The sequence below is a fragment of the Salinimicrobium maris genome (assembly GCF_049680855.1).
In the GTDB taxonomy this organism is placed as follows: Bacteria; Bacteroidota; Bacteroidia; order Flavobacteriales; family Flavobacteriaceae; genus Salinimicrobium.
Genome location: NZ_JBMPGS010000001.1, coordinates 978,091 through 1,093,433, shown reverse-complemented (window position 1 = coordinate 1,093,433; position 115,343 = coordinate 978,091). Strand labels below are relative to the sequence as shown.

Annotated in this window: 105 protein-coding genes, 2 tRNA genes and 1 pseudogene (1 of these 108 running past the window's edge); 47 read left to right on the top strand and 61 right to left on the bottom strand. The window is 39.7% G+C overall.

Going from position 1 to position 115,343, the window contains the following annotated elements; translation table 11 throughout:
* Positions 1-553 precede the first annotated feature (553 nt).
* Complete coding sequence (locus ACOV1Q_RS05175) at positions 554-1,189, top strand: hypothetical protein (RefSeq protein ID WP_424493297.1); 636 nt, start codon at positions 554-556, stop codon at positions 1,187-1,189.
* Between the two features lie 312 nt (positions 1,190-1,501).
* A complete protein-coding gene (gene metK / locus ACOV1Q_RS05170; RefSeq protein ID WP_424493296.1) occupies positions 1,502-2,755 on the top strand; it encodes a methionine adenosyltransferase in 1,254 nt (417 codons plus the stop codon).
* 179 nt (positions 2,756-2,934) lie between these two features.
* Here the strand turns inward: metK and ACOV1Q_RS05165 are convergent, their stop codons facing one another.
* The 6 genes from ACOV1Q_RS05165 to ACOV1Q_RS05140 form a co-directional block, all read right to left on the bottom strand.
* On the bottom strand, positions 2,935-3,315 hold the full coding sequence (locus ACOV1Q_RS05165) for a PH domain-containing protein (protein WP_424493295.1): 381 nt from the start codon (positions 3,313-3,315) through the stop codon (positions 2,935-2,937).
* 154 nt (positions 3,316-3,469) lie between these two features.
* The gene (locus tag ACOV1Q_RS05160) at positions 3,470-4,339 is read right to left on the bottom strand and encodes an SDR family oxidoreductase (RefSeq protein WP_424493294.1); all 870 of its coding nucleotides are present in this window, start codon (positions 4,337-4,339) and stop codon (positions 3,470-3,472) included.
* A 199-nt stretch (positions 4,340-4,538) separates the two neighbouring features.
* Positions 4,539-5,078 (bottom strand): DUF1697 domain-containing protein, encoded by a 540-nt coding sequence (locus tag ACOV1Q_RS05155; protein ID WP_424493293.1) that lies wholly within the window; start codon positions 5,076-5,078, stop codon positions 4,539-4,541.
* Positions 5,079-5,124: 46 nt separating this feature from the next.
* Complete coding sequence (locus tag ACOV1Q_RS05150; RefSeq protein ID WP_424493292.1) at positions 5,125-5,574, bottom strand: cytochrome c oxidase assembly factor Coa1 family protein; 450 nt, start codon at positions 5,572-5,574, stop codon at positions 5,125-5,127.
* Between the two features lie 30 nt (positions 5,575-5,604).
* The gene (locus tag ACOV1Q_RS05145; protein WP_424493291.1) at positions 5,605-7,272 is read right to left on the bottom strand and encodes a TlpA family protein disulfide reductase; all 1,668 of its coding nucleotides are present in this window, start codon (positions 7,270-7,272) and stop codon (positions 5,605-5,607) included.
* 75 nt (positions 7,273-7,347) lie between these two features.
* Entirely contained in the window at positions 7,348-7,950 is a 603-nt protein-coding gene (locus ACOV1Q_RS05140; RefSeq protein ID WP_424493290.1) for a phosphatase PAP2 family protein, read from the bottom strand.
* Positions 7,951-8,182: 232 nt separating this feature from the next.
* Between ACOV1Q_RS05140 and ACOV1Q_RS05135 the strand changes: the two genes are divergently transcribed.
* Genes ACOV1Q_RS05135 through ACOV1Q_RS05125 form a run of 3 tightly spaced genes read left to right on the top strand, consistent with a single transcriptional unit; the run spans position 8,183 to position 11,471 of the window.
* On the top strand, positions 8,183-9,547 hold the full coding sequence (locus ACOV1Q_RS05135; protein WP_424493289.1) for an acyl-CoA dehydrogenase family protein: 1,365 nt from the start codon (positions 8,183-8,185) through the stop codon (positions 9,545-9,547).
* 20 nt (positions 9,548-9,567) lie between these two features.
* Complete coding sequence (locus ACOV1Q_RS05130) at positions 9,568-10,494, top strand: 2-hydroxyacid dehydrogenase (protein ID WP_424493288.1); 927 nt, start codon at positions 9,568-9,570, stop codon at positions 10,492-10,494.
* Positions 10,495-10,532: 38 nt separating this feature from the next.
* Entirely contained in the window at positions 10,533-11,471 is a 939-nt protein-coding gene (locus ACOV1Q_RS05125; protein WP_424493287.1) for a pyridoxal-phosphate dependent enzyme, read from the top strand.
* Positions 11,472-11,636: 165 nt separating this feature from the next.
* Here ACOV1Q_RS05125 and ACOV1Q_RS05120 read toward each other — a convergent pair whose 3' ends face one another.
* The 14 genes from ACOV1Q_RS05120 to ACOV1Q_RS05055 form a co-directional block, all read right to left on the bottom strand.
* Positions 11,637-11,798, bottom strand: a complete 162-nt coding sequence (locus ACOV1Q_RS05120; protein WP_424493286.1) for a hypothetical protein — start codon at positions 11,796-11,798, stop codon at positions 11,637-11,639.
* A 457-nt stretch (positions 11,799-12,255) separates the two neighbouring features.
* Positions 12,256-14,472, bottom strand: coding sequence for a S41 family peptidase (locus ACOV1Q_RS05115; RefSeq protein ID WP_424493285.1), 2,217 nt, complete (start codon positions 14,470-14,472; stop codon positions 12,256-12,258).
* An 81-nt stretch (positions 14,473-14,553) separates the two neighbouring features.
* Entirely contained in the window at positions 14,554-15,354 is an 801-nt protein-coding gene (locus tag ACOV1Q_RS05110; protein WP_424493284.1) for a hypothetical protein, read from the bottom strand.
* A 491-nt stretch (positions 15,355-15,845) separates the two neighbouring features.
* Positions 15,846-16,466, bottom strand: coding sequence for a hypothetical protein (locus ACOV1Q_RS05105; protein WP_424493283.1), 621 nt, complete (start codon positions 16,464-16,466; stop codon positions 15,846-15,848).
* A 16-nt stretch (positions 16,467-16,482) separates the two neighbouring features.
* The gene (locus ACOV1Q_RS05100; protein ID WP_424493282.1) at positions 16,483-17,199 is read right to left on the bottom strand and encodes a CPBP family intramembrane glutamic endopeptidase; all 717 of its coding nucleotides are present in this window, start codon (positions 17,197-17,199) and stop codon (positions 16,483-16,485) included.
* A 112-nt stretch (positions 17,200-17,311) separates the two neighbouring features.
* Complete coding sequence (locus ACOV1Q_RS05095; RefSeq protein WP_424493281.1) at positions 17,312-18,205, bottom strand: sugar phosphate isomerase/epimerase family protein; 894 nt, start codon at positions 18,203-18,205, stop codon at positions 17,312-17,314.
* A 169-nt stretch (positions 18,206-18,374) separates the two neighbouring features.
* Complete coding sequence (locus tag ACOV1Q_RS05090) at positions 18,375-18,632, bottom strand: DUF1059 domain-containing protein (protein ID WP_424493280.1); 258 nt, start codon at positions 18,630-18,632, stop codon at positions 18,375-18,377.
* A 115-nt stretch (positions 18,633-18,747) separates the two neighbouring features.
* Positions 18,748-20,787, bottom strand: coding sequence for a hypothetical protein (locus ACOV1Q_RS05085; RefSeq protein ID WP_424493279.1), 2,040 nt, complete (start codon positions 20,785-20,787; stop codon positions 18,748-18,750).
* Positions 20,788-21,060: 273 nt separating this feature from the next.
* Positions 21,061-21,744: a GLPGLI family protein gene (locus tag ACOV1Q_RS05080; protein WP_424493278.1), complete on the bottom strand. Its 684-nt coding sequence runs from the start codon at positions 21,742-21,744 to the stop codon at positions 21,061-21,063.
* A 103-nt stretch (positions 21,745-21,847) separates the two neighbouring features.
* A complete protein-coding gene (locus ACOV1Q_RS05075; RefSeq protein ID WP_424493277.1) occupies positions 21,848-22,225 on the bottom strand; it encodes a hypothetical protein in 378 nt (125 codons plus the stop codon).
* 165 nt (positions 22,226-22,390) lie between these two features.
* Positions 22,391-22,765, bottom strand: a complete 375-nt coding sequence (locus tag ACOV1Q_RS05070; protein WP_424493276.1) for a DUF2200 domain-containing protein — start codon at positions 22,763-22,765, stop codon at positions 22,391-22,393.
* Between the two features lie 52 nt (positions 22,766-22,817).
* Positions 22,818-23,294 (bottom strand): hypothetical protein, encoded by a 477-nt coding sequence (locus tag ACOV1Q_RS05065; RefSeq protein ID WP_424493275.1) that lies wholly within the window; start codon positions 23,292-23,294, stop codon positions 22,818-22,820.
* 370 nt (positions 23,295-23,664) lie between these two features.
* Entirely contained in the window at positions 23,665-24,036 is a 372-nt protein-coding gene (locus ACOV1Q_RS05060) for a VOC family protein (protein ID WP_424493274.1), read from the bottom strand.
* A 368-nt stretch (positions 24,037-24,404) separates the two neighbouring features.
* Positions 24,405-25,118: a hypothetical protein gene (locus ACOV1Q_RS05055; RefSeq protein WP_424493273.1), complete on the bottom strand. Its 714-nt coding sequence runs from the start codon at positions 25,116-25,118 to the stop codon at positions 24,405-24,407.
* 352 nt (positions 25,119-25,470) lie between these two features.
* Here ACOV1Q_RS05055 and ACOV1Q_RS05050 point away from each other — a divergent pair, with 352 nt between their 5' ends.
* A complete protein-coding gene (locus ACOV1Q_RS05050; RefSeq protein ID WP_424493272.1) occupies positions 25,471-26,436 on the top strand; it encodes an IS110 family RNA-guided transposase in 966 nt (321 codons plus the stop codon).
* A gap of 47 nt (positions 26,437-26,483) precedes the next feature.
* Here ACOV1Q_RS05050 and ACOV1Q_RS05045 read toward each other — a convergent pair whose 3' ends face one another.
* The 3 genes from ACOV1Q_RS05045 to ACOV1Q_RS05035 form a co-directional block, all read right to left on the bottom strand.
* Positions 26,484-26,939 (bottom strand): type II toxin-antitoxin system VapC family toxin, encoded by a 456-nt coding sequence (locus tag ACOV1Q_RS05045; RefSeq protein ID WP_424493271.1) that lies wholly within the window; start codon positions 26,937-26,939, stop codon positions 26,484-26,486.
* Positions 26,940-27,887 (bottom strand): hypothetical protein, encoded by a 948-nt coding sequence (locus ACOV1Q_RS05040; RefSeq protein WP_424493270.1) that lies wholly within the window; start codon positions 27,885-27,887, stop codon positions 26,940-26,942.
* Between the two features lie 427 nt (positions 27,888-28,314).
* On the bottom strand, positions 28,315-29,832 hold the full coding sequence (locus ACOV1Q_RS05035; protein ID WP_424493269.1) for an ArnT family glycosyltransferase: 1,518 nt from the start codon (positions 29,830-29,832) through the stop codon (positions 28,315-28,317).
* 461 nt (positions 29,833-30,293) lie between these two features.
* Between ACOV1Q_RS05035 and ACOV1Q_RS05030 the strand changes: the two are divergent.
* A pseudogene (locus tag ACOV1Q_RS05030) lies at positions 30,294-31,595 on the top strand (amidohydrolase family protein).
* A 47-nt stretch (positions 31,596-31,642) separates the two neighbouring features.
* On the opposite strand, the gene ACOV1Q_RS05025 reads toward ACOV1Q_RS05030, so the two are convergent.
* The 9 genes from ACOV1Q_RS05025 to ACOV1Q_RS04985 form a co-directional block, all read right to left on the bottom strand.
* Positions 31,643-32,608 (bottom strand): hypothetical protein, encoded by a 966-nt coding sequence (locus ACOV1Q_RS05025; protein WP_424493268.1) that lies wholly within the window; start codon positions 32,606-32,608, stop codon positions 31,643-31,645.
* Positions 32,609-32,774: 166 nt separating this feature from the next.
* On the bottom strand, positions 32,775-33,317 hold the full coding sequence (locus ACOV1Q_RS05020) for a hypothetical protein (protein WP_424493267.1): 543 nt from the start codon (positions 33,315-33,317) through the stop codon (positions 32,775-32,777).
* 134 nt (positions 33,318-33,451) lie between these two features.
* On the bottom strand, positions 33,452-34,291 hold the full coding sequence (locus tag ACOV1Q_RS05015; protein WP_424493266.1) for a DUF6438 domain-containing protein: 840 nt from the start codon (positions 34,289-34,291) through the stop codon (positions 33,452-33,454).
* Positions 34,292-34,490: 199 nt separating this feature from the next.
* Positions 34,491-35,312, bottom strand: a complete 822-nt coding sequence (locus ACOV1Q_RS05010; RefSeq protein WP_424493265.1) for a DUF5694 domain-containing protein — start codon at positions 35,310-35,312, stop codon at positions 34,491-34,493.
* A gap of 194 nt (positions 35,313-35,506) precedes the next feature.
* Complete coding sequence (locus tag ACOV1Q_RS05005) at positions 35,507-35,932, bottom strand: SRPBCC family protein (protein ID WP_424493264.1); 426 nt, start codon at positions 35,930-35,932, stop codon at positions 35,507-35,509.
* 33 nt (positions 35,933-35,965) lie between these two features.
* Complete coding sequence (locus ACOV1Q_RS05000) at positions 35,966-36,304, bottom strand: nuclear transport factor 2 family protein (protein ID WP_424493263.1); 339 nt, start codon at positions 36,302-36,304, stop codon at positions 35,966-35,968.
* A 581-nt stretch (positions 36,305-36,885) separates the two neighbouring features.
* Entirely contained in the window at positions 36,886-37,647 is a 762-nt protein-coding gene (locus ACOV1Q_RS04995; protein ID WP_424493262.1) for a hypothetical protein, read from the bottom strand.
* A 143-nt stretch (positions 37,648-37,790) separates the two neighbouring features.
* Positions 37,791-38,618 carry a hypothetical protein gene (locus ACOV1Q_RS04990; RefSeq protein WP_424493261.1) on the bottom strand — a complete coding sequence of 276 codons (828 nt, stop codon included), beginning with the start codon at positions 38,616-38,618 and terminating at the stop codon, positions 37,791-37,793.
* Positions 38,619-38,957: 339 nt separating this feature from the next.
* A complete protein-coding gene (locus tag ACOV1Q_RS04985) occupies positions 38,958-41,219 on the bottom strand; it encodes an ATP-binding protein (RefSeq protein ID WP_424493260.1) in 2,262 nt (753 codons plus the stop codon).
* Between the two features lie 92 nt (positions 41,220-41,311).
* On the opposite strand from ACOV1Q_RS04985, the gene ACOV1Q_RS04980 reads away from it, so the two are divergent.
* The 6 genes from ACOV1Q_RS04980 (at position 41,312) to ACOV1Q_RS04955 (ending at position 47,726) form a co-directional block, all read left to right on the top strand.
* Positions 41,312-44,605: an amidohydrolase family protein gene (locus ACOV1Q_RS04980; RefSeq protein ID WP_424493259.1), complete on the top strand. Its 3,294-nt coding sequence runs from the start codon at positions 41,312-41,314 to the stop codon at positions 44,603-44,605.
* A 450-nt stretch (positions 44,606-45,055) separates the two neighbouring features.
* Positions 45,056-45,421, top strand: a complete 366-nt coding sequence (locus ACOV1Q_RS04975; protein ID WP_424493258.1) for a DUF6122 family protein — start codon at positions 45,056-45,058, stop codon at positions 45,419-45,421.
* Positions 45,422-45,616: 195 nt separating this feature from the next.
* Positions 45,617-46,234 carry a deoxynucleoside kinase gene (locus tag ACOV1Q_RS04970; protein WP_424493257.1) on the top strand — a complete coding sequence of 206 codons (618 nt, stop codon included), beginning with the start codon at positions 45,617-45,619 and terminating at the stop codon, positions 46,232-46,234.
* Positions 46,235-46,390: 156 nt separating this feature from the next.
* On the top strand, positions 46,391-47,053 hold the full coding sequence (locus ACOV1Q_RS04965; RefSeq protein ID WP_424493256.1) for a sterol desaturase family protein: 663 nt from the start codon (positions 46,391-46,393) through the stop codon (positions 47,051-47,053).
* A 152-nt stretch (positions 47,054-47,205) separates the two neighbouring features.
* Positions 47,206-47,427, top strand: coding sequence for a hypothetical protein (locus ACOV1Q_RS04960; protein WP_424493255.1), 222 nt, complete (start codon positions 47,206-47,208; stop codon positions 47,425-47,427).
* Entirely contained in the window at positions 47,424-47,726 is a 303-nt protein-coding gene (locus ACOV1Q_RS04955; RefSeq protein ID WP_424493254.1) for a type II toxin-antitoxin system RelE/ParE family toxin, read from the top strand. Before ACOV1Q_RS04960 ends, ACOV1Q_RS04955 begins: the two co-directional genes overlap by 4 nt.
* A 37-nt stretch (positions 47,727-47,763) precedes the next feature.
* On the opposite strand, the gene ACOV1Q_RS04950 is transcribed toward ACOV1Q_RS04955, so the two are convergent.
* The 5 genes from ACOV1Q_RS04950 to ACOV1Q_RS04930 all read right to left on the bottom strand — a co-directional run bounded on the left by ACOV1Q_RS04950 (position 47,764) and on the right by ACOV1Q_RS04930 (position 53,881).
* Positions 47,764-48,843 (bottom strand): App1 family protein phosphatidate phosphatase, encoded by a 1,080-nt coding sequence (locus ACOV1Q_RS04950; RefSeq protein WP_424493253.1) that lies wholly within the window; start codon positions 48,841-48,843, stop codon positions 47,764-47,766.
* Positions 48,844-48,926: 83 nt separating this feature from the next.
* Positions 48,927-51,302: a sodium-translocating pyrophosphatase gene (locus ACOV1Q_RS04945; protein ID WP_424493252.1), complete on the bottom strand. Its 2,376-nt coding sequence runs from the start codon at positions 51,300-51,302 to the stop codon at positions 48,927-48,929.
* 228 nt (positions 51,303-51,530) lie between these two features.
* Positions 51,531-51,938 carry a GlcG/HbpS family heme-binding protein gene (locus ACOV1Q_RS04940; protein WP_424493251.1) on the bottom strand — a complete coding sequence of 136 codons (408 nt, stop codon included), beginning with the start codon at positions 51,936-51,938 and terminating at the stop codon, positions 51,531-51,533.
* A gap of 205 nt (positions 51,939-52,143) precedes the next feature.
* On the bottom strand, positions 52,144-52,659 hold the full coding sequence (locus tag ACOV1Q_RS04935) for an inorganic diphosphatase (RefSeq protein ID WP_424493250.1): 516 nt from the start codon (positions 52,657-52,659) through the stop codon (positions 52,144-52,146).
* A gap of 244 nt (positions 52,660-52,903) precedes the next feature.
* The gene (locus tag ACOV1Q_RS04930; RefSeq protein ID WP_424493249.1) at positions 52,904-53,881 is read right to left on the bottom strand and encodes a pyruvate dehydrogenase complex E1 component subunit beta; all 978 of its coding nucleotides are present in this window, start codon (positions 53,879-53,881) and stop codon (positions 52,904-52,906) included.
* Positions 53,882-54,049: 168 nt separating this feature from the next.
* On the opposite strand from ACOV1Q_RS04930, the gene ACOV1Q_RS04925 reads away from it, so the two are divergent.
* The 4 genes from ACOV1Q_RS04925 (at position 54,050) to ACOV1Q_RS04910 (ending at position 58,290) form a co-directional block, all read left to right on the top strand.
* Positions 54,050-54,796: an electron transfer flavoprotein subunit beta/FixA family protein gene (locus ACOV1Q_RS04925; RefSeq protein ID WP_424493248.1), complete on the top strand. Its 747-nt coding sequence runs from the start codon at positions 54,050-54,052 to the stop codon at positions 54,794-54,796.
* Positions 54,797-54,912: 116 nt separating this feature from the next.
* Entirely contained in the window at positions 54,913-55,881 is a 969-nt protein-coding gene (locus ACOV1Q_RS04920; RefSeq protein ID WP_424493247.1) for an electron transfer flavoprotein subunit alpha/FixB family protein, read from the top strand.
* Between the two features lie 85 nt (positions 55,882-55,966).
* Positions 55,967-56,581 carry a bifunctional nuclease family protein gene (locus ACOV1Q_RS04915; protein WP_424493246.1) on the top strand — a complete coding sequence of 205 codons (615 nt, stop codon included), beginning with the start codon at positions 55,967-55,969 and terminating at the stop codon, positions 56,579-56,581.
* A gap of 101 nt (positions 56,582-56,682) precedes the next feature.
* Positions 56,683-58,290: a NupC/NupG family nucleoside CNT transporter gene (locus ACOV1Q_RS04910; RefSeq protein WP_424493398.1), complete on the top strand. Its 1,608-nt coding sequence runs from the start codon at positions 56,683-56,685 to the stop codon at positions 58,288-58,290.
* On the opposite strand, the gene ACOV1Q_RS04905 is transcribed toward ACOV1Q_RS04910, so the two are convergent.
* The gene (locus ACOV1Q_RS04905) at positions 58,287-58,412 is read right to left on the bottom strand and encodes a hypothetical protein (RefSeq protein ID WP_424493245.1); all 126 of its coding nucleotides are present in this window, start codon (positions 58,410-58,412) and stop codon (positions 58,287-58,289) included. The two genes, ACOV1Q_RS04910 and ACOV1Q_RS04905, sit on opposite strands and share 4 nt — an antisense overlap.
* A gap of 238 nt (positions 58,413-58,650) precedes the next feature.
* Here ACOV1Q_RS04905 and ACOV1Q_RS04900 point away from each other — a divergent pair, with 238 nt between their 5' ends.
* The 5 genes from ACOV1Q_RS04900 (at position 58,651) to ACOV1Q_RS04880 (ending at position 62,037) form a co-directional block, all read left to right on the top strand.
* A complete protein-coding gene (locus ACOV1Q_RS04900) occupies positions 58,651-59,475 on the top strand; it encodes a thymidylate synthase (RefSeq protein WP_424493244.1) in 825 nt (274 codons plus the stop codon).
* An 11-nt stretch (positions 59,476-59,486) separates the two neighbouring features.
* Entirely contained in the window at positions 59,487-59,951 is a 465-nt protein-coding gene (locus tag ACOV1Q_RS04895) for an energy transducer TonB (RefSeq protein ID WP_424493243.1), read from the top strand.
* Between the two features lie 306 nt (positions 59,952-60,257).
* A complete protein-coding gene (locus tag ACOV1Q_RS04890; protein WP_424493242.1) occupies positions 60,258-60,635 on the top strand; it encodes an energy transducer TonB in 378 nt (125 codons plus the stop codon).
* Positions 60,636-60,782: 147 nt separating this feature from the next.
* Entirely contained in the window at positions 60,783-61,754 is a 972-nt protein-coding gene (egtD, locus tag ACOV1Q_RS04885; protein ID WP_424493241.1) for an L-histidine N(alpha)-methyltransferase, read from the top strand.
* Between the two features lies 1 nt (position 61,755).
* Positions 61,756-62,037: a DUF427 domain-containing protein gene (locus tag ACOV1Q_RS04880; RefSeq protein ID WP_424493240.1), complete on the top strand. Its 282-nt coding sequence runs from the start codon at positions 61,756-61,758 to the stop codon at positions 62,035-62,037.
* A gap of 27 nt (positions 62,038-62,064) precedes the next feature.
* Here ACOV1Q_RS04880 and ACOV1Q_RS04875 read toward each other — a convergent pair whose 3' ends face one another.
* Positions 62,065-63,150, bottom strand: a complete 1,086-nt coding sequence (locus tag ACOV1Q_RS04875) for an aminotransferase class V-fold PLP-dependent enzyme (protein WP_424493239.1) — start codon at positions 63,148-63,150, stop codon at positions 62,065-62,067.
* Positions 63,151-63,217: 67 nt separating this feature from the next.
* Between ACOV1Q_RS04875 and ACOV1Q_RS04870 the strand changes: the two genes are divergently transcribed.
* From ACOV1Q_RS04870 to fabD, 5 genes are all read left to right on the top strand, one after another.
* Entirely contained in the window at positions 63,218-63,670 is a 453-nt protein-coding gene (locus ACOV1Q_RS04870) for a 2TM domain-containing protein (protein ID WP_424493238.1), read from the top strand.
* Between the two features lie 2 nt (positions 63,671-63,672).
* Positions 63,673-64,170, top strand: coding sequence for a dihydrofolate reductase (locus ACOV1Q_RS04865; RefSeq protein WP_424493237.1), 498 nt, complete (start codon positions 63,673-63,675; stop codon positions 64,168-64,170).
* Positions 64,148-65,011, top strand: coding sequence for a fructosamine kinase family protein (locus ACOV1Q_RS04860; RefSeq protein ID WP_424493236.1), 864 nt, complete (start codon positions 64,148-64,150; stop codon positions 65,009-65,011). Before ACOV1Q_RS04865 ends, ACOV1Q_RS04860 begins: the two co-directional genes overlap by 23 nt.
* A gap of 96 nt (positions 65,012-65,107) precedes the next feature.
* Positions 65,108-65,608, top strand: a complete 501-nt coding sequence (locus ACOV1Q_RS04855; RefSeq protein ID WP_424493235.1) for a pyridoxamine 5'-phosphate oxidase family protein — start codon at positions 65,108-65,110, stop codon at positions 65,606-65,608.
* A gap of 89 nt (positions 65,609-65,697) precedes the next feature.
* Positions 65,698-66,579: an ACP S-malonyltransferase gene (gene fabD / locus ACOV1Q_RS04850; RefSeq protein ID WP_424493234.1), complete on the top strand. Its 882-nt coding sequence runs from the start codon at positions 65,698-65,700 to the stop codon at positions 66,577-66,579.
* A 153-nt stretch (positions 66,580-66,732) separates the two neighbouring features.
* On the opposite strand, the gene ACOV1Q_RS04845 is transcribed toward fabD, so the two are convergent.
* Positions 66,733-67,866, bottom strand: a complete 1,134-nt coding sequence (locus tag ACOV1Q_RS04845) for a DegT/DnrJ/EryC1/StrS family aminotransferase (RefSeq protein WP_424493233.1) — start codon at positions 67,864-67,866, stop codon at positions 66,733-66,735.
* An 87-nt stretch (positions 67,867-67,953) separates the two neighbouring features.
* Between ACOV1Q_RS04845 and ACOV1Q_RS04840 the strand changes: the two genes are divergently transcribed.
* The 4 genes from ACOV1Q_RS04840 to ACOV1Q_RS04825 all read left to right on the top strand — a co-directional run bounded on the left by ACOV1Q_RS04840 (position 67,954) and on the right by ACOV1Q_RS04825 (position 73,070).
* The gene (locus tag ACOV1Q_RS04840; protein WP_424493232.1) at positions 67,954-69,192 is read left to right on the top strand and encodes a 3-deoxy-D-manno-octulosonic acid transferase; all 1,239 of its coding nucleotides are present in this window, start codon (positions 67,954-67,956) and stop codon (positions 69,190-69,192) included.
* 124 nt (positions 69,193-69,316) lie between these two features.
* The gene (locus ACOV1Q_RS04835) at positions 69,317-69,538 is read left to right on the top strand and encodes a hypothetical protein (protein ID WP_424493231.1); all 222 of its coding nucleotides are present in this window, start codon (positions 69,317-69,319) and stop codon (positions 69,536-69,538) included.
* Between the two features lie 231 nt (positions 69,539-69,769).
* Positions 69,770-70,438, top strand: a complete 669-nt coding sequence (locus ACOV1Q_RS04830; RefSeq protein WP_424493230.1) for an outer membrane beta-barrel protein — start codon at positions 69,770-69,772, stop codon at positions 70,436-70,438.
* A 136-nt stretch (positions 70,439-70,574) separates the two neighbouring features.
* Complete coding sequence (locus tag ACOV1Q_RS04825) at positions 70,575-73,070, top strand: DUF5916 domain-containing protein (protein ID WP_424493229.1); 2,496 nt, start codon at positions 70,575-70,577, stop codon at positions 73,068-73,070.
* Positions 73,071-73,110: 40 nt separating this feature from the next.
* On the opposite strand, the gene ACOV1Q_RS04820 is transcribed toward ACOV1Q_RS04825, so the two are convergent.
* Positions 73,111-74,178 carry an AI-2E family transporter gene (locus ACOV1Q_RS04820; protein ID WP_424493228.1) on the bottom strand — a complete coding sequence of 356 codons (1,068 nt, stop codon included), beginning with the start codon at positions 74,176-74,178 and terminating at the stop codon, positions 73,111-73,113.
* 312 nt (positions 74,179-74,490) lie between these two features.
* Between ACOV1Q_RS04820 and ACOV1Q_RS04815 the strand changes: the two genes are divergently transcribed.
* Positions 74,491-75,567 carry an endonuclease/exonuclease/phosphatase family protein gene (locus tag ACOV1Q_RS04815; protein WP_424493227.1) on the top strand — a complete coding sequence of 359 codons (1,077 nt, stop codon included), beginning with the start codon at positions 74,491-74,493 and terminating at the stop codon, positions 75,565-75,567.
* A gap of 169 nt (positions 75,568-75,736) precedes the next feature.
* Positions 75,737-75,964 (top strand): hypothetical protein, encoded by a 228-nt coding sequence (locus ACOV1Q_RS04810; protein ID WP_424493226.1) that lies wholly within the window; start codon positions 75,737-75,739, stop codon positions 75,962-75,964.
* A 116-nt stretch (positions 75,965-76,080) separates the two neighbouring features.
* Here the strand turns inward: ACOV1Q_RS04810 and ACOV1Q_RS04805 are convergent, their stop codons facing one another.
* The 4 genes from ACOV1Q_RS04805 to ACOV1Q_RS04790 all read right to left on the bottom strand — a co-directional run bounded on the left by ACOV1Q_RS04805 (position 76,081) and on the right by ACOV1Q_RS04790 (position 81,770).
* The gene (locus tag ACOV1Q_RS04805; RefSeq protein ID WP_424493225.1) at positions 76,081-76,530 is read right to left on the bottom strand and encodes a hypothetical protein; all 450 of its coding nucleotides are present in this window, start codon (positions 76,528-76,530) and stop codon (positions 76,081-76,083) included.
* 225 nt (positions 76,531-76,755) lie between these two features.
* Complete coding sequence (locus ACOV1Q_RS04800; RefSeq protein ID WP_424493224.1) at positions 76,756-77,907, bottom strand: PepSY-associated TM helix domain-containing protein; 1,152 nt, start codon at positions 77,905-77,907, stop codon at positions 76,756-76,758.
* Between the two features lie 84 nt (positions 77,908-77,991).
* Entirely contained in the window at positions 77,992-79,338 is a 1,347-nt protein-coding gene (locus ACOV1Q_RS04795) for a DUF4374 domain-containing protein (RefSeq protein ID WP_424493223.1), read from the bottom strand.
* A gap of 11 nt (positions 79,339-79,349) precedes the next feature.
* Positions 79,350-81,770: a TonB-dependent receptor gene (locus ACOV1Q_RS04790; protein ID WP_424493222.1), complete on the bottom strand. Its 2,421-nt coding sequence runs from the start codon at positions 81,768-81,770 to the stop codon at positions 79,350-79,352.
* 202 nt (positions 81,771-81,972) lie between these two features.
* On the opposite strand from ACOV1Q_RS04790, the gene ACOV1Q_RS04785 reads away from it, so the two are divergent.
* Entirely contained in the window at positions 81,973-82,950 is a 978-nt protein-coding gene (locus tag ACOV1Q_RS04785) for a helix-turn-helix domain-containing protein (protein WP_424493221.1), read from the top strand.
* 136 nt (positions 82,951-83,086) lie between these two features.
* On the opposite strand, the gene ACOV1Q_RS04780 is transcribed toward ACOV1Q_RS04785, so the two are convergent.
* The 3 genes from ACOV1Q_RS04780 to mutS all read right to left on the bottom strand — a co-directional run bounded on the left by ACOV1Q_RS04780 (position 83,087) and on the right by mutS (position 86,117).
* A tRNA-Leu gene (locus ACOV1Q_RS04780) sits at positions 83,087-83,172 on the bottom strand.
* A gap of 17 nt (positions 83,173-83,189) precedes the next feature.
* Positions 83,190-83,262, bottom strand: a tRNA-Gly gene (locus ACOV1Q_RS04775).
* Positions 83,263-83,525: 263 nt separating this feature from the next.
* A complete protein-coding gene (mutS, locus tag ACOV1Q_RS04770) occupies positions 83,526-86,117 on the bottom strand; it encodes a DNA mismatch repair protein MutS (RefSeq protein ID WP_424493397.1) in 2,592 nt (863 codons plus the stop codon).
* A 277-nt stretch (positions 86,118-86,394) separates the two neighbouring features.
* Between mutS and ACOV1Q_RS04765 the strand changes: the two genes are divergently transcribed.
* A complete protein-coding gene (locus tag ACOV1Q_RS04765) occupies positions 86,395-86,946 on the top strand; it encodes an RNA methyltransferase (protein WP_424493220.1) in 552 nt (183 codons plus the stop codon).
* 92 nt (positions 86,947-87,038) lie between these two features.
* Here the strand turns inward: ACOV1Q_RS04765 and folK are convergent, their stop codons facing one another.
* Complete coding sequence (gene folK / locus ACOV1Q_RS04760; RefSeq protein WP_424493219.1) at positions 87,039-88,166, bottom strand: 2-amino-4-hydroxy-6-hydroxymethyldihydropteridine diphosphokinase; 1,128 nt, start codon at positions 88,164-88,166, stop codon at positions 87,039-87,041.
* A 102-nt stretch (positions 88,167-88,268) separates the two neighbouring features.
* On the opposite strand from folK, the gene ACOV1Q_RS04755 reads away from it, so the two are divergent.
* Positions 88,269-88,970: a queuosine precursor transporter gene (locus ACOV1Q_RS04755; protein WP_424493218.1), complete on the top strand. Its 702-nt coding sequence runs from the start codon at positions 88,269-88,271 to the stop codon at positions 88,968-88,970.
* The gene (locus ACOV1Q_RS04750; RefSeq protein ID WP_424493217.1) at positions 88,967-91,627 is read left to right on the top strand and encodes an AsmA family protein; all 2,661 of its coding nucleotides are present in this window, start codon (positions 88,967-88,969) and stop codon (positions 91,625-91,627) included. The genes ACOV1Q_RS04755 and ACOV1Q_RS04750 overlap by 4 nt, the downstream gene beginning before the upstream one ends.
* 120 nt (positions 91,628-91,747) lie before the next feature.
* On the opposite strand, the gene ACOV1Q_RS04745 is transcribed toward ACOV1Q_RS04750, so the two are convergent.
* Positions 91,748-92,542 carry a DUF2797 domain-containing protein gene (locus ACOV1Q_RS04745; protein WP_424493216.1) on the bottom strand — a complete coding sequence of 265 codons (795 nt, stop codon included), beginning with the start codon at positions 92,540-92,542 and terminating at the stop codon, positions 91,748-91,750.
* Positions 92,543-92,660: 118 nt separating this feature from the next.
* On the opposite strand from ACOV1Q_RS04745, the gene ACOV1Q_RS04740 reads away from it, so the two are divergent.
* Positions 92,661-94,175 (top strand): GH3 auxin-responsive promoter family protein, encoded by a 1,515-nt coding sequence (locus ACOV1Q_RS04740; RefSeq protein ID WP_424493215.1) that lies wholly within the window; start codon positions 92,661-92,663, stop codon positions 94,173-94,175.
* A gap of 551 nt (positions 94,176-94,726) precedes the next feature.
* Here the strand turns inward: ACOV1Q_RS04740 and hemL are convergent.
* The 4 genes from hemL to ACOV1Q_RS04720 are packed head-to-tail and all read right to left on the bottom strand — an operon-like array spanning position 94,727 to position 98,211.
* Positions 94,727-96,016 (bottom strand): glutamate-1-semialdehyde 2,1-aminomutase, encoded by a 1,290-nt coding sequence (gene hemL, locus ACOV1Q_RS04735; RefSeq protein ID WP_424493214.1) that lies wholly within the window; start codon positions 96,014-96,016, stop codon positions 94,727-94,729.
* A 19-nt stretch (positions 96,017-96,035) separates the two neighbouring features.
* Positions 96,036-96,875 (bottom strand): glucosaminidase domain-containing protein, encoded by an 840-nt coding sequence (locus ACOV1Q_RS04730; protein WP_424493213.1) that lies wholly within the window; start codon positions 96,873-96,875, stop codon positions 96,036-96,038.
* A gap of 1 nt (position 96,876) precedes the next feature.
* Positions 96,877-97,797 carry a 1-aminocyclopropane-1-carboxylate deaminase/D-cysteine desulfhydrase gene (locus tag ACOV1Q_RS04725; protein WP_424493212.1) on the bottom strand — a complete coding sequence of 307 codons (921 nt, stop codon included), beginning with the start codon at positions 97,795-97,797 and terminating at the stop codon, positions 96,877-96,879.
* Positions 97,798-97,839: 42 nt separating this feature from the next.
* Positions 97,840-98,211 (bottom strand): hypothetical protein, encoded by a 372-nt coding sequence (locus ACOV1Q_RS04720; RefSeq protein WP_424493211.1) that lies wholly within the window; start codon positions 98,209-98,211, stop codon positions 97,840-97,842.
* On the opposite strand from ACOV1Q_RS04720, the gene ACOV1Q_RS04715 reads away from it, so the two are divergent.
* From ACOV1Q_RS04715 to ACOV1Q_RS04700, 4 genes are all read left to right on the top strand, one after another.
* Entirely contained in the window at positions 98,199-98,375 is a 177-nt protein-coding gene (locus ACOV1Q_RS04715; RefSeq protein WP_424493210.1) for a C1orf53 family protein, read from the top strand. The genes ACOV1Q_RS04720 and ACOV1Q_RS04715 overlap by 13 nt on opposite strands.
* 3 nt (positions 98,376-98,378) lie before the next feature.
* Entirely contained in the window at positions 98,379-100,400 is a 2,022-nt protein-coding gene (gene hutU, locus ACOV1Q_RS04710) for a urocanate hydratase (protein ID WP_424493209.1), read from the top strand.
* Positions 100,401-100,420: 20 nt separating this feature from the next.
* Positions 100,421-100,960 (top strand): DUF4136 domain-containing protein, encoded by a 540-nt coding sequence (locus ACOV1Q_RS04705; RefSeq protein WP_424493208.1) that lies wholly within the window; start codon positions 100,421-100,423, stop codon positions 100,958-100,960.
* Between the two features lie 138 nt (positions 100,961-101,098).
* The gene (locus ACOV1Q_RS04700; RefSeq protein WP_424493207.1) at positions 101,099-102,856 is read left to right on the top strand and encodes an aromatic amino acid hydroxylase; all 1,758 of its coding nucleotides are present in this window, start codon (positions 101,099-101,101) and stop codon (positions 102,854-102,856) included.
* Positions 102,857-102,957: 101 nt separating this feature from the next.
* Here the strand turns inward: ACOV1Q_RS04700 and ACOV1Q_RS04695 are convergent, their stop codons facing one another.
* The 5 genes from ACOV1Q_RS04695 to alaS all read right to left on the bottom strand — a co-directional run bounded on the left by ACOV1Q_RS04695 (position 102,958) and on the right by alaS (position 108,011).
* The gene (locus ACOV1Q_RS04695; protein WP_424493206.1) at positions 102,958-103,281 is read right to left on the bottom strand and encodes a type II toxin-antitoxin system PemK/MazF family toxin; all 324 of its coding nucleotides are present in this window, start codon (positions 103,279-103,281) and stop codon (positions 102,958-102,960) included.
* Complete coding sequence (locus tag ACOV1Q_RS04690) at positions 103,268-103,504, bottom strand: hypothetical protein (protein ID WP_424493205.1); 237 nt, start codon at positions 103,502-103,504, stop codon at positions 103,268-103,270. The genes ACOV1Q_RS04695 and ACOV1Q_RS04690 overlap by 14 nt, the downstream gene beginning before the upstream one ends.
* A gap of 54 nt (positions 103,505-103,558) precedes the next feature.
* A complete protein-coding gene (locus ACOV1Q_RS04685) occupies positions 103,559-104,188 on the bottom strand; it encodes a DUF4230 domain-containing protein (protein WP_424493204.1) in 630 nt (209 codons plus the stop codon).
* Positions 104,189-104,284: 96 nt separating this feature from the next.
* The gene (locus tag ACOV1Q_RS04680) at positions 104,285-105,229 is read right to left on the bottom strand and encodes a GSCFA domain-containing protein (RefSeq protein WP_424493203.1); all 945 of its coding nucleotides are present in this window, start codon (positions 105,227-105,229) and stop codon (positions 104,285-104,287) included.
* 169 nt (positions 105,230-105,398) lie between these two features.
* Complete coding sequence (gene alaS / locus ACOV1Q_RS04675) at positions 105,399-108,011, bottom strand: alanine--tRNA ligase (protein WP_424493202.1); 2,613 nt, start codon at positions 108,009-108,011, stop codon at positions 105,399-105,401.
* A 136-nt stretch (positions 108,012-108,147) separates the two neighbouring features.
* On the opposite strand from alaS, the gene ACOV1Q_RS04670 reads away from it, so the two are divergent.
* The 5 genes from ACOV1Q_RS04670 to ACOV1Q_RS04650 are packed head-to-tail and all read left to right on the top strand — an operon-like array spanning position 108,148 to position 111,297.
* Positions 108,148-109,125 (top strand): M23 family metallopeptidase, encoded by a 978-nt coding sequence (locus tag ACOV1Q_RS04670; protein ID WP_424493201.1) that lies wholly within the window; start codon positions 108,148-108,150, stop codon positions 109,123-109,125.
* Positions 109,125-109,454 (top strand): MerR family transcriptional regulator, encoded by a 330-nt coding sequence (locus tag ACOV1Q_RS04665; RefSeq protein WP_424493200.1) that lies wholly within the window; start codon positions 109,125-109,127, stop codon positions 109,452-109,454. The genes ACOV1Q_RS04670 and ACOV1Q_RS04665 overlap by 1 nt, the downstream gene beginning before the upstream one ends.
* 2 nt (positions 109,455-109,456) lie before the next feature.
* Positions 109,457-110,056: a LemA family protein gene (locus ACOV1Q_RS04660; RefSeq protein ID WP_424493199.1), complete on the top strand. Its 600-nt coding sequence runs from the start codon at positions 109,457-109,459 to the stop codon at positions 110,054-110,056.
* An 11-nt stretch (positions 110,057-110,067) separates the two neighbouring features.
* Entirely contained in the window at positions 110,068-110,502 is a 435-nt protein-coding gene (locus ACOV1Q_RS04655; protein ID WP_424493198.1) for a TPM domain-containing protein, read from the top strand.
* Between the two features lie 3 nt (positions 110,503-110,505).
* Entirely contained in the window at positions 110,506-111,297 is a 792-nt protein-coding gene (locus tag ACOV1Q_RS04650) for a TPM domain-containing protein (RefSeq protein ID WP_424493197.1), read from the top strand.
* Positions 111,298-111,455: 158 nt separating this feature from the next.
* Here ACOV1Q_RS04650 and ACOV1Q_RS04645 read toward each other — a convergent pair whose 3' ends face one another.
* Both ACOV1Q_RS04645 and der read right to left on the bottom strand, forming a co-directional pair.
* Positions 111,456-114,233, bottom strand: coding sequence for an outer membrane beta-barrel protein (locus tag ACOV1Q_RS04645; protein WP_424493196.1), 2,778 nt, complete (start codon positions 114,231-114,233; stop codon positions 111,456-111,458).
* A gap of 95 nt (positions 114,234-114,328) precedes the next feature.
* Positions 114,329-115,343, bottom strand: partial view of a ribosome biogenesis GTPase Der gene (gene der / locus ACOV1Q_RS04640; protein ID WP_424493195.1) — the 3' portion only. It continues 290 nt past the right edge of the window; 1,015 of the gene's 1,305 nt are visible here — the last part of the coding sequence; its start codon lies off the right edge, out of view; its stop codon occupies positions 114,329-114,331.

The following is a 115,343-nucleotide window of genomic DNA, read 5'->3' as shown; positions in this document are numbered from 1 at the left end:
TTCATCATCATACACATCATCATAATTGCTATTGCTGTTATTGGTATCATTGTCTTTTCTTTAATTATCCTGAAATAAGTTCAGAATGGTTTTTTATGCTCCTTCCTCCTCTTGGGAAGAAAAAATTCTATAAACAAAAAAAGCCGCTGCGGTCGGCAGCGGCTTTTACAATTTATCTTTTCAGGATCATGCAATAAGACGCGCTGCGGAGTTTTTCCACATCATGCACATCATATTACAAATTACCTGGTTCATTTCTTTTTTTGTCTGAAGCAAAGTTAACGACAGAAAATATTAGAAAACAAATTTATTTTCTGATTTATTGAAAATAAGTTGAAAATTCCTGTCCAAAAAGCCCTTCCAAGATGCTGAGAATGAATTTGTAAAAAGCACCACATCCCCTGAAAAGTCAAGCATTTCCGTCTGCTTTTGCTTTTAACAGAAAACGCAAAAGGTATACTAAAAACTATTAAAAAAATTTGCAGGAATCCCTTAGTCCATAACTTTGTTCCCAACGAAAATTACCCTTTTAGGGCAATCAAAATTTATAATTATGAAAAAGATCTTACTATTAGCAACATTTTTTATTGTTGGAATCACACAAAATGCACACGCTCAATTACAGGAAGGTAATATCCTTTTAGGTACAGATATAGGTAGTGGTATTGCTACTTCATCTACCAATGGACTGTTTGGCCTCAACCTGGGGCTTGATGAAGATTCAGGATATAATATTGGTATTAGCCCAAAAATAGGGTATTTCTTTAGCAACGATTTTGTTGCCGGTGCCATCGTAAATTTGGGTTATAACAACGCCGCAGGAGACGATGATGATACGGCCAATACTTTTCTTTATGGGGTACAGGCCTTCAGTAGGTATTACCTCACTCCATCAGAGGTTGATTTGGGCGACAGCGTTCCTGCAGGACAATTTTTTATTGAAACCCAGGCGGGTATTGCCGGGCGTAACATTGAAGGCGGAGATTCCACCAATGGTTTTGCCTTTGGATTTGGACCCGGTTATTCTTACTTCTTGAATAGCAATGTAGCTCTTGAAGCAACCGTAAAATATAACGGACTTGCAGGTGGAGGAAATGACAATTATCAAAATTCTCTTGGTGTAAATCTGGGTATTATAGTTTCCCTGCCAAGATCACGGGCAGAGAGCGCAGTTGAAGATTTTGAATAATCCTGCGATCACCTAACTTACAAAAGCTTTCCAAAAATGTCATTTTTGGAAAGCTTTTTTATTTACAGCTCATTCGTACAAACATGTTGAAAGTTTTTCATAGCTTCTGCTAAAGGCTCTCGTGAACATACAGGTCTAAAAAGAAGTTAAACTGAAAGGAAGATTCAATCTAATTTTTATACATTTGCTGCTGATTTATTACAGGGAATGATTTGACTGATTGCAACCCTCATAAAATGCTAAAGCAGTGAAAACTCCTCTAGCCCTTCACGTCAAATTTTATCCTTAAAATTTAATTTTAAAACAAGAAGCATGGCTTATTTATTTACTTCGGAAAGTGTTTCTGAAGGCCACCCGGATAAAATTGCAGACCAGATTAGTGATACATTACTCGACAACTTCCTCGCATTTGATGAAAAATCCAAGGTAGCCTGTGAAACCCTGGTTACTACGGGACAGGTGGTACTTGCCGGTGAAGTAAGAAGTGATACATATCTCGATGTTCAAAACATTGCCAGGGAAGTAATTAATGATATAGGTTACACCAAAGGCGCATACAAGTTTAGTGGCGATTCTTGTGGTGTGATTTCTCTTATTCACGAACAATCACAGGAAATTTACCAGGGAGTAGACCGTGAAGATAAAGAACAGGGTGCAGGAGACCAGGGAATGATGTTTGGTTATGCCACTAATGAAACGGAAAACTACATGCCGCTTGCGCTTGATATTTCTCACAAAATCCTTATTGAGCTTGCCAAATTAAGAAGAGAAGGAAAGGAAATTTCTTATCTTCGGCCAGACTCGAAAAGCCAGGTGACGATTGAATACAGCGACGACAACGTTCCTCAACGTATCGTTGCAATTGTCGTTTCCACCCAACACGATGAATTTGATGAGGATGATAGCAGGATGCTCGAGAAGATCAAAAAAGATATCATTAAGATCCTCATTCCGCGGGTACAGGAACAACTTCCTGATTATGTAAAGAAACTGTTTAACGACGACATCACTTATCATATCAACCCTACGGGAAAATTCGTAATTGGAGGACCCCACGGTGATACCGGCCTCACCGGAAGAAAGATCATAGTCGATACTTACGGTGGTAAAGGAGCACACGGCGGTGGTGCATTTTCAGGAAAAGATCCCAGTAAGGTAGATCGTTCTGCAGCATATGCGTCAAGGCACGTGGCAAAAAACCTTGTGGCTGCCGGAGTTGCAGATGAGGTCCTGGTACAGGTTTCTTACGCCATTGGAGTAGTAGAACCTACTTCTATAGCAGTAGAAACCTATGGAACTGCAAAAGTGGATTTAAAAGACGGGGAAATTGCCCGCAAGGTTGCAGATATTTTTGACATGAGACCTGCCGCGATCGAGAAGCGATTAAAACTTCGAAACCCTATTTATCGGGAAACTGCGGCCTATGGACACATGGGGAAAGAATCCCGCAAGATCACCAAAATTTTTGAAAGTCCGTATAACGGAAAAATTACTCGAGAGGTCGAACTTTTTACCTGGGAAAAACTGGATTACACAGACAAGGTAAAAGAGGCTTTCGGGCTATAATTTTTTTCAAAAAATATAAAGAAAACTGTTGGAGATTAATGTGAAACGTCTTCCTGAACTTGTTTCAGGCTCTCATCAAAAGAAGCTGAAACAAGTTCAGCTTGACTAAACATATTACTTTTCCAACAGTTTTTTTATTTACTGCTACTATTCTCTAAAGGTATTTCTAAAAACATGTATTACTGAAGCACATGTGTTGCAAGCAACTTTTGCACGTCATACACATTTACAGATTTATTGAACCTCTTCGAGATGCTGGGTTGCTGCTCACCCGAGATCCATATTTTTAGCTCTGCGTCCAGGTCAAAAGTGCCGGAGGTCTCAACACTAAACCGCGAAATGCTCTTATATAGAACAGAGAAATATTCAGTTTTTCGGCCTGTAAGCCCCTGAACATCTACCAAAATTAATCTTTTGTTTGTAAAAATAAAGGTGTCTCGCAATAGCTTGAAACCCACATGGATGGTTTCCTGTTCGATGAGGAGTTTACCATAATCGTTCTGCAGCTTGTCATTATCTACTGTCCCTGCATTTCCCAGTATTGAAGAAAATATTCCCATAGGTGTGTATGTTTGAATTTCAGCCCAATGTAGGAAACAAAGCAGATTTACCATATAAACTTTCTAGAATTCCTTAACAAAAAAGCCCTTTTCAGGACTTCATGTTTAGAACACTAAATCCTGCAGGGCTGCTCATTTTATGCTGAAGTAATTTCTAGATAGTGGGCGATCCTCCCGTTACCTGTACGGTTGAACCGGTCATATAGCTGGAATCTTCAGAAGCCAGCAGCACATAGCTTGGCGCCAGCTCTGCAGGTTGCCCTGCTCTTCCCAGCGGCAAATCCTTTCCGAAGGATTGCACCTGGTCCTGTGGCATTGTTGAAGGAATCAGTGGTGTCCAAATTGGTCCCGGAGCCACACAATTCACACGTATACCTTTTTCTGCCCAAATTTGCCCCAGGTTTGCCGTATAATTTTGAATCGCTCCCTTTGTCGCCGCATAAGCAAGCAATTTAGGATGCGGCTTGTAAGCATTGATCGACGTGGTATTTACCACTGTACTACCCGGCTTCATGTGAGGCTCGGCAGCTTTACAAAGGTAGAACATGGAATAGATATTTGTGCGAAAAGTGTAATCCCATTCCTCACTGGAGATCTCCTGTACCGAGTCGTGCGCCATTTGAAACGCAGCGTTATTCACCAGGATATCTATCTGGCCGAATTCTTCCACGGCACGCTCCACGATCTTACGACATTGTTGTTCCTGACTCACATCACCTGCTACTAGGACAGCTTTCTTTCCTGCTTTTTCAATCCATTTTGCGGTTTCTTTGGCATCTTCATGTTCTTCTAAATATGAGATAAGCACGTTTGCTCCTTCACGTGCAAATGCAATAGCCACTGCCCTGCCAATTCCCGAATCACCCCCAGTAATGACAGCATTTTTACCTTCCAGTTTACCAGAACCTTTATAAGATTCTTCCCCGTGATCTACTTTGGGATTCATTTCTTCTTCCTTGCCTGGCACCTCCTGTCTTTGTTCAGGATATGGAGGTTGTGGATGTTTTTGTTTTGGATCTTCCATAATTGCAATTTTATTTGTTTTACTTCACTAATGCTGAACTTCCAATTCACCCTTAGCACTTTCCCTTAAAATTAAAATTCTCGTTTTATTGAGCGCCTAAAGGAGCTGATAAAACTTTACTAAACTTCAAGTGCATTTTCTTAAAACATTAGGATCCAAAAATGGTTTTTGAAACCATTACTTTTACATCAGCTGTTTTCTACACTTTTGTCATCTCCAACAACTTCAAAACCGTCTTCCAGTTGCGGGTAGTGGCCTTTACTTTCAGTTTACTTTCAAAAAACTGATTGCTGAGTTTGGTTTTATGGTATTTCCCGGCGCAGTCAATAAATATATTTTTTCCAATAAGCCGAAAAGAATCTGGTGAGAAATCCAAATTTTTGAGCTTTTCTTCATTTTCATCTTCAGGAACATCACCTAAAAAAGTAACGTGCAGCCGGGAAATATCCGTTTCAGGTAAAAAAGGATTTTCGGAGTAGATCTTTTCGAATTCATCTGAAGTTCTAATGATCACCGGCACTTCAAAACCAAATTTTTCGAGGATTGCCTGCTCGATCTCTTCTGAAATTGTTACTTCCGAAATAATTTCGTTTCCGCAGAAGATCACATTCCCGCTTTGGATGTAGGTTTGCACCTCGTTGAAACCCAATTTTTCAAACAGCAGCTTGAGGTCCTTCATCAGGATCTTTCTTTTCCCGCCTACATTTATACCTCTTAAAATAGCAACGTATTTTGTCATTTTTGAATGTTTTAGAACCCTTTTTCTGCTTAATTTGGAACTACATTTAATCTTCTCCTGCTCCGGTAATTTTAATAGTTTGTTTCTTTTCCGGCGGATTTTTCACACGAACCTGGATCAGCTCGTAATTCCAGCTTTCACCTGCCCTTTCTGCAGAAATATCCAGCATCGCATTGGTTTTAGCGCCCTTGATCTTGATGGTGAGATCTACAGAATTATTGTCATTTGAATATTTCACCGCACCGTTAAAAATAGCCATTTTATCAACGGGTGCTATTTCGCCCAGCACCTGTTGCACGCGCTCATTTTCCCGGACTTGCGCTACGGCCTTTTCCACCAGTTCATCTTCGGCATAAGCCTGTGCAAAATTGTTGAAGACGTTGCCAAAAGTCCAGTGAATGAAGAAGCCGGTTATTAGAATGAGAACGCCAGCCAGGGGCACAAACCATTTCATATTTTGTTCCCACCAGGTTCTTTGTGAATTGATTTGGTTCATAACAGGTTCTTTCCTATTTAAAAAAGGGGATTATTCGCTTATTTTTAAAAGTTCTTTCACCGAAACAGAATCTAAAAGGCGCGGTGCATTTGCAGAGATTATCTTCCCACTTTCATCCATAACCGTGTACCTTGGCACAGAAATAACTTCATTCAACCCACGAATTTTCAAAAATGTAAGAATCCTGGAATTTTCGACATTTAAAATTTTGTACTGCTCCCCCGGGGCTAACACTTCTTTAAGTAAAGCAGATTTTTTCTGCCAGCGCTCCCTATCCTTTTCTACGGAAATATAAATGAACTCCACATTTTTCTCAGCAGTAAGACGCTCCTTAAATTCCTGGGAATTTGTAAAATCGACTATACACGGCGGGCACCAGCTGGCCCAAAAATCTAGATATTTTATTTTTCCTTCGGCTCGATCCATAACCTCGCCCATCGTTAAGGTATCTCCCTGGAGGCTTACCAGTTTTTCATTTCTAATTTCCGTGGGAAGGTTGCTATCCATAAGCGCCAGCTCCTCCTCTATTATAGAAATTTCCTCAAGGTATGAAGGTGGTAAATTTTGCTTTTTATATTCTGTTATCCTCTCTTGAAAGAAGTTTCTGTCTTCACGTCCCCTTCCAAAATCCTTGCGATGATATTCCCAAAGCAATTTTCCCGTAGCTACGGTTTTTAATTCTTCCGAAAAATTGTTTCTAATGAAAGTCAATTCTCTTTTGAGATTTTCCCTGGTATAGCCGGGAACTTCATTTTGCGCAAAATAATGCCTTACCAAATCTACCAGGTTTCGCTTGAAATAATCATTATTTACAAGTTCAGGATGCTGCAAATCTTCAATGTCAACTCCATCAAAATAAGCCTGGAGATCCAGCATTTGTTCGTTACCTCTGCGTGTACCCGTAAGTATTGCGGCAATGCCTTCCATATTGTTGAAATAAATTCCTTCCAGGCCTTTAGCTTTAATCGTACGGGGCGCGACCAGATTATAGAGATATTCATATTTCAATTCTGCAGCAACCTGTTCTTTAAAAGCTTCGGAAACCTCTAAATTCTCTTCAAGGTATTTCTTAAAATACGCTTTTCGCCGGTTGTAAATATCCTCGGTAGAGGCCTTGTACTTCTGAAAATTTCCACGATACGGATTTTGGGCATAATCGTTACTGTCAAGCCCCGCATAAAAATTGTAATGTGCGGCATTATCTCCGAAGAATTTGAACGTGCCGTTTTGGTATTGAAGTTTAATCGTATCTCCCGGTGTCACTAAAAACCTCGTGCTGTTTTGGGTTTCGGCCATGTTGAAGATTTCCATCAGCTGCGGCTGCCGAATCTCTTTTAGCACAAATTGAACAGAATCTCCGGCATCTTTAAAAGTATCCCGCGGAAGTCCTTGCGGCTGGCTTCCGAAGAAATTAGAATAATCAAGCAATGTGAGGCCATCCAGCCCGTATTTATCATCTGTGGTTATCGTAAATATTACATGATTTGATATAGCATTGGCTTCCTCTTTTTCTACAATTTTGGCCTCCTCTACCAAAGAAGTTTCTTCAGGTTCCTTTTTTTCTTTACAACTAAGGAACAGGAAAACGAAAGAACAGGAAAACAGGAATTTTGCTGAAAGGTTTGAATTCATCACAGGAAAGTTATCTCCTAAAGATAAGTAAAAATGCCACTTTTTGGCATTTCCAAGCAATTTCATCTAGAAACAGATCCAAAAATGGTATTTTAAGCATCTTCTTTTGTAGCTTTCTCCCTTCCGAAGAAAATTTACCTTTTAAAACTTATAAGTAAAGCCCAGCAGGTAAAGATCATCGCTGCTGCTAAAGCTGAGCTCCATATGTTCCCGCTCATACGGAGTAGTGAAGAGAAAGGAACTTCCAATTCCCACCACCGCACCGGCAAGTACATCATAGCCGTCGTGTCGCGTGGCGTGAATTCGGCTGTAACCCGTAAAACCTGCTAAAAGATAGCCGGGAATACTGTATTTAAAGCCGTAGCGCCGGTGAATAAAGGCCGCCGACTGGAATGTGATGGAAGTGTGCCCAGATGGAAAAGCCTGTCCGCCACTGTTAAAAGGCCGGCGCTTATTTACGCCATATTTAAGAGCGGTGGTAACCGCAGCGTTGAGGGCAAAGCTCTTGGCAAACTGCCAGGTTCCCTGCCTGTCTTCCAAAATCAGCGTTGTTAACCCCGTAGCAGCAGGAAGTGCCAGTAGAATAACATCGCCAGATTTTTCAATGCTGCTGCTTTCAGGATCTATTAACTGCGCATTGCCAGTGGCAGGCTTCAGAAAAAGAAAACCAAAGAATAGAAAAATGAAAAAATATTTGATTTGGTTGAAAATGCTAAAACCTCCTGAAATTTCTCTTTTTTGCATGCGGAACAATCCTAATTTTAAATTCAACGGGATGAATCTTTGAATATTATAAAAAATCTATTTCAAAATGCCATTTCCTGGTCCTCTTTTTAAGAACATTGAAGATTTTTCCCATCCTATAAAAGTGCACAAAGCTAAAGGTTCCTAAACCTGCTACCCCGTTTCTTCTAAAATCCTTAACAGGAAGTTGCTCTAAAATGTCTAATTTTATTCGAATTCAAAACCACTGCTTATGTCGCTCTTCGGAAAAGTTAAAAATACGATCAACCTTTTAAAAGGGGTCGACCTGGATCAACTCGCGAAAATTAATGAAAAGATCGATCTTTCTGAAGCCATGAAGGCGCTGGGAACGCTGGACGACCAGCAATTGAAGGGCCTAATGAAAATGTTGAAGACCAAACGCCGAAAGGGCCAGGCAGATCTTCCTCCCATTGACGGTGATTTTTACGACCTCGACCTCAAATTGACAAAAGAGCAACGAGAGCTACAGTTGAAGGTTCGTAATTTCATGGAAGACGAAGTGCGGCCACTGGTAAATTCCCACTGGAACCGGGCAAAATTTCCATTTGAAATCATTGAAAAGTTCAAAAAATTAAACATCACCGGGGTCGCTTACAAAGGGTACGGCTGCCCCAACATGTCCTTTTTAATGGAAGGCATTATTGCCCAGGAAATCGCGCGGGTAGACGTTTCGGTTTCTACCTTTTTTGGGGTTCACAGCGGCCTGGCTATGGGTTCCATTTACCTCTGCGGAAGTGAAGAGCAAAAGCAGGAATGGCTGCCAAAGATGCAAAAACTGGAAAAAGTTGGTGCTTTTGGACTTACTGAACCCAACGTAGGATCTGGGGCTGCCGGCGGACTCGAAACTACCTGCCGCTTTGATGGGGAGAACTGGGTGATCAACGGTCAGAAAAAGTGGATTGGAAATGCCACTTTTGCCGATGTCATCATCATATGGGCCAGAGATGAGGAAAGCAACCAGGTAAAAGGATTCCTGGTCCGAAAAGGAAACCCGGGATTTAAAGCCGAAAAAATGCGAGACAAAATGGCTTTAAGGATCGTGCAAAATGCACTCATCACCCTTACCGACTGCAAAGTTCCTGAAAGCGACCGACTCCAGAACGCCAATTCTTTTAAAGACACCGCAAATGTACTAAGAATGACAAGAGCCGCAGTGGCCTGGCAGGCTGTAGGCTGCGCCCGTGGTGCCTATGAAAGCGCCTTAAAATATACCAAGAAAAGAGAACAGTTCGGTCGGCCTATCGCCTCTTATCAGCTTGTACAAAATCACCTGGTAGAAATGCTCTCCAATCTAACAGCTATGCAAACCATGGTTTATAGGCTTAGTGAACTGCAGGACCAGGGACTGCTAAAAGATGAGCATGCATCCCTGGCCAAGGTCTACTGCAGCATGAGAATGCGCGACGTGGTAAGCCGCGCCCGCGAAGTTATGGGTGGCAATGGAATTTTACTTGAATATGATGTGGCACGTTTTGTAGCCGACGCCGAAGCAATTTACAGCTATGAAGGCACCAAAGAAATTAATTCGCTCATCGTGGGCCGGGCTATTACTGGCTACAGTGCATTCGTGAGCTAAAACAAAAAAACTACAATTTAATGTCAATAGTAATAATAAGCGACCGGGATCCTAAAGCCTGGACAGAAGCATTAGCAGAAAATAAACCCCACCTTAAAGTTGAACTTTATCCCGAAGTAGAAAACAAAGAGGAAGTAGAATATGCACTTGTGTGGAATCATCCTTCGGGGGTTTTCGAAGAATTTCCAAATATAAAGGTCATCGCTTCTATGGGTGCAGGCGTAGATCATATTCTGCGGGACCCTCAACTTCCAAAAATGGCAAAAATCACCCGCATTGTAGATGAACAGCTCGCAAAAGACATGGCAGAATTTGTCCTGGCGCTGGTCTTGAACAAGCTTCGGAATTTATCACTGCACCAGTATTTTGAGCAGGAAAAAGAATGGAAACCTAAGAGCTACCAACGCATTCAGGAAATTACCGTAGGCATCATGGGAATGGGTGAACTGGGAACAAGCGTTGGCAAAAAACTGGTCGATAATAATTTTGAAGTCATTGGTTGGGCAGGTTCAAAAAAAGACCTTCAGGATATAAAAGTTTATTCAGGAGAAGAGGAACTGGATGAATTTCTATCCAAAAGTGACATTTTAATCTGTCTTTTACCGCTGACTCCGCAAACGGAAAACATCCTGAATAAAGACCTTTTTCAGAAGTTACCAAAAGGTGCCTACCTCATCAATGTCGCTCGCGGCAAACACCTGGTAGAAGAGGATTTACTAAAAATGCTGGACAATGAACAACTTTCGGGAGCCGCACTGGATGTTTTCAGGACAGAACCTTTACCCAAGGACCATCCTTTCTGGAAACATGAAAAGGTACAGGTGACGCCACATATTGCCAGCGTTACCAAGCCATCTTCTGTAGTCTCGCAGGTGCTGGAAAATTATGAACGCATGAAGGCGCACGAGCCCCTTAAAAATGTCGTTGATAAACAAAAAGGTTATTAAAAAATACATTTTTCAATACTGCATCTAAAGAAAACAGCATGATATCATTGAACGAACTTGAATCGATCCACCAACAGATTCAGCCGTACATTCACCGCACGCCGGTGCTCACTTCGCAGCTACTTAATGAGATTTCAGAAGCTGAGTTATTCTTCAAGTGCGAGAATTTTCAAAAGATGGGAGCTTTTAAAATGCGGGGCGCAGCCGCTGTAATCTTAAACCTTTCGGCTGAACAACAGCAAAAAGGCGTGGTGACCCACTCCTCGGGAAATTTCGCACAGGCGGTTTCCCTTGCAGCCAAGAAAATTGGGGTACCCGCCTATATTGTAATGCCGTCTTCGGCACCACAGGTAAAAAAGGATGCTGTAAAAGCTTATGGTGGCAAAATCACCCTTTGCGCTCCCAATCTCCCGGCGCGCGAGAAAGCTGCAGAAAAAATTATAGAAGAAACCGGAGCAACTTTCGTGCATCCCTCGAATGATCTAGATGTGATCTACGGCCAGGGTACAGCGGCCCTTGAGTTGCTTCAGGATTACCCAGAACTTCATTATTTAGTGACGCCGGTGGGCGGCGGCGGACTTACAGCCGGTTCAGCGCTGGCTGCCACACTGTTCTCGGAAAAATGCAAAAGCATTGGAACCGAACCTTTTAAAGCCGACGATGCCTATCGTTCCCTTCAAAGCGGAAAAATTGAAACCAATGAAACCACCGACACGATGGCGGACGGACTTCGAACTCAGCTGGGAGACAAAAATTTTCCTCTCATAAAAAAATATGTAGACGAGATCATACGGGTCGAAGAGGAAGAAATAATTACGGCGCTTCGACTAATCTGGGAGCGAATGAAAATTGTGGTTGAACCTTCGAGTGCGGTGGCGCTGGCAGGAGTTTTAAGAGAAAAAGAGAAATTCAGAGACAGGAAGGTCGGGATCATACTTACGGGTGGTAATGTAGATCTTCAAAATTTACCTTTTTAAAGCTTTTTTTGAAGAAAGAAAAGTGCTGCAATCGCAGGGCTGTATGAAATTAAATTCTACCCGTCACCCTCTGAATTTATTTCAGGATCTTATCATCACGAAAATCATGAGACACTAAAATTACCCACGCTTTTGAATAGCACGACGATTACTAACTGCAGCTTTCTATTCTTTTGAAGTCATTCTAATCCTGCCGAGCACCATCCAAATTCCTCCGGCACCAATTAAAGCTCCTGAAAGGAAATGCAGGTTTTTATCATCAAAATAGTAGCCAATTGCAATTCCTGCCATGAACAGCAGGAAACCCAGAATTCTTACGAGATTCATTCTTCCCCTTTTTACATTGATTTTAAGCCAACAAGCTTGGAAAGACAAAAGAAAAGGGGCTTTTTCCAGTCTTAGCAACTTGTAATTTATCATGTAGGGTGGTCTAAAATAAGCACAAAAATTGGAGCCAAAAAATATTGTAAGAAAAATCTTTAAAAAACTGCAAATTTTTGTGAAAGAGGGTATTATAAATTCTTCGCTGTTTCTGGGGATAATTTAGCAAATAAGGCTATCTGGACGCCATCTTTTTTAGGAGATACACAAATCCAGTAGCAATCAAACCTGCAAAAGAGGCTTTCATCAAAAGAATCAAAGAAAATATTTCATTAAAGATATATATTTCCAGCAGTATAGAAACCACCACAAAAACAAAGAAGAACACCAGCAAAGTTTTTTAATGCCATCATTTTAAGTTTAGAAAAGTATCAAAGAGGCTGCATTTCCTAATACTACTCATTCAATTCTTTTCTTTAATGATTTCGACCGCTTTTTCCAGGACTTCATCCTTTCCGTTTCGAACTCCTTCAATGGTGGGTTTGATTTCAATATCTGGGATGATCCCCACGCGCTGGGTTTCCCGCCCGTCAGGATAATAAACTCCAATTCCGGAGATCATGGTTCTTAATCCGCCGGGAAGCATGATTGAAGAAACATTCCCGTCGGCACCCGAGGTCGTACTGCCAATCACCGTCGTATTGTCGCCCGCCCTAAAGGCCATTGCCGTATACTCTGCACTACTCTGGGTTTCTTCATTCACCAAAACGAGTAGTTTTCCCTGGTAAGTGGCATTGGAGGCCGGTAAACTAAGAGGATTGGTTAATGTAAACTCACCGGGATTTTTATAACTCCCTTTGGAGAATCTCACAAAAGGCACTTCTGAAGATGTGAACCAGGAGCCTAAGGAAAAAACAACGAATGTGGAGGGGTAATTCCGGATGTCAATGATGATGCCATCGGTATCGTTAAACTCCTTCTTTATTTCGGAAAGATCACTTTCCTTTATGCTGCCAAGCGTTACATACCCAATATTATCCTCTAAAAGTCGGTATGATTTTTCATCTTCCTTTTTATACCACCCGTACATGTTAAGGCTATCTCTTTCATAAAGCCTGATTGTTTCCTGTTGCGCTCCGGTTTTAGAAACAAAGCGAATATCCAGCTCCCTTAATGGAGATCTCAAGAGATCTCCTGCCATATTTCGTAAACGGGCAGGTTGATTGGAAGCAGGATAATAAGTTTCAAGATTTTCTACAATTGCTTCTACTTTTCTATCATCTATGTGCGTAATAACATCTCCAATTTCAGGCCAGTTCGTCTTTTTGAGCTCGGGATTATAATAATCTGTCACTACCAGTTTATCCTCAACAAATTCAGCACGCAAAGGTGCATAGTTCCTTCCTTTCCATTCATCCACTTTGTCTCCACCACCCCAAAGATTAGCGTGGGTATCATGAATTTCTCCTATAAGCTGCAGTGCGACAAGTTCATATTGCAGTTCGTTTTCAGCATTTATAAAACCAGGAATATATTCTGCAAGAACCTCGTTCCAGTTCTTCTCTGTTAAATGCCTGTTTGGAAAAAAGTAATGAATCATGTTCCAGTACCTGTACAACGCCAGCAATCGAAAACCATCATCGGGGAAACTCATATCTGCATAGGCCTGTTCATTTTTGAACTCCGGATTTCCCACTCCGGGTGCGAAGCCTATATAAAAATGTTCTTCCTGGTTCCTGTTTTGATAAACATCCTGCAGTTTTTCTTCTAAGCTACTGCTTATTCCTTCTCCATTCATCCAGGAATGATCGGGTCTTAAATATATCATCTTGCTAGTCTCATTGCAGTTTTGACACTGCGGAATTTCCCCTAAGGCATCTATCCAGTTGACCAGTAGCTGGTCCCTTTCAGCAGCATTTTGTGTTTCCAGGTACTCCGGAAGTATCCTGAAAAGCTCATAATCCCAATTGCAATTACCCGCGGCGATTTGAGGATGGTGATATTTTAAGAAGCCCCACACCTTTCCCAGCAAAGCCAGGTCATTGATTTTAGAAGCATTTATTTCTTTAAAATGGATTCTGGAACCCGTATCAAATTCTTTATCAAGATGTGCCTTAAAAACCGGAGCTTCCACTGTTTTAAGCGTTTGCACATCTTTCCCGTCTATGCTAAGTTTAAAGCTGTCAAACCAGGCTTTACCACTTCCGGTAAGCAAACCTCCTATATAGATCTTCTCGGCTTTTTCAGGAAAAGGCAGGGTGATTGAATATTTCGTCCAATCCCTGCTTCCATCGATCTTCTGAGATTGCATGTTGTCAAATTCAAGCGCAGTTCTATTCCCATCAATACGAAGTAGTAATCCGGCGTAACCATTGGTAACCGACTCTGTTTTCATGTAGCCCTCAAGAGTGATCTCCTTTCCTTTATAAGCAGCAGGGAGGCTGTAGGCAATACTTCCAAACGAACCCTCATTCTCACCGGAATCAATCCAGCCTGAAGTACCACCGGAAAAGACTGTAATTTCATCTGTCCCTACTTCATAGCTTCCCCATTTAATCCAGCCTTGCGATAAAGCTGTTGTACTTCCCTTTTTCTCAAAATCCAGGTTGAATTTTTCCAAAGATTGAGCGTTTGAGCCCAGGTAGAGAGCCAGCATTAGAGGTAACAATAGGTTTTTCATATTTTTAATATTACAGGCATTCAAATTTTATTCTTTTTATTCCGAAGTAAAGCCTAAAGTTCTTTTAGCCGATTTACAAGATTATTTCTGGTATAATTCGTTCAAATAATCTTTTTGTGCCGGTAATCTTTTTATTTTCATTTCTACCGGAATACTGTCATTCATGCTGCCCTTCAGCAAATCATCTTTAAGATTGCCTTTGATGGAGCTGATCCTGTGGTCTGCAGGCGGATTGAAATACATTTGAATTTTACCATTTTCAGCTGAATAAGCGCCAAAATAAATACTATCGTTCATTGACAATACCGCCTGGTTGTTGTATTCGAGGAACATCATGGGAGAAGAACCCAGTGAACCTTTTTCAAGCTCCAGACCATTATTACCAAGCCGGATACCCTCAATCTTATAACTTCCCACCAACTCTTCACTAACGCCTGCTCTCATCTTGTAGGCGAAAATGAAATAGCCAACGGGAAGTAAAATTATATACAGAAAAGGCAAAATTCTTACGAATCTCTTACGCGGAGTATGAAAATTCTTCTTGAACCTTCCTCCAAACTGTATGAAAAACTGGTAAAGGTCCTTTCGGTATCCCGTTAACAATAAAAGGGTAAGTGCCAAATCCAGCGTAATGTGCTGAATGGCAAAATAAATTTCAAATTCAATGTTCAGGATCAAAATATTTATACAAACCCCCAAAGAAATTAATAGTGCAATTAACCTTGTTCTGCGAAATACGATAAGGATTCCAATCAAAAATTCGGTAAGGCCAATGAACAGGTTATAATTGTAAGACCTTCCAAAGAAGGACCACATGTGTTCATATTTTGAAAGTTCTGCTAAGGGTTTGAATGATTCGTAGTGCAGTATCCTAAATTGCATGTGAAGGAATTTTGGGATCGCAAAACAAATCATCTTGGCAGACAAATAGTAGATCGCGAGGTATTTAAATATATTCAGGAGCTTTCTGAAAAATTTATTCTTCAATTGGTTTAGGTTTTAATAATGTCTTATTGTAAATAAAAAAGCTTTAGTGGTATCAAATGGAAAGAGGTGCTAAAACCTCTTTTTTGAATGTTGGTTCAGGATAAAATCAGAAACCTGTACCAAAAAGCCCTGCTTTTAAATGGTCCCAATTTGTAAAAATGACAGTGAAAAACAGAAAAGAAAGGAGAAATACTACAATGTTAGTTTTGGAAAAGGACGTATGAGATGAAGAAGGCTTATCGCTCATTTGTTTTTGATTTTATTAGACATGAGTGAAAAATAACAAAAAAAGCCTCAGCAGCTGCTGAAAAGCTTTTAAATATTTAAAAAACCAGGTTTTATTCCGCATTTTTCGCAATCAAAACTCCAAGCTGACTATTCCCTTTTTAATTGCAGGTGGATTTTAAAGTGGTGTTACCGTTTTCCTGAATCATTTCGTACCCGTTGTCGAGCATTGGCTGAAAGCTTTGACGCCCCAAAATATGCCAGAGCAGATATCCGTACTGGCATTGGTTTATCCTTCCCGCCTCATACTCAAGAAGCATTAATTCTTTTAATTCCTCCCGAAATTTTTTAGGAGCATGAATGAACATGAGAATTGGATCAAAATCAGGATCTTCAAAATCCTCATCGTAATATTTCCTGATCCGGTCTGTATCAGGAAATCCATATGTTCGGGTAATTTCGATCATTCTTTCTACGTGTGCCGCGTCTTTTGGATTTATGTAGTTCTTCCAGATATGCAAGGACAAGCTATCAGACTTAAATTTGCGCTGAGAAATTTCCTGCATCTTCAGGCTGTCGGGAAGATTCTCAAGCCGGTCGGTTTCAGATTTATCAAAGGTCTTAAAAATGGTATATTCCCGCATTGTTTGATCATAACCATACATAAATTCCATTTCCTCCACGAGTAGGTCAACATCCCTTTTCAGTAATTCTTCTTTATCATTTTGCGCAGCAATGGAGTGGCTAATTAGCAGTAAAAAGATCCAAAAGTTTAATTTCATTTGTTGTTTTTAAGGTTCAGCTGAAAGGAGCTGATGGATTTATTTCTGCTTTTATGAATTCCGTTGTTTCCTGTTTAATGAAATATTTGATGATAAGAAACACTATCAAAGGAACCAGCCAAAGACCTACTAAGGAAAACCAGTCGCTAATGCCATGGCCATTTTCCATAGATAGTAATCCTCTGCCTAAAGGTCCTTGTGAAAAAATAGTGTTGAAGGTAAAATTCCATCCCAGATGAAGGCCCAATGGCAGAAAAATCGAACCTGTTTTTCGAAACGCTAAAGCCCAGGCATAGCCCATTAAGCCGGTGCCGATGAAGACAATTAGCATTGGGAAAATATTCCCAAAAATTCCAAAAGAGAACCAGTGATAGATCCCAAAGGCCACTGCAGAAATCAACATTCCTTTTGTAGCGCCTATTCTTCTTATGAGGATAAACAGCAGCGCACCTCTAAAGATCAATTCTTCGGTCAGGACCGATTGAAAATCCCACCAGAACATATTGAAAAGTAAAGCCAGATTCGCATTTTTATTTATTTGCAAATCTGAGGCGCTTAAAAGTAGCTCCAGATACTCTACACTGGCGCAAAGCACAGCTGTAATGATAAAACCAATAGCTAATTGCAGCAGCCTTTTCAAAATAGGCAAAAAACCCAGCGACAGGATATTTTCCCCCTCGAAAAGGTAAAGCAAAAGCCATGAAAGTATGAGTGCAACTAATATTCCTGCCACTTCCTAATTTTATAGGTTATTCAAAAATAGCATTTTAAGCAGAAGTTCCTATTTTATTTTCCGGAGATGCTTGTCTTGAGACTCTATAAATGGAAATATTAAGCAACAAATTTTACAGGTAATGCTGTAAATGTTCTTTAAAATAAGCAGCACTGTCGGTGACGCTTTGCATGGGATTGTGGGTGAAATTTCCTCCCTGCTCCAGATAAAAAAATTCGAGACCGGATTTCGCGGGACTAGGCAAAATTTTAGCATAATCAATTGAACCGTTTCCAAGTTCGGTATAGTCTCCGGTGATCTTATCCATATCCTTGATATGCCACATCACATAGCGTCCCGGCTGCTCTTTTACCAGCTGCCGCGGAGATTTTTCAAAAGATTTTATTACCCAGTACATGTCCATTTGAAGTTTCACGAGGGAAGGATCTGTTTCTTTTAAAATAACATCAAATCCATTCTCCCCGTTGTGATCTTCAAATTCGAAACCGTGATTATGGTACGCAAACCCTAGGCCTGCAGCAGTTACCTGTTCGCCTATCAGGTTAAGTTTTTCGCACATTAGCCTGTACTTTTCCATGGTACGCTGTTCTGGGGCTAACCAGGGCCAGGTGATATATTTCATATCCACCTCATGCGCTCCGGCGATACATTGATCTACAAACCATCTTAATTCATCATCGCTCTTTTCCAGGTAGGAAGAAAAACCGAAATGCCCGCTGGAGGCAGTAAGCTGCAGATCTTCCAGTACTTTCCCAAATTCAGAAGATTTATAGTTGTAGAAAGTTCCTTTTTCCGCATCAAAGCCAAAGGTTTCAAAATCTTCATATCCCAGTGCTTTAACAGCTTTTAAAGTGGCAACGGGATCTTTGGTCATTTCATCGTGAATGGTATAAAGCTGAAGGCCCATTTTATATTGAGGAGCCTTAAACATGGAATGAACGGGAATGGGTAAGAAAGCGGTTGCGCCGAGGATTCCCATCGTCTCTACAAAATGTCTGCGGTTCATACAGGTTTAGTTTATTGATAGACGTTTTTCGATCAAAGCTTCACCCGCACAACCTTATCACGCATAACCTATTCAGCTTTACCTGGTTAAAGATAAAAAAATTGAAGAAGATGCCTAAAACTAAAGAAGCAAAAAGATTCAGATTCACGACCTGTTTCGCAGTATCGGGTTATTCCGGTTCGTTGTTGGTATTACTGTCGGGAAGCCCTTCAAACTCCTTGCGCTTTCCTTCAAGCCATGCGTTGAAAACCTCCGGGGCCTGCATACGCTTCTGCATGTCGATCATGGCTTGGAGATGTGCTTTATCTCCTTTTCTTATCATTTGCCGGCCGTGCTGTTTGCTTTGATCTTCTATGGCTTCAAAAGTACTGGCATGGAATTCCATGTCGCACGCCCCACCCAATTGCCTGCATGTCATCGTTCTCATCATCATCTTCTTTAAGGGTTCACCTAAAGGTAGTCAAAAAGTGGATTGGGGAAAGTAGTTTTTTTTAAAAGTTAGTCAAAAATGGCATTTTTGGAAGGTGCTTCTTTTCTCTTATTTACTTAAGCATTTTCCCTTCCTCATTAAATATTCTATAACTTTCATAACTAACCGATAAAAAACTTTCCTTAGTATTGGTTACCAGCTCATCGAAACTGTATCCTGGAATACTAAAATCTTTTGGAATATCAAGAAGCATTAAATCATTGCTTGAAAATAGGATAAACCTAACATACTTTTTATCTGGATAAGAGATGTAAAAAGAAATTGCATTTTCAAAATTCTGGTCTTGTTTAATGCTCTCTGACATATCCCTTAAAACCTTATTTTCAAAATTAGAAAAAGATCTATCTTCTGTAAATTTTATGTAAAGTTGGTTTTCAGGATCTGTATTTAATAATTGCTTAATGAATTCATGATTCTCAATTCTTCTGGTTAGCACTGGCTCTTCTTTCAAAAAATTACTCAAAGGCGTAATACTGTCTTCAACAGGCATGGTGAGATCATAGATCAATTTGGGGTTCCCCCCTTTCTTCTGAATCTCTGCCATCCAGCAATCTCCTCCATAACTGTAGGAATAGATATTTCCAATGGAAGAGTCCATAATAATGAAATCATCTAATTCATCTCTTTCCTGAAACAGCAGATCTTTTAATTCTTTATGTGGTTCTTCCATTCTTGATCTAACGGAAAATGGCATAAATTCCGACATTTCCTCCAGCTTTTGAGCTACCCGTTGTTTTCTTCGAGAATCTGCGAGGAAATAGTGGTAATTGCTGAGCGTATTAAAAAAATGTAATTTGTTGAAGGCATCAACCTTTTCATTTCTAATCACTCCTTCAACAGTAGCTTCAAAAAAGTCTTTATCGGCTTCTGTTAATGCAGTAAAAGCTTTCGCCACTTTGCTGCCGTCAGAAAAATAGTGAATATTCAACGTGTCAGAAATGCGCATATTTGATCCCAATAACAAGGTTCTAATATCAAGATCAAGTTTTGAAAGCTCCTCTATAGACGTTTTTCTTGATTCACTTGCTATATTGGAATTGGCCACTCTTGAGACATTGTCATTCATAACATTTAGAAAAGATTGAATAAAAACATCCCAATTCGGAATTTTTGCAGCCAGGCCGGCCATCCTCTTCTGTTGCTCAAGAGGCCCGTTATCAAAACTACAGCTTCCTACCTGCTGGTTATATCTCATCAAATTTAGTGCTCTCTCTTCGGAAATAAGTTGTGCAACAAAAACTTCCAGTTCGCCATTAGACTTCTCATTCTTTTCAGCAAAAGTCAGCGCTTTAAAAAGAAGGTTTTTAAATCCTGGATCATTTAGAAACAGGCTGTCAGCACGAACAGCTCTGTCTTTTTCCCAATGGTCCATTGATTTTCGATGCGATTCCCAGTTTTGCGTTTTGTCAAATGTAGGCTGTTGAGTAACTTCAGCAAAATAAGTTATTAAAGAATCTATTGGCGTTCTCACGGTAATATGGGAAAAAGGATCATTATTCTTATTAAAAAACAAATCTGTTTTTGGCCTCACAAGATGATCTGTATAGTTAACCCACCTGGAATATTCTTTTGGAATCTCTTGTTGAACAAACTTCTCGTTCAAATAGAAACCCCTAATGTTTCTAAGGTTGGTATTATACACTGAATGATTTGTATAATAGAATTTGAGATTTTGATTTAATAAAGAATCTGATGCACTTAACGTGATACGATGGCCATTATTAAATTTTATTTGAAAAGACTTTATCTCCAGTTTCTGTTCTCCATCGTTGCGCACATAGGAATTTTTAATGATCAATAAATCCCTGTCTATTTGAAGGCTGGGAAATTCATTGATTAAAGAATCCAGGGGTGTACCTTTTTCTAAGGCTTTTATAAACTCCCCGGGAACTGCTGTTTTTACATCAAAATAATGACCCGTGGTTTGCGGCAGGGACAAAAAATGTGGAAGATCATTTTTAATTGAATTATTTTCTAATGAATCAATAATCTTATTTAGTGCAGGAATGGTATGGTCTGGAAGTATCGTCTCCTGCGAAATAGAAGGTGGATGGAAGGCAAAAAATAAGGCAATGAGAAAGATTCTTTTCATTTGTAGGTAATATTACATTTTATCATACACAAAGGAGTGCGGTAGATCTGAACAAGCCGTCACAAGAAGTGTCAAAAATAGGTTTTGGAGGAGGTTTTTCACGGGTTCTAATTTACTGATTCCTAATGTATACGAATTCTCTAAAGATATTTAAAAATGCCATTTTTGAAAGGTGATAATTCAAATTTCCTGGCTGGCCTTAAGATGCTACAAGGCAAAACCTCTTGGAACCTGGCTTTTATTTATCTGCCCGGCTTGTTTGATTTACAAGAGCTAAAAATTCGGGAATTCCTGCTTAGCAATCTTTTTAAATTGTTCAAATGTAATTTCCTCACCAAGATTTGGCCGGGAAATTTCCACCTCCTCCTCTTTCCAGTCTATTTTATTCAGCTTAATGATGGTGTTTCCATATTCACATTGTATAATCAATCCCGGTAAGCCTCCATATTTTGAAGGCCCGAAGGAATAGGGTATTTCAGGAGCAAACCACGCAATAACCTCTGCTTTTTCTGACAGTCCATCTCCATTGGAATCTTCCATTTTTCTTACGGCTTTAAAACACAGATAATCATCAATCAGCTTTTGTTCTTTCGTTACAGTCCAGCTAAGGGAATCCAGTATAATTCTATAGGTTTTTTTCAGTTTGGTGGTTTGCTGAAGATACTCATTTTCTTCTGAATCAAAATAATACAGGTCGTCGCCACCGGCAAAAATGCGATTTATATTCTTTTGCCCCCTTTTTACAGTTAGAGTATCAAGCTGAAAAGAAGATCGCTTCAGATTAAATTTTAGAATTCCTTTCACGGTATCAGTAGAGAATGGGAGTGATTCATAAACAAACTCCCTGTTAGTATAAACCTTGTATTCAACTAAAGCAGATCCCAACTCTTGGGCCATTACCGCAAGCGGAAGCGCTGTGAATAAGACACTTATAATTATTATTTTCTTTATATTCAATTTATAAACAGGTTTTTGAACCCAGTCAAAAATGGCATTTTTGGAAGGTACTATAATTCCTCTGCCAAATTTTTAAATCTAATATAGAAAAGGACTATGGAACCTATTTATTTTTTATGAAGAATTTTTTAAGCGCAAGCAGGAAATAGAAAGCAATCACCGTGCTAATGAAAGCAATGGTACCCAAGCGACCACCAAAGCCTTTAAAAATATCATAAGAAAGCTGGTATAAAACAGCAGACAATGCCCCTCCTAAAACCACAAGTGGCAGGGTGGCTACGGAAGAACTGGTCATGCCGACAAAAGAACCTGCAAAAATTACAAAAGCAAGATGCTCTACTTTCAGAAAATGCTCCAGTGCCGCGCCCAGCAGCCCCACCAGACAGGAAGCAACCACTACCGAGAGTCCGTATTTGTGCAATAAAAAGGTAAACAGAGCACCTCCCACTCCTCCAATGATCAAAATTAATGTATGCGGCATGGTGTATTTCCGGGCTTTAGGATGAGGGCGCAAAACTATTGAAAATAGATGGCGGTGAAGAAATATTCCTATTTAAAATACCAATTGTAAACTATGTATTTTTTATGGGCAATCTTTGGTTGTAGTCGTACCTTGAACACTCCGGATATTGGGAAGCTTCCTCCTTTACTTTTCCTGGCGTAAAATCTTCTCCATTTTACGACCCTTTGCCAATTCATCCACCAGCTTATCTAAATATCTTACCTGCCTGTACAGCTCAAACTCATCATCTATTTCCTCAATTCTATAGCCGCAAATAACTCCTTTAATCAAGTGCGCGTTGGGATGAATATTCGCTTTCTGAAAAAAGGTTTTGAAGGTTACATTTTCCTGAATAAGTCCCTGCAAAGTCTTTTCATCAAAACCTGTTAGCCATTCAATAACCTGGTGAAGTTCATCTTTTGTCCTACCCTTCTTTTCCACTTTGGTTACATAATGCGGATAAACAGATGAAAAAGTCATTTCTGCAACTTTTTCATTTTTTTCGGCTGTTACCTTCATCTTAAAACCTTTTTTTCATGATTAATATCTTAGCCTTTTTCCACAACCATTGTTATTGCATTAAAACATGATTGGGCGCAGCTTTATATTTTTGACTGTGGTTCTTTAATATTTTATTCAACTCATAAGCTCTTTCTATATTCATATTCCCAACATGCCCATAAGCAAGCATTCTATCAAGCTCCGGACTTATTCCCTGCTTTGCTGAAATAGCTTCGACTTCTTTCCATAGACTATCTTCTGTTTTTTTCCTGTTGGAAAGAAATTTTTCCTGAGATCTTCTCAAAGAATCTAACCTGATGTTTTCCAGTTCCTGCGTTCTATCATAGATCACGTTTAACAAACTATCTGATACTAATCTGTAATTTCTGGAAGTTTGAAGCATTCCTACACCTGTATCAAGATTTTTTTGAAAATCATTTTCTATGGAATCTAATACAGGCTGAAAATCAATTTTTTGATTACCCGTTTTATTATTACAAGAAGTGAAGACTACTAATAAAACCAGGCAGATAAAATTCTTTCTCATTCTTATGTGAAACTGAAACTGAATAATTTATAATTTAATTTTGATCGCCTCAGTTGAGTTTATAATAAAGAACTAATAAAAATTATAGTTGTGCATTGGACACTAAATTAGTTCTTTTCTCTAAAATTCAGCATTTCCGATATAGGTTAGGTAAATTAGTGACAATGGATTTTAGGCAGTGATTTGTAGGTTGTCTTATGTTGCGTACCCATGTTTCCAAGAACAGATGCTGCGGGATCAGAGAACGCGGCATTTTTAATTTAGGTTTGGTTTGTTGGTTAATTTAACGATGTCGTCAATTGAGATCATTCGTTCTTACCTGTTGGCAGAATTATAATATCACTAATAGTGAAATTTTTAAAAAGAATTTTTATCGATGCTGATCAATCAAAATTACATTTCCATCAGGATCAGTTACCACGAAACTTGCAGGGCCAGAGGAGTTTTTGTCAACTTCATTTTCTATTGGTATTCCTTTATTTTTAAGTTCCTCCTGAATTTCTCGTATATCATTGAAACTTTCTACATTGTCTCCATTTTCATCCCATCCGGGATTAAAGGTCAGAATATTTTTATCAAACATTCCTTGAAAAAGTCCTATGAGAGAATTTTCGTTTTTCATAATTAAATAGTTTTTATCTAAACCACCTCCAAGAACTGTAAAACCTAAATTTTCGTAAAATTGTTTTGAAGCTTTTATGTCTTTCACACTTAGACTTATTGAAAAGGCACCTAATTTCATATTCTTTATCTTTTATTCATTTAATGTTATTCCTCCTCTTTGTTTTATCACTTTGTGAATGAAATCACAGTAATAAAGCTAAAACAAAACTTAGAGAAATTAGGATAAATTTCTCGTTTTTAAATCTAACAAACTTTTCCTGCAGCTGTTCGTTAAGGTACATAGGTTAGAAAGTTTGCTCGTTTACCGCACCTATGGCACTGTAGCTTCCAGAATGAAAACTCTGTGAACTGGCGAGTGTGATTGTCCGCAGGATAATCAGGCGTTGCAAGCGAGCACGGAGTTTCGAATCGAGACCTGGTTAAGCATTTTTTTCATATAGTGTTGCCAGTAGTTTTTTGTTTTATTTAATTTCTGTTTTTCAATTTTTATTCGAATACAATTGTTTCTTCTTGGTTAATCTCATCAATAAGATAGGTTTCTGTTAAAGTACTTATGTTATTAGTTAGAGTGACGGAAATAGTTGAACCTCTTACTGCGAAAACACTTCTTCTGAAAGGTCCTGTAGCAGAAGTAAGATTAAAAATTCGAGTTTTATCCTCATAACATCGAGAATATATTTCAATATTATCTTCAAAATTCCTATTACATACACCTTCTATATATTGGTATTCAGCAACATAATTTTCTCCAGTATTGTTAGTAATATCAATTGAGAAGAATGAAATAGGCGTATACACTAATGGCGGAATTTCTATTATTTGTTCCGATGGATATTCTGTATAGCGGAATTCAAATTGCACAAAATTAAAGTCTACATGAGGAAAATCTTCTTCATTTTTAATTTCAATTTGGAGACCGGTATTATAAATATCACCAACACCTTGGAAATGACTATTTTCATCAGTGATAAATTCACCTATAGTCTGTTCAAAATCACTTTTCAGTATTACAGTTTTTCCAACTAAAGGATTCTCGTTTGTGTCAACAACAATACCTTTATAGGTGTTGTCTCTACCAACAATAACTGGGTCATCATCATCATAAAATCCTAAAAAGCAAGATGTCAAATTGTATGAGATAAAAACTAAAAAAATCCATTTTGGGACTTTCCCATAAATTGATGTTTGTTTTGCTTTCATTTTTTGTGTTTTGTCAAATTACTGGCACTGTCCCGAATAACGCAAGTTGCGGGATGGACGGAGCGAACTTTCCGTTAAGCCTTATTTTTACTGGTAGACAAAAATGTCATTTTTGACCAGTATTCCGCAATTTGTGTTATTCATCTTAAGTTTGATTTCCTAACTTTTAAGTACTAATCAGAAAGAACAAAAGAGAGGAGTAAGGTTATGTTATTCGTGGGAACCTGGAGATTCCGTCAACATTGAAAATCCCCTCTCTTTTCTACTTCAATTTCGTTCAGTTCTATGAGACCTGGATCTCGTTTTTAAGTTGTTGAAAGCAAAGTAGGCGTCCTTTCGTAATCTCATTTCTATGAATAAATGTAACCAAATTTATGGAGTAGACATCAGTAAGAACGTATTTGATGTTGTGGACTCTAACGAAAACCATTCCCAATTCAAGAACGATGGCGGCGAGTTCAAAACCTTTCTAAAAACTCTTCCTGCCGATGCCTTGGTAGTGATGGAAGCTACAGGATATTATCACTACCGGTTGGCTCAGTTCCTGTATGAGCAAAGCGTAAAGGTCTCTGTAGTAAATCCATTGTCAGTTAAAAGGTTTATCCAAATGAGACTTTCCAGGATAAAAACAGATAAGTCTGATGCAAAAGCCATTTGTGATTATGCCTCTGTAAATGAAGTCCCATTATATACTGCAAGAGATAAAAACCAGGCGGAATGTTTACAGCTCATGCGCCTGATCGATATCTACTTAAAACAAAGCACTGCCTTAAAGAATAAGCTGCACGGAGAGAAAACCCTGGGCAAACCATCTAAAACAGTATATCATTCTTTAAATCGTTCTCTAAAAGCAGTCCAGAAAGAAATCCAGATCCTGGAGGACCGTCTGACGGAGATCGTAAAGGAAGAGCAACAAAAACAATTAACCCTTCTGAAAAGTATTCCCGGGATGGGCAGTAAGACCGCGATTATGTTGATTGTTTTAACCGACGGATTTTCCAACTTTGAAAATGCCAGACAACTTTGCAGCTACACCGGGATCACGCCCTCCTTGCGAGAATCAGGTACTAGCGTGAGAGGTCGAAGTCGAATAACCAAAATGGGTAACGCAAAGCTTAGAAATCTGCTATTCATGTGTAGTTTTTCGGCTTGTAAACACAACAAAGCCTGTAGAGAGATCTATGAGCGGATCATAGTAAAAGGGAAAAGTAAAAAGTTAGCTCTTATCGCTGTATGTAACAAGCTACTGAAACAGGCATTTGCTATCGCTAAATCAGGTCTGCCTTATGAGGAAAATTTTGTTTCGAAATTAGCCTAGAGAACTTGTTTTTTAACTCAGTTCTTTGTTGGCAACTGGCTTGTGCACTAAAACATTTGAACATTTAAAATTTTTCCATCTAAATGTTCAAAATCTCTGTCGGCAGTCAGAAGGGTAGCATTTAAAGTCATAGCAGTGGTACCTATCCAAATATCATTTTTTCCCATATTATTATGGGAGCCCTGTTTGTAATCGCCATTAAGATCAGGAATTTTGTTTTTGCTGTAACAGTCAATCAACTTATAATTTTCTAATAAATCTTTATCAGTATGTGTTATATTGACATACGTTACCCCCTTTAAAAATTTATCTAAGAATTTGATTTTATTTGACTGCCATCCGGCAATAACTGCAAAAGTTTGTAGTTCCGCTTTAGTAACCACAGAAATCACTTGGATCGGTTGAGGATTTAAAGAATTAATCCAATCGAGGCATTTTTTACCGGTCTTACTCCCTCTAATTATATGAATTATAGCACAAGTATCTAAAACTAGGTACTTCATCTATAATTCTTTTAGCAATTTTTCAAACTCCTCATCGGATTCATCGCCAGGCCATTTGCCTGCGATTTCATTCATCCAATTCTTAGTTTGCCGTTTTGTAGTTTGTTTTTGTACTTGCAGAATAGTATTCTCAGAAAAAGGAATTTTAGAAAAATATTTATCTTCTTGGGAAGACTCGAAAATTCTTTCAATTTCTACATAGGACAATTTACCGTTGGGTTTGAAATGTCCGATCCCATAAATGGTGGCTTCTTTTCCCCAAAAATCTTTTAGAGCTTCCTGTTGTAAGTCACTCTTAAAGTTTCCAAGTAAATTTCCTTGGTCTGTTTTTACTGTAATCTTGGACTTGCTATGTTCCAAAATGTCAATAATGCCATTAATAACAACATTTTGAGGCTCAGGTATCGCATCCTCAAGCTCCTTTATTTTGCTGAAATCTGACTTTTTTAAATGTAATTCTGGTAGAGAACCTCTATTAGAAAAAATTAATTCTTCCTTGTTCGAACGGAAAAACGACTTTAGCTCTTTTAGATTTTTTACAAGAGCTTTATCTAATAAATTTTTTTCAAAATCATCATCATTTAAAGCTTCCTGAAATGAAAGCATAAATAAAGACATAGGAGTTTGAGTAGGTAATTCGGCTGCAATTTCTGGTTGAAACGCATTAACTTGGATGGATCTGATTGAACTAGCGAAAGTTGTAGACTCTAGTTCTAGTAAAGTACTACTTTCCTTAATTCCTTTTAATCTGATGTTCAGAGCCTTATCTAGAAAACTAGGTTTTTTACCTTGTTTATTAGAAATTCCAGCAAGTCTTATTTGTAATGCTCCTTTTGCAATATTAGAGATGCTATTGGCTAGAAAAGCAATCCTATCCAAATCTATAGTGCCTTTTTCCTGAAGGTCACTTTTTAAAGTAATATCATATTCAATAATATTTTCTTTCAAGTGAAATTAATTATATAACAAATGTATGACATATTTATGAATGTTTTTTTTAGCTTGTTGCCAACTTATCTATAACTGCACCTATTACAGTTATTTAAAAATTTTCTAATATAAACGTACTGGTACAATTATATCTCTCACACCGGAATAAACAGTTTCCAATAAAGTTGTAGGGATGGGTTAAAAATAGGATAATTTCCTGCAAAATAGCATTCTGAAGTCAAAAGTTTTTCTACCCATTACCAAACCCACAACTTCAGCAATAATAATCATTAAAAGTGTTGGCAGGTAATCATTTGCAGGCATTACTTCTTGTAACATCCTCTCCCGCAGCCTTTGCGCAGGAGGAAGAAAAAAAGGACGATGAAGGACAGAATTTCAAAACTCCATAATTCCTTTTTATACTGTTCTTTATATTGTGCTTTATTTATTCAAATATTCTGTATTCAAATAATTCTTTTAGTTCATCAAATGTGTATTTAGGCCCTTTACATATGTATATGTGCTGGTGCAATTCTTCTTCATTCTGCGAATATGGATTATAAATAGTCTTCACTTTAATTACTTCGGCAAAATATTCATAAAAGAAGTCACCCACATTGTATCCCAGGCATATGGTAGTTTCTGGCATCTTTCCTTCTGGCATCCAATTGTAGAAACTTCCGTGCAATGAAAATGCCTTTGGCAACTCATACCGGTCTTTTAGCAAATTAACTGCTCCTGCCTGTGCATAATGTTTTCCCCAAATAAGGGTGTTGTCTTTTTCTGATTTTGGAAGGCTGTCATAAACAGTTTTTAATTCCTTCATTGTAATAGCCCATTTCTCTTCTGAATATCTTTCATCAAACCTGATATTGAATTGTCCACCCTTTACAACTTCTCTATTTTCATAGGGATAATCGTGTTTCAAATAACTTTCCAACGTAAAAACAGGCATTCCAAAGGAAATTAAAGGAACGCCGCATAAAAGCAAGATCCCGATTGGATAAAACAACCATTTCCTTTTTGGTAGAATGATGTGCTCCCAAAAAACCCCTCCAAATGGTAAAATTGTTAGTACAATAGGATAGAAATAGTATCCTTTTCCCTGACTGCATGCTAAAAAGATGATCGATAAAAAAATTGATATGGTTAACGGTCTATAGCCTTTCATTGAATGATGGAACATTGAAAGTATTGCTGGAAAAGTTATGAGCAGTGTGAAAGGGTTCAATGCCATAAGAAGACCTTGTAAAACTTCTATAGGAGTTTGTACTTCCAGCTGAGTCTCATATAGCCTATCAAACATTTTCAAAACAGGAAAGTCATTGACGATTTGCCATAACACATTTGGGCTTATCAAAAGGAGAAAACCAATTATGTTCCACCAGAATTGATTTTTTATTAATGCCTGTCTTGTGGATTTAAAAAGCAGTAAAGAGGAAAGCCCAAAAATAAAAAACACAGCATCGTATTTGGTCAAAAATCCTAATGCAGCCCCAAATGTCAGCAACCATAAATATTTTTGGTCGAGAGTTTTAACATATTTCGTAAGAAAGAAGAAATTCAAGACCCAAAACAATTGGCTAAAAACTACGGGTTGAAATAATTGTTGCGAACGCCCAAAGGCTGGGGCAATAAGTATACACAATAGCACCAAAAAAACGGCTTTGGTCTTTCCTCCTAATTCGATGGTGATTTTAGAAACAAAAATGAGAATAAGAATCGCAGCAATATGAGCAAAAATGTGATGTACGAAAACGGAGGTGGACTGGAGCAGGTTTTGGATAAAGGCCAGCAAACTTATCATGGGCGGAAACTCCATAAATCCAAATGCCAGGTTATTTCCAGTTTCTATATGAAGCAGTTCATCTCCTTGAAACCCTGAATTGCTATCTGCAATTACGTGTAACGCTAATTTGACGATGCAAAAACCAAAGATCACCAATTTCGTCTGTCTATTCATTCTTTCGGGTTTTCTCAATTGGTGCACAACGCCCCAATTAAAGCAAGTCATGGTTGGAGACGCAAATTTCAATCAGTTACTGCTTTTGAAAGATAGTCAAAAATGCCATTTCTGAGAGGTATTCTACAATTAGTGTTATTGATTGGGGACACAGTTATTATGCAGAAAATGTTGAACCTCCATTTTTGATTAAATAGCTGCCATTGATGGATGATATACTTCATGTGGCATATTTTCAAAGAAAAGCAAAATAGTATATTAAAATTACGCTTATCGAAAAATGCGAGAGTAAGGACACGGACGAGTCGGATTAGTTATTTTTCTTCCTGTTACGAGAAATACTATATTTCGACTTAACTCCTTATTTGCGCTGAACCTTGTTTTACAAAGTTTTTTATCTTTAACTACTTTTCACTTGATTTTACGAATTAAGGGAATCTTTCGAACCATTATTCACTACTATGTCTAAGTTACTCTTCCTGGTCTTACTTATTTCATTTTTTTCATTTACTGATTCATTGGCTCAAAGCAATGAAATATTCATAAAAGCCGGTTCATTTTATGACAGTGAACAAAATATTATTCTAAAAGATAAAATAATTCATATAGAAGGAAATAAAATTTCTAATGTTGGAGACAATATTAAAATTCCCGATAATACTAAAATTATTGACTTAACTAGTTATACTGTTCTACCAGGGTTTATTGATGCGCATACGCATATATTATTCGATCAGGAACCTCAAGATGATTTTGCAGAACATAGTATCACCACATTAGTTTTAGAAAGCCAGGCATTGAGAACTTTAAGAGGTGCCAAAAGAGCTCAATCTTATCTTGATATTGGAATTACCTCTATTAAAGATCTGGGGAATTCGGGGGAATTTTTGGATGTGGCATTACGAGATGCAAATAATGAAGGTTCTATTCAAGGACCCAGGATTTTTGCAGCTGGCAAAATTATGTCTGGGCCTGGCGGCCAGATTTATGGGGTACAAGAAAAATATCAGGATATCATAGATGAAGAGTATCGAATCATTAAAAATCCTGAAGATGCTATCAATGCAGTTCGTGAACATATTAATCAGAGGGTAGACCTCATTAAATTTTGTGCAGACAATCTACCCAACAATACAAGATTAACCTTGCCGGAAATGGAAGCCATTGTAAAAACCGCACATAAACATGGTTTAACGGTTACAGCACATTCAATTACAAATGAATCTGCATGGGATGCAATAAAAGCTGGAGTAGATGGTATTGAACATGGTTTTTTCTTAGCTGATTCTACTCTAAATTTAATGGCAGAAAAGAATGTTTTTTTAGTTCCTACGGAAAATAGCCGAAGCTACATGAATCGTTATTATGAAATTGCTGGTACCAGCCCAGACGAACTAACCTGGATTGATGGATATATGTCTAATATCTAAGAAAGATTGATGAAAGCTATAGAAATGGGTGTACCCATTGTAGCGGGTTCAGATAATTATCCAGATATAGGAGTTTCTCGTGGACTTTCTTCTCAGGATATGTTTAGAACGTATTATGAATCTGGTATGAGTCCCTTAAATATCCTTCAGTCTGCCACCTATCTATCAGCTAAAAATCTAAATATGGACAATGAAATTGGTGTCTTAAAGCCGGGAGCATTTGCCGACATCATTGCCATACAAGGCAATATTGAAAACAATTTTATAGAATCTGTTGAAAATGTGAAATTCGTAATGAAAGATGGAAAAGTTTATATGGACAAAACTTTATAATGCTTTGGACTCTATCTCCAATACATGCTGTTCCCAGCTGGGTTCTTCTACATCTGAGTTTCCAGCATTGCATTTTCAAATTCAAAAATTACTTCATTATGATCTTTAGCAATCAAATTGAACTTAACTTTTGTAACAATTTCCCCACTATTTAACTGCTGTCTCTCTAAAATTTCAAAATTACCTGAAGTCTCATACCTCAACCATTCTTCAGGAATTATTGAATAAATAAATGCTCTTGGAACACCTGTAAACTTTCTCAAATCAATACGAGGGGACGTTGAATTTTCATCAAAAGAATAAACGCCCAGTGGCAAATTCCTTAAAGTTTCATTTAAATTTTTAAACTCAATTTGATAACCATTATTAGTATAAGCTAAATATCTAATATCAGTTCCTTGTTGAGTCCTGGTTACAGAATGAAAGTTTAAATCATTGTTGCTTGTTAATTTGCTTGAGAACGAACTACAAGTACAATTATTAAAATCTTTTATTTCAACTTCAGCTTTAATGTTTACAGATTCAGGCTCAGCATAAAAATTATAAGTGTCTTTAACTATTTGCCCATTAATTCTAAACTTCAAAATTTCATTTTCTACAAATTCAAAGTCAGTCACCTTTAAAGTTGAGGTAGGAGTAAAATATGGACTCACATATTCCTCGTTTGGGTTATAAGAATTGTAAGATAAACCTATTAGATTCCCATTTACATCTAATGACAAACTAAGCCCATTACCTCCATACGCGTCTGATTCTCCATAATTTACCAAATGCTCAAAACTTACGTTTATTTTCCTGTCGCAACAAAGTGTCGCAGATAAACCTCTTATCGAATTTTCAGGTGGAACTCCATCAATTTTTAATTCAATCTTATTTTTAATTTGTTCTTCGGGAATTGATTCTGCATCTATGTCGTCAGAACTACAGCTATAAATTAAAGCCAAAACTAATACAAGAAATGTAAAATTAATTTTCATTATTAAACACCTGCCTTTTAAACCTTTATTCATCATTGTCTTATATTGTTATGTTTTAACCTTGCCATTCCCGAATAACGTTAGTTGCGGTTTTATAGACTTGAAATTTTCAGTTAAACCTTAATTTCAAAAGGTAGTCAAAAAAGATCATTTTTGACTGGTTCCGCCGTATTCATGTTAATTATTGTCACCCACAGTTTTATTAATGATCAAACAGAATGTACAAATATTTTATGCATGTTACTTTCCATTCGTCCTTCTCCTTAACAAGAACGAACAAGGTTTCTGCACTATCCTTATTGGTCCGGTAAACAACTGCTTTATTATTGTAGACTAGAGGAAGTGTAATAGCAGTATAAATATTTTCAGGATCTTTTTTTATTTGAATTTTATCCGAGATCCATTTTGGATCAATTCTTCTGAATTCTTCAAAATCACTTATTTGATTAGTCATTTGCAAAATTTCTTCCTGATTTAAGAGCTCGAAATAGGAGTATTCTTTTCTTGTTTTAAAATCTCTACAAGTTCCGATCAGGGTTTCCATCAATTCTTTATCACTGATTAAGGAGCCTAAGCCCAGAAAAGGGAAAAAATTTCTGTCTAACGTTATTCGACCACGTTTTTCGTTGTTGAAATCTTTATAAAGGGCATTTATAACTTCATAGCGTTCTTTTTGAAGAGAATCATTCTGGGCAAAAGTCTGACAATTAATCGAACAGAATAAAAGCAGGATAATTTTTTTCATTGGTGGTTTAAATGTTGCAAGGTCCCGTTTATAAAACAGAGCTGGCGAGCTTGATTGTCCGCATAACAATCTGGCGTTGCAAATAGGCAGGGAGTTCTTATTTGAGACTGATTCATGCAGTGCTGCCAACAGACTTAATTCCAGATTTCATTTCTCACAATATCTTCAATCTTGGTGTAAACAGCAGACAAGCCGAAGGTTCCAATTGAACCGTAATCATTAATAGTTTTCTGGGTGTTGTCCGAAAAGGTAATTCTAAGAAAACCGGTTTTCGCGTGGAACCAGGGAACATTATATTTATCATTTAATTCTTTAACTCGTATATAACCAAGTAATTTTTCCATTTCCTTAAATTTTGTCTGATTTATTTTAAGGGTCCTCGCTCCGTGTACTTCTGCGTAATATTTCCCGTTGTAATAAGCAGTTCCATCTGATTTCATCTTGAATGAAAAAACAGGACATCCGTCAGAACAGCCTGTACTGTATTCAATCGCCTTAATTTTATATTTGGCGGGATTCTCTTGTTTCTCCACAATTTCGTCAAATTTAAATGTAAGAGTATCATTCACAACAAATTCCTCATATTCCATGAGACCTATCTCCTTTTGTTTTAAAATATAAGATTTTAAATAAACATTTTCTCCTATTTGTGTAGGTTTAAATAATTCACATTTCTCAAAGCTATTTTTTGATAAGCTAATATTTTTAAAACCCTTTAATCCTTTGTCAATAATTAAAAATGTGTAAGGATCCCCATTTTTACTGGAGATAATAAAAAGCAGATCCGTTTTCCCATCGTTATTAATATCAGTTTTCTCCCAATTTTTTATTCCCCACTGTTCAAAAATTCCGTTACAATTTAATTTATAAGCTAAATCCTCTGTTGATAGCATTCTATATTTAGAGTGTTTGTATTTGGTAAACAATGGTTCGACTTCTTTGACAAATTTCTCTACTTCTTCTGTAGTTTGCAATCGGTCAATTTTATTAGCGTGAGTGGAATTAGCTAACAGAGATATCAATATTAAAAGATAAATTTTCATATTATATTGTTGGCAAGGGTTATTGTTATCGAAAGTTGCAGGAGTAAGGACACGGACTAGTTGTAATAGTCTTTTCCTTTCCTGGTTTCAAAATACACATTTTCGGCAATACCCGTTGTTGCTTACTGTTTTATTGTAGAAAACTATTTGTATTTACTAATTCAAATTCAGGAGAACTTTCAAATAATATGTTGAGTACATTTATATGACCTGAACCATAAATAACAAGAATTCTGTCTGTTGGACTTACCTCGATCCTTTGAATATTTCTAAAGATTTTTAAGTTCCTGTTAAACCAACGACCAGTTTCAAAATTAACACCAAAAAAATCTCTTTCGTTACTCTCGTATTTAAACGGGCCAATCAAATAATTACCTAAGCTTTTTCTAATATTTTCCTCATCATTTAATTTAATAAGCTCTGCCAGAATACCTTCTTTTTGAAAGATATTTTCTGGAACATATTTTAAATCGGCATCAGTATTTTTTTCATAATAATCGCTGAACTTCTCTTGTTCTAAAGAATCTTTACCAAAAAGCACTTTATCAACTTGTTGATTGAATTCTCCCCATTCATCAACGCAATATAACTTTTGGATTCCAATTTTCTTTGCTAATCTAAATCCAATTTGCTGGGATTCATCTCTTTTTAATTGATACTCTCCCTTTAAATAAGAGTTGAATAATGAATCAATGAACGTTTGTTTTGAAGATTTTCGTTCAATAACAATGATAGTAGGTTTAAATTTTTCTAGTTTTTCTACGATCACTTTGATTTCCTCTTGATACTTAGGTTCAAGTACATCAATTTGATTTGATTTTTCTGTTTGTACAAAATCATTATTTGGAAAATTAAAATGAAATGAACCTAATGTTAGGACTTCTGTTTTATTAGTCTGAGCGTTAAATTGTAAAGTAAATAATAGGGTGAAAAGTAATGGTTGAATTCTCATTATTGTTTTCCAATAATGACAAAACATCTTGTGAAATGTTACACTTCAAATAAATTTTAGGCAAGGCTTTGGCGATGAGTAGATGCGGGGTTTAGCATTTAACTTTGTAAGTACTCACCTGACTGAAAACCGGGAAAATTGTAAGCATTAGGCGAGAACAGGCAATTACTGACAACCATTAGTAGCAACGGCTCTTATTTTTCTGACTCCACATATTTTTTAAAATTTTCTAAAATTGCTTGCCATCCTGCTCGTTGTTGTTCGTTTGAATTAGTTCCTTCCGCCTCAAAAGTTTCACTTATGGTGACTTCATTTTCATTTTCTGAAAATTTAATTTTCACAAGTCTCCCATCAGACATTTTGTAAGTGATCAATTCCTTTTCGATTATTTTTTCATATTCTCCGGTAAAATCAAATCCCATACTTTCATCTTTAGCTTCCATTCTCCAGGAAAATTTACCTTTTGGTTTTAAATCATTTTCAGCTTTTGGACAGCACCAGTCATCTGTGGCGAAATTCCAATTCTTGATGTGTTCAGGTTTGGTCCAGAATTCCCAAACTTTATTAATGTCTGCTTTTACAGTAGTTTGAACAGCTATTATAGAGGGTTTTGATTCCATCTGAAATGTTTGATTTTTATAGTTGATTTTAAACTATTCCTCAATTAGGATTACGTATGATGTTATTGATTTTACTTTCGTTCCTTTTGCTCCACTAAATGAATAAAAGTCCGAAAACGCATATTTTTCACCATTCTGCATTGTCATGATCCCGTTCAAAGCACCTTCTTTTCCGTGAGTTAAAATTCGGTCGAGTCTTAATTCCGATGCTTTTATTGCTTTCATCTTTTCCAGTTCTTCGGTAAACCTTTCTTTTCCTTCAATTTTTCTGTCTCCCATTATATTCCAAACAATGTCATCTGTCACACTTGCAGTAATAAATTCCACGTTTCCTTTTGCAAAGGCAATGTTAAATTCCTTTAGAAATTCCATTTTAGGTGAATTTCCACAATTAGGACTTGAACTTATTTTTGTCATTTTAAGAATTGTTCATTTTACCACAATATTTTTTCAGCTTGTTGCCAAGGGTTAGCGGCTAAGGAGACACCAATTTATCAATTAAAACTGCTTTTTAATGATAGTCAAAAATGTCATTTTCGACAAGTATTCTGCAATTTAGATCAATTGTTGTACCTGTTGCACAAGATACTATAAAACGCTAAATCTCTGACATGCAGTACAATAAAATTTTTTATAAAAAACTTTTTATTTCCTTCCGTTTCAGTAACCGAATCCAAATAGAAAATTTTTACCGACGCTTAAAAGAAGCCCTGAACCTGGAATTCCTTTATCCCCTTACCCAGAAGTTCTACGGGGAGAGCAGACAAAAAGCATTGATCCTTTCATCCAATAACATTGTACAGGAAGCCCATAGTTCAATTTTAGGGAACCTGGATTTTGCTCACAACCGACCTAATCTATAAAAGAAAAACCGCTTAAAGCGGCTTATTTGTATCAGGAAATTTCAGAATTAACGGCTTGCGCAACGGTTACCATTGTTGCCGGCAGTTATGCTAAAGCAAATGCTGAGTTAGAAAACTCGTGTTGTTCTCTTTGTCTTTGTAATAATTAATTTCAAATAAAATTTTATTGCTTTTTGGAACTATATTTCTCTCTCCGTTATAATAGCTTTGCCATTCTAAGCTTTTTAAGATTTTCATTAATTTCTTATTTAAAACATCTTCATAACCTGTTATAGTTTTTACATTCCTCACTTTTAAACCTGAAGAGAATTCAATTTCAAAAATTGCAAAATCTTTCTCTAATTCTATTCCCTTAAACTTTTCTAATTCTTGATTTAGAGAACTGTAATTAGAAACATGAACTTTATTGGTTAACCTTATTTTTTTCTTTTTCAAAACAGAGAGCATCTTTTTCTCTCTGGTTATTCTCTCCTCGTTAATAAAGTAATGGTTATTTGTATATGTTAATCCTGAGCACATTCCAATAACTACCTTACCATCTTTGTTTTTATAGCCATACGCTATTAGTTCTGTTTCTTTAGGAATCTTAATCGCACAAGAACTACCCATTTTTTTATCGCTTCTACCGGCTACATATATTGATTTTAAAGAATCACCCTTATATATGTTTAATATTTCAATGTCTGATTTATATATTTCATCCGCACCTTCATTTTCATAGAGTTTTGTAATTTTTATTTCTGCTACAAAATCAGATCGCATAAATTTTTGAGTGAAATTTGACATCACACAATCACAAGCCATTGATGTTGTAACTGTAAAGAATATTATTATTTGGATTATTTTCTTCATAACTGGTGGCAACGGTCCCGGCTATCGCAAGTTGGGGAGTAGGGACGCGGATTAGTCGGCTTAGTTATTTTGTTTCTTGGTTTCGAAAATTACAGTTTTTCTTCAAGTACCCGTAATTTGAGATAAACCGCTGTTAGCTGCAGTTATTTATTTTTTCTGATAAACAGTGCCCAATCCTTATAAAAAGAGTCTACAGGTAAATTTTCAGCGTATAAGTTATAATTTGATTTTTTTAAAAAAAACTCAAAATCTTTATTAAAATGATTAGATTTTTTATCTGCAATATGTTTTATATAATCGGGTTTCCATAAAATTGGATTCGTCCCTAACTGATATTTTTCTTTTTTCAATAATTTAGTATAAACTAAAAAAGCTATTGATTTAATTGTGTTCATTGAATATCCACCATTACCTAAATATTCACAAATATCTAAAAGAGACCATCTGTCTTTTTCTCTCCATTCTTTTGATGGTTTAATAAGTTCTTTGCATTTAGGGCAAATCCAAGTTTGACAATTCATTTTTTTACCACATGTATGGGTTTTTTTTCCTTTTCGATTAATAAAATATGAGGCAAGTGCTCCTAGAGTACCTAGTCCTCCGAGAAGTACCAAATCCATTGTTGTGCTTAGTGCAATTGCAGCTATTATTCCTGCTGTCGAAATACCAGCGGTTGCTCCTCCCGACATCTTACTTAAAAGACTCTTTATGCTTGGTTTGCCACAAATACTGTCTAAATTATTGACAGCCATTAAATTTAATCCACCATAAATAAAGTAAATTGGAATTTCTGATATATTAGCACCATTTGTAAATACATTGGTATTTAATCCAAGAAAAGATGTCAATGCTATAACAATAACCGTTGAAGTTAAATTTTGTCCAATTTTCTCATCTTTTGGAACTGATATCTCATCAGATTTTTTTCGTGACTCTTCATGTATGATTTTTAATATATCATTTGTTGTCATCAAATAAAAATTTGAAATTATGTATCTTCTTCTAACAATAATCCACTGAGAATAATAAAAATGAATTTATTGTTTAACCTTCTACAACTAGACTACTAAAAGTTTAGAAATATTAATAATATAAATATATAATCATCTGTTTAATAGTGTTTTATAAAAATAATAAAAAAATTAAATACTACGAAACTTTGTAAAATAATTGCAGCTAACGGTTACGGTTATGGACAAGTAGCGGGAGTATGGACGTGAATTTGTCAGCTTAACCTTTTGTTTCTTGGTTTTCTAAATTACATTTTTTTGGCAAAACCCGCTATTTGCTATAACCGATGTTGCGAGCTGTTATTCTTTTATATCCTCTTCTTTAATTTCTGGAACTTTAAATATCATAGGTACATTGGACTTCAAGGCTTTACCAGCAACAATAGCTTGTCTAAATTTTAATTTAGGAAGAGATTTAGTAATTTCTTGTCCAAAGTAGTTTGATAAAAAGTCACTACTTGTTTTGTCAAATTCTTGAAATGAAATTATAGTATTGCATTGAGTTAGAATTGTCTTAGACACGTTTGCGGTTCTTTGTGCAATTACTAAAAGGCCAACATTATATTTTCTTCCTTGTAGGGCAATTTGAGCAATACTATTTAATAACGGCTGAGAAACTTTATCCGAAACACCTGAAAAGTTCCATTCTGGAATAACTGTATGGGCTTCCTCTAAAACTATACAAACTCTTTTTCCAAAACTTTTTTCAGTTTTAGCAATATGAAATAATAGCCTGAAAAATGTTTTGGTATAAGTTAAAACACCAGATGTGTTTGCCACGTGAGGTAATTCAAAAATTGATATTTGTTTATCTCCCTTTAAAAAATTTTCAATTTGTTTATTAATTTCCTTGGCGACTACTTGTTTTCTTTGTCTTGAATTATCGTTGTCTTTATTGTAGTTATCCGCTATTTGTTGCTCAATGTAATCTATATCTTTAAATAGTTTACTACTTACCGTGTCGTCAATAGTTTTAACGGGGTCTAAATCGGTAAATTTTCCAATATATTCTCCAGTAAAATCAACACATATTACTTTTGTATTTTCATCTTTTAAATATTGCCGAATAAGGTTTCTAGAAAAAACTGACTTTCCTGTTCCGGTTACACCTACTACAGCCATATGATGTGACATAGCTGTGTCTTTATTTAAAACTACTGGATAATTTGTATCAGGAATCTCACCAATTTTATATTCGTATTCTTCAATTTTAGGTTCTAAAATTTTTGAAGCTATATAAATTGGAGTATTAATTTCAGGTACCCAACCAAATTGTTCAAACTGAAATTTTTCTTCATTCCAGGTCCCAAGTTGCAAGGCTTCACCTAAAATTAGGCCCGTTTGATTTTTATTTTCTAATTGCTCAATTTTAGTTATTCCCTCTACGATTTGATAGAGTACCTTTTGCCCTTGAATTGAAACTTCTAATAGTTGTCCTTCACTAATTTTGATTTTGGAATTATAGATAAATCGAATTTTAAAAATAGTACTGTTTTCAGTTACGATTCCTACAAATCTTTTCAGATAATCGTTTTCAGGAATATTATCTAACCTATAAACCACATCTGATTTGTGATTTTGAAAAATATCTGAATCAAAAATTTTCTCAATTTCATTGTTTGATAATACTTTAACCCATTGTTGTTGATTCAATAAGTAAGTATCTAATAATAATCCTTTTCTTATTTTTTTATCTGTTGAATATTTAAATTCTACAAAATCAAATATTCTAGTATTGATTACTCTATCTGATGCATCATAAAGTTTGACCAAGAATGTATTTTTAGATTGCACTCCAAATATCTGACCTAGAGCCAATTTGTTACTTTTATCCTTACTTATGATAAATAAATCTTCGATTGATCTTGCTAAGGATGGGATATTAAGGATTATAAAAATTGCCCAGAATAGAAGTAGACCATTGAATTCATTGTTCCCAGTCCCAAATTGTTTAAAAACTCCCCAAATAAAAAAGCTTGAAAAAAGTGTTTCCGGCTTTCCTATCTCTCTGTTGAACCTTGCAACTAATCGAATTAGCTTATTTTCTTGACCTAAACTCTTTTGTCTCAACCATAATAAAGCATAACTAGTGAATATTAAGTATACGATTACGCCTAAAAAAATCCAGAAAATAAAATCTCTATTCTCTTTTTGAACAATTAGAAGCGATATTCCGGCAGTTATCGCATTTATAAAAATATTGGAATCTTTAGAAAAATGGGGTTGATCGATTAAAGAAAGTAAAATAAGGAGTAAGAGGCCAGATGTAAACCAAAAATCATCCAGTAAAAAATTGTAATTTCCTGTTAGAAATCTTCCTAGGATTACTAGAATTATAAGTGAAATTCCTAAAAATGATAGTCTATAGTTTTTACTCATATTTTCCTGAATAATTGCGGGCAACATGCCTATAGCTGCACCTATTACAGCTATTTTAATTTTTTCTAATATAAACGTACTGGTACATTTATATCTCTCACACCGGAATAAACCGGTTCCAATAAAGTTGTAGGGATGGTTAAAAATAGGATAATTTCCTACAAAATAGCATTTTGAAGTCAAAAGTTTTTCTAAGGGTTTCCAAACCCGCAACTTCAGGGATAAAAACTTTGAAAAAGACTATATTGAGCCATCTTTAAAAATTCATAGTATTTATGTTTAGAAATCAGCTGCTGGCATTGCTTCTTGTAATGTCCTCTTCCGCAGTCTTTGCGCAGGAAGAAGAAAAGAAAGACGATAAAAAAGATGACAAATGGGATGTTTCAGATCCTTATTCCGATGACTGGAACATCAAGGAAGTTGCATTAAACACCAGTGAAGGTACCTGGATGAACCTGGACGTAAGCCCCGATGGTTCCCAGATCGTGTTTGACCTGCTGGGCGATATTTATATCATGCCAATCCAGGGCGGGACAGCCACAGCACTCCGCAGCGGGATGGCCTATGAAGTGCAGCCAAGGTTCAGCCCCAACGGCGAAAGGATCTCCTTTACCAGCGATGCCGGCGGCGGCGATAACATCTGGATCATGGATACCAATGGTGAAAATGCCAAACAACTCACCAAGGAGAATTTTCGCCTGCTCAACAACGGCGTGTGGACGCCCGACGGGAATTCGATCGTGGCGCGAAAACACTTTACCTCGGGCCGCTCCCTGGGCGCCGGCGAAATGTGGCTGTACCATATTGGCGCAGGAGATGCGGGAATTCAGCTCACCGAGCGCAAGAACGACCAGCAGGACGTGAATGAGCCCAGTATCTCACCCGATGGGCGTTACCTCTATTACAGCGAAGACATGTACCCCGGCGGCGCTTTTCAGTATAACAAAGACCCTAACAAACAGATCTACGTGATCAACCGCTACGATTTCCAGACCGGAGAAATTGACCGTGTGACCGGCGGACCGGGTGGTGCCGCCAGGCCGCAGGTCTCACCAGACGGTAAGAAACTTGCTTTTGTAAAGCGGGTGCGCACGAATTCGGTTTTGTTCATCCACGACCTGGAAACCGGCGAAGAATGGCCGGTGTACGACCAGTTAAGCAAAGATCAGCAGGAAGCCTGGGCGATCTTTGGGGTGTATCCCGGCTTTAGCTGGATGCCAAATGGTGAGGAACTTGTTTTCTGGAGTGAAGGAAAGATCAAAAAAGTAAATGTTGGAACTACCGAAGCTTCAGAAATTCCGTTTGAGGTGAACAATACCATCAAGATCGCGGAAACACACCAGGTAGATCACCCCGTATTTTCGGAAGAATTCAATCCGAAGGTAATTCGGCACGCGATCACTTCTCCCGATGGAAACACGCTTGTTTTCAATGCCGTGGGTTACCTGTGGAAGAAAGAACTTCCGAATGGAACTCCTGAACGTATCACCAAGGCTTCAGAATTTGAATTTGAACCTTCTTTTTCCCCCGACGGAAAGAGCATTGTTTATGTGACCTGGAGCGATGACGAAATGGGCGCCGTAAGAACGGTGCGTCTTAACGGAAGAAACGGGAAAAAATTAACTTCCGAAAAGGGCATTTTCAGGAACCCTTCCTATTCGCAGGACGGGAAAAAAGTGGTTTTTAACAAAGAAGACGGAAACTCTGATCTGGGAAGCACTTTCAGCAAGAATCCGGGGATCTACATGGTGGATGCTTCCGGAGAAAACCTAAGAAAGATCTACGATGAAGGCGAATTTGCCATGTTTAATAAAGACGATTCCAGGATCCTTTTTCAAACCGGTGGCTATCTCTTTGGGAGCCTTACCAAGAAACTGAAAAGTATTGACCTCAACGGGCAGGACGAGCGCACGCATTTAGAATCTAAGTACGGCGGAAGGCTGGTGCCAAGCCCCGATAATAAATGGGTGGCATTCTCCAACCTGCACAAGGCTTACGTAGCGCCACTTTCTATGCTGGGACAGCCGGTGGAACTCGGCCCCGACTCGAAAACCGTTCCTGTGACGCAGCTGGCCAAAGATGCCGGAATCAACCTGCACTGGAGCAACAACAGTAAAAATGTACACTGGACGTTGGGCGATGAGTATTTCACCAATAAAATCACCGACAGATTTACCTTTTTGGAGGGTTCAGTAGATTCGATCCCGCCAATGACCGAAGAAGGAACCAGGATTGGACTAAAAGTAGCAACCGATGTTCCTGGCGGAAAAATCGCCTTCACCAACGCCCGTATCATCACGATGAACGAGCAGGAGGAAGTGATCGAAAACGGAACCATTGTTATTGAAAACAACATGATCGTGCAGCTAGGGAGTTCTCCCGAAGTGACGGTTCCTAAAGACGCCAAAGTCTATGACGCGGCAGGAAAGACCATCATGCCGGGCATGGTAGACGCGCACGCGCATATTGGTGCTTTCAGGTATGGATTGACGCCACAGCAGCACTGGCCGTTTTTCGCGAACCTGGCTTTTGGGGTGACCACCGCACACGATCCATCTGCCTTAAGTGAAACCGTCTTTGGGATGGCCGAACTTATTAAAAGTGGCGAAATGGTTGGACCGCGCCTCTACTCCACCGGGATCATTTTATATGGTGCCGAGGGAGATTTTAAAGCAGAGATCAACAGCCTCGAAGATGCAAGGTCTGCCTTGAGAAGAACCAAGGCCTTTGGGGCAACTTCGGTTAAAAGTTACAATCAGCCGCGCCGCGAGCAGCGACAGCAGGTGCTTCAGGCAGCTAAAGAGCTTGACATCAACGTAGTCCCTGAAGGCGGAAGTACTTTTTTCCACAACATGAACATGATCGTGGACGGCCACACCGGGATCGAGCACAACATCCCGATTGCGCCGGTGTACAAAGATGTGAAGACGCTGTGGGGCAACAGCGATGTGGGATATACGCCCACGCTTATCGTGAATTACGGCGGAATCAACGGGGAATATTATTTCTATGACAAAACCAACGTGTGGGAAAATGAAAAACTGCTGAATTTCACGCCACGGCATATCATTGATGCACGTTCCAGGCACCGCACCACGCTTCCTGATGAGGAATACGAGAACGGTCCCATCCTGGTTTCTGAAACAGCAAAAGAACTTTCAGACCTTGGGGTGAAGGTGAATATGGGCGCCCACGGCCAGTTACAGGGACTTGGCGCTCACTGGGAACTGTGGCTGATCCAGATGGGCGGCATGAGCAATTTGGAAGCCTTGAAAACGGCGACTATTAACTCGGCGGAATACATTGGAATGGACAAAGAAATTGGTTCTCTGGAAGAAGGAAAACTGGCTGATCTTTTGGTGCTGGAGGAAAATCCGCTGGAAGACATTCGCAACACCAACAGCATAATTTACACCATGGTAAACGGAAGATTGTACGATGCTGAAACCATGAACGAGATTGGAAACCACCCTGAGCAGCGCGGCAATTTCTATTGGGAAAACAACCGCTACAATGCCATTTTTGACTGGCATGAGGAAAGTCTGCTGCATGGCTGCATGGCGCATTGATTTACTGCAGTGAACAGGTTCTTTTGTATAGTGTATAATGTAAGATTTGCACATTGCGGATTGCGAGAAGCCGAATTTGCTCATTTGATAATTTTAAAAGCCGGGACTAAATGAGTTCCGGCTTTTTCTTTTTTCAGTTTTTTTTAAATACTTAAAGTTTCAAAAAGGCCATTTTGAAGAGGGCTTTTTGCACCGTCACCCTGAACTTGTTTCAGGGTCTACACGATTCAGAACTAAAAGCAACCCTATATTCACAACTAATAGATGCTGAAATAAATTCAGCATGACGTATGATGAACAACTCTTTCGCATCGTCACCCTGAACTTGTTTCAGGGTCTACACGATTCAGAACTAAAAGCAACATTATATTCACAACTAATAGATGCTGAAATAAATTCAGCATGACGTGCTGACAAAATTTATATTTTTACATCGTCAATAATTCCCTCATGCTCCAGACTTTCGTCCATTACTTTTTACACTTCATTTTCATAGGAGCGATCGCATACTGGTACGACAAAAAAAACTGGAAGCGTAACTGGCTTATCCTGCTCGCCACGATGCTGGTAGATCTTGACCATCTGCTGGCAACTCCTGTTTTCGCAGCCAACCGCTGCAGCATCGGCTTCCATTTACTGCATTTGGAATATGTGATCCCGTTATACTTCCTGGGAGCGATCTTTCTGAAAAACTATCTGCTTCGGCTTATCGCCATTGGGCTGGTGTTTCACATGATCACCGACTTTATCGACTGCCTCTGGATGTATTTTAAATGTAATTGCGATTTTTTTGAGATCTTCCGCGGGTTAGAATAACTTCAAAAATATAATGTCCCGAAAATGCCATTTTTGGATCCTCATTCTGAAAAGTTTCCGAAGCAAGCAGTGCAATTTCCCATTTCCCAAAGCCACAAAAATTTTGAAAGGCTTTTATTTGACCCCTGAATTACTTTATCTTTACGGCTCGAAATAATTCACAATCCCAGATCGCAAGTTCTAAATTCAGGAAATATGCACGTAGCCATTGCAGGAAACATAGGTGCGGGTAAAACCACGCTCACAAAATCATTAGCAAAACATTTTAGTTGGGAACCACAGTTTGAGGATGTATTGGAAAACCCGTACCTCGAGGACTTTTACAACAAAATGGAACGCTGGTCTTTTAACCTGCAGATCTATTTCCTTAACAGCCGCTTTCGGCAGATCATGGATATTCGCGAAAGCGGGAAATCTGTCATTCAGGATAGAACGATCTATGAGGATGCGCATATTTTTGCCCCCAACCTTCATGCAATGGGGCTTATGACCAACAGAGATTTTGAGAACTACAGCTCTCTTTTTGAATTGATGGAAAAAGTGGTTGCCGGGCCAGATCTCCTCATCTACCTGCGCAGCAGCATTCCAAACCTTGTGGCTCAAATTCACAAACGTGGCCGCGATTATGAGAACTCCATTTCCATTGATTATTTGAGCCGACTTAACGAAAGATATGAAGCCTGGGTGCACAAATACGACAAAGGCAATCTTTTGATCATTGACGTTGACAATATCAATTTCGTTGACAATCCCGAAGATCTTGGGAATATTATTACTCGTGTGGACGGCGAACTTAATGGCCTTTTCCAATAGATTTTTGATTTAGACGGGAGACGGGAGATTAGAAAATCTTTTCTAAAAACCTCCCAAAACACCTTTTTTGAGAACTGTTAATTAATAATTGTTAATTGCAGATAAGTGTGTTATATTAGTAAGGATCAACCAGTTGCATCCTGACAAAACACGTTTATGGAATCTCAAAAGTTAAAAAGGCCAAAGCACAAAGGTTCTCCCAGGCTTTTTAATAATCCGCTTCTGGAAAGCCTGACTCATACTCATATTTCTGCACCACTTATCATCTTTGGTGTAATTGCTGCCGCCCTGCTTTACTTCGGAATTTTTGAAAAAGGATTTCAAGTGCCATTTATGGTGCTCCTGTTTTTTGGCGGACTCCTGTTTTTCACCCTCGTAGAATACCTCATGCACCGGTACCTCTACCACCTCCCCGCCACCACTCCCCGAAAGGAAAAAATTGCCTATACCATGCATGGCGTACACCACGATTATCCGAAAGATAAATCGAGACTTGCCATGCCTCCCATCTTAAGTCTGACCATTGCCACTATCTTATTTATTCTCTACAGGGCAATTTTAGGAGATCTCGTCTTCGGATTTCTCGCCGGATTCCTGATTGGTTACGCTGCGTACCTCGCAATACATTATTCGGTTCATGCTTTTCGAGTGCCCCATAATTTCCTGAAAATACTATGGCACCATCACAGCATTCATCACTACAGGGAACCAGACAGGGCTTTTGGCGTCTCTTCACCTTTATGGGATATCATCTTCAGGACTATGCCGCGGAAAGCGCCTGTAGAACGACAGAAAGGATTTATTGATGAAAAGGTGTAGAAACAACAGGAACCCTGCTTCCACCAATCGCCTAAGAAGGCGGCTTAGCATGACGTAATATCAGAAATAAACTTTTTCTGTTTTAATATAATTTATTTAAAGAGCTTTTGTATTTTAGAAGGAATGATTCTTTATCCATAAGCACTTTAATTTTGAACATTTCCATTGAAGAATTAGCAAAGACTTTAAAAAAACTCACCCCTGAAGAGCAACAAAAATTAAAATCTCTTTTAGGTGAAGAATGGTTTTCTACAAATTCTATTTCCCGTACTATTCAGGAACTCTTAGACAAGAGTATAAAGGAACATGAGAATAGTGAATCGCAGAATTATGAGAATATTCTTAAAGATTCCAAAGAAAAGTATGGACTGTGAAAATATTCTGGTCTCGTTTAGCTGAAAAGACTTATTATGATAATCTTGAATATTTAGATGAAAATTGGCCTCTTTCCGTAGTTCATGATTTTATCCTTGAAGTCGAAAAAACAATGATTAAACTTAAGCAGAATCCTCAAATGTTCACCTGGTGGGATCGTAGTAGAAGAATCAAAGTTGGAAACATAAACAAACATATCTCTTTTTTCTACAGCTTTACCAATGAAGAGATTCAACTTCATTTCTTCTGGAACAATCATCAGGATCCGGAAAAGATCAGAAAGTATCTAAGAGAATAAAATGAAGGTTTTTATACGGTGAAGCAACAGTTTTAATTCAGTCTATAAATCCTTGCTCCCGCGCATGTTCCTCGGCTTCTTTAGATTTCTCCACAGAAACTACCGGAACCGTGGTGAATTCATCGACAATAGAATGTACCCGCTCCATTTTCTTACGATGTTTTACGCTGCGAAGATAAATCGCCAGGATCCTGTCGGGGAATTGGGCGGCGATATCTGTGTAAATTCTTGGATCATGTTCGCCGCTGTCTCCAATCAAGATAAAGTTGAGATTGGGATAGGTCTTCAGGATATTTAAAATCTCCTTCTGCTTATGCGGCTTTTCAGGCTTTAAAGACCTATCAAAGGGCGTCCTGAAATCCCGAAGCAAAACAGGTCCCTTCGGAAAATCATTGATCTCAAGAAAAGTTTTGAGGTACATATAAAGATTCCACGGACTGTTACTCAGGTAGAACACGGGATTCTGTTCACTACCAGTTTTGCCATCGTGAAGCTGCCGGTAAAATTGCGGTGCTCCTTCCAAAGAGATACGATTATGAGCATTTTTGAACAGCGAATTATGAACAACCCGCCACTTCAGGAAGGAGGTCACCCCTGTTTTAAGGATCGTGTCATCAATATCGCTGATAACTCCGAATTTTGCCGTTGCCGGCGGTATAAGCAATTCTGTATTAAAACGATTGTTTGAAGCAATGGTGCTGTTCCTTACCTCGTTCACGAAAGAGAGTTGCAGCGGCACCCAGCCCTCATCATCGGCATATGCCTGCAGGTTTGCTGAAGTTCTTTTATCAAATAGAAAATAGCCTTCTTTATTGGTTGTTGCCGTCGAAATGGCCTTATTAGGCAGTTTCAGTGCCACCTCGGCACCACGAACCTCATCGGTATCAAATTGTTTATAAGTATTGATGAGGGTTCTTCTAAAAGATTGATCTTCCTCCATTACAAGATCATCATCGTCCAGTGCTCTTCCCAGTTGATAAAGATGATCTCTTGTACCGTAGCTGCGGTATGCGGTAATTCTTATATCCTGTTTTGCGGTGATAGCTTTGATGATCTTTCTAAAGAAGTTCGCCATAGAAGGGGCCTGAAAATGCCATTTTTGAAGGTTCTTTTCCAAGATACATTTAAAATGAAAAATCCCGGCAAACGAGCCGGGATTTTAAAATTATTTTAGCACTTCAAAATGCCATTTTTGGAACCTTATTTTTTCTGAACCTGTGTTGCTTCGGAAGATGTTCCTGTTATTTCTTTATTCTCTTTAGCAGCAAACCCTTTTGTCACTACAGCTTCTGAAATCCGCTTTTCAGTCAGCATTTCTTCAGAAACAGCAAGAGTTGTTTCTTCCGTTTCTATTTCCGCCTGGATAGTGACTTCATCAACTTCCGGAGTTTCGGCAATGGCCATCTCCTGCCCTAAAATTGGCGCAATTACAAGTCCTATCAAACAGGTAAGCTTGATTAAAATGTTCATAGAAGGCCCGGAAGTATCCTTGAACGGGTCTCCCACCGTATCTCCCGTTACGGCAGCTTTATGGGCGTCAGATCCTTTATAGGTCATCTCTCCGTTGATCATCACCCCGGCTTCAAAAGATTTCTTGGCATTGTCCCAGGCACCACCGGCGTTATTTTGAAAGATCGCCCAAAGCACACCGCTCACGGTCACTCCGGCCATATAACCGCCCAGCATTTCGGCAATTAATCTGTTCTCGTATCCAAACAACATGGGCACCAGTACGATCACAATTGGGAAGCCAATGGTAAGCAGCCCCGGAAGTACCATTTCCCGAAGTGCAGCTTTTGTAGAGATCTCAACACATTTATCATATTGAGGTTTTGCGGTGCCCTCCATAATTCCGGGGATTTCCCTGAACTGTCGGCGCACCTCAAAAACCATTTCCATCGCAGCTTTTCCAACAGAATTCATTGCGAGCGCCGAAAAAACAACCGGGATCATTCCTCCTATAAACAACATGGCGAGTACAGGAGCTTTAAAAATGTTGATCCCATCAATACCCGTAAAAGTAACATAAGCTGCGAAAAGTGCCAGAGAAGTCAAGGCCGCAGAAGCGATCGCAAAACCTTTTCCGGTGGCTGCAGTAGTGTTTCCTACAGAATCCAAAATATCTGTCCGTTCCCGCACTTCAGAAGGTAATTCGCTCATTTCGGCAATTCCCCCGGCGTTATCGGCAATCGGGCCAAAGGCATCAATGGCCAGTTGCATTGCAGTAGTCGCCATCATGGCTGAAGCTGCGAGTGCTACTCCGTAAAATCCTGCGAAGGCATAAGAAGCCCAGATCGCAATTGCGAAAAGTAAGACCGAACCAAATGTAGAGATCATTCCTGTGGCAAGCCCGGCGATAATATTCGTTCCTGCTCCCGTACTGGATTTCTGAACGATGGAAAGTACCGGTTTTTTACCAAGCCCGGTGTAATATTCGGTTACGGCAGAAATTACTCCGCCCACTACAAGCCCCACGAGGGTTGCATAGAACACTCTCCACGAAGAAATTTGCTGTAAACCTTCCCCGAAGAATTCCATTTGCATGGTTTCGGGAAGCATCCATCTTACCAAAAACAGGGAACTAACAGCCACCAATATTATAGAGATCCAGTTTCCTTTATTAAGCGCAGCTTGCACTTCAGGCTCTTTGGCGTCATTATTCTTTATACTTACGAGTAAAGTCCCGATAATAGAAATGATGATTCCTACACCTGCGATTGCCATTGGGAGCAGCACAGGGCCTATTCCTCCGAAACCTTCGCCAATGATGTTTCCGCCCATATCCTTAATCACATAATTTCCTAAAACCATGGCCGCAAGAACCGTAGCGACATAACTTCCGAAGAGATCGGCACCCATTCCTGCAACATCCCCTACGTTATCACCTACGTTATCTGCAATCGTTGCAGGATTACGCGGATCATCCTCCGGAATTCCCGCTTCTACTTTTCCAACGAGATCGGCCCCCACATCGGCCGCCTTAGTATAAATCCCGCCGCCAACACGGGCAAAAAGTGCGATAGATTCGGCTCCCAGCGAGAAACCGGCCAGGGTTTCCAGTACTACGGTCATAGAGTGAATATCTGTCCACTCCCCGCCCATAAAATAGTGGAAAAAGATGATGAAAAAGCCTGTGAGACCAAGAACTGCTAAACCGGCAACGCCCAGCCCCATAACGGTACCACCCCCAAAAGAGACCTTTAGAGCTTTCGGCAGACTTGTTCTCGCGGCCTGGGTGGTGCGAACATTTGTTTGCGTTGCGATCTTCATTCCAATATTTCCTGCGAAAGCTGAAAAAACAGCTCCAAAAATAAAGGCAACAACAATAAGGATATGCGTAGTTGGAACTATAAAGGATATTGCCGCCAATGCGATACTGGCGCCAATCACAAAAAATGTAAGCAGTTTATATTCGGCATTGAGAAAAGCTAGGGCTCCTTCGTAGATGTGAGAAGATATGTCTCTCATTTTTCCGTCGCCGGTATCCTGCTTTAAAACCCAGGAGCGTTTCGCCCACATAAAAATAAGTCCCAGTACAGAAAGAACTGCCGGGACCCATATCATTATTGATTCCATAATTTTTTGTTAAAAAGTTAGTATTGCTAAAGTTAGGAAAATCCTGAAATAAAAAACATTAAAATAAATGTTTCTCAGCAACTTACTACTTAACAACACAATTTTTTAAACAAAAAATTCATATAAAAGGTAAAATCCTCACTATTGAAAAATGGGATTTTTGTTAAACATTTTAAAAAATGTAAATCCGCCTCTGCAAATCATCGTGTTTGCAATAACGGAAAGCTCCTAAACCCCGTCTATCGCATTTGCACCTGCTTGTGCTACGGCGTGATCGTTATCAACAGTGCTACCACTCACTCCCACGGCACCCAGAATTTCCCCTGTACCATTTTTAATCGGAATTCCGCCGGGAAAAGTAATAAGTCCGTTATTGGAATGTTCTATATTGAATAATGGCTGCCCGGGTTGGGAAAGTTTTCCAATTTCCCCTGTATTCATATCAAAATAACGTGCTGTTTTGGCTTTTTTGACAGCTATGTCCACAGAACCCAGCCAGGCACCGTCCATACGTTGAAATGCTACTAAATTGGCGCCTCCGTCGACCACTGCAATGTTCATTTTGGTATCTAAAGCCTGCGCCTTCTCTTTTGCCGCTTTAATAATTTTTTCTGCCTGTAATAGAGTAATATTCATAGATCTTTTTTTTAGGAATTAAACACGGTACGAGTCGTCCGTTCCAGCCCAAGGTACAGTTTATGTTCTATATAATCAGATGATTATGACATTTTTAGCACTCGATTATATATCTGTATGTTGCTTTCCTAAAAATATTCTAAAACAAAAAAGCAGCAACTTTAAAAGTTACTGCTTTCGTAAAAAATCATCTTCACTTCAGAGATTATTTTATCCCAAAATTGCCTTTTTTGCCACCATCATCTTTGTAACGCTTAATGCATTCATCAATGATCTTATTTGCTTCCGCAAGGTTCCCCCAGCCTTCAACATCTACTTTCTTTTGCTCTAAATCCTTATATACTTTAAAGAAATGTTCGATCTCCTTTACAAGATGCCCATTAATATCTGCAAGGTCATTATACTTGTTCCAGATAGGATCGGAAACCGGCACACAAATTACCTTCTCATCCGGCCCTTTTTCATCGGCCATGTGGAAAACCCCGATTGGTTTCACTTCCATCACACAACCTGGAAACGTAGGTTCTGTCACTAAAACAAGTACATCAAGCGGGTCACCATCCAGCGCAAGAGTCTCCGGAATAAAGCCGTAATCTGCAGGATACATCATAGATGAAAAGATCATCCTGTCGTATCTTACTTTTTTCAGGTCAAAATCATATTCATATTTATTTCGGCTTCCTTTCGGAATTTCAATTAAAACATCAAAAGTCTTACTCATTTTTATGTATTTAAAATATTTTATTCAGAATTAAGGGCGGCAAATATACACATTCTTAAAAATTAAAATGACCTACGGGTGGTGAAAATCAAATACTCAGCACGGTTTAAGACATTTTTCACACTATTCAACAAAAAACCCTTCAGATCTCCTGAAGGGTTTTTCTAATTTATTTATTCAACCTCCTACTGAAGTCGGTAACGATCTTGCATTCTTCAATCCCGGAAAGCACCGGAACAGAATCTTACTTGTACATTACCTTTTTGACTGCTTTTACCACATCTTCATGATTTGGTAACCATTCCTTTAATAAAACAGGAGAGTATGGCGCAGGCGTATCGGCTGTGTTTATTTTGATGATTGGTGCATCAAGGAAGTCAAAGGCTTTTTCCTGAACCTGGTAAGTAATTTCGGTTGCGATGTTTCCGAAAGGCCATGCCTCTTCAAGAATCACCAAACGATTGGTCTTTTTAACCGATTCCAGAATAGTTTCATGATCCATAGGACGAATGGTTCGTAAATCTATGATCTCACAGGAGATGTTTTCTTTCTCAAGCTCGTCGGCCGCTTTGTAAGCTTCCTTAATGATCTTTCCAAAAGATACAATGGTTACATCGCTACCTTCCCTTTTAATATCTGCTTTTCCAATTGGCAACACATATTCTTCCTCGGGCACTTCTCCTTTATCACCATACATTTGCTCACTCTCCATAAAAATTACCGGATCGTCATCACGAATGGCAGCTTTTAAAAGTCCTTTCGCATCATAAGGATTTGAAGGAACTATCACTTTAAGTCCGGGAGTATTTGCATACCAGCTTTCAAAAGCCTGAGAATGCGTCGCACCCAATTGACCTGCAGAAGCTGTTGGCCCACGAAAAACAATAGGTATATTAAACTGGCCACCGCTCATTTGGCGCATCTTGGCCGCATTGTTTATAATCTGGTCAATTCCTACAAGAGAAAAATTGAACGTCATGAATTCAATGATAGGACGGTTGCCATTCATGGCGCTTCCCACCCCAATACCTGAAAAACCTAATTCAGAAATAGGCGTGTCAATTACGCGGTCAGGGCCAAATTCATCCAGCATTCCCTTAGAAGCCTTGTAAGCACCATTATATTCAGCTACCTCTTCTCCCATTAAATAAATGGTGTCATCCCTGCGCATTTCTTCGCTCATCGCCTGGGCTATTGCTTCCCTAAATTGGATAGTCTTCATTATGAGTATATGATTTTTGTAAAAATTAAAGACAAAAATAGTAATTCATATAAGGATAAACGACTACTTCGGAATAAAAAATTTCTTATGCATGCATAGTAAATTTCGTCTGATTTTATGTATCTTCGTAATCAATTATTTCAATTTTTATCACAAAAAATCAATTATATGAAAATATTAGTGTGCATTAGCCACGTACCGGACACTACTTCAAAAATTAATTTTTCTGAAGGAGACACAAAATTTGATACGAACGGCGTACAGTTTGTCATAAATCCAAATGACGAATTCGGTCTTACCCGCGCAATGTGGTTCAAAGAAAAACAGGGAGCAACTGTAGACGTAGTGAACGTAGGAGGAGCCGAAACAGAACCAACTTTGAGAAAAGCACTTGCTATTGGAGCCGACACTGCAATAAGAGTTGACACCTCGGCCACAGACGGTATTTACGTTGCCAAACAAATTGCAAAAGTGGTGAAAGACGGCGAATATGATCTAGTTATTGCAGGACGTGAATCTATTGATTACAACGGCGGGATGGTTCCCGGGATGGTAGCGGCCCTTACTGGTGCCAATTTCATCAATACCTGTATTAGCCTGGAGGTTGAAGGAAATGAAGCTACAGCCATTCGCGAAATCGATGGAGGAAAAGAAACTTTAAAAGCAAGCCTTCCATTAGTAGTTGGAGGTCAAAAAGGAATTGTGGAAGAAAGTGATCTTAAGATCCCGAACATGAGAGGGATCATGCAGGCAAGAAAAAAGCCGCTAAACGTTGTACAACCGGTAGAAACCAATCCTGAAACTGAAGCCGTAAGATTTGAGAAGCCGGCTCCAAAAGGAAATATTACAATGATAGACCCTGAAGAACTGGATAAACTGGTAGACCTGCTTCACAATGAGGCAAAAGTGATCTAATGTTCAAGGTGTAAAATTCAAAATCCCTTTATTTAGGATTTGGAATTTTAGGTTTTAAAATTAAAATAACTTCCCGAACGTTTTTAAAGAACGGGAGTAACATAAAAAGATAAATCATGTCAGTTTTAGTATATACAGAATCAGAAGAAGGAAAGTTTAAGAAAACGGCTTTTGAAGTCGCTTCCTATGCCAAAGGTGTTGCCGATAAAATGGGCACTACGGTTACTGCAGTTGCTTTTAACGCAGACGACACTTCAGAACTTGCAAAATACGGTGTGAGCAAAGTCCTGAAAATCAACAACGACAAGCTTTCCAAATTTAACGCCGAGGCTTACGCAGATGCGCTAAAGCAAGCCACCGAAAAAGAAGGTGCCAAAGTTGTGGTGCTTAGCCAAAGCGCAAACGCAAAATATCTTGCACCTCTATTAGCAGTTCATTTGGGAGCAGGTTATGCTTCAAACGTGGTTGCCTTACCAGAAAACACCGATCCATTACAGGTGAAAAGAACGGCTTTTACAAATAAAGCCTTCAATATCACCCAGATCTCCACCGATGTTAAAATCATAGGAGTATCCAAAAATGCCTTTGGATTAAAAGAAGATCAAACAGAGCTTTCAGAAGAAGAGTTTAGCCCTTCTTTGGCTTCCGAAGATTTTTCTGTAAACGTGGTTTCCGTAGACAAGGCAGCAGATAAAGTGACTATTGCCGATGCAGAAATTGTAGTTTCGGGAGGCCGTGGACTCAAAGGCCCCGAGAACTGGGGAATGATTGAAGATTTGGCCGAAACCTTAGGCGCCGCGACTGCATGTTCAAAGCCTGTGAGTGATATGGGCTGGAGACCGCATAGTGAACACGTAGGCCAGACAGGTAAGCCGGTGGCAGCGAATCTCTATATCGCCGTAGGAATTTCTGGAGCGATTCAACATCTGGCGGGAATCAACGCTTCTAAAACGAAAGTGGTAATCAACAATGATCCTGAAGCTCCTTTCTTTAAGGCTGCAGACTACGGTATCGTGGGTGATGCCTTCGAGATCGTACCAAAGCTTACCGAAAAATTAAAGGAATTTAAGGCGAATAACGCATAATTTTTATAAATTGCGAGCCGATTTAAAGGGCTGTCTAAATTAGGTTTATCGCCCTATTTAGACAGCTTTTTTTTATTTTTGCAGTATGAGTTTAGTGCGCCTTAACATTAAAGGAATATCTTACAGTCAAACCCAGAATGGAGCTTATGCCCTTATTTTGAGTGAGGTAGACGGAGAACGAAAATTACCCATTGTAATAGGAGCTTTTGAAGCACAATCCATTGCCATTGCGCTGGAGAAAGAAATTCGTCCGCCGCGGCCCCTTACCCACGATTTATTTAAAAATTTCTCAGATAGATTCGAAATTGTAGTAAAGCAGGTGATCATCCACAAACTTGTGGACGGGGTATTTTATTCCAGCCTCATTTGTGAAAGGGACAAAATAGAAGAGATCATAGATGCCAGAACGAGCGATGCCATTGCACTCGCTCTGCGTTTCCAGGCACCAATTTTCACTTATAAAAACATACTTGACAAAGCAGGTATTTATTTAAAAGGCGACGCCAAACAAGAGGAAGAGGAAAAAGAAAGCATCATAGCCGATGAACTTTTTTCTGATGAAATTGAAATTAAATCAACCGATACAGATTACAAGAAGCTATCATTAAGCGAACTCAATAATATGCTTGACAACGCCGTAAAGAGTGAAGACTACGAAAAAGCGGCACGCATAAGAGATGAAATCTCTAAACGAAAATAATTTCTATTTCATGAAAAAATATTGGTGTTGCCTCCTTCTGATCTTATTCGGAACAACCTCCAAAATCCTGGACTCCGGAATCTGTCGAAGACAGCACAAATCTGGCACTTTTCAACATCGATGAGGAAAACGATTTCCTAAACTTACAGGATGGTAGTTTTGAATACTCCCTGCATGGAGAAAACATACAAAATGCTTCGGGAGATTACGTTTACCAAAATGATGTACTCATATTCTTTTACGATTCTCCCCGGGACAGCGTTCAAAATTTTAGAGTAACCGAATTAACCGATAGCACTCTTGCGCTTTCAGGCAATAACCGTTTTTATAGTTTTAGGGCAATGCCACAGGAGATGAGTGTGGAAGAAGCGATACCTGCCGAAGTGGGAAAAAATCTTATCCCAAACCAGGGGATTTCTTTTACCAGTATCTGGAGAGGAGCCCTGGGCATGATCTCCCTTATTTTTATTGCTTTCATCTTTAGCAGTAACCGAAGAGCAATCAACTGGAAAACCATAGGAGTGGGAATACTCGCTCAGCTCCTGCTGGCCGTAGGGGTCTTAAAAGTGGAATTTATTCAGAACATTTTTGAATTTGTGGGAGGTATTTTTGTGCTTATCCTGAATTTTACTGCAGAAGGTAGTGAATTTCTTTTAGGCGGTATGATGGATGTGGAAAGCTTTGGCTTCATCTTCTTGTTTCAGGTTTTACCCACCATAATCTTCTTTTCTGCTTTAACATCTGTCCTCTTCTACCTGGGAGTGATCCAGATTGTGGTAAAAGGAATGGCCTGGGTTCTCACAAAATTAATGGGTATTTCAGGTCCTGAAAGTTTAAGTGTCGCAGGAAACATTTTTCTGGGACAAACAGAAGCCCCGCTAATGATCAAGGCTTACCTTGAGCGAATGACACGCTCAGAAATCCTGCTGGTAATGGTGGGTGGTATGGCCACGGTTGCCGGCGGAGTTTTAGCTGCCTATATCGGTTTTCTGGGAGGTGACGATCCTGAGCTGCGTTTGCAGTTTGCAGAACACCTTTTGGCAGCATCTGTAATGGCCGCACCGGGAGCCATCGTGGTTTCCAAAATATTATATCCACAACAGGAAAAAGTAAATTCAGATGTTGAAGTTTCTTCGGAAAATATTGGTTCAAATTTCCTGGATGCCATTGCAAACGGAACTACCGAAGGACTAAAACTTGCCGCCAATGTGGCCGCAATGCTGCTTGTTTTCATCGCCTTTATCGCCATGATCAATTACGTGCTTGGTGTGATTGGAGATGTTACAACCTTAAGTGCAGTGATTGCAGAACACACACCCTATGCCGGGCTATCCCTGGAATCCATCTTGGGAACCATTTTTGCCCCACTTATGTGGCTAATTGGTGTAGCTACGGAAGATATGATGCTCATGGGACAACTCCTGGGAATCAAACTCGCCGCAAGTGAATTCGTGGGATATGTTCAATTAGCCGAATTAAAAAATCCTGCCAACTTGCTTAGCTTCAACTATCAGAAATCGGTAATTATGGCGACTTATATGCTCTGCGGATTTGCAAATTTTGCCTCTATTGGGATACAAATTGGCGGGATTGGTTCGCTTGCTCCGGGCCAGCGAAAAACCCTTTCCGAATTTGGGATGAAAGCCGTTCTTGGCGGTACAATCGCCTCGCTTCTTTCTGCTACGATCGCAGGAATGATCATTGGTTAAAAAGGTGCTTTTACCGGTTCGTTTTCAACTTTAATAAACGGATAAATCGACCGTATCGCTACCAGGATTAGCTTCTTGTATATTTGAGTAAAACCACGTCCTAACGACTGTAATACTATCATTAAGGGTTTGGAGTTTCAGCATTTTATAATGGAAATTATCAATGAAAGTACTTAAAGATCGCTAGGCTTACTTTTTCATGAATAACTCTTTAAAATGCTATTTTTGAAGTAAAATATTCTTTATTGTCCTTCAGTTTTCTATTTTAGCAGCTTTAGAACCGGTAAAATTTTCTTCTGAAAATGCCGTTTTTATGTATTAATTTGTCTCCGGAATTTCTTCCTCTTAAGCATAATAATTATGAAACAATACCACGACCTTATAAAGCACGTACTTGAAAATGGGAATGAAAAAGGCGACCGCACCGGCACCGGGACGAAAAGTGTTTTTGGTTACCAGATGCGGTTTGATCTTAGCGAAGGATTTCCAATGGTCACTACCAAAAAACTGCATTTAAAATCTATTATTTATGAGCTCTTATGGTTCCTGAAAGGTGACACCAACATTAAATACCTTCAGGAAAACGGCGTGCGTATCTGGAATGAATGGGCAGACGAAAATGGGGATCTTGGCCCTGTTTACGGAAAGCAGTGGAGAAATTGGAACAGTGAAGAAATTGACCAGATCTCTGAAATTATAGAGACGCTTAAAAAGAACCCAAATAGTCGAAGAATGTTGGTTTCGGCATGGAATCCTTCAGTCCTGCCAGATACTTCTAAATCATTTTCAGAAAATGTTGCGAACAACAAAGCGGCTTTACCGCCATGCCATGCATTTTTTCAGTTTTATGTAGCAAATGGAAAACTCTCCTGCCAGCTTTACCAGCGCAGCGCTGATATTTTCCTCGGCGTACCGTTCAATATTGCTTCTTATGCCTTGCTTACGATGATGATCGCGCAGGTTTGCGGTTATGAAGCGGGAGATTTCATCCACACTTTTGGAGATGCACACATCTACAACAACCACATGGATCAGGTACAATTGCAACTTTCAAGGGAGCCGCGGGAATTGCCAACCATGAAAATAAATCCGGAGGTGAAAAGCATTTTTGATTTTACTTTTGAAGATTTCAGCCTTGAGAATTACGATCCGCATCCTGCTATTAAAGGCCAAGTTGCCATTTAAAAATTCTAATCATGAAGAAACCCACAACATTTAAACGCGATCAATTGTTAATCCTTTTTCTCTTTTTCTCCTGCTTTACGTTATCCTTAAGTGGACAGGAACATGAAATTGCTTCAAACGAAGTTGATTCTAATGCCTATGTAACAGACTTTGACACACCCGCATATCTTACAAAATGTGAAGGAAAGAAAAATGTTAGAGAATGCACTTCAAAAAGGATCATGAATTATGTGTTCAGGGAAATAAAAAGTAGAAAGTTTATCAAGAACAGCGGCTTTTATACTACCGAAGTAAATTTCATTATCGGTAGTGATGGTACCGTTAGTAATATACAAAGTAGTGGCACGAATACCGAATTTAACCGTGAAGCGGAAAGAGTTGCATCAGTACTGCCTTCTTTTGTTCCTGCTACCAAAGATGGTGAAAATGTATCGGTAAAATATGTACTCCCCATTAGCATGCAAATCAATAAATAAAATTTATTAATAATACCTTGTAGAATGCTGCGAAATTTATCTCGGCATCTCCAGGTCTATAGTTCAGGAACCTGAAAAAAGTTTAGGCTCCTGAACTCTCGTTTAAAACAGGGTGCTATCCCAATCTTTTTCTCTTAAAAAATTACTTCTTCCAAATTTTTTGTACATAAATCCTCTTCTAATTTACAGAAGGAACAGGTTTTTTTTGAATTCTCCAATTAACCTCTTAAATTGGGAAATCTAAGGCACCTCAAGCTCTTTCGATGGTGTGAAAAATCATTTATTAATTAAATTTTTAACCGAATTATGAAAAGGATTTTACTAATTGCCTGCTTTTTAATTGGCGGAATTGGAATGACGAACGCACAGCAAACTTCTCCCGTATGGCCGGGTTGTGAAGATGCTGAAGACGTAGGCGATTGCTTTAACCAAAAACTTTCAGCTCATGTGAGTCAAAATTACCAGTATCCCATGAATGACAATAATGAGTACGTTCGTGGCGAAGTCAAAATCTCTTTTGATGTCACTGAAGAAGGCAAAATCAAAATAAATTCTATTGAAGGTGACAAGCCCGAGGTAAAACAGGCAGCACGCGAAATGATCAACAAAATCCCCAAAATGAAGCCGGGAACCCTTAATGGTGAACCCGATGCCCGAACCTTTACTTCTACCTATAGATTTTAGAGCATCTTCTTAATAATGTTTTAACTAGAGGATCTCGTTAAAATCGTAAATTTGAAGGAAACACGATGTTGTTTCCTTTTTTTATGTTCGGTTTTTAAATCGTCAAGACCAGGATTCAGGCTCAATTGTAGTAGAAAACTTTTTTCCATGAATAAAAACGCCCAGTCACCAACTCTCAGCGGATTTCATAATGATGTGCTTGAAGGTCTTTCAGCTTTTCCGAAGAAATTAAGTTCCAAATATTTTTATGACCAGAAAGGGGATAAATTATTCCAGGAAATCATGAACCTGCCCGAATATTATCTCACCAACCTGGAGTATGATATTCTGGAGCAGAATAAAGAAGAAATTGCAGCAGCATTTATGGCCGAGGAAGGCTTTGACCTTATTGAACTCGGCGCGGGCGATGGAAAAAAAACCAAGGTCCTGCTCAGGTACCTTCAAAAGGCAAAGATGAATTTTCAATATGTGCCTGTAGACATTAGCCATAACGTCCTGCAGGAACTTTCCGAAAGTCTGACTGAGGAATTTCCTCAACTTTCTGTCGCACCACAGCAGGGAACCTATACCGAGGTATTGGAGCGCCTAAAAGAATATAACAGCCGAAAAAAAGTAATTATGTTCCTTGGTTCTAACCTGGGAAATCTTGTGCCCGAAATGGCAGTAAAATTCCTGAAAAAGATAAAAGATTCCATGCACCAGGATGACATCTTTTTTGTGGGGCTGGACCAGAAAAAACATCCGCAGAAAATTCTGAACGCTTATAACGATCCTTCGGGGGTGACAGAAGCTTTTAACAAAAACCTCCTTAGCAGGATCAACAGGGAACTTGATGCCGACTTTGATGTAGATAGTTTTTTGCACTGGCCGGTTTACAATCCCGAATCTGGCACTACAGAAAGTTTTTTAGTAAGTAAGAAAGAGCAAACAGTCCAGATAAATTCTCTAAATTTAGAAGTACATTTTGATGCCTGGGAGAGCATTCACACCGAAGTTTCCCAAAAGTACGATACCCATTCTGTCAAATGGCTCGCAAAAGAATCTGGACTGGAAATCACCGGAAGCTTTTCGGACAGCAAAGAATATTTTAAAAATTTCTTATTCACTAAAAGCAGTTAAAATGAAAGCGATTTGGAACGGAACAGTCTTAGCAGAAAGCAATAACACCAAAGTAGTGGAAGGAAATCATTATTTTCCGCCCGAAGCCATCCACGACAAATATTTTCAGTTAAGTGAAACGCATACCACCTGCCCCTGGAAAGGAAGAGCTTCTTATTTTACTATCCAGGTGGGAGACGAGAAGAACGAAGATGCAGCCTGGTATTATCATCATCCCAAAGATGCTGCAAAAGAGATCAAGGATCATGTGGCATTTTGGAATGGCGTAAAGGTGGAAGAATAAAATATTAAAAAAAATCTTCCTGAAAATCTATTTTCTGAAGCTTTTGATGGCTTTTAAAAGCTTTTGCAGCTCTTCGGAAGTATTAAAATAGTGAAAACTTACTCTTATCCCTTCCCCGCGCTGGGAACAAATGATCTTTTTACTCCTTAAATGCTGAAATAGCGCTTCATCGCCTTTAATATTAAAAATCGAGGAATGAAATGCCCTTTTTGACACCTCAGGTTGCAAAAGGTTCTCCTTTTCAAAGGCTTCTTTTGCTTCAGAAGCGATTGCTTTTACACTTTTTTCTATTTCCTTTATTCCTATTTTCTGAATAAATTTAATTGCCGCCATTAAACTCCCGAAATTAAGGGTATCCTGATGTCCCGGTTCAAACCTGCCAATAAAATTCCCTTCCTGCGGCTTGTACTTTCCCTGAAGCGATCCAAAACCTGCATTTTTAGGATGAACTTTGCCGGTCACAGATTCCTTGAAAAGAAAAAAAGCATTTCCGTATCCCGCATTCATCCATTTATAGGTACTGGCGCCTAAAACGTCAATACCCGAGGCTGCAAAATCAAATTCCTCTGTCCCGCAATATTGTGTTCCATCGGCTACAATAAGAAGTTCAGGATGCTCATTTTTGAGCTTTTTCAGAAATTCGAGGTCAATTTTAATTCCGTTGATCCATTGCACAATACTAAGAGCGAAAACATCTGGTTTTTCAGATTTTACCACTTCCGCAATGTTCTCTTCCAGGTGCTCATTGATCTTTGCATAACAGGTTTTAAAATCTCTTGCTTCTATCGCCCAGTTGATGGACGGGTAATCATTCTCCAGCAAAAGCACCTTTTTTCCCGGCGGAAGGCCTTCTGCCAGAATATTGAAACCATAGGAGAAATTTGGCGTGAGCGCCACGTGGTTTGGCTGACAATTAAAGAACGAACCTACGGTTTTTCTAACATCGGCAAGAAATGCATCCTGATTTTCTTTAAAAATGCTTCCGGAGATCAGGAAATCGAGATCATGATTCTGCCGAAAGTCAAGCAGATCTTCAGAAATCAAACCTGAAGCAGCCGTATTCAAGTAAGTATACTGCTCTAAAAGGGGGAATGGTTTTCTAAAATTATTCATAAGCACTGAGGATTCCGAAGTAAAAACAATAAATTTGAATGAATTTCATCTAAAATACTCCTTTATTATGTCTTATAAAAAGAATAAAAACTCCATTGATCCTGAACAGCGGGAGATGATAGAAAAGGCCCAGGAACGTGCGAAACAGAAGAAAAGGCTTATTCAGCATTTTATATTTTTCCTAATAGGTTCTGTCATTTTTATTATTCTAAATGCTTTCCTGGAATATGGAAAAGATATTCAACCCTTCGGAATTGACTGGTTTGTATGGGCAATCATTATCTGGGGAGTGATTCTACTCCTGCACGCCTACAATGTTTTTGTGACCAACCGGTTTTTAGGCAAGGACTGGGAGAACCGGCAAATTGAAAAGCTGGTGGCAAAACAAAGAAAAAAAATAGATGAACTTCAGCAAAAAGTCGAAAGAGAACATCCGCTTACAAAAAATACCGGTACGAACACAACGACTCCCACTTCGCCAAAACCCGGAATTGATCCCGATAAGCCTATAAATTCTTAGAAATGCCTGAAGTAACCCTCATAGCCGCAGCCGGCGAAAAAAACGAATTAGGAAAAGACAAGGATTTGGTGTGGCACCTGCCAGATGATTTCAAGCGCTTTAAATCTTTAACCACCGGGCACTATATTATTATGGGAAGAAAGACTTTTGAAACCTTCCCAAAACCCCTGCCCAACCGCACCCATGTGGTGATTACCCGTAAAGAAGACTACAATCCAGAAGCTGCTATTGTGGTGCATTCGCTGGAGGAAGCCTTGGAAACTACTAAAGAAGATGCGCAGCCGTTTGTAATTGGCGGCGGCGAGATCTACAAACTTTCTATGGAAAAGGCCGACAAAATCGAACTTACGCGCGTCCACGGCAGCTTTGATGCAGACACCTTTTTCCCTGAAATTGATGCTGAAAAATGGAAATTGGTTTCCTCTACTTTTCACGAAAAAGACGAGCGCCACGATTTCTCATTTACGTATGAAACTTATGAGCGAAAAAGGGGATCTTAGAAGCATTTTCTCCGGAATTGAAACAAAGGAAAATTTCAGGATTTCCGGAGCTAACTCACTTGCCGGCGGAAGCATCAATGAGGTGTATCTTCTAAAAACAACTGCCGGAGAAAGAGTGCTCAAGATCAACGACAGCGATAAATTCCCGGAGATGTTTAAAGCAGAAAAAGAAGGTTTGACAGCCCTCAAAAACAGCAAAACAATTGATGTTCCTAAGGTATATTCCTGCGGAAAAAGCGGCAAATACTCGTATCTTTTGCTTGAATACAAAGCAAAAGGCTCTAAAGCACCCGATTTCTGGGAAAAATTTGCTAAAAACCTGGCAGCGCTGCACCAAACGACTTCAGGAGAATTCGGGTTTTATGCTTCCAATTATATTGGGAGCCTTCCGCAGTATAACGGGAGAGAAAAATCGGCAGCAGATTTTTACATCAATCAGCGGCTGGAACCACAGCTAAAAATGGCATCTCAGCGTGGATTTTCTTTTAAAAACACCAACAGAATCTTTAAAAATATTTCCAAAGAGATCCCTGCAGAACCCCCGGCATTGATCCACGGTGACCTTTGGGGCGGCAATTACCTGGTAAACGAGCAGGGTGAGCCTTGTCTTATTGACCCGGCGGTTTGTTACGGCCCAAGAGAAATGGACCTGGCCATGATGAAACTTATTGGAGGGTTTTCAGAAGAAGTTTTTGAAAGATACAATGAGTATTACCCTTTAAAAATGGGGTTTCAGGAGCGAATTCCGTTGTGGCAATTGTATTATTTACTGGTGCACCTAAATATTTTTGGCAGCAGTTACCATTCTCGCGTCAAAAGTATTCTTGACTCCTATTCCTAAGAAAACTTAACACAAGAACCTTTTTCTTTAGCAGTTCTTTAGCTCATATCGCAATATAATCCTCTTATATTTAATTGGATAACTAAAAAATGAATTATGAGTACAGAAAATTATAGTAATACTGAAGCTAAAGAAAAATTGAAATCCCTCGCAGAAGATATAAAGTTTGCCATGATGGTAACAGGATTTCAGGATAAGCCACTTGATGCCATTCCAATGTCTACGAAGAAGGTAGACGATGCGGGAAACATTTGGTTTCTTAGTTTACGAAGCAGCGAACATAACCAAAATATAGAAAGAACGGGTGCGATACAGTTGTTGTACAGTAAACCATCAGACATGGAATTTTTGAGCGTTTACGGTACCGGGGAAATAGTTACTGAAAAAGAAAAGATCAAAGAATTATATGACAGCGCCGATGACAGCTGGTTTGACGGCGCAGATGATCCGCAGGCAACCGCCATTAAATTCACCCCTTCTGAAGCTTATTACTGGGACACCAAAGACAATAAGTATGTTTCCCTCTTGAAAATGGGAGCCGCTGCCATTACCGGTAAAGATCAGGATGTTGGTAAAAAAGGGAAACTGAATCTATAAACCGGGTGAAACATTGAAAAGACCTTGTAACCCACCATGGTTATAAGGTCTTTTTATTTTTTTAATTTAGCCGAATAAAATATTTCATGATGAAAGCATTTATTTTTCCCGGCCAGGGAGCACAGTTTAAAGGCATGGGGCAAGATCTTTATGAACAATCTCCGCTTGCCAAAGAGCTCTTTGAGAGAGCGAATGAGATCCTGGAATTCTCCATTACAGATATTATGTTTACAGGATCTCTTGATGACCTGAAGCAAACCAAAGTTACCCAACCTGCAGTATTCTTGCATTCGGTAATTTTAAGCAAGGTTTTAGGAGATTCTTTTAAACCAGATATGGTAGCCGGTCATTCGCTGGGGGAAATTTCGGCACTGGTTGCAAACGGTACCCTCGAGTTTGAAGACGGATTGAAAATGGTTTCTAAAAGGGCAAAGGCGATGCAGAAAGCCTGCGAACTTGAAGAATCTACCATGGCAGCCGTTCTTGGGCTTGAAGACCATATAGTGGAAGCGATTTGCGCAGACACTCGTGGGGTGGTAGTTGCTGCAAATTATAACTGCCCGGGACAGCTTGTTATTTCCGGAGACCTGTTAGCAGTGGAAAAAGCCTGTGAGGAATTAAAAGAAAGAGGAGCACGCCGTGCCATGATCCTTCCGGTTGGAGGTGCATTTCATTCTCCCTTAATGGAACCGGCAAGAGAGGAACTGGCAGCAGCTATTGAAGAGACAGAGTTCAAAAATCCCTCCTGCCCCATTTATCAAAATGTAAGCACCTTTGCGGTCACAGACCCTTCAAAAATCAAGGAAAACCTGATGTTCCAGCTTACAGCACCCGTGAAGTGGACACAAAGTGTTCAAAATATGATCAAAGACGGCGCGACAGAATTTATAGAAGTGGGACCAGGTAAAGTCCTTCAAGGCCTTGTAAAGAAAATTGACCGTAATGCGCAAGTTTCTTCTGCAGAAGTTTAGATTTCTGGTTATAAAAAATTAAAAATCCGGTGAAGGAGAACTTCACCGGATTTTTAATGCATTATTTTCTGGCTTTTCTAGTTTATAAAACTTCCCCTCTTTCATGACAAAAATGGCATTTTTCGAGGGGCCTAATAATTTCTGCATGCACTCTTACTGATTAACAAAAGCTATAACCTCTGAAGTAATGTAATTAATTTGCTCGTCATCAAGTTCTGTGTGCATAGGTAAAGAAATTACCTCCTTTACAAGTTGATTGGTCACGGGAAAATCACTTTCATTATATCTCTCATCCTTGTAAGCATTCTGGCTATGGAGTGGAATTGGATAGTACACTCCGCAAGGAATTCCTTTTGCATTTAAATGCTGTACCAGCGCGTCTCTTTTCCCGTTTAGGATTTTTAGGGTATACTGGTGGTAAACATGTGTATCCGCGCTACTTTGGGTAAAAGGAGTAACGATATACTCCTGGTCTTTAAATGCTTCTGAATATTTTTTGGCTGCCTCTTGCCGCGCCTTATTGTAACTATCAAGCTTTGGAAGTTTTGCTCTCAATACCGCCGCCTGAATACTGTCAAGTCGGCTGTTGACACCTACTACATCGTGGTGGTAACGCTCGTACATCCCGTGGTTCACAATCCCGCGGATGCTGTGTGCCAGCTCGTCATCATTCGTAAAGATGGCACCACCGTCTCCATAACAGCCCAAATTTTTCGAAGGGAAGAAGGAAGTAGAGGCAACATGCCCTAAAACTCCTGCTTTTGCTTTCTTACCGTCTTTAAAATGGTAATTGGCACCAATCGCCTGCGCATTGTCTTCAATGACATACAGGTTGTGTTCTGCAGCAATTTCCAGAATTGCATCCATGTTAGCAGTCTGCCCGAAAAGATGCACCGGTACTATGGCCTTGGTTTTAGAGGTGATGGCTTTTTTAATTGCTTCAGGATCAATATTAAAGGTATCGGGTTCTACATCAACCAAAACAGGAGTTAGCTGCAAGAGTGCAATAACTTCTACGGTTGCTGCAAAAGTGAAATCGGCAGTAATGACCTCATCTCCGGGTTTTAGACCCAATCCCATCATCGCAATTTGAAGGGCATCGGTACCGTTGGCACATGGAATCACGTTCTTTACATCAAGATAATCTTCCATTTCCTTCTGAAATTGCTGTACTTCAGGACCATTGATAAATGCAGTGGAATCTATAACTTCTAAAATCGAAGAATTCACCTGCTCTTTTATTTCTTCGTATTGACCCTTAAGATCAACCATTTGTATTTTCTTCATTCCATGTTTTTATAGGACCACGAAAATACGAAATATCACTCCTTTCGCCAATGCAATTTTTCTAATTTAGCAGTCAAATAACAGCCTGTGCATTTTCTTTACAATATAGCAATTAACACTGCAGAAAGACTACTTCCGGTAAGCGGATGGTTTAGTGATAAAATGAAACTTTTCGTGAGCGGCAGGAAAAATGTGTTCTCCATTTTAAGAGAAGAGATCTCGCCGGCAGATAAAACCATCTGGTTCCACGCAGCTTCTCTTGGGGAATACGAGCAGGCAGTGCCCGTAATAGAGCGCGTAAAAGACCATTTTCCGAAGAAAAAGATAATTGTTACCTTCTTCTCCCCTTCGGGTTATGAGGTAAAGAAAAATAAATCGTTGGGAGATGTAACGATCTATCTTCCCCTAGATACTACGCGAAATGTGCAGAAATTTTTAGATATAGTTCACCCGGAATGGGCACTTTTTATTAAATATGAATTCTGGCCCAATTATTTACAGAAACTGAAGCAAAGAAATGTCAAAACATTGCTGGTTTCTGGTGCATTTAGAGAAGATCAGGCATTTTTTAAGCCGTACGGAAGCTGGATGCGTTCCTATTTAAAAACATTTGATCATTTCTTTGTTCAGAATCAAAAATCTGTAGCATTGCTGAATAAAATAGGCTTCAAAAATGTCACTTTGAGTGGGGATACGAGATTTGACAGGGTCGCTCAACAAATTCACTACAACAACCACCTTAATTTTATTGAAGAATTTAAGAACAATAATCTCTGCGTGGTTGCCGGAAGCACCTGGCCTGAAGATGAAGAGCTTTTACTGGGTTTTATTAACACCGCTCCCAAAGGTCTAAAATTCATTATAGCACCACACACTATTAAAGAGGCTAAAATTCAACAGCTACAACAAAACCTGAAACGAAAGACGCTATTATTTTCCGAAAAACAACATAAAAATCTTTCAGCATACGACGTCCTTATTATAGATACGATTGGTTTGTTAACCAAAATTTACAGTGCTGCAGATATCGCGTACGTTGGGGGAGCAGCAGGCACTACGGGACTACACAACATATTGGAGCCGGCAACTTTTGGCCTCCCGATCATCATTGGAAAGAATTATTCAAAGTTTCCGGAAGCACAGCAGCTACGTCAACTGGCGGGCTTATTTTCGGTCGCAAACAAAGAAGAACTGGAGCAAGCCATGTTAAAGTTAGTAGGAGATGAAGAGTTTCGAAGAAAAACAGGTAGGATATCTGGACACTTTGTAAATAACAACACGGGTGCAACAAAGATGATTGCTGATTACATTTGCCTCAATTCCTAAAGTTTTGTGAAGTCTATTCTAAGAACTTATAAAATCCCCGGTGCTATCATACATAATGGAGTATTAGCCTTTGGTTATTTAAAAATTAGTTTAAATTTGTCCTTACTAATCAAACATTTTGAACATGAAAAAATTATCTTTAGCACTACTAGCAGCTGTTTTCACACTATCTGTATATTCTTGTAGAGAAACTTCAAATGAGGCAGAAGAAGTTGAAACAGAATTCGAAAATTCTACTGAAGAAGTAGAGAGAGATCTTGAAGAAGCAGGTGAAGAAATCGAAGGAGAAGTAGAGGAAGCAGGTCAGGAACTTGAAGAAGAAATCGACGAAGAAGGAGAAATGTAATATCTCTTTCGAGTTTGTAATTTAAGCCACAAGAAATCTTGTGGCTTTTTTATTTTAAGGAGGACCCAAAAACAAAGAACATTTTCAATCAATTTCCCGGCTCGACTTTCTTTACCCAAAATCCTAAGTAACATAAAATTAATTACAAGTGGAAGCGTTATAACTTTATAAATTAGTTGAGATAACCGAAAAAATCTTTTTTATTTGTAACCAGGTACAGAACTGAACAACATGAAAAAATATATATACTCCCTTTTCTTCATTTTAGGAGCAATTTTCACAAGCACAGCGCAGGAAATAAGTTATGGTCTCAAAGGTGGAATCAATTACACCATGGGCGGTCAAATTACAGGAACACAAGCTCGTTTCTATGATGGCACAGTTGAGGCCAACGGCGAAGTAGGTTTTCATGGCGGCGCTTTTGGTCAAATTAACTTCGGTAAATTTTTTCTCAGACCCGAGGTGGTTTATTCCTCACTGGAAAGCACTTTTGAATTTCCGAATCAGCCTTCCACCTATTCGATAGAAACCGTCACTGTACCTTTACTGGTAGGTTATAATGTATGGGGACCCCTAGATGTTTATGCTGGTCCTGTTTATTCCAACATCTTATCTGCCACCCTAGAAGGAGAAGAATTCCGCAACCCTATAACTTTGCAGAATTCCCCTATAAATGCACAAATTGGCGCCAAAGTAGAATATGGGCGTTTTGGTATAGATGTTCGTTATGAACGCTCACTTTCCACTGTCGAACCTCTTAGTTTAGATATCCTAAATGCCGAATACGGTATAAACGAAGCAATTTTTGACGATCCTCGTGTACATCAGGTAATCGTTAGCCTTATCTTCAAAATTGGAGGTCCGGGACTTAACGAAAGAAGAAGGCGTCCCTGTTATTAAGCCAAAAAGATTTACAAGCCACTTTCTAGAGTGGCTTTTTTTATTCTTCATTCCACCATACAAAAACTATTTATAAAAAAATCTGTGCTCCTTGTAACATTTGCAATATGGCACTGTCTTTAACAAAAGACCATTGATGAAAGTTTTAATTGGAAGTATTCTTCTTCTCTTTTCCTGTTCAATCTTACATGCACAGGAAATCGATAGCATCTCACGAAAAAGCCTTACCGTAAAAAGAATTTCAGAATCCCCAAAAATTGATGGTGTCCTTGATGACGCTGCCTGGGAAGATGCGCCTGTTGCCGGTGATTTTGTAGAGAGAATGCCCAATAACGGGAAAAGAATTCCGGACAGCCTAAAAACCGAAGTTAAGATTATCTATGATTACCTGGGCATATATTTTGGAGCCACCATGCAGGATCCAGATCCCTCTAAAATTTTGAAAGAGCTTACGGAACGTGACCAAATTGGAAACGATGATTTCTTTTTTGTGCTACTAAACGGTTATAACGATCGTCAACAAAGCATGCAATTCATTGTCACTGCAGCCGGTGTGCAATATGACGCCAAAATGACTAATGGCAACGAAGATTCTTCCTGGAATGCAGTATGGTACAGTGCGGTAAAAACTAATGGCAACAACTGGGTTGCAGAGATGTTCATTCCTTATTCAGAACTTCGCTTTCCGAAGAAAGACATACAAGAATGGGGGCTAAACATGGAGCGGGAATTTCGCCGCACTCGCACTCGATATACATGGAGCCCCGTAGACAATTCGAAAGGCTCCTACTCTATTTATGATGGAGAGCTTTACGGTATAGAAAATATTAAAACTCCCGTTCGCCTCTCCTTTCAGCCCTACCTGTCTTCTTATGTGAACAATTATGATGGTGAAACTACCGTAAACTTCAATGGAGGAATGGACCTAAAATATGGGATCAATGATGCTTTTACACTGGATATGATTCTTGTACCAGATTTTGGACAGACAAAATTTGATGACGCTGTTCTAAATTTGTCGGCTTTTGAAGTGCAGTATGATGAACAACGGCCTTTCTTTACCGAAGGTACAGAATTATTCACCAAAGGCAACCTCTTCTATTCACGTCGGGTTGGAGGCGCTCCAACAGGAAGAATTGAGCTTGCTCAAAATGAAGAATTTCTTGAATACCCTTCTTCTGTAGATTTGATTAATGCTTTGAAAATTTCAGGCAGGACCAATGAAGGACTGGGAATTGGATTTTTTAATGCGATTACTGAAAATACCTACGCCACCATAAGGAATATTGAAACTAACGATTCCAGAAGAGTGGTGACCGAGCCATTTACCAATTATAACATCCTCGTCCTGGATCAACGATTTGGAGACAATTCCTCTGTTTCAATGGTGAATACAAATGTGGTACGAGAAGGTCATTTTCGAGATGCCAATGCCACAGGTCTTTACCTCAACCTTACAAATAAGGCCAACACCTTTGAATATTTTGCCAGCGCCGAAGGCAGCTGGGTATTGGAAGAAGAGACAAAATTTGGAACTGAAGCAGGTGCCGGACTTGCAAAAATTAGCGGTAAGAATCGATTTTCTGGAGAAATTGAATTAAGAACAAATGATTATGACATAAATGATCTGGGATATTCCAGCTCCACGAATTATGTAAACTACGTTGGCTACTATGGGTACCGGTATTTACAGCCCAAAGGATTCCTGAACAACCTGTTTCTTAATTTCAACCTGGTCCACCAGCGCAGGCTGGAGCCAGATCTCTTCAGTAATTTAATTTTCAATTTTAATTCCAGCTTCACCACTAAAACTTTTTTCACCTTTGGAGGTGGTTTTGAAACCACTCCTTTAGGCACACAAGATATTTATGAGCCACGGGTTGATAACAGACATTTTGACATTCCAACCTATTACGACGTGTGGACCTGGTTTTCTACAGATTACCGTAAAAAACTTGCTGCGGAAGTGGTGCTTGATTGGTATAAGTATGATGAAAAAGGACGCGGTAGGCTCATTTTTGAGTTTAGTCCTACTTATCGGCTTTCAGACCGGGTGAACATTAATCTTAATTCCAGCATTGTTTCTTCAGATAAAGAAGAGGGCTTTGTAGATTTTATGGATGAAGAAATTATCTTCGGAAAACGCAACAGGACCACGGTGGTGAATTCATTAGGATCCGGATATATTTTCAACAACAAAATGGCAGTAAATCTTGCTTTTAGACATTACTTTTCAGAAGTAGATTATTCAGCATTTTATAACCTTGAGCAGGATGGAAGTCTGCAATACAATTCTTCTTATAATGAAAACCAAAATACCACCTATAATAGCTGGAATGTAGATCTACGCTTTTCCTGGTGGTTTGCTCCCGGCAGTCAACTCAGCCTGCTCTATCGCAATGCTATAGAAAATTATGTACAGCAAGCAAGAATTCCCATTGCAGATAATTTTGACCAGCTTTTTGCGCAACCACAGATTAACAATATATCTTTGAGAGTAAATTATTATTTGGATTACAACCGCATCAAAAACTGGTTCAAGTCCTCTCCTGCACCAACAACAACGGCCACCCGCTTAAGCATTCTGGACCAAAAAACATACGGAAGAGGCCAAGGACTTTACAGTAGATAATTTTAAAAAAGCTTTCAAAAAGGGCATTTTTGGAACTTCATTAATCTGAAGAAGTTTTTTTGCTGAATAAAAATCCGAAGGGTTCTAAAGGAGAAATATGTAGAAAAACCACTGTAATAATGGCCATTAAAGGAATCGCCAGGATCATACCTATTACTCCCCATAAAGCGCTACCTGCTACCACCACTGCTATTACCACAAATGGATGTAAGCCTACTTTATCACCAACTATATAAGGTTGCAGAACATAACTTTCCACAAATTGCGCCACTGTGAAAGTTACCACCACACCCACCAAAACGCTGAAATCACCCGATGTCAAATATCCAAATCCCATTGCCAATGCTAACCCAATGATGTTCCCTACGTAAGGTATTAAGGTGACCAAAGCAGCAATAAGACTTATCAAAATGTAATTGTTCACCCCCGAAATTCCTAAACCAATAGAATACACCACAGCCAATAGAGCCATAAGAATAAGTTTCCCTATAAGATATTGCTGGGTTACACGTGCCGATTCCTTCATGATTTTATTCACCTTTCCCTTCCTTTCATCGGGGAAAAGGCGCAGTAAAAATTTCCGAAAACGACTCCTGTAGTTAAGAATGAAGAATATATATATAAAGGTCAATATGTAAATCCCAAGAAAATTCATAGTTTTTGCAAAAACCCCAATTGCACGTTTCCTGTGGTTCATATCATCCCAAAAAGGCATTTTTCCCTCTTCATTATATCTATATCTTTTAAAATCGGCTTTAGTTAAGGGCGTATGCTCAAAAATAAAGGTTTGCAATTCTTCCATCTTGGGTTCCATTGTTCTTTGAATGAGCGACCATTCGGCAACAAAACTTTTCACCTGAAAGGAAATAAGTGCCATAAAAGCAATAGAAAAAAGGAAAAGAAGGAAGGTGTTCAATAGAGAGGCGACAATTCTTGGCATCCCCGCTCTTTCCAGTTTCGAAGAAAGTGGTACAACCACCAGGGCAAGGATGAAAGCCGTTGATAAAGGTGCTAGAAATCCCTTTGCCTCTGCAATGGCCAAGAAACAGAAATAGGTTCCCAGTACAGCTAAAGTCGTATTAAGAAGTATTCTTGCGCCTGTATTCATTTAAAAAAGTATTTTCAGGAAATTACAAAAAAATTATTCTTAGCTCCTTAAGCTCCCGTTAAAGCATATCCCTCTAAAAAGCTGTTTTCATAAAAGATTCTCAAATTATTGACGTTCTGATATTTAACTACTGTAAAGAAATATCGATTCGGTAAATCTTACTTGTATGGGAGAAAAAGCACAGCTAAAAGTCATTCTTTTTTAAAACTTCTTTCCTCGAGAAAGTTTAAGAGTGGATTTTGATTCATGCAAATGTGAGCCGTTTTTATTATTTTAGTGCAAAATAAACCTAACCCTCCAGGCCAGCATCTTATGACAGTACCGGAATTGATTGTAGCTTTTTTTGATGTCTTAATGTTAATTCCTACGCTGGCTTCTTTATCAAGATATGATCAATGGTGGGTGCGAGGATTCGATTTTCCACGTTTACAGATTTGCTTTCTTATTCTAGTGGTTTTAGCTTTTTCTGCATATATTTTTCCCTTTGACGCCTCCTGGCAATACATCTTGGTGAGCCTGTTAATTGCAAGCCTTCTTTACCAGGCGGCTAAAATCTATCCCTACACCATTCTCGCACAAAAACAGGTAATGAGATACAAGGGAGATAAACCAGAAAATCATATTTCTGTACTGGTAAGCAATGTTCTCACGCCAAACGATAAATACTCCAAACTTCTAGCGAGGATTCACAAGAAACAACCGGATATTGTTCTTACGCTGGAAACTGACAAGCGCTGGGAAAAAGCATTGGAAGAAATTGAAGAGGATTATCCATTTTGCGTTAAAATTCCCAAGGATAATCTTTATGGAATGCACCTTTACTCCAGGCTGGAGCTGGAGGATATCGAAGTTAAATACCTCATCACTTCAGAAATTCCTTCCATACACGGCTACGTCAAGCTTCGAAATGGCGAAAGAGTGCGAATTCACTGCCTTCATCCTAAGCCACCCAGCCCCACCGAAGATGACACTTCTACCAACCGGGATGCTGAACTATTATTAATTGGGCGCGAAATCAAGCCAAAAAATGAACCTGTACTGGTTTTTGGAGACCTTAATGACGTGGCATGGTCCCGGACGACCAAACTGTTTCAACAAATAAGTGGATTACTGGATCCTAGGATTGGCAGGGGCTTTTATAACACCTATCATACCGGTTATTCTTTCTTTAGATGGCCCTTAGATCACATTTTTCACACAGAAGATTTTTGCCTTGTAGAAATACAGCGGTTAAAAAGCATTGGCTCAGACCACTTTCCCATGTTCGCCAAACTTAATTTTGAACCACGGGTAGAACATCTACAGGAGGAACCTGTTGAAGCGGACGAAGAAGAAAAAGAGTGGGCTGAAGAAAAAATTGACAAGGGGCATCCCAAAGACCAAGTTTGAGATACCAAAATCCCATAATCTCACTTCATCAACTTCCCGCGAATAACTTTAGCTTAAAACTGTTTTAGGTATTCCATTATGTGTTGTGGATTGATCTGTTAACATAATTATTTGTTGCAGCCATTTGTATATGATTATATTTGAATATAACACTAATTACCTGAGAGTTATGAACAAATTAAAATGTGAAGTCTGTATGGGCTTTGGGATGGAAAAGGCACATTTGGTCCTCCATGAAGAAACTTGTTCCTCCTGCAATGGTAAAGGTTTTTTTGACTCACCCGAAGATGCGGTAGATCATTCTGTAGAATCATTTACCTACAGTAGTCCGGACTGGAAAAAAGTCTCAAAAGAATTTATAAAATATCAAAAAATAAGAATAAGAAGCAATTTTTAAAGATTAAAAGACAAGACTCAACAACTAAATAGGATATAACAAAGGAAAAGGAACTTTAAAATTTCTGAAGAAGTCTTCACGAGTTGTAAAACACGATATTTGGTATATGCTCTTAATTAGACTTTCCCGAATAACCTGTCCAGCTGCTTTTTGGAAAGAAAGAACCAGCCATTAAGTCCATTTTCCCGAAGCACCTCTACTAAAATTGAGGAGTAAGCAAAACTTACGGCCATTTTGTGCCCTTCTCCCAAATTTTTCAGTCGCCTTTCCCTGGAGGAAAAGCCTTTTTTCAGAAATTCGTAGAGCATATCCAAGTCTTGATTTGTTCCATAAAAGGAAATGTTCTCTGCTTCGTACATATTGGGTGCATCTGGATTGTAGAAGGTGAGGATGAAAAGCTTCTGACTTTCCCTTTGAACCGAATATAATTTCGCCGAACCGTGAAGTTTGCTGGAAACCCCAATAAGTGCAGCGTTCTCAATATCGCGACCATCTACTTGTAGTGCCTGCGCACAACTTCCTGCACTAAGTACCAGAAAAAAAAGGAGTACGCCTAAGGTTTTCATATGGAGCAGATTTGAGCAACAAGTTATAAAAATTTTGTTTGTCTATCACTCCCCCAATGCCATGTGGAACAAATTACAGCCCAGAAAAGGATCCAAAAATGTCATTTTTTAAACCTTTTTAAATAAATAACGCCCGACTTGAAATACGGGCGTTGTTTATTTAAAAACATTACTGAAGAAGGAAATCAGAAAAATATCATATGGATCGCTCAACTGAATATAATTCTAAAGCTCAGCCTGTTGTTTCTTATTTTTAGGAGTTTTCTTCATTTTATTAAGCCAAATCAATGTACCTGTAATAGGTAAACTGGTCGCGATGAGACAGGCAAGAAAATAAATTATCTTTGAAAAAGTCCCAAAGATTTCCCCGGTATGAATGGGTTTTATAAGCGAAGCTATTTGAACATTAAGAGGTTTTTCATTAAAAATTTCTTTATGCAGCACCGTGCCGTCAAGATCAAGCACAAGCTTATCTACAGTCACAGGAGACCAGCCGTTATCACTTGTTTTTCTAATATTATAAACCTGGTCTTTATCTCCTGGAAATGAAATGGAAGTAGTTCCATCATAATCCAGCTCACTTGAGGAGATTCTGTAAATTGAAGCAAGGGAAATTGCATCTACCGAAGAAATGTCTCTATTCGAACTAAAATCGGTTCCACCACCCCTGTTTCCAAAAATTTTAGTTCCCAGCACTTCGCTTCCTGCGTCACGATACCACTCAAAACTCCAGCACAGGCCTGTTAATGTCATTATTACCAGGAAAATACATGCATAAAAACCGAGAGTATTGTGAAGATCGTGGTTTATACGTTTCCAATTGGCTGATGTTTTGATTTTGAAGCCACTTTTCATATTCTTCCACTTCAGTTTCTTTGGAAACCACAGAAATACACCACTCAAGGCCAGGAAAAAGAAAATAATGGTAGCTGTTCCCACAATAGGTCTTCCAATGGATGAATCTAACAGTAACCAACGGTGCATTCTGAAATTCCACATGAAGAATTCGTCAAGGGGAGATTCCCTGGTTTTCTTATATTCTCCTGTATATTGGTTTACATAAAAAGTTGTTCCCCGTCGATCTTCAGGACTAGTTTTGACCCGGAATTCATAAGGCTTTCCCTTTTGTGCAGGTATGCTCACAGAAGATACTTCACCTTCTTCCTGCAATAATTCGGTTAAAGTTTCAACAGGCATAACCTTTGTTCCGGAAACGGCAAAATCCTGAGCAAAAACACTTTTTATTTCTTTTTCAAAAGTGAGTATGGTTCCGGATAGACAAACAAGAAAAAGGATAATTCCACTTCCAAGGCCAAGCCATAGATGGACATCGTTTATAAACCTTCTAAGTCCGTACTTTTTCTTTTTTTTCTTCATATTTGAAAATTTAAAGTTCCGGTTGTAACCATGGCTACAACCGGAACTAGTTTATCTTGCTTATGACCTAAGGTTAAAGGTTATCTAAAAGGCCCCGATGAAATGATTCCCAGGCTCATTAATTAATTTGGCTCCTTTTGTCACTTCTCCTGTCTGGCTGTTAAGAATATAGATATTCCCATCTTTTCCTACGGGAGAAATAGTGACATAAACCTTATCCCCGTCTACTACAAATCCCTGGTACTGGAAGAAATACATATCAGGTTCATAAGGAAGGTCTACTTGTTGAGCCGTCTTGGAATTAAGATCTAATCTTGCCAGGAAACTTTGCTGGGTACCAGGATTGAAATTTGTGTTTGCTGAACCATCATGGGTATACATCACATATGCAATACCATTCCCTACGTACCTCCAACTTTCAATATAAGAGTTATTAACGCCCAAAGCTTCGTCTAAGCTGAAATTATACGAATTATCATATTCGTTGTCTGCACCAATCCTTAATATATGAGAGCCATTGGGATCTCTTTGTGTTGCCTGATAGATGTTTCCATCTTCGGCCAAAAAGCTGTTAAAACTACGGTAACCACTGGTATCACCAAACCCTACACTGGAAGTAATTAAAGTTGGGTTCTCTAAAGATGGATAATCAACCACTAGAGCTTTGGAACCTAGTCTTTCGTATTCATTTGTGTCACGTTCTCCCGTGGCAGGATCAGTTTTACCCATCCAGGTACCTATGATTAATTTATCCCCGGCAGCATTTAAAACAGGAGTATCTAATCGAAAGATATAATACCCGGCCGCCTCTTCTTCTTCTGAAAGAGGAATCTCAAAAGAATTGTTGTTTGAAATAAGGACTTCATTCATATCAATAGTAACTATGGTAGCGGTCCCTCTGGTGTATTCGTAAGTATCACCTTCATTTACCTGCGGACTTGTCACGCTCACCGCCGCGCCGGTTTGATCACCATCAAATAATTTCACCCATCTTGGTGAAGTCCCGGCATACTGAGAAATATTTACCACCCCACCGGTTTGCTCAAAGTCTCCACCTCCATTGATATGATATTTGGAGAATTCACCTCCAATATCTCCTCCATATGCAATATTAAACATTGTAGAACCATCTACAGATGATTGAAGTCTCGCAGTACGTTGTGATCTCACAGAAAAACCATTTTCAAATACATTTACCTCAAAATCAGGATCTTCAGCATTTTCCTGAGAGATAGAGTAAAGTACAGTTCCTCCATTCCCGTTTCCCGGAGTTTCATCCATGATAGCTCCCGCTACGGTTATCCACCTACCTTCAACTGGATTGGGTTCGGGAGTTATCATATTCCCGTCGTCACTACTGCAACTCATCGCCAGGTTTATTACACCAACTACAGCAGCATAATTAAATAATTTTGTAAATCTATTTTTCATATCGGATCTATTTAGAAGTTATTAATTGAATAATTTAATTTGAGATAAAAAGCCCTACCCGGTTTCTGCACCGCAAAATTGTCGTAAACCTGCTCGTTTAAGATGTTATTTACATCAAAACTTACAATAAGGTTCTTGTCTGGAAATACATAGCTCAACCCAAGATCCTGCACCGTTTGTTCCGGAACTTTAAAATCTTCCAGCCCTCTCCTGTTCTTTCTGGTCCACACGTTGTAAAAAGAATCAACATATCCCAGGTTGTAATAAATTTTAAATAAAGAACCAGGTTGAATGGTGTTCCTAAAGGTATATCCTGCGGAAACATTGGCCGTGAGAAAAGGTTCGCTGGGAAGTTGTTCATTATAGTTATACAAAACATTCCCGTTGTTATCATACTTGGTTTTAAACCTGGTATTGAATTTGGACATGTTGAACAAAACATTCAAGTTCTCCTTGAAACTATAAACAAGTTCAGCATCAAAACCTTTCGATTGCGTTTTGCTCAGGTTTTCAAAAGGAGCAGTTTGAATAGCATCATTTAGATTGGTTTGCGTTTGCCTTACGATCTTATCCTGTGTATTCCTTATAAAGCCTGAGGCGTAGACTGAAACTTTATGCCTTTTAATCTTGTAAGGTCCTAATTTTACACCCAGGTTATAATTGTTACTTCTTTCGGGCTGCAGGCCTGGATTTTCTACAATGTTTTCTCCCGCATCTCCAAAAGTTTCATTATCTGAGGGCAGCCGAATAGCTTTTTCTGCCGAACCTAAAAAAGAGATTCCGGAATCTAACAGGTAAGAGATCGCCAATCCATATCCAGATTCTTCAGTTTTTCGATCAAAATGCTGCTCCCGTCTAACTTCTTCTCCATCTACACTAACCACAACGGGATCCATCTTTTCAATTTCCTGCTGATAGTATTTACCAAAAACAGTAGTTTTTAAGTGTTCATTGAACCATCTGGACTCATAGGACAAGGAGGTTACATTTTTTTCCAGAGCGCGCGTTTCCACGAAATTCCTTCTAATGCCATTCCATAGTTCATCATTTTCTTCCCTGGAAATTGTATAGAAAACATGGTTGAGACTCAGCATGTGATGATTGTCAAAAGAGTAACTTAAACCTCCTCGAAAGGAATATATATCTCTAAAAATATTTAAAATGGTAGGTGGACCCTGTTGTGCTCCTCTTTGCGAGGGAATGGGATTCCCCTTACGATCCCTGCTCAATTCGCCAGACCAGTTGTAATTCCACTTAACAGTGTCATTTATTGTTCTTTGCCGTTCACTGTACAAACCGTGAAAGTTTATATCAAGTCCGTTTATGAACAGATTCTTTTTATTATAAGTAATGTTTACTATGCCCGCATCTGCTTCCAGAAACCTACCTTTATAGGGAACCGTCATATACGTGCCGTGCTGTATTTCATTATAAGAACTGGAAGCTGTGTAACCAATAGAAAAATTATTCGCCCAACTCACATTTTTGAAACCTGCTTCCAGGATACCTCCGTACGAATAAAAGGTGTCATTGAACCTTTTTACTTTGACATAATCATATTTTCCATTTGGTAAAATGTTGTACACATTCCTTCCCCAAACCTCATAATCATTATCAGAATGGTTATAGAAACCGGAACCTTTAATAAAAAAACCTGAGCTTTCTGAATGATAAATAGCATTGAAGTTGGCCTGAGTGGTGTTAAAGGAACCGTAGGACAGCGAGGCATTGATCTGGTTACTCACCTGTTTTTTAAGAACAACGTTAATTGCACCCCCAAGCGCATCAAACGCGAGTTCGGCAGGAACCACTCCCTTGTAAACTTCAATCCTTTCAATCATATTAGGAGTAATACTGTTTAAATCAAAAGAAGAACCATAAGAGGAGATTGGTATGCCGTCAATGAAAATTTGAATAGAATTGCCAGACATTCCATTAAGGTTGTAATCTACAGAGGAGCCTAAACCTCCATCCTGTCTAATCTTTACCCCAACACTCCTATTCAAAAGCTCATTGGTTTGAACGTTTCGAGCCGCAGCTTCCTCCGTTTCAATAACATTTACTGCAAAACCTTTTTTTTCGATTTCAGATTTCACAGATTCTATGTTCAGATAAACTTCTTCCAGTTCGTAATCTTTTTTATTGTTTATCTGAAAATTTGAAACTACATCTTTACCCTTAACTATTATTTCTTTGAAATCAATATAATCTCCTTTTTGAAGTTCAAGAATATATACTCCGGAAGTAATTCCCTGTATCTCATAATTGCCTTTTGCATTCGTCAAGGTCTTATACTCCTCAACTGCATTAGAAAGAATAATCTGCACATCAGAAGAAGAATATCCATTCTGATCTATTATACGGCCCGAAAATGAAAATTTTTCACCCGCTTTAGACTGCGCATCCAATAAATGTGGTAAGAGAGACAACATTATCAAGAAAAAAAATTTCTTTTTCAGGCCCAAAACGCTTTCCTTATTTAGATTTAATTAAAATAACTATCTTTGGGCAAAAATAGCAGAGCAACAGGGCCACTTGCTAACGTAAAAGGAATTTTTAGTTACGCAAAAGGAAGAATGTGCCGGTTTGGTTTCCTGCTAAATATCTCTTTCTATTCAAAAACAGATATGCCCCATGGAATTTAGGATTGAAAATCCCCATTTTGAAGAAAAAGCTTTTGTTAAAAGGCTTAGCCTGGATTTTCGAACCTACACCTTTGAGGAAGAGATCATAGTTATTGATAATGGTCAGGCAAAAGGGAATATTCGGCACCTACAGCTCAACGGCTTCTGCTTACTCATACAGGATCTTGAGGTATCGGGCGTTCATTCACTGAAAATTTCCGGAAACACTTCTTTTTTTAAACTACACTTTGAACTTGAAGGTGATTATATCGTAGAAGATGCCACGAACCCAGTACTGTCTATACCCGCGGGACATTTCAACATTTTCTACGTGCCCAAGCCCGAAGGTTATTTAAGTACCCAAACGACTAATAGGAAGACACTGGATATTCTGTTTACTGAAGAATTTATTGCAAAAACTTTTGGAGGAGAATACAGCTTATTCCGCACCAGATTAACTGAGGTACTACAAAAGAAAAACTCTTCCCTTCTATGGGAAAAGAGTAGGCCTATTGGCATTGAACTACAGCAACAAATTCAGGATATTATAACGTGCAGCTATTGCGGGCATATAAAAAAGATCTACCTCGAAGCCAGAATTACGGCTTTACTGGTGAACTTACTTGTTGAGGACAGTAGTCATACTGCTGAAAACCATGCAAAAGAACTTTCTAAAATTGAACATGCAGGAATTCTGCGGGTTGAAAAATACATAAGAAAAAATTACAGAGAAAATATCACCATTGCCGGACTTGCACCTATCGCTGGCCTCAACACCTCAAAACTTAAGCAAAGCTTTAAAAAAGTATATTCTACCACTATTTTTAAATACATTACCAAAATCCGGATGGAAAAGGCGAAAGAATTTATTAAAAATGAAGGCATGTCTATTTCAGAAGCCTCTTACCAGGTAGGTTACAAGAATCCGCAGCATTTCACCGTTGCCTTTAAAAAATATTACGGCTTTCTGCCAAGCTTTCTTTCCTAAGTTAACTTATTCTTCCCCCAGGATCACCTATAATAGCAGAAATCTACTCCTACCGGAATTCAATTCAATCCAATCTACTACCAGAAAGCTGGACATAAAAAAACCCTCTAAATCAATAAGATAAAGAGGGTTTCTGTACTCGGAGCGGGACTTGAACCCGCACGACCGTTGCTGGTCATTGGATTTTAAGTCCAACGTGTCTACCAATTCCACCATCCGAGCATGGAAAATTTTTAAAGAGCGAAAAACGGGATTCGAACCCGCGACCTCCACCTTGGCAAGGTGGCGCTCTACCAACTGAGCTATTTTCGCAAATTTTAATGAACTTTACTCTCTCGAGTAGTTTTGCAACTGTTAATTCGGATGCAAATTTAGTATAAATCTTATAATCTCAAAGTCTTTTCTAAAAAATAAAATGGATTTTTTCCGTTGAAATTCAACTCTTATTGAGACGCATTGGGTTTTCCTTTCTTAACCTACTGGATGTCAAATCTTCTAAATTCCACTTATTAATCCTGTTAGTATCACATTAATTCTCCTCGCAAACTGAGGAGCTCAAAACTGCCCGCTTAAAATCACGCTCTTGCTTTCTGACTTTTGCCCGCTAGCATGCGCTTGATCTCATTGAGCTTCATTAAGGCCTCTACCGGTGTAAGCGTATCTATATCGATATGCAGGATCTCATCCTTAATATCTTCCAAAATTGGGTCATCAAGATTAAAAAAGCTCAACTGCATTTCTTCTTCGGCCGACTTTTTTAAAACTTCAGTATTCTCCTGCATTCCGTGAGATTCTTCCAGCTTTTTCAAGATCTTATTTGCACGATGCAGCACCTGTTTAGGCATTCCCGCCATCTTGGCGACATGAATTCCGAAGCTGTGTTCTGATCCACCGGCCACCAGTTTCCGAAGAAATAACACGTTATCCTTTAGCTCTTTTACCGAAACATTGTAGTTCTTGATTCGACCAAAAGTTTCACTCATATCATTCAATTCATGATAATGGGTAGCGAACAAAGTTTTTGCCCTTGCTGGATGTTCGTGTAAATACTCCGTAATTGCCCATGCGATGGAAATTCCGTCATAGGTACTGGTTCCGCGGCCTATTTCGTCCAGTAGGACGAGGCTGCGATCTGAAAGGTTGTTCAGGATACTGGCGGTTTCATTCATCTCCACCATAAAAGTAGATTCACCCATAGAAATATTGTCACTGGCTCCTACCCTGGTAAAAATCTTGTCTACAATTCCCATTTTTACCTCCTCTGCCGGCACAAAACTCCCCATCTGTGCAAGTAAAACAATAAGAGCCGTTTGACGTAAAATAGCCGATTTACCACTCATATTAGGTCCGGTGATCATAATGATCTGCTGCTCTTCCCGGTCGAGAAAAACATCATTAGCAACATAGGTTTCGCTCGCTGGTAATTGCTTTTCAATTACAGGATGCCTCCCGTTTCTAATAACCAGTTCATGCGAATCTTCAATTTCCGGCTTACAGTAATTTTCTGTCATCGCGTGTTCTGCGAAAGAGCAAAGGCAATCCAGCTGACCTATAACCTGGGCATTTTGCTGCACCGGCTGAATATAATCTGAGATCCACAGCACTAGCTTTTGAAAGATCTCCTGCTCCAGCTGCAGTATCTTTTCTTCCGCACCCAGAATTTTCGCTTCGTACTCTTTGAGCTCTTCTGTAATATAGCGCTCGGCATTGACAAGTGTTTGCTTTCGAATCCAATTTTCAGGAACCTTGTCTTTATGTGAATTTCGCACTTCTATGTAGTAGCCGAAAACATTATTGCTGGCAATCTTTAAAGAAGTAATACCCGTGGCGGCAGATTCCCTCTTCAACATTTCATCAAGGTAATCTTTCCCCGAAAATGCAATATTTCTTAATTCATCGAGCTCTGCTGAAAAGCCTTCTGCAATACTCTTCCCTTTCAGAATATTGACAGGCGCATCTTCAAAAAGGGTTTCCTTGATCTTATTTCTCAGCATCTCACAACTGTGGAGATTGTCACCGAGAATTTTCAACGCCTCCTCCTCTGCTCCCGAAGCCAGCGATTTTACCGGCACAATAGCCTCCAGCGAATTTTTCAACTGGACGATCTCCCTCGGATTCACCTTTCCCGTCGCGACTTTAGAGATAAGACGCTCCAAATCGCTGATCTGTTTTACATGCTGCTGAATCTTCCGCAGATCTTCTGAATGCTTTATAAGGTAATTCACCACCCTGTGGCGGTTTTCGATCTTTTGCACATTTTTGAGCGGCAGGGCCAGCCAGCGTTTCAGCATTCGCCCACCCATGGGCGAGGTCGTTTTATCAATTACATCCAGCAAAGTAACAGCATTGGCAGCCGTGGAATGATACAATTCGAGGTTACGCGTGGTAAACCTGTCCATCCACACATATTCCTCTTCTGCAATCCGGCTAATGCCCGTGATATGTTCCAGTTTATGGTGCTGCGTCTCACCAAGATAATACAGCACCGCGCCCGATGCCACAATTCCCTCCTGCAATTCTTCCACCCCAAAGCCTTTCAGGGAATTGGTGTTAAAATGATTATTTAGTGTTTCGTAGGCGTAATCTTTTTTGAAAACCCAATCCTCCAGGTAAAAACTATGATATTCCTCTCCAAAAGTTTTCAGGAATTCTTTTTTCTTATTCTTCGGAACCAGGACTTCACTGGGCCCAAAATTCTGAAGCAACTTGTCCAGGTATTCGAGCGAACCTTCGGCGGTTAAAAATTCCCCTGTGGAAACATCCAAAAATGCGATTCCGTGGTCTCTTTTTCCGAAGTGAATAGCACACAAAAAATTGTTCGATTTACTTTGAAGCACCTCATCGCTGAGTGCAACTCCCGGCGTCACCAGCTCGGTCACTCCCCTTTTGACGATCTTTTTCGTCATTTTCGGGTCTTCCAGCTGGTCACAGATCGCCACCCGCTCTCCCGCTTTCACAAGCTTTGGCAGGTACGTATTTAAAGAATGATGAGGAAAACCGGCCAACGCAGTTTCCTGTTCACTGCCATTTCCTCTTTTGGTAAGTACAATATTGAGTATGCGTGCGGTTTTTATCGCATCTTCGCCAAAGGTTTCGTAAAAATCTCCTACCCTAAACAACAGCAAAGCATCAGGATATTTCTTCTTGATGGCGTTGTACTGCTTCATTAAAGGCGTTACCTTCTTCTCTTGTTTTGCTGACACAGATCGGGATTTTTATTCCCTGCTAAAATACTTATTCCTGCCTTGCATTTAAAACTTTCTGGTTTCATTTATTCACAGTTTCAAAATTTTCAAAAGCTTGAAATACTGCAGAAAAGCGAGCCGTAAAACCCCTCAAAAATGTCATTTTTTGATAACTTTCTTGGCTTTTCTTCTTCTGAAGATTTCAACCTGACTTTTTCCTCGGAAAGAAATTGCCGCAAATATTCCTATTTTTGCGCCTATGGAAAACCGGAAGCTCAAAAACAGCGAACTCGACCGCAAATCTATTTCAGAATTTAAGGAAGCAAAAAAGACGCCCATTATTGTCATTTTAGACAATGTACGCAGCCTTAATAATATTGGCTCTATTTTTCGCACCGCCGATGCTTTCCTCATAGAGAAGATCTACCTCTGCGGAATAACCGCTACCCCGCCGCACAAAGACATCCAAAAAACGGCTTTGGGAGCCACCGAAACCGTAAATTGGGAATATGTGGAAAATTCACTTGAGGTCGTAGAAAAACTGAAAGCTGCCGGAGTTAAAACTTTTGCTGTAGAACAAGCTGAAAATGCCACTATGCTGAACGATTTTCAACCCACAGAATCTCAAACCTACGCTCTTATCTTCGGAAATGAAGTAAAAGGCGTGCAGCAAAAAGTGGTTTCCCAAAGTGACGGAGTTCTGGAAATCCCGCAGCTGGGCAGCAAACATTCTCTGAACATTTCGGTAAGCGCCGGTGTCGTGCTCTGGGATGTGTTCTCTAAGATTTTATATGAAAAAAGTATATTGTAAAATGTAGATTGTATACTGTAGGAGCGCCACCATTATTTGATCTAAAAAATTTCTATTTAGAATTTCCCAAATTCTAATTCCCCCTTTGGGGGTTAGGGGGCTTGAATTTCCGAAAGCAACTTCAAATAATCCTTCCGTTCGTTCACAAAATCCAGTTCAGAAATATCAATGATCTTCACGTTTAGGTTGGGTTGTGATTTTATAAAAGTAAGGTAACTCTTATTAATCTCTGTCAGGTAATCCTGCTGAATGTTCTGTTCATAATCGCGGCCGCGCTTTTTGATGTTGGCGAGCAGGCGATCAGTATTCTGGTAGAGATAAATATAAAGATCTGGCTTTACCAGTTCCTTGTACATGAGGTTAAACAGCTTGTGGTACAGCATATATTCATCTTCCTGCAGCGTGATCTTTGCAAAAATGAGCGACTTAAAAACATCATAATCTGAAATCACAAAATCCTTGAACAAATCGTACTGCGCCAGGTCATCTGATAGCTGCTGGTAACGATCTGCCAGAAATGACATTTCCAGCGAAAAAGCATAACGCGATTGGTCTTCATAGAACTTCGGAAGAAAAGGGTTGTCCTTGAAACGTTCCAGAATAAGCTTTGCATTGAAATCCTGGGAAACCATGGTCGAAAAACTGGTTTTTCCTGCCCCAATGTTCCCTTCCACCGCAATATAGTTGTAACGGGAAAAAGTAAAACTTTCAGGTTTTATCAACCGCTCCGGAATTTTAGTTATTTCCGAGGTATCTTCAGAAGCAGCCAGAAACTCTTTTATCTTTTGCTTTTTTACGGGATGTTTTACTTCCGCAGCGATTTCTGCCAGTGGTAAAAGCACAAATTTCCTGCTTTCCATCTGCGGGTGCGGCACCATCAGTTTTTCAGAAGCAATGATCTCCTCTTCAAAAAGAAGAATATCAAGATCTATCGTACGATTTTGATAACCACTTCCTGAACTCCGTTCTCTGCCCAGGAAGGCCTCTATTTTCAGAAGTTCATCAAGAATTTCTTCCGCAGAAAATCTGCTGTAGACCGAAGCACATGCATTCAAAAATGCATTTCCTTCAAATCCCCATGCAGGGGTCTCAAAAATGGCAGAAATTGATGCGATTTCTCCTATATTCTCATGGATCTTAAAGATGGCCTGCTGTAGAAAATCCAGGCGGTCCCCCTGGTTACTTCCAAGAGCGATATGTACTAAACGAGGCGGATTCAAGGGATTTTAAGAAAAATTTATGGTGGTGTAACGGCAATTTCCCGGCAAATTAAATAAAACAAAATCATATACTCTTAACTTTGTGACAAAGAGTTTTCAAAATTGCAGCTAAAAGACAAATTTTTCGCACAGCAGGTATATTTCGTTTTGGGAGGATTGTTCATTACTGCACTGGTAGTTTCAAACCTCATTTTTCAGAAGTTCTTTTATTGGGATTTCTTCGGAATTTACACATTTGAAATCTCTGTAGGAATCCTGCCATATCCCGCCACCTTTTTAATTACTGACATTGTGAGCGAGATCTATGGCAGAAAAAAAGCAAACAGGATGGTTACCACCGGAATTTTTGCCTCCTTTTTCTCGTTGCTTATCGTTTACACCGCCGCTGCCGTACCGGCCACCGCCTGGTCTCCTGTAGATAATGCGCTTTTTGACACAGTATTTGGCGCCACGGCCATTGCCGTGACGGCTTCAATGATGGCATACCTTTTGGCGCAGTATATTGACATTCAATTATTCCATTTTTGGAAAAAGCTTACAAAAGGAAAACACCTGTGGCTGCGGAATAACTTTTCCACTTTTTTATCACAGTTCGTCGACACCTTTGCTGTGTTGTTTCTTTTGTGCAGCTTTAACAAAATCGAATGGTCCTTGTTTGGCGGATTGTTGGTAAGCGGATTTTTATTTAAGGTCCTGGTTGCCGTTCTCGATACGCCACTTTTATATTTGGCTGTATACGCTTTGAGGAAGCGCTTTGGCCTTAAAACAGGAGAAGAATTAATTTTAGAAAAAACAACTTTATGAAAAAGTTTTTAAAAATAACAGGAATTGTAATTGGAGTGATCCTCCTTCTTTTATTTCTCACTCCAATTTTATTTGAAAGCCAGATCAAAGACCTGGTTCGCAAAACCATTAATGAAAATTTAAATGCACAGGTAGATTTCGCAGATATTGATCTTAGTCTCTTCAGGAATTTTCCAGATGCCACGCTGGCGATTGAAGACCTGCAAGTGATCAACAATGCGCCTTTTGAAGGAGACACGCTGGCCCGCGGGGAAGAAGTAATCCTGGAGATGTCTATTGGGGAATTGTTCAAAGGCAGTGATGAACCCAAAAAGATCGACGCTTTGGCATTGAACAATATGCTACTTAATATTAAAGTAGATTCTCTTGGTAACGCGAACTATGATATCGCGATAGAAAGTGATGCGCCGGTTACAGATTCTACCCAGGCCGCCAGCGGTTTCAGCTTTGATGTACAGCATTACGAGATAAACAATTCTGAAGTAAATTATTTTGATGAGGCTTCAAAAATGACACTTTTGGTGGAAGATCTAAACCATGAGGGAACGGGTGATTTTTCTGCAGAAACCTCCAACCTCAGCACTTATTCCACTGCGTTGGTGAGCTTCACTATGGACAGCACCAATTACTTAAACCGCAACAAAGTTGAACTGGAAGCCGACTTTAAAATGGACCTGGAAAATATGAGGTTCACTTTTCTCGAGAACGAAGCAAAAATTAATCAGTTGCCGTTAACTTTTGACGGCTATGTGCAGGTAAATGAAGATAATAACGAACTGGACCTCACTTTCACAACGCCTTCTTCCTCTTTCAAAAATTTTCTGGCAGTAATTCCTGAAGAATATTCCAAGAACATTGAAGACGTGCAAACCAGTGGAGATTTTGTGCTGAACGGGACAATTCAAGGAATTGTGGATGAAACGCACATCCCAATGATGGACATCAATATTTCTTCTGAAAATGCTTCTTTTAAATATCCCGATCTTCCGAAGAGCATGGAAGATATTAGCATCGCAGTGGAGATTAAAAATGAAACCGGACTTCCCGAAGACACCTATGTTGATATCAACAACCTTAACTTCAGGATAGACCAGGATGTTTTCAACGCAAGCGGAAGCATTCGCAACCTCACTGAAAATATGCTGGTGAACCTTTCTGCCCGCGGAACCATAAATCTGGCGAATATAGAGAGAGCTTATCCGCTGGAACTTGAGCACGATCTAAACGGTATTGTCACTGCAGATCTTACCACGAGTTTTGACATGAATTCTGTAGAACAAGAACAATATCAAAATGTAAAAAGCAGCGGGACCGCCACGATTCGGGACTTTAGCTATGCTTCGCCCGAAATTCCAAATGAAATAAAAATAGCTACCGCTCAGCTCAACTTTCAGCCGGGAACCGTAAGTCTGGAAAACTTTAGGGCTACTACAGGTGAAACAGATATTAATGTCACCGGAAGCCTTGACAATCTTATGGGCTATTTATTTACGGACCAGAAGCTAAAAGGACGGTTCAACGTAAATTCTGATACTTTTAATGTCAACGACTTTATGGTTGCCCAGGCAGAACCTGCTCCGGAAGAGACTGCGGAAAACGACACTTCCGAAGCGACAGAGGCTACATCTGAAGATGCCATTAAAATACCCTCATTTTTGGATGCACAGCTGGATTTTACTGCCAATCGTGTGCTCTACGACAATCTTGTACTGGAAAACACCCGCGGAAATCTTCAAATAGTTAATGAAACCGCTTCTTTAAGCAATGTTACCGCCTCTATTTTTGGCGGAAATATTGTTCTGAATGGAAATGTTTCTACACAGGAAGCCACTCCAAATTTTGAAATGGATCTCAGCCTTAAGGCCATTGATATCGCACGTGCTTTCGCCGACATGGAGCTGCTGCAAAGTCTGGCACCTATTGCCCGCGCACTTGAAGGAAATCTTACAACAAACATTGATTTACGTGGCGATCTCAACCAGGATCTTACTCCGCAGCTGCAGACCCTCGCCGGAAATGCACTGGCAGAAGTTTTAGGCGCCAGAGTAAATCCCACAGAAACACCATTGCTTGCAAACCTTGACAGCAGACTTACCTTCATCGATTTGAATAACCTCAACCTAAACGATTTGAAAACACAGCTTACTTTTAACAATGGAAGAGTCGAGGTACAACCTTTTAATTTTAACATCAAAGGCATCAATGCAACGGCTTCGGGAAGTCACGGGTTTGATATGTCAATGGATTATAATGTAAGCCTGGATATACCTGCGAAATATTTGGGTGGTGAGGTTGGAAATACTCTTTCAAGATTAACTTCCCAACAAATGGAAAATACTACCGTTAGTCTTCCTGTAGGCATCACAGGCAGCTTTCAAAACCCGAACATAAACCTGAACCTTCAAAAAGCAGTGACCAGTCTTTCTCAAAAGATTATAGACGAACAAAAAGATGATCTTAAGGAAAAAGGGCGCGATATTCTTGGAAATATCCTTGGCGGTAAAAAGCAGCCTCAGGACACCACAGCAGCTGAACAAGGCCAGCAAAGAGATACTACTACGACCAGGGAAGAAACCGTCAAAGATGCTGCACGAAAAGTCCTCGGTGGAATTTTAGGCGGACAAAGAAAAAAACAGGATACAACGGGGAATAATTAAAAGGCGCTTAAAACGTTTATTTGAAAAGGATTCAAAAATGACATTTTTGAATCCTTTTTTTATGATGTAAACCAGAAGATTTCTCTGATCACAGGAACGCCAATAAAATAAAACTGGTGCTTATTTTACCGCTAAACTAACCTCATAGCCTTCATGGTTTCGAACATTAAAGACCATACCATCTTCAAAAATGAGGTACTGGCCTTTAATTCCTTTAAGCACTCCTTCGTAATACGGAGTTTTCTTTAATGTAAGACTTTTGATCTTTTGCGGATATTCCTCCACGGGATACGCGATTTCCAGCTCGGTGGAATTGGCGAGGTAATAATCTTTCACTTCCTCGGGAAGATGCTCTTTCAGTTGTTCTTTAGTTTCTGCGAGATTGAGATCTTTCAGGTCATTGGTAAGCATTTTCCTCCAGTTGGTTTTATCAGAAACGTGGCTTTTAAGAGCTACTTCAGAAATCCCTGCGAGATAACGATTGGGCACCTCTACCACCTCGATCGCCTCATGCGCGCCCTGATCTATCCAGCGCGTGGGTATCTGGCTTTTCCTGGTCACCCCAACTTTCACGTTACTGGAATTTGCCAGGTAGACCACATGCGGCTGCAGTTGTGCCTTTTGCTCATACTCAAGATCCCTGTCCTGCTCCCCAAGGTGTGCTTTACTCAATTCGGGGCGCATCACCCAGTCGCCCATTTCGGGCAGAGCCATCAAGCAGTTATAGCAAACGCCATTTCTAAAGATCTTTTTTTGACGATGACAATGAAGGCATTGAAATCTTAAGAAGTTAATAGAAATTTTCTTCCCTAATAATTGATTCACATTCAGGAAATCATGTTCAAAAATGAGATAATACTGCACCCTTGTGCTTAATTCGGTTTTCATTTTTGTGAGGACTCCATGGTAATTCATAAACGGGGAATTTTTTTATCTGTTTTGGCTTTTGTAAGCTACAAGAATAGTTTTAATTTTAACCGGCCAACCAACCTGTGCCGCGGTTTAAAAAGCCGGCCGTAAAGATACTAGAAAAATGCCAATTCCATTAGTTCACTCCATAGCTTCCTGGTTTCTTAAGAAGCGCATTCATCAAATGGAGTTATTCCTAAAGTATCCGCACGATGTGCAGTTTGAGCTGCTGAAAAAGCTTTTGGCAAAAGCTAAAGATACAGAAATTGGCAGAAAATATGATTTTGCATCCATCAGGAGTTATGATCATTTTGCAGCCCGTGTTCCGGTTCGGCAATATGAAGATTATGAACCCGAAATTGAGCGCAGCCGAAGAGGGGAGGTAAATATTTTCTGGCCTACTCCCATAAAATGGTTTGCGAAATCCAGCGGGACTACCAATGCTAAAAGTAAGTTTATTCCGGTTAGCGAAGATTCGCTGGAGAAATGCCATTATGCAGCCGGTAAAGACATGCTGTGCATGTACCTCAACAATAATCCCAATTCCCAAATGTTCAGCGGAAAGAGCCTGCGCCTGGGCGGGAGCAAAGAACTTTACTGCGAAAATGGAACCCAGTACGGCGACCTTTCGGCTATTTTGATCGACAACATGCCTTTTTGGGCAGAATTCAGCAGTACCCCGGGCAATGAAGTTTCGCTTATGAGCAACTGGGAAGAAAAGATGCCCGCGATTGTGAAGGAAAGCAGGAAGGAAAAGGTGACGAGCCTGGCGGGGGTTCCTTCATGGATGCTGGTGCTGCTCAACAACGTGCTCGAAGCCTCGGGCAAAGACAACCTTTTTGACGTGTGGCCTTCGCTGGAAGTGTATTTTCATGGCGGCGTGAATTTTCAGCCTTATGAAGAACAATATCGCAAGATCCTGCCAGATGAAGATTTCAGGTTCTATGAGATCTACAATGCTTCGGAAGGATTTTTCGCCATTCAGGATCAAAATAATTCCAAAGAAATGCTGTTAATGCTTGACTACGGAATTTTCTACGAGTTCATTCCGATGGAAACCTATGGCAGTCACAACGAAAAGATCATTCCTCTTGCTGAAGTAGAAAAAGACAAGAATTACGCGATCCTCATTACTACCAACGCAGGATTGTGGCGTTACAAAATTGGCGACACCATTCGGTTTACTTCAACAAACCCTTACAGGATAAAGGTCACCGGAAGAACAAAACATCACATCAACGTATTTGGGGAAGAAGTGATCATTGAAAATGCAGAGGAAGCATTAAAAAAGGCTTCTGAGCGTACAGGAGCAGAAATTGTAGATTACACCGCGGCACCCATTTTTATGGAAGGAAAAGAGAAAGGTGCCCATGAATGGATCATAGAGTTTAAAACTCCGCCACAAGATCTGAATACCTTCACCGAAACTTTTGACAAGACGCTTCAAAGCATTAACAGTGATTATGAAGCGAAACGCTTTAATAGCATGACCCTGAATAAGCCGAAGATCCACCAGGCAAGGGAAAAGTTATTTTACGATTGGCTCAAAAAGAACGACAAACTCGGTGGGCAGCACAAGATCCCCAGACTTTCCAACTCTCGTGTTTATGTGGAAGAATTACTCGGAATGAATGCTTAGGAAATAGGCTTTAGGCTTTAGACAAAAAATAATTAAAAAGTTTTTCGAAAAATTTTATTATTCGGCAACCTGAACTTGTTTCAGGTTCTACCTAAATAGAAACGAAACTTAAGTTTCTGAAACAAATTATCCTTAATAGCCTTGTTCTCCTGCTGCCAGGAAAATTTGTATCTAAATGCTCATTTTAACCCCAGACAAAGCGAAAATTACCTGCTCCAAAATTTGGAGCGGCCTATCGAAAATTGATCGTGAAATTTGAGGTGAGATGGCGTTAAATTTTCTGCTGTTTGAGCGCCGAGGCCCTTTCTCGTTGTTCACATTTCTCTCGCGAGTTCAGAAAATTTAGACAGCGAGCGAAAAATTTAGATCCATTTTCGTAAGCCTAGATTTTTTGGTTCTTTTTCATCAATGGAAAAAGAACAAAAAGCTCTTACTCTAGGCTCACTAAGAAATTCAATTTATCTGTCTTTGCCCGCCAGACAAAACTGTTCAGTTTTCAGAATGACGTAATCTTCTTTTTTAGCCTCAGCTTATATCCAAAAAAGCCAGATTTACTTCAACTTCTTCGCTACCCGGTCTACCGCAGCCACAGTTTCATTAAGATCTTCGTAAGATAAAGCATCGGTGATGAACCAGGTTTCAAAAGCACTCGGCGCAATGTAAACACCGTTATCCAGCATTCCGTGGAAGAACTTTTTAAAGGTGTCGTTATTTGCTCTGGCAGCCGATTCAAAATCTACCACAGGTTCTTTTGAAAAATGAACAGAAATCATGGATCCAATCCGGTTGATCGTATGTGGTACCTTGTTTTCATTCAGCACCTTCTCTATTCCCATATGCAGGAATTCAGTTTTGCTGGCAATACTGTCATAGATCTCTCCATTTTTGTTTAGTTGTGTTAGCATTGCAAGCCCAGCGGCCATTGCCAACGGATTTCCACTTAGAGTCCCCGCCTGGTACACCGGCCCATCAGGAGCAAGGTGATCCATGATTTCGCTTCGGCCGGCAAATGCACCAACCGGCAAGCCGCCACCTACTACTTTTCCGAAGCAAACAATATCGGCCTTAATGTTTTTCAATTCCTGAACTCCGCCTTTTGCCTGGCGGAATCCCGTCATGACCTCATCAAAGATCAACAGGGCGTTGTATTGATTACACAATTCCCGAAGCCCTTCCAAAAACCCCTTTTTTGGAGGGATACATCCCATATTTCCCGCAATAGGCTCGAGAATGATACAGGCAACTTCATCTTGATTGGCTTTTAGAAGCTCCTCGACGCTTTCCAAATCGTTGAATCGGGCCAGCAAGGTATCTTTTGCTGTTCCCTTTGTGACTCCCGGGCTGTTGGGGGTTCCAAAAGTAACTGCGCCGCTTCCCGCTTGTATCAAGAAGGAATCACTGTGCCCGTGATAACAGCCGGCAAATTTGATGATCTTTTCTTTTGAAGTAAATCCGCGGGCGAGACGTACAGCGCTCATACAGGCTTCTGTACCCGAATTCACAAACCTAATTTTTTCAATATTTGGCACCATGGAGACGGCAAGTTCTGCAATGGCAGTTTCAATTTCTGTAGGAGTTCCAAAAGAGGTTCCTTTTTTAGCCTTTTCAATAACCGCATCAACAACTGGTTGATAGGCATGACCTAATATCAAAGGCCCCCAGGAATTTATGTAATCAATGTATTTATTACCGTCTTCGTCAAAAAGGTAAGCACCTCTGGCTTCTTTTATAAAAACAGGCTCCCCGCCTACCGCACTAAAGGCCCGTACAGGAGAATTCACTCCTCCAGGAATTACTTTTTTTGCCGATGTAAATAATGCACTGCTCCTCTTATAATTCATAAAACTGATTTTTCGTTTATTAAAGCGGGGTCACGTAAAGTGTTTGACCAATAGAGATGGTTGATCCCGTTAAATTATTACTTCTTTGTAGTTGCTCAACGCTGGTGTTATACCTCTTCGCAATGGAATATAAAGTATCCCCTTTTTGCACCACATGCTTTTCCACCCCGCCTCGCTGTGTTTCATAACCGGCAACAGGTTTTCCCAAGACTTCGGCATCATACCGGTAAAGCGCGTAGCGTTCAATGAGACTTATGAGTTTGGTGGGGTATGCCCTGTCTGTAGCATATCCGGCGGCTTTTAAACCTTTGGCCCAACCTTCGTAGTCATCTTGATCTAGGTCAAACAGGGCTGCATATCTTTTTCTTTCAGTGAGAAAGAGAGAGTGATCCCGAAACGAATATTTCGCGTCCTTGTATTTCCTGAAACACTCCTGCCGGCGGTCATCATCGTGAAAAACCTCACCGCCTTTCCAGCCGTGACATTTTATTCCGAAGTGGTTGTTTGCTTTTCTTGTCAGCTCTCCCTCCCCTGCACCAGATTCTAATATTCCCTGTGCCAGGGTAATACTTGCCGGGATTTTGTAGTTCCTCATTTCCTCCTGTGCTATTGGCGCATAGGTGTCGATATAATATAGAACTTTATCTGTATAACTGTTGCGTGGCAAATTTTCCCTCACGTCATTTTCTACTGCTGCAGGTACATTACGCGCATCAGATTTTTTCATGACCACACCGTTTTGCCCCTTGATTGGCCTTTCGGTTTTAGACTTCTCCTTCCCAAAAATCTTGCGGGTTACATTACAAGAGCTCACTGCAAACAGTAGCAACAGTGCAAAAAGCGTATAACAAATTCTCATTTTAAATATCAATTTGAGGTAATCCCTTCTTTTTCAACAGCCGATTCATTCCCGGAATGCCCTGGAGTCCTCCCGTATGGACGGCTAAAATACGAGTATTTTCAGAAAAATGGCCTTTAGAAATAAGATCCAGAACACCGTACATCATTTTTCCTGTGTAAACAGGATCTAGCCTAACGTTGTATTGCATCTTAAAATTATTGATGAAATTCACCAAATCCTCGTTTACCTTAGCATAACCCCCAAAATGGTAATCTATTGCCAATTCCCAGTTCTTTTTGCAGGTAAATTTTTCCACTTCTGAAGCTAAAAAATCTCCTTTTAAAGCCGGAAATCCAATGATTTTTTGCGCTTCGAAAGAAGAATTTACGATTCCGGAAATCGTTCCGCAGGTTCCCACCGGGCAGCAAACCACATGAAACTTCTTGTCTTCATCAGAAAGTATTTCCTCGCAGCCTTTTATCGCCAGGTCATTCGTGCCGCCTTCAGGAATGAGATAAAACAAGCCGAATTTCTTCTGAAGCCTTTCCAGCATTTCATCTGAATCCTTGAGCCTGTAATCTTCCCTGGAAATGAAGTCGAACTCCATTCCGCAGGAAGATGCAAATTTTAAGGTTGCATTTTCATGAATTGTCTTCTCAATATCCCTTCCCAGTTCCTCTCCCCGAATGATCCCTATTGTTTTTAGTCCGTAGAGCTTACCTGCAGCAGCCGTCGCGGCGATGTGATTTGAATAAGCCCCTCCAAAAGTGACAATTTTAGAATACTTTTCAAAAATGGCATTTTGGAGGTTATATTTCAGCTTCCGGAATTTATTCCCGGAGACTTCAGGATGCAGGAGATCTTCCCGTTTCAGGAATAACGAAACTCCGTTCTTTTCGGTAATAAACTGGTTGGGAATTGATCGTTCCTGTTGTAGCATTCTTTAGATTCAGAAAAATTCAGAAAATATTTTATGTGAGCCTCAAAGATACTTGAAGAAGCTCCAAAACCTGCGTTTTTCAAGGTACTGCAAATTCCTCTCATTAGAATAGGCTTCCCGTTCAAAACTTATTGCACTGTAAGCTTTGAAGGAATCCCGGTACTGTATGAGGCGTATGAGATATTCCAAAAGGTACCAAATAAAGAAAAAGACCAACAAGAGCTCCATTTGCTGCCTCAAATGAATACGTTCATGATTCATAAAAACCGGCTTTCCTTTGAGTTCCCGGCGTCTTATAAATATAATTGGCCATAAAGTTACGCCGTCAAACCGGCGCGCCAGAATGTATTTATTTACGACCACGAACATGGCAACAATATAAGAAATGCTACTTTTGTGATATGAGTTTTCCAAAGAAAAAAATTCCGCTGGAGGACGGCGATTATTATCTTACCCCTGAAGGTTACCGGTGCTTTACTGCACAATATCACCTTAAGCGCGGCTACTGCTGCCAAAGCGGCTGCCGTCACTGCCCTTACGGATACGATTCAAAAACAAACCAACAGAAGAAAAATTAACATATGAGCTTCAAAAATGACATTTTAGAAGGCATTCCCGCGGAGCTTCCTCCTCCAAAAGCTTATGACAAGCACGTAAACCATGCACCCAAACGCAAGGATATTTTAACTTCTGAAGAGAAAAAGCTCGCCCTTAAAAACGCGCTGCGGTATTTTGACTCCCGGCAACACTCTATTCTCTTACCCGAGTTTCTTGAGGAACTCAACACCTACGGGAGAATTTACATGTACAGGTTGCGCCCCGATTATGAGATGTATGCGCGGCCCCTGGATGAATATCCCGGTAATAGTGTGCAGGCAAAGGGAATCATGCTCATGATACAAAACAATCTGGATCCAAAAGTGGCGCAGCATCCGCATGAATTGATCACCTACGGCGGAAATGGTGCTGTTTTTCAGAATTGGGCACAATACCGGCTGGTGATGAAATATTTGGCCGAAATGACCGATAAGCAAACGCTGGTTATAAATTCCGGGCATCCCCTAGGGCTCTTTCCCTCACACGCCGATGCACCACGCGTGGTCGTCACCAACGGAATGATGATCCCCAATTATTCCAAACCCGACGACTGGGAGAAATATAATGCCTTGGGAGTCACGCAATATGGCCAGATGACCGCGGGAAGTTATATGTACATTGGCCCCCAGGGAATTGTTCACGGCACCACGATCACTGTTTTAAATGCACTTCGGAAGATTTCAAAAGATCCCGCAGGTGCCCTTTTTGCAACCTCCGGACTCGGTGGCATGAGCGGTGCACAACCAAAAGCGGGGAATATTGCGGGCTGTATAACCGTTTGCGCCGAAATAAATCCTAAAGCTGCCCGCACAAGATATGAACAAGGCTGGGTAGACGAGATGATCAGTGATCTTGGCGCCCTCGTATCACGCGTAAAAAAAGCAAAAAAGGAGCAGGAAACAATTTCTCTGGCTTATCTTGGAAACGTAGTGGACGTTTGGGAAAAGTTTGCCAATGAAAATATTAAGATCGATCTGGGAAGTGACCAAACCTCCCTTCACAATCCCTGGGCAGGAGGTTATTATCCCGCCGGATTGTCTTTTGAAGAATCCAACAAATTAATGGCCGAAGATCCTGCTGCTTTCAAGGTTAAAGTACAGGAAAGTCTGCGTCGCCATGTAAAAGGCATTAACACGCACACCAAAAATGGCACTTATTTCTTCGATTATGGAAACGCCTTTCTCCTGGAAGCCTCCAGAGCGGGCGCTGCGATTCATAAGGATGAAAAAGGGAATTTCGTAAAAGCATCTTCAGCAGAAGAAGAACTGAATTTCGCTTACCCGAGTTATGTCCAGGATATTATGGGACCCTTGTGTTTTGATTATGGGTTTGGACCATTCCGCTGGGTTTGTGCATCAGGAAAAGAAGAAGATCTTCAGAAAACAGATGAAATTGCTACGGAAGTTCTCGCCCGACTCAAAGAAAATGCTCCGGAAGAAATTCAGCAGCAAATGGAGGATAATATCCGATGGATTAAAGGTGCGCAGGAGAACAAATTAGTAGTTGGGTCACAAGCCCGCATTTTATATGCAGATGCACAGGGTCGTATGGCCATTGCTAAAGCATTTAATAATGCGATATCAAAAAATGAGATTGGAAATATCATTTTAGGAAGGGATCACCACGATGTTTCAGGAACGGATTCCCCTTACCGGGAAACCTCCCATATTTACGACGGTTCAAGATTCACGGCAGATATGGCTATTCAAAATGTAATTGGCGACAGCTTTAGAGGCGCTACCTGGGTAAGCATTCATAATGGCGGCGGCGTTGGTTGGGGAGAAGTTATAAATGGCGGTTTCGGTATGATTCTTGATGGTAGTAAAGAAGCCGAAAGGCGACTTAACTCTATGCTATTCTGGGATGTAAACAACGGGATTGCAAGAAGATCATGGGCGCGAAATGACAGGGCCATATTTGCAATTAAAAGAGCAATGGAAACAGAACCTCTTCTAAGAGTCACTCTTCCAAATACGGTAGAAGAAAGTTTACTAAAGACATTGTAGAACTTAAAAGAACTTACATTATGAGATTTTTAAAAATTACTCCTGTACTGTTCCTGTTGGCGGTTGTTTTCTCCTCCTGCAACAGCGTGAAAGTAGCGACCGATTATGATCGGGAAGTGAATTTCAACCAGTATGAAACTTTCGCTTTCTTTAAGCCGGGAATCGACAAGGCTGAAATTTCTGATCTTGATAAGAAAAGGATCCTTAGAGCCATAGAAGCCGAACTTCTTGCGCAGGGCCTTACAAAATCTGACAATCCAGATCTTCTTGTGAGCATATTTACAAAAACGAAAGAAAACATCAATATCTATAACAACAACTTTGGATACGGTTATGGCTGGGGATGGCACCCATGGTATTGGGGAGCCGGTGCAAATACAGTAAACTCTACTACTGAAGGTACGCTGTACATAGACCTCATTGATGCTGAAGACAAAGAACTTGTGTGGCAGGGAATGGGTACTGCTGCCTTAGCACGAGACGTTGACAAAAAACAGGAAAGGATCAATAAGATTGTTTCCAAAATCATGGAAAAATATCCACCGGCAATATCCAGATAAAATTTTAGCCCCTCACCAAAGAAGCCACTAATTTAGAAGTTTAGAATTAGTGGCTTTTTATTTCTTCACAGCCTTACAGAAAACGATTTCGTAAATCTCAATTTTGTATATTTAGAGCAAGGTTTAGACAAATATTTTATGGAAAAGGAATTTGAATCAAATGAGATCATAGATCGTCTTCCGGCGCATCTTAAGCAGTTCATAAAACCTCAGAATTATGAAGATTATACTGCCATAAACCAGGCGGTTTGGCGATATGTGATGAGGAAGAACGTGGAATACCTGAGTCAGGTGGCACATTCCTCCTATCTCGACGGACTAAAAAAAACGGGGATTTCCATTGATCATATTCCAAATATGTACGGGATGAACCGTATCCTGAAAGAAATTGGCTGGGCAGCAGTCGCCGTGGACGGTTTCATTCCGCCGGCCGCTTTTATGGAATTCCAGGCATTTAACGTACTCGTGATTGCAAGTGATATTCGGCAGCTCGAACATATTGAATACACTCCGGCGCCCGATATTATCCACGAAGGAGCCGGCCACGCCCCCATTATTGCAAATCCTGAATATGCCGAATATCTTCGCCGCTTTGGGGAGATTGGCTGTAAAGCTATCTCAAGTGCTAAAGACCACGAAATTTACGAAGCAATAAGGCATTTATCCATCATTAAAGAAGCCGAAGACACTCCCGAAGATGAAATCGAAGCTGCTGAAAAAAAGGTAGATGAGCTGCAGAATGACGTGAGAGAGCAAAGCGAGATGGCACAAATAAGAAACCTGCACTGGTGGACTGTAGAATACGGACTTATTGGAACACCCGAGAATCCGAAGATCTATGGTGCCGGATTGTTATCTTCCATAGGAGAAAGCGCCTGGTGTATGACAGATAAAGTAAAGAAGCGTCCCTACACTATTGAAGCAGCACAGCAGGATTTCGATATTACCAAACCTCAGCCTCAATTATACGTCACTCCGGATTTTGCACATCTAAGCCTCGTTTTGGAGGAGTTTGCCAATAAAATGGCACTTCGTGTAGGCGGACTTGAAGGAATAAAAAAATTAATCAATTCCGGAAGTTTAGGAACGATAGAATTAAGCACGGGAATTCAAATTTCGGGGGATTTCACAAAGGTGATCGAGCACAAGGGGAAGCCGGTTTATTTCCAAACCACCGGAAAAACGGCGCTGGCTTCACGCGAAAAAGAACTTGTTGGTCATGGCACAGAAAATCACCCCGAAAGTTTTGGCTCACCCCTTGGAAAGCTAAAAGGTATTAATCTGGCGATTGAGGATATGAGTCCGCGGGACCTCAGGGCCTACGACATCTATGAAGGTGAAAAAGTGAAATTTGAATTTGAAGGTGGCGTAGTGGTTTCCGGGGAAATTATCACCGGAACAAGAAACCTGCACGGCAAGATCATTCTCATCAGCCTTCAGAATTGTACGGTCACCTATCAGGATGAAATTTTGTTTAAACCCGAATGGGGAAATTATGATATGGCCGTTGGAAAAGAAATTATTTCAGCTTTTGCAGGCCCTGCAGATGCAAAATCCTTTAACCTAATCACCCACAAAACCTCTTCCACCACCATAAAAAGCCAAAAAACTCCTGAAAGAGAAGAGCTGGAATCCCTGTATAGATCTGTAAGGAACATAAGGGAAGGTAACAGCACAAAATTTTCCCTGGAAGCTGCATTTGAGCTGGTTCAGAAATATCATTCAAAAGACTGGTTACTTTCCGTAGAAATTTATGAACTGGTCCACGATCATGATGAAAAATTTGCTCAAAATATCCTGGCGCACCTTGAAGACGTCAAAGCAAGCCGACCTGAAGTGGCGCATTTAATTAATGGCGGCATTAGTCTCATTCAATCCAAAATGGCAACGCAGTAATGGTCTTGAAAATAGCATTGTTGGTTGCAGTTCTTGTTCTCATTCGTGCCTACAACTATGAGAAAAAACGGATAGACAAAAAGAAGAAGTAAAAAATTATTTCAGGAAAGGATAAATAGTTGTCTTAATTTCAAATTCAGTAACTGTATTTCTTCTTTTCTTAATTCACCAATTTTGCCGGTAATTAGATCAATTTCCAAGGTCGCTATTTTGCTCGTCCTTACCAGGGATGGTACTTTTAGATTATTTGAAGAGGGATCAGGTTCTAAATAAAGATCTGTATCTTCTCCTGAATTCATTTTGGAAGTGATGAAACAAACCACAACGTCTATTTCACCTTTATAAAGTATAACCGCCGGCCTTCTTTTCTTTCCTTTTAGATTGGTGAACGGAAAAGAAATTAATACGAGGTCACCCTTTTTCATGAAATCTCTCGGTCAAATCAGAATCATGATATAATTCTTCTTCCTCTTCTAAAAAGTCAAAGGACTTGCCTTGTGAAACAACCTTTTGGATATCACTTCTTATACCTTGATCTTCATTTTTTTTCAGTAGAAAATCAACATAATCCTCCACCTCTTTTAACCTCCAATCGGGAAGCTGAGAAATTTTTTTAACTGTTTTATTGATTATGATTTGCCTGTCCATACCTCGATATTGATAGACTAATTTACAAAATATAATTCTTCAGGAATCAGGGAGTTAGAAAAAATTCCATTTCAATTTTATTTCCTCAAAATTCCCGGGATTCTGAAATTCTTCATTATCGTACTGCAGCGTCCAACCCAGAGAATTGGTGAGAATATAGATCTTCTGAAGTTCGCTTATCAGTCGGTTTTCGGCGTTTGATTTGAGGCTGGATTTCTCCACTTTTTCTCTCATAGATTTGTTGATGCGCTGCTTGATCTTATTAAAATCTGAAGCTTCGAACTGGTTTAAATAATCCTGCGTAACATCGTAGTATTTGATATCAGGATTGATCGAGATCTCCTCCTCCGGAATATGCTTTATGATCACCGTTTTATTCTCTTCATCCAGCTCCACCTCCATTTTGCTAAGGTCGTAAGCCACGGTGGCGGTTGCATTTACCACAATCAAAGCCTTTTTCCTCGCAAAAAGCACGTCGAGATAAAACTTTTTGGAATCATTATAGGTGTACACCTGTGAGAACGTCCCTTCGGTCACCACTAGTTTCCCAACATTTTTTATCTGTTCCTGGATAAGGGATGTGCTTTCTTCCAGCCGGTCCCGTTCATCATTTCGATTGTCAAAATATCGAATTCCGAAAACGACCAGCAAGACCAGCAATGCTCCAATAAGGAAATTTCTCATAAATAGATTTTAAGGCGAAACAGACTTTTCAAAAATGGCATTTTTGTTAGCTTTTTTCCTAATATACAAATAACAGGCCTTTCCTGAAAAAGAAGTCTAAAATGTCATTTTTGGATACTTTTCCTGCAGAACTTTCATTTTTAGTTGCAGCTGCTGAAGAAATTGTTGGTGCGCTTCAGAATTTTCATTGAAAGGCCGGTGCAAAAGACCTTTTTGGATCTTTTCCACTTCTGCCATTGTCTTTTGGGTTTCTGAAGTCATCCAGGTCTCCTTGAATTTCGCCCAAATATAATTGATAGCCGTGGCATTGGGATGGATCATATCTTCCTTATAAAACCGGTAATCCCGAAGCTCATCTATCATGATCTCGTAAGACGGAAAGTAGGAAATTCGTGAGGCTTTTTGTTTATTTATCAGGTCATGAATGGCTGAAATAAGCGCCGCCTTGCTTCGCTGATTTTCTATAAATCCGTCCTTTAAATGACGTACCGGCGAAACCGTGAAGATCACCTGAATTTCAGGATTTAGCTGTTCAAGAACCTCCAGGCATCCAAAAATGTCATTTTTGACCGGCATTAATTCCTTGCTGAAATTCTTCTGAGGAACCTTATGACAATTCGCAACAGTCTTTCCCGTTTCGTTTAGACTGTAACCCCAAGCCGTGCCGGGAGTGATCACTACATGTGTCGCCTCCTTCAGAAACTCGTGTGTCTGCTGAATTCCAGCGTTCAATTTCTTCAGGATGTCTTCTTTTTCCCTGCTGTTAAGGTCTGAATGTGCTTCGTAGCATTTCCAAGTCTCGTTATAATGGAAAATATCCTCTTCGCCGTAAATTTTTTGCTCCTGAAGCCTTTTTAAGAAGTTAAGGATTGCCGCGGGATGAAAAAGAATTCCGAAGGGATTTTGCAGTGTTTGAAACTTATAAAATTCCAGTTTCTCCCCAATGTTTTCCACAAAACAGGATCCCAATAATAGAATCTTTGAGTCAAATCCTATTTTTGGATCCTGTGGTGTCACCGGTATTTTAGTACGGAATTCCATTGTACCCTTCTGTTTCAGTGCTTCATTTCCAGCAATTCTTGAACATTTGCTAGATCTGGTAATAAAACCGTCATTCTGAACTCGTTTCAGAATCTTATCGTGCGAATTGCTGTAATGATTAGAACCTGAAACATCCCAATAGGTATCGGGACAGGATGACTTAAATCATTTACTTTGCAAAATTCACCGCTTTCTGAAGCGCTTCATTCAATCCCTCCGGATTTTTACCACCTGCAGTGGCGAAAAAGGGCTGTCCGCCACCGCCACCCTGGATGTATTTCCCGAGCTCTTTCACCACTTTCCCCGCATTGAGATCTTTCTCCTTTGCCAGGTCTTTTGAAATATAGCAGGATAAAAGTGCTTTTCCGTTTTGTTCGGTTCCAAAAAGCAGGAATAGATTATCCATTTCATCCCCAAGTTGGAAAGAAAGATCCTTAATTCCGCCGGCATCAAGATCTACTTTTTTAGCCAGGAAATTGATTCCATTGATCTCCTGAAGTTCGTTTTTGAGTTCGCCTTTCAAATTTTTTGCCTTTTCCCGCAAAAGAACTTCGATCTGTTTCTTGAGTTCGTTATTTTCATCCTGAAGGTTAGAAATTGCCTTTACAGGATCTTTTGTATTTTTCAAAACAGCTTTTACCTCCTGGAAAGCTTCGGCCTGTTCGGTAAAGTATGCTTTCGCGGCATTGGATGTAATGGCTTCAATCCTGCGGATTCCCGACGCAACCGCAGCTTCAGAAACTATTTTAAAATGCCAGATATCGCCGGTATTTGCCACGTGCGTTCCACCACAAAGCTCTGTAGATTCACCAAAATTGACCGTTCTCACCGCATCACCGTATTTCTCACCAAAAAGTGCGATCGCACCACTGTCAATCGCCTCCTGGTATGGCACCGCACGTTTATCAACCAGCGGAATCTTTTCAGAGATCCTTTCGTTTACGAAATCTTCCACCTGCTTTAATTCTTCTGAATTTACTTTGCTGAAATGTGAAAAATCAAAGCGCAAATAATCACTTTGCACCATAGAACCTTTTTGTTCTACGTGCGTCCCAAGGATCTTTCTAAGCGCCTGGTGCAGTAAATGTGTCGCCGAATGATTGGCTGCAGTCTTCGCTCTTTCAGTTGAATTTACCACAGCGTTAAACGTTTCTGCCGGTTCCTGCGGCAATTTTTTCAGAAGGTGAATGATAAGATTGTTTTCCTTACGGGTATCGATTACAGAAAATTTATCTCCTTTAGAATTCTGCAGAAAACCTTTATCTCCCACCTGTCCGCCGCCTTCAGGATAGAACGGCGTTTGATTGAGCACAACCTGGAACAATGTTCCTTCTTTTTTAGATTCCACTTTTCTATACCGGGTGATCTTCACCTCAGCTTCGAGCATGTCATAACCCACAAAGCCTTTATTCTCTTCTTCTGAAAGTATTTCCCAGTCTCCCGAAGTCACTTTTGAAGCACTCCTGGAACGGTCTTTTTGCTTCTGGAGTTCTTTTTCAAACTCTTTTTCATTCAGGTTGTAACCCTGCTCATCGAGGATGAGGGCGGTGAGATCTATCGGGAATCCGTACGTATCATAAAGTTCAAAAGCTTTTTTTCCTGAAACCGTCTTTCCTTCAGTTTCCTTTACGATTTGATCCAGCAGTACAAGGCCCTGATCCAGGGTTCGTAAAAAGCTGTTTTCTTCTTCCTTTATAACATTTTCAATAAGCGACCGCTGCGAATGCAGTTCAGGAAATGCCTCTCCCATTTGATCACTAAGCGTCCCGACCAGTTTGAAAATAAAAGGTTCTTTCTGGTTCAGGAAAGTAAACCCGTAGCGGATGGCGCGGCGCAAAATACGGCGTATTACATAACCTGCACCTGTATTTCCGGGAAGTTGCCCATCGGCAATGGCGAAGGCTACTGCCCTAATGTGATCGGCAATTACCCGGACGGCAATGTCCACCTGCTCCTCTTTTGCGTAAGAAGCACCGGTTATTTTTTGGATTTCATTGATGAGCGGCGTAAAGACATCGGTATCATAGTTTGATTTCACATCCTGTAGTACCATACACAGGCGCTCAAATCCCATTCCTGTGTCTACATGTTGCTGCGGAAGTTTTTCTAATGACCCATCGGCTTTCCTGTTAAACTGGATAAATACCAGGTTCCAGATTTCCACCACCAAAGGATGATCTTTATTTACCAGTTCCCTTCCGGAGACTTTCGCTTTTTCTTCAGCAGAACGTATGTCCACATGAATTTCAGAAGACGGGCCGCAAGGTCCCTGATCTCCCATTTCCCAGAAGTTGTCTTTTTTATTTCCGAAGATAATTCGATCTTCAGGAACGATTTCTTTCCAAAGGTCCAATGCCTCCTGGTCTACAGGAATCCCTTCAGCTTCATTGCCTTCAAAAACCGTCACGTACAGAATATCCTTATCTATCTTGTAAACCTCTGTCAATAATTCCCACGCCCAGGAGATGGCTTCTTTCTTGAAATAATCTCCAAAACTCCAGTTTCCAAGCATTTCAAACATGGTATGATGATAGGTGTCTTTCCCTACCTCTTCCAGGTCATTGTGCTTTCCGCTCACTCTAAGACATTTTTGAGTATCGGTCACTCTTGGACTCTTGGGGGTTCCGTTCCCCAGGAAAAATTCCTTGAACTGGTTCATTCCTGCGTTGGTGAACATAAGTGTGGGATCGTTCTTGATCACCATAGGAGCAGAGGGAACTATCGTATGGGATTTATCTTTAAAAAATTCGAGGAAGTTATTTCTTATTTCCTTAGATTTCATGAACTATACTATTAAAAGGTCTGAGGTTATTATTATGACAGTGAGAAAACAATTTTTATCTTTGTTCGTTTCTCAATCTAATGTTGCATTGTTTTTGCAACCCTAAATGATAAGCAAAAATAGCATAATTTAACTTATGGCGAAGGTTAAATATTATTACGATAGCGAGACACTTAGCTACAAAAAGATTGAGCGAAAGAAAGGTCGGCGTATAGGCATTGCCCTGGTAAGCATTATGGGATCATTTCTGGCAGGATTCCTTCTATTGGTCATCTATCTCAACATTCCTCAAATTGAAACACCTAAAGAAAAGGCGCTAAAAAGAGAACTCGAGAACATGAAGCTCCAGTATGGGCTGCTCAATCGGAAAATGGAGCAGGCCCAGCAAGTATTGGCAGATGTTGAAGAAAGGGATAACAACATTTACCGGCTCTATTTTGAAGCAAATCCAATTCCCGAAGAACAACGCATGGCAGGTTTTGGAGGAATAAACCGCTACAAGAATCTCGAAGGTTTTGATAACTCAAAGCTTATCATTGACAGCAACAAAAAACTGGATGTGCTTACTAAGAGAATCGTGGTACAATCCCGTTCCCTGGACGAGATCGCTACCCTTGCCGAAGACAAAGAAAACCTCCTGGCTTCCATTCCTGCCATTATGCCCGTGAAAAATGAAGATCTTAAAAGAATGGCGTCGGGTTATGGCTGGCGAACAGATCCTTTTACAAAGGTGAGAAAATTTCATTACGGAATGGATTTTACCGCTCCACGGGGCACTCCCGTCTATGCTACCGGCGATGCTATAGTAGAACGTGCCGATAACCGCTCCAGCGGCTACGGCAAACATATAAGATTAAACCACGGCTATGGTTATGTTAGTTTATATGCGCATCTTTACAAATACAATGTGAAAGTAGGTCAGAAGGTTCAACGTGGCGACCTTATAGGCTTTGTAGGAAGCACGGGGCGTTCACAGGCACCTCACGTTCACTATGAAATTTTCAAGGATGGTGAAAAGATCAATCCTCTTAATTTCTATTATGGACAACTTTCACCTGCCGAGTTTGACGAAATTTTGGAACAGGCACAACAGGAAAACCAATCATTGGATTAATGCACGTAGAACTGCCTGAAAAATTATATTATGGAATAGGCGAAGTTGCCGATGCTTTTGGCGTAAAAACTTCCCTTATCCGGTTTTGGGAAAAGGAATTTGATGTTATCAAACCAAAGAAAAATGCGAAAGGAAACAGAAAATTCACTCCCGAAGACATCAAGAACCTGGAACTCATTTACCACCTTGTAAAGGAAAGAGGCTTCACTCTTGAGGGTGCAAAAACACACCTAAAAGAAGAAAGCCATAAAACGCTTAGCAATTTCGAGATCATACGAAAACTTGAAACTATAAAATCAACTTTAATACAACTCAAAAATCAATTATAATTATGAAAAAATGGCTTGTTCCCTTGTTAGTTATTGGTGCGATCGTACTAATAGTGTACTGGATGTTTGCAGGAAAATATAATACAGCTGTACAAAAAGAAGAATCTGCAAAAACAGCCTGGGCACAGGTAGAAAATGCCTACCAGCGAAGAAATGATCTTATACCGAATTTGGTAAGTACAGTAAGAGGTGCAGCCGATTTTGAGAGAGAAACACTTTCAGAAGTGATTGAAGCCCGTTCTCGTGCAACTTCCATCAATGTGGATGCCGAGAATCTAAATGAAGCACAGCTGGAACAATTTCAGCAGGCCCAGCAACAGGTTTCCTCTTCCCTTTCCAGATTACTGGTTACTGTAGAACGATATCCCGAGCTGCGTGCTACCCAAAACTTTCAGCAGTTACAGTCACAGCTGGAAGGCACCGAGAACAGGATAAATGTTGAAAGAAACCGGTACAATGAATCTGTTAATGATTACAACATCTATATCAAACAGTTTCCTAATAACATCATCCTTGGAATGTACGGCTTTGACGACATGCCGCGATATACAGCAGATCCCGGTGCAGAAACAGCTCCTGAAGTAGATTTTGATTTTAATTAAACCTGTCAAAAATGGCTAAAGTAGACGAGTTTCTTTCCAAACAGGAAGAAGAGGAAGTGGTGGAAGCCATAAGAACTGCCGAGTTAAAAACTTCGGGAGAAATACGGGTGCACCTTGAAAAATCCAGCAAAGGAGATATTTGGAAACGCGCTATGGAAGTTTTCCACCTTCTTAAGATGGACAACACCAAAGAAGCCAATGGCGTGCTTATCTACGTTGCTGTAGAAGACAGAAACTTTATCATTTACGGCGACAAAGGGATCAACGATGTGGTGCCCCAAGATTTCTGGGAAAGCACCAAAGATGCGATCGTCTCCCAATTCAAAAAGGGCAATTTCAAACAGGGTTTAGTGGACGGCATTTTAAAGGCCGGCCACCAGCTACAGGAACATTTTCCCTGGGAAGAAGGGGACAAAAATGAACTTTCTGACAAAATATCAAGGTAAGGAATGCTATATATTCAGCGGTTTTTAAGTGTACTTTTAATTTTAACTGCCTTTGCAGTCAATGCACAACGGGACATTCCTCCCCGCCCGTCGAGTCAGACAAGTGTCTATGACGAAGCCGACGTGTTGAGCGACTCCGAAGAAAGAAGCCTGGAACAAAAGCTGATCAACTACGCAGATACCACCTCAACACAAATCGTCATCGTCACCATTGAATCTTTGCAGGGAGAATATATAGGCACCTACGCTGCAGACTGGGGTGATAAATGGGGAATTGGGCAGGAAGATAAAGATAACGGCGTCCTGATCATGCTTGCTGAAGAAGACCGCAAAATACAGATAAGTACAGGCTACGGCGTGGAAAGTTATATTACCGATGCCATTTCCTGGGACATTACTGAAAATATTATTTTACCTGAATTTAGAAAGGGCGACTACTATAGCGGACTCGACCAGGGCACCACAGCTATTTTTCAGGCGCTGAGCGGTGCTTTTGAAGGCTCCGGAAGAAATCGTAGCAGAGAAGGCTCTTCGCCGGGCTTTATCGTCCTGGCCATTCTCTTTATCATCTTCCTGGTTATCTTAAGCAACCGTAATAAAAGAGGCGGAGGCCGTGGCGGCTTCCGAAGAGGCGGTTCCTTGCTGGATATCATCGTATTAAGCAGCCTGGGCCGTGGAGGTTTTGGCGGCGGCGGTGGCTTTGGTGGTGGAGGCGGCTTCGGTGGAGGCGGCGGATTTGGCGGTGGCTTCGGTGGCGGTGGTTTTGGCGGCGGCGGTGCCGGCGGGGGATGGTAAGAGTAGAGGTTAGAGGTTCTTGGTTCAAAGTTCAAGGTTTGCGATTCAAACACGCTCAATTATATAGAATATATGTAAAAAGAAAGCCTCTCAAAAATGGCATTTTTGAGAGGCTTTCTTTTCTCTTTTACTTCTACTTTCTACCCTCGTACCTGGAATTACATTCTAATAACCCCGCCGCGACGTCTGTTGGGATCTTTTCCTCCAAACTTGCTTAACTTCAGTGTGAAACTTAGCATAAAATACTGTTCCAGGATAAGCTCCTGGGTATCCTGCACATAATTATCTCCCGTAGTTCTGGAGGTGCTTACGTTTTCATTCAGCAGGTCGTAGACTTTCAGCTTTAGGGTGGCATCTTCATCAAGAAACTGGTAACCAAGACTCATGTTCCATAAAATTGCGGTTGGATCGAATCCAGGGGCTACATTTCCGAAGTAATTGTACGAAAAATCATTCCCAAAAACCACATTTTCGGGCCAGTAGGAAGTAGCCTCAACGCCTATTGTGTGGTTAGTGTACTCCTCTTCTCTGTTCATGTTAATGTCATAATTAGTTAAAACATAGTTGAGTTCATACCGCGGATTCAATTCAATAATTTCATTTAGGGTATATCCTAACCGAATACTTGGGCGGAAACCATAACGATCTGCATTGAACTTTCTTGTGTTAGAAAAACCTACCTGGCGACTATAGTTTACATTTGCTCCCAGCCTGTAACTAAACTCCCGCTCCTGCTTTTTATATCTTTTACTGTAGGATGCACCAAGGTTTGCGTCTACACCTCCATCTACATTTGTGTATGTAGTAACACTTAAGAGATCTTCTCCTGTAATGGTATAAGGGACTACGTCATCCTCGGTAAAGGAAACAGATGCATAGGTACTTATCCCGCTTCGGGTGGCAAAATCAAAATTATGGTATCCCAGATTGAAACGGTGTGAAAAAGCAGGGTCAAGATCTGGATTTCCAATAATAATATTTGTAGGATTCGTAATATCTTCCACGGGTTGTAATTGCCTCACTGAAGGAATGTCTGTATCATTTCGATAGTAGAGGTACAAACTGCTCCCTCTTTTTATCTCATAACGCACATTGGAACTCACGTAAAGGTTGTTGTAGTTCTTATCCAAAGAGGTTTCTGCAATAAAATTTTCGGTTTTAAGAGAAGTATTTAGCAAACCAACGTTTAAAGAGGTACGCCATTTGCTGCCCTCATAATTAAGTCCGGCATTAGGAATATGCTTGATACTTTTTACTTCAAAAGCGTTACTTAGATCCTGGTTAAAATTGGAGTACTCACCGGTACTTTCATCGAAATCATAGACCGCTCGCTCGTTATTGGAATTTTCAGTATTAAATTCGTAAGAAAGGTCAAGGAACAATTTATCTGCCAGCACAGAACGTTGGGTAAGGCCCAGGGAATATTCATCTGTTTGGTTTTCTTCTTCAATAAACTGATTTCGAATATCTGTACTCTCCAAAATGCCATTTTCATAGGTCATTCTTTCAGAAAAGAACCTGTTTTCATTTTCCTGGAGGTTGTTTGTGTTTTCGAAATCCAGTTGAAGGTAGGCTCCGCGGCCCCCAAATCTTCTAATTATGTCTATCCTGTTGCTAAAGTTGCTGCTGTAAATATCCTCATTATCCTGGGTTGCTGAATTGTTAATCAAATTGCCATTTTCAAGACTCTCGGAAACCTGAGATCTCACAGAAAACCCGTCGTTGATTTGAATTGCAGGCCTTACCGAAATTCGGGTAAGAGTATCTGGTTCGAATTCAAATCTTAGATTTGCCCTATGGCTGTCATTCACCACATTTCCTTCGGAAACAGAATTTGTAAAGAAATTCCTGTCTGGCAAAAAGGTTTCGCGTTCTACAATTGAACTGGTTTCAGTGTCATTCTTTCCGAAGAAATAATTGGCATTTACTTCAAATTTTTCATCCCATTCATTAGTGAAATTTAATCCTGCTGTTTCACTTTTCGTAATTCCGCCGCCTGTACCAAAACTCTGGCCGTTGATGCTGAAACCGCCGTTGCCGTTAAATGACATCCTGTTCACTCCCCCGCGCCCCATCATATCATAGACTTCATCAAAACTAAAACCCGAACTGTTGATGTTGTTGGAACTTGCCAGGGCGCTTACCCTTAGTTCATCCTGAAAGTAATTCCCTATTCCGCTTAGTTCATAGCGTTCATCGGTCCCGCCACCAGCAGTTGCCCGCGCAAAATAGCCCCGGTTCTTATCTTCCTGTATGGTTATATTGATAGTTTTATCATCGGGATTCCCGGCTTTCCCGGTGAATTCTTCGGTTTTGGTCTTAGTATCGACCACCTGTATCTTATCAATTATTTCCTTCGGAAGGTTTTTGGTGGCTATTTTAGGATCGTCTCCAAAAAATTCTTTTCCATTTACGAGAATTCTCGAAACAGGTTTTCCGTTCACGGTAATATTTCCCTGTGAATCTACCTCCACCCCCGGGAGCTTTTTCATGACATCCTCCAGGTTGGCATTTTGCCGGGTGTTAAACGATGCGGCGTTGAATTCCAGTGTATCAGACTTTACAGTTACGGGAGCCCTATTGGAAACAACGGTAACTTCTCCCAGAAGATTGGTAGCCACCTGCATTTCTACAGGTCCCAAATCAATTATACGGCGATCAAGGGAGATGACGCGGTTAAGAGGCATGTAGCCTGCATAACTACCTGCAAGGCGCAAGGAATCTACATTTTCTGAACCCTCAATACTAAAATTTCCTTCCTTATCTGAGATTGTATATGCAACAAGAGAACTGTCTGCAATCCTTTCTACAAATATGGTAGCCGACTCCAGCGGAAAGCCTTCCTCCTGATCTACGATTTTACCGGTTATTTCAAATTGTTGTGCGGCAGCTGCATATGAAAGCAGGCCAAGGAAGAGGGATAGAAAGAATTTCATTAAAAGGTTTTGTTAAGATGAGGTTATAAAACTATAAAAATAGTTGCAACTACTTTATAGTTTGACCTAATCTTTTCAAAAAAGTTTAATGCTTCTTATTTTTTTCTGAAATAAACTGAAACCGGCACTCCGGTGAAATTAAATTCCTTCCTAAGTTTGTTCTCCAGGAACCGCTGATAGGGTTCCTTGACATATTGAGGCAAATTACAGAAAAAAGCAAATTGCGGCTGCGGGGTAGGCAATTGCATACAGAACTTGATCTTTACATATTTTCCTTTGTAAGCCGGCGGCGGATAAGCCTCAATAATAGGCAACATGATATCATTGAGTTCGCTGGTCTTGATCTTTTTGCTCCTGTTCTGGTACACCTCAACAGCAGTTTCAATTGCCTTGAAAATGCGCTGTTTTGTTAGCACTGACATGAAAATGATAGGAACATCCACAAAAGGCTCCATCTCCCGGCGAATAGTTTTTTCATATTCCTTCATGGTGTTGGTCTCCTTATCGATCAAATCCCATTTGTTTACCAGGATCACAATTCCCTTGCGGTTTCGCTGCGCCAGCCAGAAAATATTCTGAACCTGGCCGTCAAATCCACGTGTAGCATCCATAACGATCAAACAAACATCACAGTGCTCAATTGCACGAACAGATCGCATGACAGAATAAAATTCCAGGTCTTCCTTCACCTTAGACTTTCTCCTGATTCCCGCAGTGTCCACAAGATTAAATTCAAAACCAAAGCGATTGTATTTTGTATCAATGGAATCTCTTGTAGTTCCCGCAATATCTGTTACAATATAGCGGTCTTCTCCAATAAGAGCATTTATGAATGAAGATTTCCCGGCATTAGGGCGACCCACCACAGCAAAGCGGGGCAATTCTGTTTCCTCCTCTTCAGGCTTTTCAGGCAACCCGTCTATTAAGGCATCCAGAAGATCACCGGTACCACTTCCACTGGTACTTGCAATGGGATAATATTTCCCAAGTCCCAGAGAATAGAATTCAACGGCGTTTTCAAGTCTTTTGGAGTTGTCAACCTTGTTCACTGCAAGAAAAACAGGTTTCCGTGATTTTCTCAACAACTGCGCCACCTCTTCATCCATAGGT

Bases quoted from the DNA above. Each gene is read 5' to 3' on its own strand.
- ACOV1Q_RS05075 (WP_424493277.1), bottom strand. From the start codon at position 22,225: ATGCCGCATACATTAATTTTGATCATTGGAGGAGTGGGAGGTGCTCTG.
- ACOV1Q_RS04980 (WP_424493259.1), top strand. From the start codon at position 41,312: ATGTTTAGAAATCAGCTGCTGGCATTGCTTCTTGTAATGTCCTCTTCC.
- ACOV1Q_RS04815 (WP_424493227.1), top strand. From the start codon at position 74,491: ATGACAGTACCGGAATTGATTGTAGCTTTTTTTGATGTCTTAATGTTA.
- ACOV1Q_RS04900 (WP_424493244.1), top strand. From the start codon at position 58,651: ATGAAACAATACCACGACCTTATAAAGCACGTACTTGAAAATGGGAAT.
- ACOV1Q_RS04785 (WP_424493221.1), top strand. From the start codon at position 81,973: ATGGAATTTAGGATTGAAAATCCCCATTTTGAAGAAAAAGCTTTTGTT.
- ACOV1Q_RS05115 (WP_424493285.1), bottom strand. From the start codon at position 14,472: ATGAAAAACCTATTGTTACCTCTAATGCTGGCTCTCTACCTGGGCTCA.
- ACOV1Q_RS05005 (WP_424493264.1), bottom strand. From the start codon at position 35,932: ATGGAATCAAAACCCTCTATAATAGCTGTTCAAACTACTGTAAAAGCA.
- ACOV1Q_RS05050 (WP_424493272.1), top strand. From the start codon at position 25,471: ATGAATAAATGTAACCAAATTTATGGAGTAGACATCAGTAAGAACGTA.
- ACOV1Q_RS05140 (WP_424493290.1), bottom strand. From the start codon at position 7,950: ATGCAAAAAAGAGAAATTTCAGGAGGTTTTAGCATTTTCAACCAAATC.
- ACOV1Q_RS05145 (WP_424493291.1), bottom strand. From the start codon at position 7,272: ATGAAATTGCTTGGAAATGCCAAAAAGTGGCATTTTTACTTATCTTTA.
- ACOV1Q_RS04920 (WP_424493247.1), top strand. From the start codon at position 54,913: ATGTCAGTTTTAGTATATACAGAATCAGAAGAAGGAAAGTTTAAGAAA.
- ACOV1Q_RS04745 (WP_424493216.1), bottom strand. From the start codon at position 92,542: ATGAATTACCATGGAGTCCTCACAAAAATGAAAACCGAATTAAGCACA.
- ACOV1Q_RS05055 (WP_424493273.1), bottom strand. From the start codon at position 25,118: ATGAAAGCAAAACAAACATCAATTTATGGGAAAGTCCCAAAATGGATT.
- ACOV1Q_RS04790 (WP_424493222.1), bottom strand. From the start codon at position 81,770: ATGTTGTCTCTCTTACCACATTTATTGGATGCGCAGTCTAAAGCGGGT.
- ACOV1Q_RS04765 (WP_424493220.1), top strand. From the start codon at position 86,395: ATGGAAAACCGGAAGCTCAAAAACAGCGAACTCGACCGCAAATCTATT.
- egtD (WP_424493241.1), top strand. From the start codon at position 60,783: ATGAATAAAAACGCCCAGTCACCAACTCTCAGCGGATTTCATAATGAT.
- ACOV1Q_RS04660 (WP_424493199.1), top strand. From the start codon at position 109,457: ATGAAAAAATGGCTTGTTCCCTTGTTAGTTATTGGTGCGATCGTACTA.
- ACOV1Q_RS04995 (WP_424493262.1), bottom strand. From the start codon at position 37,647: ATGAAGAAAATAATCCAAATAATAATATTCTTTACAGTTACAACATCA.
- ACOV1Q_RS05085 (WP_424493279.1), bottom strand. From the start codon at position 20,787: ATGAAAAGAATCTTTCTCATTGCCTTATTTTTTGCCTTCCATCCACCT.
- ACOV1Q_RS04930 (WP_424493249.1), bottom strand. From the start codon at position 53,881: ATGAAGACTATCCAATTTAGGGAAGCAATAGCCCAGGCGATGAGCGAA.
- ACOV1Q_RS05010 (WP_424493265.1), bottom strand. From the start codon at position 35,312: ATGAGAATTCAACCATTACTTTTCACCCTATTATTTACTTTACAATTT.
- ACOV1Q_RS04935 (WP_424493250.1), bottom strand. From the start codon at position 52,659: ATGAGTAAGACTTTTGATGTTTTAATTGAAATTCCGAAAGGAAGCCGA.
- ACOV1Q_RS05065 (WP_424493275.1), bottom strand. From the start codon at position 23,294: ATGAGAAAGAATTTTATCTGCCTGGTTTTATTAGTAGTCTTCACTTCT.
- ACOV1Q_RS05155 (WP_424493293.1), bottom strand. From the start codon at position 5,078: ATGACAAAATACGTTGCTATTTTAAGAGGTATAAATGTAGGCGGGAAA.
- ACOV1Q_RS04715 (WP_424493210.1), top strand. From the start codon at position 98,199: ATGAGTTTTCCAAAGAAAAAAATTCCGCTGGAGGACGGCGATTATTAT.
- ACOV1Q_RS04860 (WP_424493236.1), top strand. From the start codon at position 64,148: ATGAGCGAAAAAGGGGATCTTAGAAGCATTTTCTCCGGAATTGAAACA.
- ACOV1Q_RS04825 (WP_424493229.1), top strand. From the start codon at position 70,575: ATGAAAGTTTTAATTGGAAGTATTCTTCTTCTCTTTTCCTGTTCAATC.
- ACOV1Q_RS04915 (WP_424493246.1), top strand. From the start codon at position 55,967: ATGAGTTTAGTGCGCCTTAACATTAAAGGAATATCTTACAGTCAAACC.
- fabD (WP_424493234.1), top strand. From the start codon at position 65,698: ATGAAAGCATTTATTTTTCCCGGCCAGGGAGCACAGTTTAAAGGCATG.
- ACOV1Q_RS04705 (WP_424493208.1), top strand. From the start codon at position 100,421: ATGAGATTTTTAAAAATTACTCCTGTACTGTTCCTGTTGGCGGTTGTT.
- ACOV1Q_RS05105 (WP_424493283.1), bottom strand. From the start codon at position 16,466: ATGAAATTAAACTTTTGGATCTTTTTACTGCTAATTAGCCACTCCATT.
- ACOV1Q_RS04890 (WP_424493242.1), top strand. From the start codon at position 60,258: ATGAAAAGGATTTTACTAATTGCCTGCTTTTTAATTGGCGGAATTGGA.
- ACOV1Q_RS05135 (WP_424493289.1), top strand. From the start codon at position 8,183: ATGTCGCTCTTCGGAAAAGTTAAAAATACGATCAACCTTTTAAAAGGG.
- ACOV1Q_RS05165 (WP_424493295.1), bottom strand. From the start codon at position 3,315: ATGGGAATATTTTCTTCAATACTGGGAAATGCAGGGACAGTAGATAAT.
- ACOV1Q_RS04855 (WP_424493235.1), top strand. From the start codon at position 65,108: ATGAGTACAGAAAATTATAGTAATACTGAAGCTAAAGAAAAATTGAAA.
- ACOV1Q_RS04685 (WP_424493204.1), bottom strand. From the start codon at position 104,188: ATGAGAAATTTCCTTATTGGAGCATTGCTGGTCTTGCTGGTCGTTTTC.
- alaS (WP_424493202.1), bottom strand. From the start codon at position 108,011: ATGAAATCTAAGGAAATAAGAAATAACTTCCTCGAATTTTTTAAAGAT.
- ACOV1Q_RS04645 (WP_424493196.1), bottom strand. From the start codon at position 114,233: ATGAAATTCTTTCTATCCCTCTTCCTTGGCCTGCTTTCATATGCAGCT.
- ACOV1Q_RS04820 (WP_424493228.1), bottom strand. From the start codon at position 74,178: ATGAATACAGGCGCAAGAATACTTCTTAATACGACTTTAGCTGTACTG.
- ACOV1Q_RS05175 (WP_424493297.1), top strand. From the start codon at position 554: ATGAAAAAGATCTTACTATTAGCAACATTTTTTATTGTTGGAATCACA.
- ACOV1Q_RS05070 (WP_424493276.1), bottom strand. From the start codon at position 22,765: ATGAAGGTAACAGCCGAAAAAAATGAAAAAGTTGCAGAAATGACTTTT.
- ACOV1Q_RS05090 (WP_424493280.1), bottom strand. From the start codon at position 18,632: ATGAGAACGATGACATGCAGGCAATTGGGTGGGGCGTGCGACATGGAA.
- hutU (WP_424493209.1), top strand. From the start codon at position 98,379: ATGAGCTTCAAAAATGACATTTTAGAAGGCATTCCCGCGGAGCTTCCT.
- ACOV1Q_RS04895 (WP_424493243.1), top strand. From the start codon at position 59,487: ATGAAGAAACCCACAACATTTAAACGCGATCAATTGTTAATCCTTTTT.
- ACOV1Q_RS04810 (WP_424493226.1), top strand. From the start codon at position 75,737: ATGAACAAATTAAAATGTGAAGTCTGTATGGGCTTTGGGATGGAAAAG.
- ACOV1Q_RS05160 (WP_424493294.1), bottom strand. From the start codon at position 4,339: ATGGAAGATCCAAAACAAAAACATCCACAACCTCCATATCCTGAACAA.
- ACOV1Q_RS05045 (WP_424493271.1), bottom strand. From the start codon at position 26,939: ATGAAGTACCTAGTTTTAGATACTTGTGCTATAATTCATATAATTAGA.
- ACOV1Q_RS04655 (WP_424493198.1), top strand. From the start codon at position 110,068: ATGGCTAAAGTAGACGAGTTTCTTTCCAAACAGGAAGAAGAGGAAGTG.
- ACOV1Q_RS04875 (WP_424493239.1), bottom strand. From the start codon at position 63,150: ATGAATAATTTTAGAAAACCATTCCCCCTTTTAGAGCAGTATACTTAC.
- ACOV1Q_RS04835 (WP_424493231.1), top strand. From the start codon at position 69,317: ATGAAAAAATTATCTTTAGCACTACTAGCAGCTGTTTTCACACTATCT.
- ACOV1Q_RS04670 (WP_424493201.1), top strand. From the start codon at position 108,148: ATGGCGAAGGTTAAATATTATTACGATAGCGAGACACTTAGCTACAAA.
- ACOV1Q_RS04730 (WP_424493213.1), bottom strand. From the start codon at position 96,875: ATGAGAATTTGTTATACGCTTTTTGCACTGTTGCTACTGTTTGCAGTG.
- mutS (WP_424493397.1), bottom strand. From the start codon at position 86,117: ATGAAGCAGTACAACGCCATCAAGAAGAAATATCCTGATGCTTTGCTG.
- ACOV1Q_RS05020 (WP_424493267.1), bottom strand. From the start codon at position 33,317: ATGAAAAAAATTATCCTGCTTTTATTCTGTTCGATTAATTGTCAGACT.
- ACOV1Q_RS05125 (WP_424493287.1), top strand. From the start codon at position 10,533: ATGATATCATTGAACGAACTTGAATCGATCCACCAACAGATTCAGCCG.
- ACOV1Q_RS04680 (WP_424493203.1), bottom strand. From the start codon at position 105,229: ATGGAATTCCGTACTAAAATACCGGTGACACCACAGGATCCAAAAATA.
- ACOV1Q_RS04940 (WP_424493251.1), bottom strand. From the start codon at position 51,938: ATGAATATTACTCTATTACAGGCAGAAAAAATTATTAAAGCGGCAAAA.
- ACOV1Q_RS04690 (WP_424493205.1), bottom strand. From the start codon at position 103,504: ATGGACAGGCAAATCATAATCAATAAAACAGTTAAAAAAATTTCTCAG.
- ACOV1Q_RS05130 (WP_424493288.1), top strand. From the start codon at position 9,568: ATGTCAATAGTAATAATAAGCGACCGGGATCCTAAAGCCTGGACAGAA.
- ACOV1Q_RS04845 (WP_424493233.1), bottom strand. From the start codon at position 67,866: ATGAAGAAAATACAAATGGTTGATCTTAAGGGTCAATACGAAGAAATA.
- ACOV1Q_RS04650 (WP_424493197.1), top strand. From the start codon at position 110,506: ATGCTATATATTCAGCGGTTTTTAAGTGTACTTTTAATTTTAACTGCC.
- ACOV1Q_RS04870 (WP_424493238.1), top strand. From the start codon at position 63,218: ATGTCTTATAAAAAGAATAAAAACTCCATTGATCCTGAACAGCGGGAG.
- ACOV1Q_RS05120 (WP_424493286.1), bottom strand. From the start codon at position 11,798: ATGAATCTCGTAAGAATTCTGGGTTTCCTGCTGTTCATGGCAGGAATT.
- ACOV1Q_RS04695 (WP_424493206.1), bottom strand. From the start codon at position 103,281: ATGAAAAAGGGTGACCTCGTATTAATTTCTTTTCCGTTCACCAATCTA.
- ACOV1Q_RS04905 (WP_424493245.1), bottom strand. From the start codon at position 58,412: ATGATAGTATTACAGTCGTTAGGACGTGGTTTTACTCAAATATACAAG.
- ACOV1Q_RS04750 (WP_424493217.1), top strand. From the start codon at position 88,967: ATGAAAAAGTTTTTAAAAATAACAGGAATTGTAATTGGAGTGATCCTC.
- ACOV1Q_RS04830 (WP_424493230.1), top strand. From the start codon at position 69,770: ATGAAAAAATATATATACTCCCTTTTCTTCATTTTAGGAGCAATTTTC.
- ACOV1Q_RS04865 (WP_424493237.1), top strand. From the start codon at position 63,673: ATGCCTGAAGTAACCCTCATAGCCGCAGCCGGCGAAAAAAACGAATTA.
- ACOV1Q_RS04725 (WP_424493212.1), bottom strand. From the start codon at position 97,797: ATGCTACAACAGGAACGATCAATTCCCAACCAGTTTATTACCGAAAAG.
- ACOV1Q_RS04970 (WP_424493257.1), top strand. From the start codon at position 45,617: ATGCACGTAGCCATTGCAGGAAACATAGGTGCGGGTAAAACCACGCTC.
- ACOV1Q_RS04805 (WP_424493225.1), bottom strand. From the start codon at position 76,530: ATGAAAACCTTAGGCGTACTCCTTTTTTTTCTGGTACTTAGTGCAGGA.
- ACOV1Q_RS04800 (WP_424493224.1), bottom strand. From the start codon at position 77,907: ATGAAGAAAAAAAAGAAAAAGTACGGACTTAGAAGGTTTATAAACGAT.
- ACOV1Q_RS05035 (WP_424493269.1), bottom strand. From the start codon at position 29,832: ATGAATAGACAGACGAAATTGGTGATCTTTGGTTTTTGCATCGTCAAA.
- ACOV1Q_RS04700 (WP_424493207.1), top strand. From the start codon at position 101,099: ATGGAAAAGGAATTTGAATCAAATGAGATCATAGATCGTCTTCCGGCG.
- metK (WP_424493296.1), top strand. From the start codon at position 1,502: ATGGCTTATTTATTTACTTCGGAAAGTGTTTCTGAAGGCCACCCGGAT.
- ACOV1Q_RS04740 (WP_424493215.1), top strand. From the start codon at position 92,661: ATGCCAATTCCATTAGTTCACTCCATAGCTTCCTGGTTTCTTAAGAAG.
- ACOV1Q_RS05095 (WP_424493281.1), bottom strand. From the start codon at position 18,205: ATGAACCGCAGACATTTTGTAGAGACGATGGGAATCCTCGGCGCAACC.
- ACOV1Q_RS04880 (WP_424493240.1), top strand. From the start codon at position 61,756: ATGAAAGCGATTTGGAACGGAACAGTCTTAGCAGAAAGCAATAACACC.
- ACOV1Q_RS05000 (WP_424493263.1), bottom strand. From the start codon at position 36,304: ATGGAATTTCTAAAGGAATTTAACATTGCCTTTGCAAAAGGAAACGTG.
- ACOV1Q_RS05110 (WP_424493284.1), bottom strand. From the start codon at position 15,354: ATGCAATTTAGGATACTGCACTACGAATCATTCAAACCCTTAGCAGAA.
- ACOV1Q_RS05060 (WP_424493274.1), bottom strand. From the start codon at position 24,036: ATGAAATTAGGTGCCTTTTCAATAAGTCTAAGTGTGAAAGACATAAAA.
- ACOV1Q_RS04945 (WP_424493252.1), bottom strand. From the start codon at position 51,302: ATGGAATCAATAATGATATGGGTCCCGGCAGTTCTTTCTGTACTGGGA.
- ACOV1Q_RS05150 (WP_424493292.1), bottom strand. From the start codon at position 5,574: ATGAACCAAATCAATTCACAAAGAACCTGGTGGGAACAAAATATGAAA.
- hemL (WP_424493214.1), bottom strand. From the start codon at position 96,016: ATGAATTATAAGAGGAGCAGTGCATTATTTACATCGGCAAAAAAAGTA.
- ACOV1Q_RS05025 (WP_424493268.1), bottom strand. From the start codon at position 32,608: ATGATGAATAAAGGTTTAAAAGGCAGGTGTTTAATAATGAAAATTAAT.
- ACOV1Q_RS04975 (WP_424493258.1), top strand. From the start codon at position 45,056: ATGCTCCAGACTTTCGTCCATTACTTTTTACACTTCATTTTCATAGGA.
- ACOV1Q_RS04965 (WP_424493256.1), top strand. From the start codon at position 46,391: ATGGAATCTCAAAAGTTAAAAAGGCCAAAGCACAAAGGTTCTCCCAGG.
- ACOV1Q_RS04795 (WP_424493223.1), bottom strand. From the start codon at position 79,338: ATGAAAAATAGATTTACAAAATTATTTAATTATGCTGCTGTAGTTGGT.
- ACOV1Q_RS04665 (WP_424493200.1), top strand. From the start codon at position 109,125: ATGCACGTAGAACTGCCTGAAAAATTATATTATGGAATAGGCGAAGTT.
- ACOV1Q_RS04925 (WP_424493248.1), top strand. From the start codon at position 54,050: ATGAAAATATTAGTGTGCATTAGCCACGTACCGGACACTACTTCAAAA.
- ACOV1Q_RS04990 (WP_424493261.1), bottom strand. From the start codon at position 38,618: ATGACAACAAATGATATATTAAAAATCATACATGAAGAGTCACGAAAA.